The sequence below is a fragment of the Streptomyces sp. DH12 genome, assembly GCF_020873895.1.
In the GTDB taxonomy this organism is placed as follows: Bacteria; Actinomycetota; Actinomycetes; order Streptomycetales; family Streptomycetaceae; genus Streptomyces.
In genome coordinates this window covers 1-113,134 of sequence record NZ_JAHWGT010000014.1, presented here as the reverse complement: position 1 = coordinate 113,134, position 113,134 = coordinate 1, and the positions used below count along the sequence as shown (strand labels likewise).

102 protein-coding genes and 2 riboswitches (1 of these 104 cut by a window edge) are annotated in these 113,134 nt (G+C 74.4%); of the genes, 40 read left to right on the top strand and 62 right to left on the bottom strand.

The features are described from left to right. A protein-coding gene (locus LPA54_RS15250; protein ID WP_228977844.1) for a TIGR03085 family metal-binding protein crosses the window boundary here: on the top strand, window positions 1-605 show its 3' portion. Its footprint begins 28 nt before the window's first position; 605 of the gene's 633 nt are visible here — the last part of the coding sequence; its start codon lies off the left edge, out of view; it ends in the stop codon at window positions 603-605. Between the two features lie 126 nt (window positions 606-731). Here LPA54_RS15250 and hisF read toward each other — a convergent pair whose 3' ends face one another. From hisF to hisD, 8 genes are all read right to left on the bottom strand, one after another. Further along, window positions 732-1,502, bottom strand: a complete 771-nt coding sequence (gene hisF, locus LPA54_RS15245; RefSeq protein WP_228977842.1) for an imidazole glycerol phosphate synthase subunit HisF — start codon at window positions 1,500-1,502, stop codon at window positions 732-734. Further along, complete coding sequence (locus LPA54_RS15240) at window positions 1,499-1,906, bottom strand: RidA family protein (RefSeq protein ID WP_228977840.1); 408 nt, start codon at window positions 1,904-1,906, stop codon at window positions 1,499-1,501. The genes hisF and LPA54_RS15240 overlap by 4 nt, the downstream gene beginning before the upstream one ends. Continuing rightward, window positions 1,903-2,637 carry a bifunctional 1-(5-phosphoribosyl)-5-((5-phosphoribosylamino)methylideneamino)imidazole-4-carboxamide isomerase/phosphoribosylanthranilate isomerase PriA gene (gene priA / locus LPA54_RS15235; RefSeq protein ID WP_228977839.1) on the bottom strand — a complete coding sequence of 245 codons (735 nt, stop codon included), beginning with the start codon at window positions 2,635-2,637 and terminating at the stop codon, window positions 1,903-1,905. Before priA ends, LPA54_RS15240 begins: the two co-directional genes overlap by 4 nt. 77 nt (window positions 2,638-2,714) lie before the next feature. Then, window positions 2,715-3,365, bottom strand: a complete 651-nt coding sequence (gene hisH / locus LPA54_RS15230) for an imidazole glycerol phosphate synthase subunit HisH (protein WP_228977836.1) — start codon at window positions 3,363-3,365, stop codon at window positions 2,715-2,717. Window positions 3,366-3,379: 14 nt separating this feature from the next. After that, the gene (locus tag LPA54_RS15225) at window positions 3,380-3,547 is read right to left on the bottom strand and encodes a hypothetical protein (RefSeq protein ID WP_228977834.1); all 168 of its coding nucleotides are present in this window, start codon (window positions 3,545-3,547) and stop codon (window positions 3,380-3,382) included. Then, window positions 3,544-4,137 (bottom strand): imidazoleglycerol-phosphate dehydratase HisB, encoded by a 594-nt coding sequence (gene hisB / locus LPA54_RS15220; RefSeq protein ID WP_138055870.1) that lies wholly within the window; start codon window positions 4,135-4,137, stop codon window positions 3,544-3,546. The genes LPA54_RS15225 and hisB overlap by 4 nt, the downstream gene beginning before the upstream one ends. Then, window positions 4,134-5,243 carry a histidinol-phosphate transaminase gene (locus LPA54_RS15215; protein ID WP_228977832.1) on the bottom strand — a complete coding sequence of 370 codons (1,110 nt, stop codon included), beginning with the start codon at window positions 5,241-5,243 and terminating at the stop codon, window positions 4,134-4,136. The genes hisB and LPA54_RS15215 overlap by 4 nt, the downstream gene beginning before the upstream one ends. Further along, window positions 5,240-6,562, bottom strand: a complete 1,323-nt coding sequence (gene hisD / locus LPA54_RS15210) for a histidinol dehydrogenase (protein ID WP_228977829.1) — start codon at window positions 6,560-6,562, stop codon at window positions 5,240-5,242. Before hisD ends, LPA54_RS15215 begins: the two co-directional genes overlap by 4 nt. Before the next feature lie 159 nt (window positions 6,563-6,721). Between hisD and LPA54_RS15205 the strand changes: the two genes are divergently transcribed. The 4 genes from LPA54_RS15205 to ybaK all read left to right on the top strand — a co-directional run bounded on the left by LPA54_RS15205 (window position 6,722) and on the right by ybaK (window position 10,935). Further along, a complete protein-coding gene (locus LPA54_RS15205; RefSeq protein ID WP_228977825.1) occupies window positions 6,722-8,350 on the top strand; it encodes an oxidoreductase in 1,629 nt (542 codons plus the stop codon). A gap of 176 nt (window positions 8,351-8,526) precedes the next feature. Next, complete coding sequence (locus tag LPA54_RS15200; protein WP_228977823.1) at window positions 8,527-9,525, top strand: hypothetical protein; 999 nt, start codon at window positions 8,527-8,529, stop codon at window positions 9,523-9,525. Window positions 9,526-9,640: 115 nt separating this feature from the next. Then, complete coding sequence (locus tag LPA54_RS15195; RefSeq protein ID WP_228977821.1) at window positions 9,641-10,381, top strand: LON peptidase substrate-binding domain-containing protein; 741 nt, start codon at window positions 9,641-9,643, stop codon at window positions 10,379-10,381. Window positions 10,382-10,437: 56 nt separating this feature from the next. Further along, the gene (gene ybaK / locus LPA54_RS15190) at window positions 10,438-10,935 is read left to right on the top strand and encodes a Cys-tRNA(Pro) deacylase (RefSeq protein ID WP_228977818.1); all 498 of its coding nucleotides are present in this window, start codon (window positions 10,438-10,440) and stop codon (window positions 10,933-10,935) included. Between the two features lie 9 nt (window positions 10,936-10,944). Here ybaK and LPA54_RS15185 read toward each other — a convergent pair whose 3' ends face one another. From LPA54_RS15185 to LPA54_RS15170, 4 genes are all read right to left on the bottom strand, one after another. Next, window positions 10,945-11,751, bottom strand: coding sequence for a DUF2567 domain-containing protein (locus tag LPA54_RS15185; RefSeq protein WP_228977816.1), 807 nt, complete (start codon window positions 11,749-11,751; stop codon window positions 10,945-10,947). Window positions 11,752-11,785: 34 nt separating this feature from the next. Further along, window positions 11,786-12,577, bottom strand: a complete 792-nt coding sequence (locus LPA54_RS15180) for an ABC transporter permease (RefSeq protein WP_228977996.1) — start codon at window positions 12,575-12,577, stop codon at window positions 11,786-11,788. Window positions 12,578-12,707: 130 nt separating this feature from the next. Next, entirely contained in the window at window positions 12,708-13,673 is a 966-nt protein-coding gene (locus LPA54_RS15175) for an ABC transporter ATP-binding protein (RefSeq protein ID WP_228977995.1), read from the bottom strand. An 89-nt stretch (window positions 13,674-13,762) separates the two neighbouring features. Next, on the bottom strand, window positions 13,763-15,082 hold the full coding sequence (locus tag LPA54_RS15170; protein ID WP_228977815.1) for an NYN domain-containing protein: 1,320 nt from the start codon (window positions 15,080-15,082) through the stop codon (window positions 13,763-13,765). 263 nt (window positions 15,083-15,345) lie between these two features. On the opposite strand from LPA54_RS15170, the gene LPA54_RS15165 reads away from it, so the two are divergent. Further along, window positions 15,346-15,510: a hypothetical protein gene (locus LPA54_RS15165; protein ID WP_228977814.1), complete on the top strand. Its 165-nt coding sequence runs from the start codon at window positions 15,346-15,348 to the stop codon at window positions 15,508-15,510. Between the two features lie 143 nt (window positions 15,511-15,653). Here the strand turns inward: LPA54_RS15165 and dnaE are convergent, their stop codons facing one another. Further along, window positions 15,654-19,193, bottom strand: a complete 3,540-nt coding sequence (gene dnaE, locus LPA54_RS15160) for a DNA polymerase III subunit alpha (RefSeq protein WP_228977812.1) — start codon at window positions 19,191-19,193, stop codon at window positions 15,654-15,656. A gap of 201 nt (window positions 19,194-19,394) precedes the next feature. Here dnaE and LPA54_RS15155 point away from each other — a divergent pair, with 201 nt between their 5' ends. From LPA54_RS15155 to LPA54_RS15130, 6 genes are all read left to right on the top strand, one after another. Next, window positions 19,395-20,726: a DUF2252 domain-containing protein gene (locus LPA54_RS15155; RefSeq protein WP_228977810.1), complete on the top strand. Its 1,332-nt coding sequence runs from the start codon at window positions 19,395-19,397 to the stop codon at window positions 20,724-20,726. A 60-nt stretch (window positions 20,727-20,786) separates the two neighbouring features. Beyond that, window positions 20,787-21,464 carry a hypothetical protein gene (locus LPA54_RS15150; RefSeq protein ID WP_228977808.1) on the top strand — a complete coding sequence of 226 codons (678 nt, stop codon included), beginning with the start codon at window positions 20,787-20,789 and terminating at the stop codon, window positions 21,462-21,464. 54 nt (window positions 21,465-21,518) lie between these two features. Then, window positions 21,519-22,358: a thioredoxin domain-containing protein gene (locus LPA54_RS15145; protein ID WP_228977806.1), complete on the top strand. Its 840-nt coding sequence runs from the start codon at window positions 21,519-21,521 to the stop codon at window positions 22,356-22,358. A 186-nt stretch (window positions 22,359-22,544) separates the two neighbouring features. Continuing rightward, on the top strand, window positions 22,545-22,949 hold the full coding sequence (locus LPA54_RS15140) for a hypothetical protein (protein WP_228977804.1): 405 nt from the start codon (window positions 22,545-22,547) through the stop codon (window positions 22,947-22,949). A 152-nt stretch (window positions 22,950-23,101) separates the two neighbouring features. Next, entirely contained in the window at window positions 23,102-24,775 is a 1,674-nt protein-coding gene (locus tag LPA54_RS15135; RefSeq protein ID WP_228977803.1) for an alkaline phosphatase, read from the top strand. Window positions 24,776-25,073: 298 nt separating this feature from the next. After that, the gene (locus LPA54_RS15130) at window positions 25,074-26,090 is read left to right on the top strand and encodes a zinc metalloprotease (protein ID WP_228977801.1); all 1,017 of its coding nucleotides are present in this window, start codon (window positions 25,074-25,076) and stop codon (window positions 26,088-26,090) included. 155 nt (window positions 26,091-26,245) lie between these two features. Here LPA54_RS15130 and LPA54_RS15125 read toward each other — a convergent pair whose 3' ends face one another. Then, window positions 26,246-26,815, bottom strand: coding sequence for a dienelactone hydrolase family protein (locus LPA54_RS15125; RefSeq protein ID WP_228977798.1), 570 nt, complete (start codon window positions 26,813-26,815; stop codon window positions 26,246-26,248). A gap of 38 nt (window positions 26,816-26,853) precedes the next feature. Between LPA54_RS15125 and LPA54_RS15120 the strand changes: the two genes are divergently transcribed. After that, entirely contained in the window at window positions 26,854-28,068 is a 1,215-nt protein-coding gene (locus LPA54_RS15120; RefSeq protein ID WP_228977796.1) for a mechanosensitive ion channel family protein, read from the top strand. A gap of 42 nt (window positions 28,069-28,110) precedes the next feature. Here the strand turns inward: LPA54_RS15120 and LPA54_RS15115 are convergent, their stop codons facing one another. The 5 genes from LPA54_RS15115 to LPA54_RS42865 form a co-directional block, all read right to left on the bottom strand. Further along, on the bottom strand, window positions 28,111-29,697 hold the full coding sequence (locus LPA54_RS15115) for a Na+/H+ antiporter (RefSeq protein WP_228977793.1): 1,587 nt from the start codon (window positions 29,695-29,697) through the stop codon (window positions 28,111-28,113). 69 nt (window positions 29,698-29,766) lie between these two features. After that, window positions 29,767-30,234: a GNAT family N-acetyltransferase gene (locus LPA54_RS15110; protein ID WP_228977792.1), complete on the bottom strand. Its 468-nt coding sequence runs from the start codon at window positions 30,232-30,234 to the stop codon at window positions 29,767-29,769. Beyond that, window positions 30,231-31,172: an RluA family pseudouridine synthase gene (locus LPA54_RS15105; protein ID WP_228977789.1), complete on the bottom strand. Its 942-nt coding sequence runs from the start codon at window positions 31,170-31,172 to the stop codon at window positions 30,231-30,233. Before LPA54_RS15105 ends, LPA54_RS15110 begins: the two co-directional genes overlap by 4 nt. Before the next feature lie 83 nt (window positions 31,173-31,255). Beyond that, on the bottom strand, window positions 31,256-31,816 hold the full coding sequence (lspA, locus tag LPA54_RS15100) for a signal peptidase II (protein WP_228977784.1): 561 nt from the start codon (window positions 31,814-31,816) through the stop codon (window positions 31,256-31,258). Window positions 31,817-31,872: 56 nt separating this feature from the next. Beyond that, complete coding sequence (locus tag LPA54_RS42865; RefSeq protein ID WP_228977782.1) at window positions 31,873-32,466, bottom strand: TraR/DksA C4-type zinc finger protein; 594 nt, start codon at window positions 32,464-32,466, stop codon at window positions 31,873-31,875. 82 nt (window positions 32,467-32,548) lie between these two features. Here LPA54_RS42865 and LPA54_RS15090 point away from each other — a divergent pair, with 82 nt between their 5' ends. Both LPA54_RS15090 and ileS read left to right on the top strand, forming a co-directional pair. Beyond that, the gene (locus LPA54_RS15090) at window positions 32,549-33,193 is read left to right on the top strand and encodes a hypothetical protein (RefSeq protein WP_228977780.1); all 645 of its coding nucleotides are present in this window, start codon (window positions 32,549-32,551) and stop codon (window positions 33,191-33,193) included. 529 nt (window positions 33,194-33,722) lie between these two features. Continuing rightward, window positions 33,723-36,860 carry an isoleucine--tRNA ligase gene (gene ileS, locus LPA54_RS15085; RefSeq protein WP_228977778.1) on the top strand — a complete coding sequence of 1,046 codons (3,138 nt, stop codon included), beginning with the start codon at window positions 33,723-33,725 and terminating at the stop codon, window positions 36,858-36,860. Window positions 36,861-37,268: 408 nt separating this feature from the next. Here the strand turns inward: ileS and LPA54_RS15080 are convergent, their stop codons facing one another. The 16 genes from LPA54_RS15080 to rsmH form a co-directional block, all read right to left on the bottom strand. Beyond that, window positions 37,269-38,345: a DivIVA domain-containing protein gene (locus tag LPA54_RS15080; protein WP_228977774.1), complete on the bottom strand. Its 1,077-nt coding sequence runs from the start codon at window positions 38,343-38,345 to the stop codon at window positions 37,269-37,271. A gap of 50 nt (window positions 38,346-38,395) precedes the next feature. After that, the gene (locus tag LPA54_RS15075; protein ID WP_058941823.1) at window positions 38,396-38,692 is read right to left on the bottom strand and encodes a YggT family protein; all 297 of its coding nucleotides are present in this window, start codon (window positions 38,690-38,692) and stop codon (window positions 38,396-38,398) included. Between the two features lie 68 nt (window positions 38,693-38,760). Continuing rightward, window positions 38,761-39,378 carry a cell division protein SepF gene (locus LPA54_RS15070; RefSeq protein ID WP_228977771.1) on the bottom strand — a complete coding sequence of 206 codons (618 nt, stop codon included), beginning with the start codon at window positions 39,376-39,378 and terminating at the stop codon, window positions 38,761-38,763. A gap of 124 nt (window positions 39,379-39,502) precedes the next feature. After that, a complete protein-coding gene (locus tag LPA54_RS15065; protein WP_228977769.1) occupies window positions 39,503-40,222 on the bottom strand; it encodes a YggS family pyridoxal phosphate-dependent enzyme in 720 nt (239 codons plus the stop codon). Then, entirely contained in the window at window positions 40,219-40,992 is a 774-nt protein-coding gene (gene pgeF / locus LPA54_RS15060) for a peptidoglycan editing factor PgeF (RefSeq protein WP_228977768.1), read from the bottom strand. Before pgeF ends, LPA54_RS15065 begins: the two co-directional genes overlap by 4 nt. Beyond that, window positions 40,989-42,212 (bottom strand): cell division protein FtsZ, encoded by a 1,224-nt coding sequence (gene ftsZ, locus LPA54_RS15055; protein ID WP_228977766.1) that lies wholly within the window; start codon window positions 42,210-42,212, stop codon window positions 40,989-40,991. The genes pgeF and ftsZ overlap by 4 nt, the downstream gene beginning before the upstream one ends. Before the next feature lie 279 nt (window positions 42,213-42,491). Continuing rightward, window positions 42,492-43,298 carry an FtsQ-type POTRA domain-containing protein gene (locus LPA54_RS15050; protein WP_228977764.1) on the bottom strand — a complete coding sequence of 269 codons (807 nt, stop codon included), beginning with the start codon at window positions 43,296-43,298 and terminating at the stop codon, window positions 42,492-42,494. 43 nt (window positions 43,299-43,341) lie between these two features. Then, window positions 43,342-44,430: an undecaprenyldiphospho-muramoylpentapeptide beta-N-acetylglucosaminyltransferase gene (gene murG / locus LPA54_RS15045; RefSeq protein ID WP_228977761.1), complete on the bottom strand. Its 1,089-nt coding sequence runs from the start codon at window positions 44,428-44,430 to the stop codon at window positions 43,342-43,344. A gap of 6 nt (window positions 44,431-44,436) precedes the next feature. Then, window positions 44,437-45,972: a putative lipid II flippase FtsW gene (ftsW, locus tag LPA54_RS15040; RefSeq protein ID WP_228977759.1), complete on the bottom strand. Its 1,536-nt coding sequence runs from the start codon at window positions 45,970-45,972 to the stop codon at window positions 44,437-44,439. Between the two features lie 50 nt (window positions 45,973-46,022). Further along, the gene (gene murD, locus LPA54_RS15035; RefSeq protein ID WP_228977756.1) at window positions 46,023-47,453 is read right to left on the bottom strand and encodes a UDP-N-acetylmuramoyl-L-alanine--D-glutamate ligase; all 1,431 of its coding nucleotides are present in this window, start codon (window positions 47,451-47,453) and stop codon (window positions 46,023-46,025) included. After that, entirely contained in the window at window positions 47,435-48,505 is a 1,071-nt protein-coding gene (mraY, locus tag LPA54_RS15030; RefSeq protein WP_228977752.1) for a phospho-N-acetylmuramoyl-pentapeptide-transferase, read from the bottom strand. Before mraY ends, murD begins: the two co-directional genes overlap by 19 nt. After that, complete coding sequence (gene murF / locus LPA54_RS15025) at window positions 48,502-49,932, bottom strand: UDP-N-acetylmuramoyl-tripeptide--D-alanyl-D-alanine ligase (RefSeq protein WP_228977750.1); 1,431 nt, start codon at window positions 49,930-49,932, stop codon at window positions 48,502-48,504. Before murF ends, mraY begins: the two co-directional genes overlap by 4 nt. A 4-nt stretch (window positions 49,933-49,936) precedes the next feature. Continuing rightward, on the bottom strand, window positions 49,937-51,622 hold the full coding sequence (locus tag LPA54_RS15020) for a UDP-N-acetylmuramoyl-L-alanyl-D-glutamate--2,6-diaminopimelate ligase (RefSeq protein WP_228977747.1): 1,686 nt from the start codon (window positions 51,620-51,622) through the stop codon (window positions 49,937-49,939). Between the two features lie 16 nt (window positions 51,623-51,638). Then, window positions 51,639-53,630: a penicillin-binding protein 2 gene (locus tag LPA54_RS15015; protein ID WP_228977745.1), complete on the bottom strand. Its 1,992-nt coding sequence runs from the start codon at window positions 53,628-53,630 to the stop codon at window positions 51,639-51,641. A 3-nt stretch (window positions 53,631-53,633) separates the two neighbouring features. Beyond that, complete coding sequence (locus tag LPA54_RS15010; protein WP_228977743.1) at window positions 53,634-54,194, bottom strand: septum formation initiator family protein; 561 nt, start codon at window positions 54,192-54,194, stop codon at window positions 53,634-53,636. Then, window positions 54,191-55,180, bottom strand: coding sequence for a 16S rRNA (cytosine(1402)-N(4))-methyltransferase RsmH (gene rsmH / locus LPA54_RS15005; protein ID WP_308112850.1), 990 nt, complete (start codon window positions 55,178-55,180; stop codon window positions 54,191-54,193). The genes LPA54_RS15010 and rsmH overlap by 4 nt, the downstream gene beginning before the upstream one ends. Window positions 55,181-55,594: 414 nt before the next feature. Here rsmH and LPA54_RS15000 point away from each other — a divergent pair, with 414 nt between their 5' ends. The 4 genes from LPA54_RS15000 to LPA54_RS14985 all read left to right on the top strand — a co-directional run bounded on the left by LPA54_RS15000 (window position 55,595) and on the right by LPA54_RS14985 (window position 61,132). Then, window positions 55,595-56,140, top strand: coding sequence for a carbonic anhydrase (locus LPA54_RS15000; RefSeq protein WP_228977741.1), 546 nt, complete (start codon window positions 55,595-55,597; stop codon window positions 56,138-56,140). A 218-nt stretch (window positions 56,141-56,358) separates the two neighbouring features. Then, window positions 56,359-57,387, top strand: coding sequence for a MoxR family ATPase (locus LPA54_RS14995; protein WP_228977739.1), 1,029 nt, complete (start codon window positions 56,359-56,361; stop codon window positions 57,385-57,387). After that, window positions 57,387-58,715 (top strand): DUF58 domain-containing protein, encoded by a 1,329-nt coding sequence (locus LPA54_RS14990; RefSeq protein WP_228977736.1) that lies wholly within the window; start codon window positions 57,387-57,389, stop codon window positions 58,713-58,715. Before LPA54_RS14995 ends, LPA54_RS14990 begins: the two co-directional genes overlap by 1 nt. Then, on the top strand, window positions 58,712-61,132 hold the full coding sequence (locus LPA54_RS14985) for a DUF3488 and transglutaminase-like domain-containing protein (RefSeq protein ID WP_228977733.1): 2,421 nt from the start codon (window positions 58,712-58,714) through the stop codon (window positions 61,130-61,132). Before LPA54_RS14990 ends, LPA54_RS14985 begins: the two co-directional genes overlap by 4 nt. 459 nt (window positions 61,133-61,591) lie before the next feature. Here the strand turns inward: LPA54_RS14985 and LPA54_RS14980 are convergent, their stop codons facing one another. From LPA54_RS14980 to LPA54_RS14970, 3 genes are all read right to left on the bottom strand, one after another. Continuing rightward, on the bottom strand, window positions 61,592-61,984 hold the full coding sequence (locus LPA54_RS14980; protein ID WP_228977731.1) for a DUF3040 domain-containing protein: 393 nt from the start codon (window positions 61,982-61,984) through the stop codon (window positions 61,592-61,594). Window positions 61,985-62,260: 276 nt separating this feature from the next. Further along, window positions 62,261-63,019 (bottom strand): methyltransferase, encoded by a 759-nt coding sequence (locus tag LPA54_RS14975; protein ID WP_228977729.1) that lies wholly within the window; start codon window positions 63,017-63,019, stop codon window positions 62,261-62,263. Between the two features lie 23 nt (window positions 63,020-63,042). Further along, entirely contained in the window at window positions 63,043-63,513 is a 471-nt protein-coding gene (locus LPA54_RS14970) for an SAV_6107 family HEPN domain-containing protein (RefSeq protein WP_228977726.1), read from the bottom strand. A 378-nt stretch (window positions 63,514-63,891) separates the two neighbouring features. On the opposite strand from LPA54_RS14970, the gene LPA54_RS14965 reads away from it, so the two are divergent. From LPA54_RS14965 to LPA54_RS14945, 5 genes are all read left to right on the top strand, one after another. Then, window positions 63,892-64,719, top strand: a complete 828-nt coding sequence (locus tag LPA54_RS14965; RefSeq protein ID WP_228977989.1) for an ATP-binding cassette domain-containing protein — start codon at window positions 63,892-63,894, stop codon at window positions 64,717-64,719. After that, window positions 64,691-66,778: a YhgE/Pip family protein gene (locus LPA54_RS14960; protein ID WP_228977725.1), complete on the top strand. Its 2,088-nt coding sequence runs from the start codon at window positions 64,691-64,693 to the stop codon at window positions 66,776-66,778. The genes LPA54_RS14965 and LPA54_RS14960 overlap by 29 nt, the downstream gene beginning before the upstream one ends. 38 nt (window positions 66,779-66,816) lie before the next feature. Continuing rightward, window positions 66,817-67,425 (top strand): TetR/AcrR family transcriptional regulator, encoded by a 609-nt coding sequence (locus LPA54_RS14955; RefSeq protein WP_228977723.1) that lies wholly within the window; start codon window positions 66,817-66,819, stop codon window positions 67,423-67,425. 437 nt (window positions 67,426-67,862) lie between these two features. Next, window positions 67,863-68,456, top strand: a complete 594-nt coding sequence (locus LPA54_RS14950; RefSeq protein ID WP_228977719.1) for a DUF4126 domain-containing protein — start codon at window positions 67,863-67,865, stop codon at window positions 68,454-68,456. A gap of 66 nt (window positions 68,457-68,522) precedes the next feature. Further along, window positions 68,523-70,052 (top strand): NAD(P)/FAD-dependent oxidoreductase, encoded by a 1,530-nt coding sequence (locus LPA54_RS14945; protein WP_228977716.1) that lies wholly within the window; start codon window positions 68,523-68,525, stop codon window positions 70,050-70,052. Window positions 70,053-70,168: 116 nt separating this feature from the next. Here the strand turns inward: LPA54_RS14945 and LPA54_RS14940 are convergent, their stop codons facing one another. The 5 genes from LPA54_RS14940 to LPA54_RS14920 form a co-directional block, all read right to left on the bottom strand. Further along, complete coding sequence (locus LPA54_RS14940) at window positions 70,169-71,041, bottom strand: hypothetical protein (protein WP_228977714.1); 873 nt, start codon at window positions 71,039-71,041, stop codon at window positions 70,169-70,171. Window positions 71,042-71,092: 51 nt separating this feature from the next. Then, the gene (gene metF / locus LPA54_RS14935) at window positions 71,093-72,007 is read right to left on the bottom strand and encodes a methylenetetrahydrofolate reductase [NAD(P)H] (RefSeq protein WP_228977712.1); all 915 of its coding nucleotides are present in this window, start codon (window positions 72,005-72,007) and stop codon (window positions 71,093-71,095) included. A gap of 237 nt (window positions 72,008-72,244) precedes the next feature. After that, the gene (gene thiE, locus LPA54_RS14930; RefSeq protein ID WP_228977710.1) at window positions 72,245-72,949 is read right to left on the bottom strand and encodes a thiamine phosphate synthase; all 705 of its coding nucleotides are present in this window, start codon (window positions 72,947-72,949) and stop codon (window positions 72,245-72,247) included. A gap of 141 nt (window positions 72,950-73,090) precedes the next feature. Beyond that, window positions 73,091-73,456 carry an Rv2175c family DNA-binding protein gene (locus tag LPA54_RS14925; protein ID WP_228977709.1) on the bottom strand — a complete coding sequence of 122 codons (366 nt, stop codon included), beginning with the start codon at window positions 73,454-73,456 and terminating at the stop codon, window positions 73,091-73,093. A 224-nt stretch (window positions 73,457-73,680) separates the two neighbouring features. After that, a complete protein-coding gene (locus LPA54_RS14920) occupies window positions 73,681-74,868 on the bottom strand; it encodes an FAD-dependent oxidoreductase (RefSeq protein WP_308112851.1) in 1,188 nt (395 codons plus the stop codon). 194 nt (window positions 74,869-75,062) lie between these two features. Further along, a riboswitch (TPP riboswitch) is annotated at window positions 75,063-75,174 on the top strand. On the opposite strand from LPA54_RS14920, the gene thiO reads away from it, so the two are divergent. From thiO to LPA54_RS14890, 6 genes are all read left to right on the top strand, one after another. Beyond that, window positions 75,172-76,596: a glycine oxidase ThiO gene (gene thiO, locus LPA54_RS14915; RefSeq protein WP_228977706.1), complete on the top strand. Its 1,425-nt coding sequence runs from the start codon at window positions 75,172-75,174 to the stop codon at window positions 76,594-76,596. Its footprint overlaps the riboswitch before it by 3 nt. Beyond that, window positions 76,593-76,817 (top strand): sulfur carrier protein ThiS, encoded by a 225-nt coding sequence (gene thiS, locus LPA54_RS14910; protein WP_228977705.1) that lies wholly within the window; start codon window positions 76,593-76,595, stop codon window positions 76,815-76,817. The genes thiO and thiS overlap by 4 nt, the downstream gene beginning before the upstream one ends. Window positions 76,818-76,820: 3 nt before the next feature. After that, a complete protein-coding gene (locus tag LPA54_RS14905) occupies window positions 76,821-77,615 on the top strand; it encodes a thiazole synthase (protein ID WP_228977703.1) in 795 nt (264 codons plus the stop codon). A 144-nt stretch (window positions 77,616-77,759) separates the two neighbouring features. Next, entirely contained in the window at window positions 77,760-79,760 is a 2,001-nt protein-coding gene (gene pknB, locus LPA54_RS14900; protein ID WP_228977702.1) for a Stk1 family PASTA domain-containing Ser/Thr kinase, read from the top strand. Between the two features lie 8 nt (window positions 79,761-79,768). Further along, on the top strand, window positions 79,769-80,617 hold the full coding sequence (locus LPA54_RS14895; protein WP_228977701.1) for a deoxyribonuclease IV: 849 nt from the start codon (window positions 79,769-79,771) through the stop codon (window positions 80,615-80,617). A gap of 176 nt (window positions 80,618-80,793) precedes the next feature. Further along, window positions 80,794-81,288 carry a DUF4396 domain-containing protein gene (locus LPA54_RS14890; protein WP_228977700.1) on the top strand — a complete coding sequence of 165 codons (495 nt, stop codon included), beginning with the start codon at window positions 80,794-80,796 and terminating at the stop codon, window positions 81,286-81,288. Window positions 81,289-81,320: 32 nt separating this feature from the next. Here LPA54_RS14890 and LPA54_RS14885 read toward each other — a convergent pair whose 3' ends face one another. After that, window positions 81,321-81,953: a sulfite oxidase-like oxidoreductase gene (locus tag LPA54_RS14885; protein WP_228977699.1), complete on the bottom strand. Its 633-nt coding sequence runs from the start codon at window positions 81,951-81,953 to the stop codon at window positions 81,321-81,323. A gap of 157 nt (window positions 81,954-82,110) precedes the next feature. On the opposite strand from LPA54_RS14885, the gene bfr reads away from it, so the two are divergent. Further along, complete coding sequence (gene bfr / locus LPA54_RS14880) at window positions 82,111-82,590, top strand: bacterioferritin (RefSeq protein WP_228977697.1); 480 nt, start codon at window positions 82,111-82,113, stop codon at window positions 82,588-82,590. A 90-nt stretch (window positions 82,591-82,680) separates the two neighbouring features. On the opposite strand, the gene LPA54_RS14875 is transcribed toward bfr, so the two are convergent. Continuing rightward, window positions 82,681-82,953, bottom strand: a complete 273-nt coding sequence (locus LPA54_RS14875; RefSeq protein WP_228977695.1) for a bacterioferritin-associated ferredoxin — start codon at window positions 82,951-82,953, stop codon at window positions 82,681-82,683. Window positions 82,954-83,145: 192 nt separating this feature from the next. After that, window positions 83,146-84,501 (bottom strand): class II 3-deoxy-7-phosphoheptulonate synthase, encoded by a 1,356-nt coding sequence (locus LPA54_RS14870; RefSeq protein WP_228977692.1) that lies wholly within the window; start codon window positions 84,499-84,501, stop codon window positions 83,146-83,148. Between the two features lie 178 nt (window positions 84,502-84,679). Here LPA54_RS14870 and LPA54_RS14865 point away from each other — a divergent pair, with 178 nt between their 5' ends. From LPA54_RS14865 to LPA54_RS14860, 3 genes are all read left to right on the top strand, one after another. Further along, entirely contained in the window at window positions 84,680-87,208 is a 2,529-nt protein-coding gene (locus LPA54_RS14865) for an N-acetylmuramoyl-L-alanine amidase (protein ID WP_228977690.1), read from the top strand. Between the two features lie 128 nt (window positions 87,209-87,336). Further along, window positions 87,337-87,393 (top strand): trp operon leader peptide, encoded by a 57-nt coding sequence (locus LPA54_RS43015; RefSeq protein ID WP_368857864.1) that lies wholly within the window; start codon window positions 87,337-87,339, stop codon window positions 87,391-87,393. Window positions 87,394-87,484: 91 nt separating this feature from the next. Beyond that, window positions 87,485-89,515, top strand: a complete 2,031-nt coding sequence (locus tag LPA54_RS14860) for an anthranilate synthase family protein (protein ID WP_228977687.1) — start codon at window positions 87,485-87,487, stop codon at window positions 89,513-89,515. 127 nt (window positions 89,516-89,642) lie between these two features. Here LPA54_RS14860 and LPA54_RS14855 read toward each other — a convergent pair whose 3' ends face one another. The 3 genes from LPA54_RS14855 to LPA54_RS14845 form a co-directional block, all read right to left on the bottom strand. After that, window positions 89,643-90,320 carry a response regulator transcription factor gene (locus LPA54_RS14855; protein WP_228977686.1) on the bottom strand — a complete coding sequence of 226 codons (678 nt, stop codon included), beginning with the start codon at window positions 90,318-90,320 and terminating at the stop codon, window positions 89,643-89,645. Further along, window positions 90,317-91,591, bottom strand: coding sequence for a MacS family sensor histidine kinase (macS, locus tag LPA54_RS14850; RefSeq protein WP_228977685.1), 1,275 nt, complete (start codon window positions 91,589-91,591; stop codon window positions 90,317-90,319). The genes LPA54_RS14855 and macS overlap by 4 nt, the downstream gene beginning before the upstream one ends. A 67-nt stretch (window positions 91,592-91,658) precedes the next feature. After that, window positions 91,659-92,390, bottom strand: coding sequence for a 1-acyl-sn-glycerol-3-phosphate acyltransferase (locus LPA54_RS14845; RefSeq protein WP_228977983.1), 732 nt, complete (start codon window positions 92,388-92,390; stop codon window positions 91,659-91,661). Window positions 92,391-92,583: 193 nt separating this feature from the next. Here LPA54_RS14845 and LPA54_RS14840 point away from each other — a divergent pair, with 193 nt between their 5' ends. After that, entirely contained in the window at window positions 92,584-93,387 is an 804-nt protein-coding gene (locus LPA54_RS14840; RefSeq protein WP_228977684.1) for a carboxylesterase, read from the top strand. Window positions 93,388-93,682: 295 nt separating this feature from the next. Next, window positions 93,683-94,468, top strand: a complete 786-nt coding sequence (locus tag LPA54_RS14835; protein ID WP_228977980.1) for a hypothetical protein — start codon at window positions 93,683-93,685, stop codon at window positions 94,466-94,468. 50 nt (window positions 94,469-94,518) lie between these two features. Here LPA54_RS14835 and LPA54_RS14830 read toward each other — a convergent pair whose 3' ends face one another. The 6 genes from LPA54_RS14830 to LPA54_RS14805 all read right to left on the bottom strand — a co-directional run bounded on the left by LPA54_RS14830 (window position 94,519) and on the right by LPA54_RS14805 (window position 99,585). Then, window positions 94,519-95,274 (bottom strand): endonuclease/exonuclease/phosphatase family protein, encoded by a 756-nt coding sequence (locus tag LPA54_RS14830; protein WP_228977683.1) that lies wholly within the window; start codon window positions 95,272-95,274, stop codon window positions 94,519-94,521. Between the two features lie 80 nt (window positions 95,275-95,354). Further along, window positions 95,355-96,296, bottom strand: coding sequence for an ROK family glucokinase (locus LPA54_RS14825; protein WP_228977681.1), 942 nt, complete (start codon window positions 96,294-96,296; stop codon window positions 95,355-95,357). An 86-nt stretch (window positions 96,297-96,382) separates the two neighbouring features. Continuing rightward, window positions 96,383-96,895, bottom strand: a complete 513-nt coding sequence (locus LPA54_RS14820; RefSeq protein WP_228977679.1) for a DUF5304 family protein — start codon at window positions 96,893-96,895, stop codon at window positions 96,383-96,385. Window positions 96,896-96,928: 33 nt separating this feature from the next. After that, a complete protein-coding gene (locus tag LPA54_RS14815) occupies window positions 96,929-98,104 on the bottom strand; it encodes an ArsA family ATPase (RefSeq protein ID WP_228977677.1) in 1,176 nt (391 codons plus the stop codon). A gap of 196 nt (window positions 98,105-98,300) precedes the next feature. Next, window positions 98,301-98,750 (bottom strand): SRPBCC family protein, encoded by a 450-nt coding sequence (locus tag LPA54_RS14810; RefSeq protein ID WP_228977675.1) that lies wholly within the window; start codon window positions 98,748-98,750, stop codon window positions 98,301-98,303. A gap of 58 nt (window positions 98,751-98,808) precedes the next feature. Next, window positions 98,809-99,585: a metallophosphoesterase gene (locus tag LPA54_RS14805; protein ID WP_228977674.1), complete on the bottom strand. Its 777-nt coding sequence runs from the start codon at window positions 99,583-99,585 to the stop codon at window positions 98,809-98,811. Between the two features lie 272 nt (window positions 99,586-99,857). Between LPA54_RS14805 and LPA54_RS14800 the strand changes: the two genes are divergently transcribed. Then, window positions 99,858-101,654: a long-chain fatty acid--CoA ligase gene (locus LPA54_RS14800; RefSeq protein ID WP_228977671.1), complete on the top strand. Its 1,797-nt coding sequence runs from the start codon at window positions 99,858-99,860 to the stop codon at window positions 101,652-101,654. Window positions 101,655-101,857: 203 nt separating this feature from the next. Here the strand turns inward: LPA54_RS14800 and LPA54_RS14795 are convergent, their stop codons facing one another. Next, window positions 101,858-103,000, bottom strand: coding sequence for a glycosyltransferase family 4 protein (locus LPA54_RS14795; protein WP_228977670.1), 1,143 nt, complete (start codon window positions 102,998-103,000; stop codon window positions 101,858-101,860). A gap of 89 nt (window positions 103,001-103,089) precedes the next feature. On the opposite strand from LPA54_RS14795, the gene LPA54_RS14790 reads away from it, so the two are divergent. Then, window positions 103,090-104,346 carry a glycosyltransferase family 87 protein gene (locus tag LPA54_RS14790; protein ID WP_228977668.1) on the top strand — a complete coding sequence of 419 codons (1,257 nt, stop codon included), beginning with the start codon at window positions 103,090-103,092 and terminating at the stop codon, window positions 104,344-104,346. Here the strand turns inward: LPA54_RS14790 and LPA54_RS14785 are convergent. The 5 genes from LPA54_RS14785 to LPA54_RS14765 all read right to left on the bottom strand — a co-directional run bounded on the left by LPA54_RS14785 (window position 104,316) and on the right by LPA54_RS14765 (window position 109,928). Then, window positions 104,316-105,575, bottom strand: coding sequence for a hypothetical protein (locus LPA54_RS14785; RefSeq protein WP_228977665.1), 1,260 nt, complete (start codon window positions 105,573-105,575; stop codon window positions 104,316-104,318). The genes LPA54_RS14790 and LPA54_RS14785 overlap by 31 nt on opposite strands. A 70-nt stretch (window positions 105,576-105,645) precedes the next feature. Further along, complete coding sequence (locus tag LPA54_RS14780; RefSeq protein WP_228977664.1) at window positions 105,646-106,674, bottom strand: C40 family peptidase; 1,029 nt, start codon at window positions 106,672-106,674, stop codon at window positions 105,646-105,648. A 246-nt stretch (window positions 106,675-106,920) separates the two neighbouring features. Continuing rightward, window positions 106,921-107,946 (bottom strand): C40 family peptidase, encoded by a 1,026-nt coding sequence (locus LPA54_RS14775; protein WP_228977661.1) that lies wholly within the window; start codon window positions 107,944-107,946, stop codon window positions 106,921-106,923. Window positions 107,947-108,260: 314 nt separating this feature from the next. Beyond that, window positions 108,261-109,625 carry an NYN domain-containing protein gene (locus LPA54_RS14770; RefSeq protein ID WP_228977659.1) on the bottom strand — a complete coding sequence of 455 codons (1,365 nt, stop codon included), beginning with the start codon at window positions 109,623-109,625 and terminating at the stop codon, window positions 108,261-108,263. Between the two features lie 60 nt (window positions 109,626-109,685). Beyond that, a complete protein-coding gene (locus LPA54_RS14765; RefSeq protein ID WP_058941343.1) occupies window positions 109,686-109,928 on the bottom strand; it encodes a hypothetical protein in 243 nt (80 codons plus the stop codon). Between the two features lie 263 nt (window positions 109,929-110,191). Between LPA54_RS14765 and LPA54_RS14760 the strand changes: the two genes are divergently transcribed. Further along, window positions 110,192-110,863: a rhomboid family intramembrane serine protease gene (locus tag LPA54_RS14760; RefSeq protein WP_308112849.1), complete on the top strand. Its 672-nt coding sequence runs from the start codon at window positions 110,192-110,194 to the stop codon at window positions 110,861-110,863. Then, entirely contained in the window at window positions 110,860-111,141 is a 282-nt protein-coding gene (locus LPA54_RS14755) for an Lrp/AsnC family transcriptional regulator (protein WP_228977656.1), read from the top strand. Before LPA54_RS14760 ends, LPA54_RS14755 begins: the two co-directional genes overlap by 4 nt. 32 nt (window positions 111,142-111,173) lie before the next feature. Here LPA54_RS14755 and LPA54_RS14750 read toward each other — a convergent pair whose 3' ends face one another. Next, window positions 111,174-112,625: an aminotransferase class V-fold PLP-dependent enzyme gene (locus LPA54_RS14750; RefSeq protein WP_228977654.1), complete on the bottom strand. Its 1,452-nt coding sequence runs from the start codon at window positions 112,623-112,625 to the stop codon at window positions 111,174-111,176. A 212-nt stretch (window positions 112,626-112,837) separates the two neighbouring features. Then, window positions 112,838-112,955, bottom strand: a riboswitch (SAM riboswitch). Window positions 112,956-113,134: the final 179 nt, after the last annotated feature.

Sequence of the window (113,134 nt, the reverse complement as noted above, 5' to 3'; positions counted from 1 at the left end):
TGCTCCTCGCCGACCTGTTGGAGGCCGCGGGACCCGACGCTCCGACCCTGTGCGACGGCTGGACCACCCGCGAGCTGGCCGCCCACGTGGTGGTGCGCGAGCGCCGCCCGGACGCGGCGGCCGGCGTGCTGATCGGCCCGCTGCAAGGCCGGCTGGAGCGCGTCCAGGCCGAGTTCGCGGCCAAGCCGTACGCCGAACTCGTGCAGCTGGTCCGGGGCGGGCCGCCCCGGATGTCGCCCTTCTCGATCAAGCAGGTCGACGAGGGGGCGAACACGGTCGAGTTCTACGTCCACGCCGAGGACGTCCGGCGGGCCCAGCCGGAGTGGTCGCCGCGCGAGATCGACCCGGTCTTCGCGGACGCCCTGTGGGCGCGCCTGGAGAAGCTCGCCCGCCTCTCCGCCCGCCGCTGCCCCGTCGGCCTGGTCCTGCGCCGCACCGACGGGCAGACGGCGGTCGCCCGCCGCGGCACGCCCGTGGTGACGGTGACCGGCGAGCCCTCGGAGCTGCTGATGTTCCTCTACGGCCGGCAGGAGGTCGCCCGGGTCGAGCTGGACGGCGACAAGGAGGCGGTGGCGCGGGTGATCGAGGCCAGGCTGGGCATCTGACCGGCGGCCCGTTCCGCGGGGCCCGAGCTCGCGGGGCCGCGTACGGACGGGCCGACCGGCCGCGCCGGCCGGACCGGCCCGTCCGTACGGGACGGCCCGGTGCGGCCGGCGCGCCGGGCCGGTGATTCAGCGGACGGGGTGCCCCGCCTCGCGCAGCGCGGCCTTGACCTCGCCGATCCGCAGGTCGCCGAAGTGGAAGACGGAGGCCGCGAGCACGGCGTCCGCCCCGGCCTCGACGGCGGGCGGGAAGTCGGCGAGCCGGCCGGCGCCGCCGGAGGCGATGACCGGCACGGCGACGTGCCGCCGCACCGCCGCGATCATCGCCGTGTCGTACCCGTCCTTGGTGCCGTCGGCGTCCATGGAGTTGAGCAGGATCTCCCCCGCGCCCAGCTCGGCGGCCCGGTGCGCCCACTCGACGGCGTCGAGGCCGGTGCCCCGGCGCCCGCCGTGCGTGGTGACCTCGAAGCCGGAGGGCGTGCCGCTGCCCTCGGGGCAGCGCCGGGCGTCCACGGAGAGCACGAGGACCTGGCTGCCGAACCGTTCCGACACCTCCCGGATCAGCTCCGGCCGGGCGATGGCGGCGGTGTTCACGCCCACCTTGTCCGCGCCTGCGCGCAGCAGCCGGTCGACGTCGTCGGCGCTGCGCACCCCGCCGCCGACGGTCAGCGGGATGAAGACCTGCTCGGCGGTGCGGCGCACCACGTCGTAGGTGGTCTCCCGGTCGCCGGAGGAGGCCGTGATGTCGAGGAAGGTCAGCTCGTCGGCGCCCTCGGCGTCGTAGAGCCGGGCCATCTCGACGGGGTCGCCCGCGTCACGCAGGTTCTGGAAGTTGACGCCCTTGACGACGCGGCCGTTGTCCACGTCCAGGCAGGGGATCACGCGTACGGCGAGGCTCACGACGCGGTGCCCCCGTCCCCGCGGTACGCCTCGACCTCGACCTCGACGATCAGCCGCGAGTCGACGAGGCCGGCGACGACGAGCATGGACGCGGCGGGGCGGACGGCGTCGAACAGCTCCTTGTGGGCGCGGCCGACCTCCTCCGCGTCCCGGGCGTGCGTGAGGTACATGCGGGTTCGGACGACGTCCTCGGGGCCCAGGCCGAGCTGCGAGAGCGCGGCGAAGGCCATGGAGAAGGAGTTGATCGCCTGCTCGTAGGGGCCGCCGTCGGCGATGGCCCCGTCGACGACGGAGGTGCACCCGGAGACCAGGACCAGACCGTTCGGCAGCTCCACGGCGCGGGAGTAGCCGAACTGCTCCTCCCAGGGCGCGCCGGTCGCCACACGGCGTACGGAGTCGGTCATTCCGCCACCGCCGCGAGCGCCTCTTCCAGGGTGAACGCGCCGGCGTACAGGGCCTTGCCGACGATGGCGCCCTCGACGCCCTCGGGGACGAGCGCGGCGATGGCCCGCAGGTCGTCGAGGGAGGAGACGCCGCCGGAGGCGACGACCGGCTTGTCGGTGGCCGCGCAGACGTTGCGCAGCAGCTCCAGGTTGGGGCCCTGGAGCGTGCCGTCCTTGGCGATGTCGGTGACCACGTACCGGGCGCAGCCCTCGGAGTCGAGGCGGGCCAGCGTCTCGTACAGGTCGCCGCCGTCACGGGTCCAGCCGCGGCCGCGCAGCGTCGTGCCGCGGACGTCCAGGCCGACGGCGATCTTGTCGCCGTGCTCGGCGATGACCTTGGCGACCCACTCGGGGGTCTCCAGGGCGGCGGTGCCGAGGTTGACGCGGGTGCAGCCGGTGGCGAGGGCCGCGGCGAGGGAGGCGTCGTCGCGGATGCCGCCGGACAGCTCCACCTTGACGCCGTGGCCCGCGATGCTGCCGGCCACCTCGGCGATCAGCGCGCGGTTGTCGCCCGTGCCGAACGCGGCGTCGAGGTCGACCAGATGCAGCCACTCGGCGCCCGCGCGCTGCCACGCCAGGGCCGCCTCCAGCGGGGAGCCGTACGACGTCTCCGTGCCGGACTCGCCGTGGACGAGCCGTACGGCCTGGCCGTCCCGGACGTCGACGGCGGGGAGGAGTTCGAGCTTGGTCATCTCAGCGGTCCTAGCCTCTGGGCGGGGTTCGGGCGGATGGGGAGGGGGTGGGGAGGGCGGATCAGGAGGAAGGCGGATCAGAAGGTGTCGAGCCAGTTCGTCAGGAGCTGGGCTCCCGCGTCGCCGGACTTCTCAGGGTGGAACTGCGTCGCCCACAGGGCGCCGTTCTCCACGGCGGCGACGAACCGCTCGCCGTGCGTGGACCAGGTGACCCGCGGCGCCCGCAGGGCGGGGTTGGCGGTTTCGAGGGTCCAGTCGGTCACGGCGTAGGAGTGGACGAAGTAGAACCGCTCGCCGGGGTCGACCCCGGCGAACAGGGCGGAGTCCTCGGGCGCCTCGACGGTGTTCCACCCCATGTGCGGGATGACGGGGGCCTTCAGCGGGCCGACCGTGCCGGGCCACTCGTCGAGGCCGTCGGTCTCGACGCCGTGCTCGACGCCGCGGGCGAAGAGGATCTGCATGCCGACGCAGACGCCCATGACGGGCCGGCCGCCGGCGAGCCGCCGGCCCACGATCCAGTCGCCGCGGGCCTCCCGGAGCCCGGCCATGCAGGCGGAGAAGGCGCCGACGCCGGGGACGAGCAGCCCGTCGGCGTTCATGGCGCGGTCGTAGTCGCGGGTGATCTCGACGTCGGCGCCGACCCGGGCGAGGGCCCGCTCGGCGGAGCGGACGTTGCCGAACCCGTAGTCGAAGACGACGACCTTCTTGCCCGTGCTCGTGCTGCTCATGCCGCTCGATCCGCTCATTCCCAGAGTCCCTGGATGCGCAGGACGCCCGCCGCGAGGCACATCGCCGAGGCGATGGCGAGCAGGACGATCAGCCCCTTGGGCATCCGCTGCTTGCTGAAGGAGTACACGCCGCCGGCGAGGAAGAGGCCGACGACGATGAGGATGGTCGACAGACCCGTCACAGCGCGCCCTTCGTGGAGGGCAGGATGCCGGCGGCCCGCGGGTCGCGCTCGGAGGCGTACCGCAGGGCGCGGGCGAGCGCCTTGAACTGGCACTCGACGATGTGGTGGGCGTTGCGGCCGTAGGGGACGTGGACGTGCAGCGCGATCTGCGCCTGGGCGACGAACGACTCCAGGATGTGCCGGGTCATCGTCGTGTCGTACGCGCCGATCATGGGGGCCATGTTCTCGGGCTCGGTGTGGACCAGGTAGGGGCGGCCGGAGAGGTCGACGGTGACCTGGGCGAGCGACTCGTCCAGCGGGACGGTGCAGTTGCCGAACCGGTAGATGCCCACCTTGTCGCCGAGGGCCTGCTTGAAGGCGGCGCCGAGCGCGAGGGCGGTGTCCTCGATGGTGTGGTGGGAGTCGATGTGCAGGTCGCCGTCGGTCTTCACGGTGAGGTCGAACAGCCCGTGCCGGCCGAGCTGGTCGAGCATGTGGTCGTAGAAGCCGACGCCGGTGGCGACGTCGACCTTGCCGGTGCCGTCGAGGTCTATCTCGACGACGACGGACGTCTCCTTGGTGGTGCGCTCGACGCGTCCTACGCGGCTCATGAGCTCTGCTCCTTCTTCAGTGCGCGAACCGCATCCAGGAACGCGTCGTTCTCTTCGGGCGTGCCGGCCGTGACCCGCAGCCACCCCGGTACGCCGTTGTCGCGGACGAGGACGCCGTGGTCGAGGATGGCGCGCCAGACGGCGTGCGCGTCCTCGAAGCGCCCGAACTGGACGAAGTTGGCGTCCGAGTCGGTGACCTCGTAGCCGGCGGCGCGGAGCTCGTCGACGAGCCGGTCGCGCTCGGCCTTCAGGTGGGCGACGTACCCCAGCAGCGTATCGGTGTGTTCGAGCGCGGCGAGGGCGGTGGCCTGGGTGACGGCGGACAGATGGTACGGCAGGCGGACCAGCTGGACGGCGTCGACGACCGCGGGGTCGGCGGCGAGGTAGCCCAGGCGCAGCCCGGCCGCGCCGAACGCCTTGGACATGGTGCGGGAGACGACGAGGTGCGGCCGGCCCTCGATCAGCGGCAGCAGCGAGGGGCGGTGGCTGAACTCGACGTACGCCTCGTCGACGACGACCAGGGACGGCTTGGCGGCCTGGGCGGCGTCGTGGAGGGCGAGGACCGTCTCGGCGTCGACGGCGGTGCCGGTGGGGTTGTTGGGGGACGTGACGAAGACCACGTCGGGACGGTGCTCGGCGATGGCGCGGGCCGCCGCCTCCACGTCGAGGCCGAAGTCGTCGCGGCGGGGCCCGGAGATCCAGCCGGTGCCGGTGCCGCGCGAGATGAGGCCGTGCATGGAGTACGAGGGCTCGAAGCCCATCGCGGTCCGCCCGGGGCCGCCGAAGGTCTGGAGCAGCTGCTGGAGGACCTCGTTGGAGCCGTTGGCCGCCCACACCTGCGGCGTGCCGACCTCGTGGCCCGTGGTGCGGGTCAGGTAGCGGGCGAGTTCGGTGCGCAGCTCGACGGCGTCCCGGTCGGGGTAGCGGTTGAGGGCGCGCGCCGCCTCGCGGACGCGTTCGGCGATCCGCTCGACCAGGGGCTCGGGCAGCGGGTAGGGGTTCTCGTTGGTGTTGAGGCGTACGGGCACGTCCAGCTGGGGGGCGCCGTAGGGCGACTTGCCGCGCAGCTCGTCGCGGATGGGCAGGTCGTCGATGCGGGTCGTCACTGCCGGGGCACCTTCCACCCGAACCTCGCCTTGATCGCCGCGCCGTGCGCCGGGAGGTCCTCGGCCTCCGCGAGCGTCACCACGTGGTGGGCCACGTCGGCGAGGGCCTCGCGCGTGTAGTCCACGATGTGGATGCCGCGCAGGAAGGACTGCACGGACAGGCCCGAGGAGTGGCAGGCGCAGCCGCCGGTGGGCAGCACGTGGTTGGAGCCGGCGCAGTAGTCGCCGAGGGAGACGGGCGCCCACGGGCCGACGAAGATCGCGCCGGCGTTGCGCACGCGCGCGGCGACGGCGGCGGCGTCGGCGGTCTGGACCTCCAGGTGCTCGGCGCCGTAGGCGTCGACCACGCGCAGGCCCTCCTCGACGCCGTCGACCAGCACGATCGCCGACTGCCTGCCGCGCAGGGCGGGCAGGATCCGGTCCTCGACGTGCCGGGTGGCGTCGATCTGCGGCCCCAGCTCCTTCTCGACGGCGTCGGCCAGGTCGACGGAGTCCGTGACGAGGACGGCGGCGGCGAGCGGGTCGTGCTCGGCCTGGCTGATGAGGTCGGCGGCGACGTGCGCCGGGTCGGCGGTGTCGTCGGCGAGGACGGCGATCTCCGTGGGGCCGGCCTCGGTGTCGATGCCGATCCGGCCGGTGAAGTACCGCTTGGCGGCGGCGACCCAGATGTTGCCCGGTCCGGTGACCATGTCGGCGGGGGCGCAGGACTCCGTGCCGTACGCGAACATGGCGACGGCCTGGGCGCCCCCGACCGCGTACACCTCGTCGACGCCGAGCAGGGCGCAGGCGGCGAGGATCGTGGGGTGCGGAAGGCCGCCGTGCTCCTTCTGCGGCGGGGAGGCGAGGGCGATCGACTCGACGCCCGCCTCCTGAGCCGGGACGGCGTTCATGATCACGGAGGAGGGGTAGACGGAGCGGCCGCCCGGGGCGTACAGCCCGACGCGGCCGACCGGGACCCACTTCTCGGTGACCGTGCCGCCGGGCACGACCTGCGTGGTGTGCGTGGTGCGGCGCTGGGCGCGGTGGACGATCCGGGCGCGGCGGATGGACTCCTCCAGACCGGCGCGGACGGCCGGGTCCAGCTCCTCCAGGGCGCGGGTCAGCGCGGCGGCCGGGACCCGGACCCGGTCGAGGGCGACTCCGTCGAACCGCTGGGCGTAGTCGATCAGAGCCGCGTCGCCCCGATGGTGCACGGCCTCGCAGATGGGCCGCACCTTCTCCAGGGCGGCTTCCACGTCGAACTCGGCACGGGGGAGCAGGTCGCGCAGGGCGCCGCCCGTCGGCAGGGCGTCGCCGCGCAGATCGATACGTGAGATCACGGGTCAATTCTCGCAGACGCCTCCGCGGTACCGGTGGCCCGTATCACTGGCTGATACACGCCACACCACCCGTCGGATGCCACACCTGACAGTTGGCGTTCAGTCCGTCACTCAGCGGGAAGAACAGCCGTACGACCTGGGGAAAGCGAGGGGGCGGCAGTGACCGAGCCGCAGGACGATCGCGATGACGAACTGCCCGGCGACCTGACCCCGGCCGAGCTGGGGATGTGGCAGGCGTTCCGGATCGGCGCCTGGTACGACCTGCGGTCGGGCCATCCGGTGCTGGACGACCCGTTCGCGCCGCGCACCTGGCCCGCGGAGCGCAGCGTCCGGGCGCGGGTGGTGGCCCGGCTGCTGCTGTCGGGGCCGCAGGCCCTGGCGGGGCGCGTGTCGGCGCTGAAGCTGCGCGGGGCGCGCATCACCGGCACGCTCGACCTGGCGGGCGGCACCGTCGACCCGTACGTCGAGCTCCAGGGGTGCGTCTTCGAGCACGAGGTGGTGCTGCCCGAGACGCGGTTCAGCACGCTGCGCCTCGTCGGGTGCGCCGTGCCCCGGCTGGAGGCGGCCCGCCTGCACACCGAGGGCGATCTGCACCTGCCGCGCTGCCGGGTGGCGCGCGGCGTGCGGCTCACCGACGCGCAGATAGGCACCGACCTGCTGATCAGCCAGATCCACGTGCAGCCGGACCGGCGCGGCCGGGCCATCGTCGCGGACGGCCTGACGGTCGCGCAGGACCTCCAGGCGGAGCTGATCGAGACGTACGGGGAGGTGAGCCTGCGGGGCGCGAAGGTGGGGGTCTCGCTGAGCCTGCGCGGCAGCCGGTTGCGCGGCGCCGAGGGACGGCGGGCGCTGAACGCCCCGCAGCTCAGCGTGGAGCGCACGCTGTACCTGACGGGGGCGTGGGTGAGCGAGTCGGTGGGCGGCCCGGAGGACCACCTCGGGGGGACCCCGCCGTACGGCCTGGGCGATGTGAACACCCCGATGCGGGGCACGCGGATGCGGCCCTTCGAGTGCCGGGGCGGGGTGCGGCTGGACGACGGGCGGTTCGGGGACGCGGTCGACCTGCACCAGGCGCGGTTCGTGCTGTCCTCGGCCCGCAGGGAGGAGCTGTCGCTGCGCAGGATCGTCACTCCGGAGCTGCGGTTCACCTCCGAGCGGCCGGAGGAGGGCCGGGTGGTGCTGAACGGCGCGAAGGTCGTCACCCTGGTCGACGAGGCGGCCAGCTGGCCGGGGCCGGGCGGCCTCGCGATCAGCGGGTTCGTCTACGAGAACCTCGTCCCGTACGGCCACTTCCCGCTCGCGCAGCGGCTGGAGTGGGTGGCGGCGGCCACCCCCGAGTACGCCCCGGAGCCGTACGAGCGGCTGGCGGCCGTGCTGCGCGGCAGCGGGGAGGACGCCGACGCCCGGGAGGTGCTGCTGGCCAAGCAGCGGCGCCGCCGCGAGACGCTGCCGCTCGCCGCGAAGACGTGGGGCTTCCTCCAGGACTGGACGGTGGCGTACGGCTACCGGCCCGGCCGGGCGGCGGTGTGGATGGCGGTGCTGTGGGCGGCGGGCGCCTGGGCCTTCTCCTACTACGACCCGGTCCCGATCAAGCAGGACGAGGTCCCCCAGTGGAACGCCGTGCTGTACGCGCTGGACCTGCTGGTGCCGGTGATCAACCTCGGCCAGGAGGGTTACTGGCGGCTGTCGACCGGGTGGCAGTGGGTGTCGACGGTGCTGATCCTCGTGGGGTGGATTCTGGCCACGGCGGTGGCGGCGGGCGCCTCCCGGCTGCTGCGGCGCAGCTGACGCGCGCCGGGGCGGGCGCCGGCCGCCGGGCGGGGCCGCGGCCGGTTCCCGCCCTCCCCTTCCGTGGTCGCGCCGCCGCTTTCTTTACCGCCTCTTGACGTTCGGCAGGACAACCATCCTGCCGCCACGAAAGCTTCACAGTCGCTCTCTGGCGCCGCCTCCACCTGCGCTTTTCAATGGGCGGCACCATGTCTCTGCTCCGCGCCCTGAGGGGCTCCGCACGCACGGTCCGCACCGGCCCGCCGCCCCGCGACGGGCTGCCGCCGGACGGCTCCGTACTGCTGGACGCACCGGACGACAGACTCGGTCCGGCGCTGGTGGCCGCCGCGCTCGGCAACCACATTCCGGCCTCCCGGCTGCTCGCGGCGACCCGCGCCGCCGCCGATTGGGAGTGGCGCGACCGGTACGCCGTGCGGCTCGCCGCGTTCGCCCACAGCCGCGGGGACTGGCTGACGCAGTGGCGCGCGCGCAGCCCGGACGACCCGGACGCGCTGCTCGTCGCCGCGCAGCTCGCCGTCGACCGGGCCTGGGCGTCGCCGGCGCGCGCCGAGCGGCTGCGGGAGGTGGAGCCGGTGGTCCACGCCGCCGCCGAGGCCGCGCCCCTGGACCCGGTGCCGTGGCGGATCGCGTTGGACCACGCGCGCGGCGGCCACGCCCCGGACGGGCTCTTCGAGGCGCTGTGGGAGCAGGCGGTCCGCCGGTCCCCGCACCACCACGGCTGCCACGTGGCGGCCCTGGAGTACCTCTCGGCCCGCTGCCGCGGCTCGCACCAGGCGTGCTTCGACTTCGCCGAGGCGGCCGCGTCCGACGCGCCGCCCGGCTCGCTCGTGCGCGCGCTGCCGCTGCGCGCCGCCCACGCCCAACTGCTGGCGGGCGGCGCGGGCGGGGTCCCGGCGGCGCGGATCGACGCGGCGGCGGACCTGGCCATCGACCTGTCGGCGCGCCGTCCGGTCGGCGACGCCTGGACGGCCGAGACGCGCAACCTGCTGGCGTACGTCCTGATGGCGCGGCGGCGCTGGGGGCCGGCACTGGAGCAGTTCCGGCTGATCGGGGCGCGGGCGACCACGTTCCCGTGGGTGGCGGCCGGTTCGGGGGGCGAGGGCGCGGATCCGCTGGGCCGGTTCCTCGAAGCGCGCGATCTGGTGCGGCGCGCGAGCGTGCGTCGGGCCCGCTGAGACGGCGCGCGGAACCCCACGGCGGCACCGGAGCGCGGCGCGCGGGGCGGCGCGGCGGCATCCGGAGCGCGGACGGCCGGACGGGCCCGGGGCCGCGGCCATTACGCTTGCCGCTGTGACCACCGCTCGCCTGCCCCTCTTCCCGCTGAACGCGGTGCTTTTCCCTGGCCTCGTGCTGCCGCTGAACGTCTTCGAGGAGCGCTACCGCGCCATGATGCGCGAGCTCCTCAAGACCGACGAGTCGCAGCCGCGCCGCTTCGCCGTCGTCGCGATCCGCGACGGCCACGAGGTGGCGCCGTCGGCGCCGGGGCTGCCCGACCAGACGGCGCTGCCGGAGAAGGGCCCCGCCGCGGGCTTCGGCCCCGACCCCGTCCGGGCGTTCCACAGCGTCGGGTGCGTCGCCGACGCGGCGACCATCAGGGAGCGGCCGGACGGCGGCTTCGAGGTGCTGGCGACCGGCACGACCCGGGTGCGGGTGGTGTCGGTCGACACGAGCGGCCCGTTCCTCACGGCCGAGCTGGAGGAGCTGGAGGAGCGGCAGGGCGAGGGCGCGGGCGCGCTCGCCGAAGGGGTGCTTCGGGCGTTCCGCTCGTACCAGAAGCGGCTGGCGGGGGCGCGCGAGCGGTCCCTGGCGACCGGCGCGGAGCTGCCCGACGAGCCGTCGGTGGTGTCGTACCTGGTGGCCGCGGCCGCGGTGCTGGACACGCCGTCGAAGCAGCGGCTGCTCCAGGCGCCCGACACGGCGACCCGGCTGCGCGAGGAGCTGCGCCTGCTGCGCACCGAGACGGCGGTGCTGCGCCATCTGCCCTCGTTGCCGGCGGTCGAGCTGACCCGGGCTCCGACGAGCCCGAACTGACCCGCCGCCGGAGCGCCGGCGCACGCGGGGCGGGGACCGGAACGGAGACGGGGAGCATGGCGAAGAAGACGAGGAAGCAGGCGGGCGGCACCCCGGCGACGGTGGCCCTGACGGCCGCGGGGACGCCCTTCACGGTGCACGAGTACGCGCACGACCCGGCGTCGCCGTCGTACGGCGAGGAGGCGGCCGAGGCGCTGGGCGTCTCCCCCGACCGGGTCTTCAAGACCCTGGTCGCCGACGTCGACGGCACCCTCACCGTGGCCGTGGTGCCCGTGGCGGGCCGGCTGGACCTGAAGGCGCTCGCCGCCGCCGTGGGCGGCAAGCGCGCGGAGATGGCCGACCCGGCGGCCGCCGAGCGGACGACCGGGTACGTCCGGGGCGGCATCTCGCCGCTCGGACAGCGCAAGCGGCTGCCGACGGTCCTGGACGCGTCGGCGTCGCGGCACGAGACGATCTGCGTGTCGGCGGGGCGGCGCGGCCTGGAGGTGGAGCTCGCCCCGGCGCACCTCGCCGAGCTGACGGGCGCCGTCCTCGCCCCCATCGGCCGGGACTGACGCGCCGCGTCAGGCGCCCGGCCCGGACGGCGCGGAGCCGGGGCCTGGGCCGGAGCCGCGCGGCGGGGTGGGCCCGTGCGGGGCGGCGGGGCCGGGGGGCGGAGCCGGCCAGTGCGGAACGGGGCCGTACGGGGTGAGGTCCCACTCCGGCTCGGGGTCGCGGGGGCCGAAGAGCGCCGTGAGCGCCAGGTGGACGGCCATCGCCGCGACCGGCCAGGCGAGCAGCACCCCGTACGCGTGGAGTTCGAGCGGCGCGTCGAAGGTGACGCCCTCGCCTACCGTCCGCGCCCGCGCCACGACGTCGTGCGTCGGGCCGAGGAGGGTGCCCGTGCCCCAGCCCAGCACGGAGCCGAGCACCCCGCCGAGGGCCAGGCCCACCACCACCGCGACGCCGCCGCCGCGCCGGAGGAGGAAGACGGCGAGCGCGCTGACCGCGCCGAACGCCAGACCGAGCAGCAGGAACACGCCGTCCGCGCCGACCGCGTTCTCACCCTCGGAGTCCGCCAGCAGGACGGCCGTACCGTCCGAGACCAGCGGGACGCGCGGCGCCAGCCACACCCACAGCAGGCCCAGCGCGAACCCCGCGACCGCCACCGCGAGCAGCACCACGGCACCCTGCCGCACCTCCGCGGTCACGTCCGGCGCCGCCTCCTCGCCCTTGGCGTACGGGGACGCGGACGCGGACGGGGCCCGCGGCGGCTGCTGCGGCCCCGCGGTGCGGCCGCCGGGCGCGTCGCCCTGGGGCGGGGAGCCGGGAATGTCGTTCGGCACGTGCTCACTCGGTGGCTGGTGGGACGGGGGAAGGGGTGCGGTCACGCTGTCATCGTGCCAGGCACGGCCCGGCGCCGCCTCACCGGACGGCTGCCCGGCGGTAGGCCCAGGTGGCCGCGGCGAGCGAGGCCACGCCGACGGCCGCGCACACGGACAGGTCCAGGGCGACCGCGCCCCAGTCGGGGTGGGTGTCGAAGGTGCGGGCCAGCGCCTCCACCCCGTACGTCGACGGCAGCAGGTCCCGCGCCCAGCCGATCGGCCCCGGCAGCCGGTCCGCCGGCAGGACGCCGAGCAGCAGCGCCGCCGACATGCCGAGCTGGCCGAGCAGGGTGGCGAGTTCCTGGCGCGGGGCGAGCAGCCCGAGCGCGGCGCCGAGCCCCGACAGGGCGGCCCCGGAGAGGGGGATCACCGCCGCGAGCACCCACAGGTGGGTGAGCGGCAACTGGAACAGCAGCGAGCCGGCGACGGCCGTGACGACCGTGCCGGGCACCGTGAAGGACGCGTACGCCCCGGCGGCGCCCAGCACCACCGCCGCGGGTGGCACCGGCAGCGTGGCGTAGTGGTCGAGGCCGCCGCTCGCCCGCAGCTGCCCGAAGTACTGGGCGAGCAGGTTGAGCGCGACGAACGCCACGACGAGGACGGACGACCCCGCGACGACCGCGCGGGCCTCCGCGCCGCCGTCCACGACGCCCCGCATCAGGACCATGATCCCGACGGACTGGAACGTCGCCACGAACAGCAGCGGGATGCGGGCGACCCGCGCCCGGGACAGCTGCGCCCGGTACACGGCCGCGAGCGCCGGCAGCAGCCGGGCGCGGGGTGCGAGGGGCGCCTCCCGGCGCTCGCCCGCCCCGACGGCGGAGGACCGCACGACCCCCGTCGAGAGCGCCTCCACTGGCAGAGTGCTCACCGTTCCCAGCTCCTGTCCTCGCCGTCGACGCCGTCGACGCTCCTGACACTGTCGACGCCCTGGCCGGGCCGCCCGTCCCGCCCGTGCGCGTTCATGACTTGACCAGCCCCTTCGCCTCGCCGCCGAGTGCCAGGTAGACGTCCTCCAGGCTCGGCGTCGCCAGGGTGAAGTCGTCGAGCGCGGCGAACGCCGCGCCGCCGGTGACCGCGGCCACCGCGGCCCGTGCCTCGTCCGGCGCCAGCCGCAGCACCCAGCGGCGCCCCGACTCGTGGGCGGACGCCCGCAGCGCCGCCACCTCGGGCACCTCCAGCGGGGCCCGCTCCCGCCACACCAGGTCGACGCGCACCTCGCCGGCCACGCGCTCCTTCAGCCCGGCCGGGGTGTCGCAGGCGATGACCCGGCCGCGCTCCAGCACGGCGACGCGGTCAAGGACCGTCTCGGCCTCGATGACGTTGTGGGTGACCAGCACCACCGTCGCGCCGTGCTCGGCGCGGCGCCGGTCCACGGCGGCCCACACGGCACGGCGGGCGATGGGGTCCATGCCGGCGGTCGGCTCATCGAGGACGAGCAGGGGCCGCTCGCCGACGAGCGCCGCGGCGAAGCAGGCCAGCCGGCGCTGACCGCCGGAGAGCCTCTTCAGGGGACGCGAGGCGAGTTCCCCGAGCCCCAGTTCGGCGAGGACGGCGTCGCGCTCGGCCCGCGCGTCGCGGGCGGACAGGCCGCGCAGCCGGCCGGTGGTCTCGGCGGCCAGGGCCACGGTCAGCTCGTCGAGGGCGGTGGACTCCTGGCCGAGGTAGCCGATGAGGCGGGCGGCGCGGTCGGGGTGGCGGACCAGGTCGTGCCCGAGCACCTCGACGGTGCCGGAGTCGGGGCGCATCAGTCCGGTGAGCTGGCGCACGAGGGTGGACTTGCCGGCGCCGTTGGGCCCGAGCAGCCCGAAGATCTCCCCGCCCCGCACCTCGAGGCTGACCCCGTCGGTGGCCCGGACCTCGGGTGTCGCGGGCCTGCCTCGTCCGCCGCGCGCGGCGGGGTACGTCTTCACCAGATCCCGCACCACGCACACCGTACTCACGAGGGATGAGCCTAAGGGGTCCCGGACCCCGGATCGCGCCCGGGGCGGCGCTGCGCGGCCCGCCACGCCCGCCGCTACTCCCCGGCCACGGGGTTTCCGGCCGCCGCGCGCACGTCGATCTCGCGCCAGAAACCGGCCCGGATCGCGTACCGGTCGTGCTCGTCGATCTGGTCGTCCTTGTGCGCGAGGAGGCCGAAGCGGGCGGCGTAGCGCAGGAGCTCGCCGTCGATGCGGTGCGGGATGCGCGGGTACATGCCGGAGAGCCTCTGGACGTGGCACTGCTCGGGCAGGCGCTCCATCCAGCGGCGGGCGAAGACCTGGCCCACCTCGAAGGGGTCGCCGCCGACGGTGGTGATGTCCTCCTCGCGGTCCGCCCAGCGCTGCTCCGCGCTGGTGAGCTGCGCGAGGGTGGGCAGGGACGCGGTCTCGGGCGGTTCGCCGAGGGCCCCGCCGGGGCGGTCGATCCAGCCGCGGTCGGACGACCAGCGCAGGGTGGCGTTGGCCGGTCCGGTGGACGGCTGGGCGGGCTGCTGGGCGGGGGCGCGCAGGCCGGCCAGGTCCTTGGGTGTGGGGACGACGCGCCCGGTCCCGGAGGGCGCGGCGGGCTGGTGGGCGGTGGCGGGGGCGGCGCCGCTCGTGCCGGGGGGCGTCCCGTCGGCCGGGGCGGGCGGCGGGGCGGGCGGCGCGGCCGGCGCGGGGACGGGACGGGCGGGATCGACGTGCGGGCGGGGCGCGGCGTCGGAGGCGCGTTCGGCCGCGGCGAGCGCCGCCTCGGGCAGGGGCGCGGCGAGGATGGCGGCGATCTCGGGGCGCGGGACGGGCGGCGGGGCGCAGGGGCCGGTGAGGTCCTTGGCCCGGACGGCGCGGGTGATCCAGGCGCGGTCGAGGACGCGGCGCTCGTCGGCCTCGGCGACGAGGTCCTCGGACTGGTTGTAGTCCCCGTCGGCGGCCTGGACGGCCCAGAGGTGGACGGCGACGCCGTGCTCCTTGGCCGACATCAGGCCGGGCAGCAGGTCGCCGTCGCCGGTGACGAGCACGACGTCGGAGCAGGCGCGGTTGCGGGCCAGCTCCGTCAGTTCGGCGTGCATGGCGGCGTCGACGCCCTTCTGCGCCCAGCGGCCGTCGCTGCGGGTCAGGGCGCCGAGCCGGACGGTCACGCGCGGCATCACGCGGAGCCTGCGGTGCTCCGGCTGGGGGACGCGGTCGGGGGCGCCGTCGAACCAGTAGATGCGCAGCAGCGGCTGCGCGGTGTCGGCCTCGGCGCGTTCGCGCAGCGCGCGGATGAGGGCGGAGTGGTCGACGGTGATCCGGGAGCGGGCCGGTTCCCCGGCGAGAAGGCTGGCGGCGGCGCCGAGCAGATAGCCGGCGTCCACGAGCACGACGCAGCGGTCCACGTGTTCCACCCTCTTTCGGGAACCTCGGGATCGGAGTTGCTTCGGGTTTCCATCGAGTCTGCCCGACTGTCCGGATCCTGACGGCCGGAGCGCGATCATCGGCGTGGCGCCTCACCGTAGTGCCTGTCGACGCCTCCTGACTACGGCCTCCCCGGGGCGGGGAGGGGGTGGCTACGGTGGGCAATGATCCAAAATGCGCGCTCCATACCGGTATGTGAGTCTGGTCGCGGTCCTGGCCCCCACATCCCACAGGAGGCACCACCATGGCCAAGCACCGGAAGTCCGAGCGCCAGCAGTCCCCGGCGGAGCGCGGCAGCCAGCAGTCCCGTGACACCTCGATGGAGCGGCAGACGGAGCAGCGGGCGACGTCGGTGACGCCGGCGGACGTCGCGCAGAAGGGGCGGCAGAAGAGGTTCGGTCACAACTGACGCGGCGGTCCGACGACCGTGTCGAGCGTGTGACCGGCAGAGGTCATACGGAAGGGGCGCGCCCGTGACGACGGGCGCGCCCCTTGGGCGTGATCGGTGGCCGGTACGGCGGCGACTGCGGGCGGCGGGCGTCTCTCGGCCGCTCAGCCGGCCAGGCAGGACGGGCCGAGGAGGACCTTCAGGTCGCCGTAGAGGGCCGGGTCGGGTTGGACGCGGTGCCGGTCGAGGCGGAGCACGGTGGTCTTGCGCGGGCCCTGGAGCTTGATCCGCACCTCGGTGTTCCCCTTGTGGTGGCTGAGGATCTCCCCGAGGCGGCTGATCATGGGCGGGGTGACCTTCACGGTGGGGATGGTGAGGACGACCGGCGCGTTGGTGCCCGCCGAGGAGAGGTCGGGGACCATCAGCTCCATGGCGACCAGCCGGGGGACGTCCTCGCGCTTGTCGAGGCGGCCCTTGACGAAGACGACGGTGTCCTCGACCAGCTGGGTGGAGACCAGCTGGTAGGTGGCGGGGAAGAACATGCACTCGATGGAGCCGGCGAGGTCCTCGACGGTGGCGATGGCCCAGGCGTTGCCCTGCTTGGTCATCTTCCGCTGGAGGCCGGAGATGATGCCGCCGATGGTGACGACCGCGCCGTCGCCGTGCTCCCCGCCGGTCAGCTGGGAGATCGCGGCGTCGGACTTGTCCGACAGGACGTGCTCGATGCCGAAGAGCGGGTGGTCGGAGACGTAGAGGCCGAGCATCTCCCGCTCCTGGGCGAGCAGGTAGGACTTCTCCCACTCGATGTCGGAGAACTCCACGTCCAGGCCGAAGCCCGGCTCGTCGGCGCCCTCCTCCCCCATCCCGCCGAAGAGGTCGAACTGGCCCTCGGCCTCCTTACGCTTGACCGCGACCACGTTGTCGATCATCGGCTCGTGGTGGGCGACGAGGCTCTTGCGGGTGTGGCCCATCTCGTCGAAGGCGCCGGCCTTGATCAGCGACTCGACCGTGCGCTTGTTGCAGACGACGACCTCGACCTTGTCGAGGAAGTCGGGGAAGGAGGAGTACTTCCCCTTCGCCTTGCGGCACTTGATGATCGACTCGACGACGTTCGTGCCGACGTTCCGCACGGCGGAGAGGCCGAAGAGGATCACGTCGTCGCCCTGGGCGGCGAAGTTGGACTCGGACTCGTTGACGTTGGGCGGGAGGACCTTGATCCCCATGCGGCGGCACTCGTTGAGGTAGACGGCCGACTTGTCCTTGTCGTCCTTGACCGAGGTGAGCAGCGCCGCCATGTACTCGGCGGGGTGGTTGGCCTTGAGGTACGCCGTCCAGTACGAGACGAGCCCGTACGCCGCGGAGTGCGCCTTGTTGAACGCGTAGCCGGCGAAGGGGACCAGCACGTCCCACAGCGCCTGGATGGCCTCGTCGCTGTAACCGTTCCTCTTGGCGCCGGCCTGGAAGATCGTGAAGTTCTTCGCCAGCTCCTCGGGCTTCTTCTTGCCCATGACGCGGCGGAGGATGTCGGCCTCGCCGAGCGAGTACCCGGCGATGATCTGGGCGGCCTTCTGCACCTGCTCCTGGTAGACGATCAGGCCGTGGGTGACGCCGAGGACCTCCCGGAGCGGCTCCTCCAGCTCCGGGTGGATCGGGGTGATCTCCTGCTGGCCGTTCTTGCGGAGCGCGTAGTTCGTGTGCGAGTTCATGCCCATCGGGCCCGGCCGGTACAGGGCCGAGACGGCGGAGATGTCCTCGAAGTTGTCGGGCTTCATCAGCCGCAGCAGGGACCGCATGGGCCCGCCGTCGAACTGGAAGACGCCGAGGGTGTCGCCGCGCTGGAGCAGCTCGAAGGTGGTCGGGTCGTCGAGCGGGAGGCCGAGGAGGTCGATGTCGATCCCCTTGTTGGCCTTCACCATCTTGACGGCGTCGTCCATGATCGTGAGGTTGCGCAGGCCGAGGAAGTCCATCTTCAGCAGGCCGAGCGACTCACAGCTCGGGTAGTCCCACTGGGTGATGGTCACGCCGTCGGTGTGCCTCACCCAGACGGGGACGTGCTCGGTGATGGTCTCGCTGGACATGATCACGCCGGCGGCGTGCACGCCCATCTGCCGCACCAGGCCCTCCACGCCGCGCGCGGTGTCGATGACCTTCTTCACGTCCGGCTCGTTCTCGTACATCGCGCGGACCTCGCCCGCCTCCGAGTACCGGGGGTGGGAGGGGTCGGTGATGCCGGAGAGCGGGATGCCCTTGCCGAGGACGTCGGCGGGCATGGCCTTGGTGATGCGGTCGCCCATCGCGTACGGGTAGCCCAGCACGCGCGCCGAGTCCTTGATGGCGTTCTTCGCCTTGATGGTGCCGTACGTGCCGATCATGGCGACCTTGTCGGCGCCGTACTTCTCCGTCACGTACCGGATCACCTCGACGCGCCTGCGCTCGTCGAAGTCGATGTCGACGTCGGGCATGGAGACGCGCTCGGGGTTGAGGAAGCGCTCGAAGATCAGGCCGTGCGGGATGGGGTCGAGGTCGGTGATGCCCAGGGCGTACGCCACGATCGAGCCGGCCGCCGAGCCGCGGCCGGGGCCGACGGCGATGCCCTGGTTCTTCGCCCACATGATGAAGTCGGCGACGACGAGGAAGTACCCCGGGAACCCCATCTGGATGATGACGTCCATCTCGTACTCGACCTGCCGCCGGCGGTCCTCGGGGATGCCGCCGGGGAAGCGGCGCTGCATGCCCCGCTGGACCTCCTCGCGGAACCAGCTGACCTCGGTGTGCCCCTCGGGGATGTCGAACTTCGGCATGAGGTCGCGCTTCTCGAACATGCCGGTGGTGTCGACCTGCTCCGCGACGAGGAGCGTGTTGCGGCAGCCCTCCTGCCAGGCGTCCGAGGCGTCGATGGCGTACATCTCGTCCGTGGACTTGAGGTAGTAGCCGGTGCCGTCGAACTTGAAGCGGTCGGGGTCGGAGAGGTTCTTGCCGGTCTGGATGCACAGCAGGGCGTCGTGGGCGCCGGCCTCGTGCGCGTGGGTGTAGTGCGAGTCGTTGGTGACCAGCGGGGGGATGCCGAGCTTCTTGCCGATCTCCAGCAGGCCGTCGCGGACGCGGCGCTCGATCTCGATGCCGTGGTCCATCAGCTCCAGGAAGTACCGGTCCTTGCCGAAGATGTCCTGGTACTCGGAGGCGGACTTCAGGGCCTCGTCGAACTGGCCGAGGCGCAGCCGGGTCTGCAGCTCGCCGGAGGGGCAGCCGGTGGAGGCGATCAGCCCCTCCGACCACTGGGAGATGGTCTCCTTGTCCATGCGCGGCCACTTCTGCAGCCAGCCCTCCTTGTACGCGTCGGAGGAGAGCCGGAAGAGGTTGTGCAGGCCGGTGGCGTTCGCCGCCCAGATCGTCTTGTGCGTGTAGCCGCCGGAACCGGAGACGTCGTCGCGCTTCTGGTGCGGCTGGCCCCACTGGACCTTGCGCTTGTTGCGGCGCGACTCGGGCGCCACGTACGCCTCGATGCCGATGATCGGGGTGACCCCCGCCTTCTTCGCCGAGTGGAAGAAGTCGTACGCCCCGTGGAGGTTGCCGTGGTCGCTCATGGCGATGTGGGTCATGCCCATGTCGTTGCACGCGGCGAACATGTCCTTGAGCCGCGCGGCACCGTCCAGCAGCGAGTACTGGGTGTGGACGTGAAGGTGCGTGAACGGCGGCTTCGACACGGCTGCGGCCTCCGGGGGCGGGGAGAGTCGGGAGACGGGGGACAGCTGGGAAGTCTACGGCTCCCCACTGACAACGGGCGTCCCGCGCGGGGCGCGGCCCGGGCACTCGGGGGCGGGTCCGCACGTTGAGCGGACGGTACGACCCGTCCGTTTTGTCATGCACGTCCTTGAGGGCGTGCGCGTGTCAGGAGGCACCCGACGATGCCGGTCCCGCAGCCCACCGCACAGGAGCGCGGCGAGCAGATACTCTCCGTTTTCGACACCGCCTTCGGGGAGCTGCTGGCGGCGGACCCGGCGGCCTTCCGGGTCAAGTTCCGGAAGATGGCGCACTCCGCCTTCGCGTTCTACCGGGGCTCCGCGTGCCTCTTCTACGCCGACCTGGACGGCGAGGAGCGCGAGGGCGGCCCGTTCCTGGACGAGCGGACCGCCCGGGTGTGGATCCACGGCGACCTGCACGCGGAGAACTTCGGCACGTACATGGACGCCCACGGCCGGCTCGTCTTCAACGTCAACGACTTCGACGAGGCGTACGTCGGCCCCTTCACCTGGGACCTCAAGCGCCTCGCCGCCTCCCTGGCGCTCCTCGGGTACGCCAAGGCGTTCAGCGACAGGCAGATCACCGAGCTGGTACGGCTGTGCGCCGCCGCCTACCGGGAGCGGATCCACGCCCTGGCCGTCGGGGCCCGCGACGAGGCGGTCTCGCCGTTCACGCTGCGGACCGCGCAGGGCCCGCTCCTGGACGCCCTGCACGAGGCCCGGGCGCTCACCCGCTTCGGCCTGCTCGCCACCATGACGGAGATCCGCGACTTCGAGCGCCGCTTCTCGCCCGGGGGCGGGGCGGTCGACCTGGACGCGGCCACCCGCTACAAGGTGCTGGACGCCTTCGACGGGTACCTGGAGACCCTGCCCCCGTCGAGCCTGGGCCGCCCCGACTCGTACCGGGTCAAGGACGTGGTGGGGCGGCGCGGCATCGGCATCGGCTCGGCGGGGCTGCCCTCGTACAACATCCTGCTGGAGGGCAACAGCGACGCCCTGGAGAACGACGTCGTGATCTACATGAAGCAGGGGCAGGTCCCGGCGGTCTCCCGGCACGTGACCGACCCGGCGGTGCGCGGGTACTTCCACCACGAGGGCCACCGCACGGTCATCTCGCAGCGGGCGCTCCAGGCGCACGCCGACCCGTGGCTGGGCTGGACGGAGCTGGACGGCGCCGGCCAGCTGGTGGCGGAGGTCTCCCCGTACGCCGTGGACCTGGACTGGTCGGACGTCGACGACCCGGACGAGACGGCCGCGACCGTCGCCGACCTGGGGCGGGCCGCGGCGGCGATGCACGCGGCCGCCGACGACGAGAGCGGCCACTCGCTGGTGCCGTTCTCCACGGAGCGGGCCATCGACGCGGTGATCGCCGCGGACGAGGAGGGGTTCGTGGAGATGCTGGTCGACTTCGCACACGCCTACGGGGCCCGCGCGCGGGCCGACCACGCGATCTTCGTCGACCTCTTCCGTAACGGTCGGATTCCGGGACTCCGCTGATCATCACCTTTTAGGGGCCCCTTACAGTCGCGCGTGGCACACTCTCGGACGATGGACGACATGGCCGGGACCCAGCTCAGGGGGGCGCGGGCAGCGATCTTCACGGCTCTGGTCGTGACGCTGTCCGCCGCCTCCCACGTGCTGCTCTCCCGGGTGCCGCTCCCGCTGACCGCTGTGCTGCTCGTCGCGGCCGGGGTCTTCGCCGTCGCCTACGCGCTGGCCGGCCGGGAGCGCGGCTTCTGGCCCATAGCGGGGCTGCTCGTCCCGCTGGAGCTGGCCGCGGACACCGCGTTCACCGCGGGGCAGCACGCCTGCTATGGCCTCTCGGGCGGCCCGGTGGCCGGCTCGCTGCGCGCGGTCGGCGTCGACGTGCTCTGCGGTGACGCGGTGGGCACGCCCCTGTCGGGGGTCGCCGTGCCCGAGACGGCGGCGGCCGCGCTCCTGCACTCCGCCGACCCGTCGGTGCCGTGGCTGCTGCTGGCCGCGCACGTCGCGGTGGGGCTGCTCGCCGCGGCGTGGCTGCGGCGGGGCGAGGCGGCGCTGGCGCGGGTGCTGCGCGCGGTGGCGGTGTCGACGTTCCGTCCGCTGCTGGTGGCCTGGGCGGTGGTCTCCGCCCGGGGGCTCGCGCCCCGGGCGACGCCGCGCGCCGGCGCCCGCCCGCGCACCGCCGCGCACCGCCGGCTGCTGGTGCACTCCGTCGGGCGGAGGGGACCGCCGCGCCGGGCCGTCACGGCCTGACCCGGCATTCCTCGGACACGACCATCCCCCACACACGACGGAGAAGACACCACCATGAGCGCACGCAACAAGCAGGCCAACAAGGCAGCGGCCCGCGAACGGCTCCGCGAGGAGCGGGCGCGCCAGGCCAAGCGGGAGAAGACGCGGCGGCAGATCACCGTCGGCGTCTCCGTCCTGGCCGCGCTCGGCCTCGCGGCCGGCATCGGCTACGCGGTCGTCCAGGCCAACAAGCCCTCCCACTGGGAGGCCGCCAAGCAGGTGAAGGACGTCAAGGCGCCGAAGAACACCACCGGCGAGAACGGCACCACGGTCGTCATCGGCAAGCCGGGCGCGAAGAAGACCCTCCAGCTCTTCGAGGACTCGCGCTGCCCGGTCTGCGCCATCTTCGAGCAGCAGGTCGGCCCGACCCTGGAGAAGGACGTCGAGGCGGGCAAGTACAAGATCCAGTATGTGGGTGCCACCTTCCTCGACGGCGACTCCATCGAGAAGGGCCGGATCGGCTCGAACGGCGAGGGCTCGAAGAACGCCCTGTCGGCGCTGGGCGCCGCGCTCGACGTGAGCCCTGACGCGTTCATGAAGTTCAAGGCGGCGATGTACTCGACGAAGTTCCACCCGGAGGAGTCGAAGGACGAGCTCGGCAAGGACTCGTACATCCTGAAGATCGCCGAGGCGGTCCCGGCACTCAAGGACAACGCCGCGTTCAAGAAGAACGTCGAGGAGGGCACCTTCGACGCCTGGGCGCTGAAGATGTCCGAGACCTTCGACAAGAGCGGCGTCACGGGCACCCCGAGCCTGAGGATGGACGGCAAGCCGGTGACGGACGCGAACGGCAAGAACGCGCCCATGACGGCGGCCGAGTTCACCACGGCGATGGAGAAGGCCCTGAAGGGCTGATCAGAGGCGTACCCCGCGGAGGGGGAGGCGGGGCCGTGACGGCCGCGCCTCCCCCTCCCCCTGTTTTCGGCCGCATTCCCGACCGCCCCCGCGCGGGGTGGCCCCCAACTCGGTTGACACGCCACGGACTTCGAAGAAAGATCGTTTCCGCATGATCATCTGAACAGAAACGGGAGGGATGCAGTCATGCGCGTCAACACCAGGATGAAGAAGCGGGGAGCCGTCGTGGCCGCCGCCGCGGGCGCCGCGTTCGTGATGGGCGTCAGCCCGGCCATGGCCGGCACGGACGCCATCGCCTACACCAACGACGCCGGCTGGGGCGGCTGGGCCAAGTTCGTCTCCAACGGCGACCGCCTCGACGTCTGCGACACGCGGGCGGACGGCAAGAGGGTCCACGGCGAGCTCCACTACCGCACCTCGACCGGTAGCTACCGGCAGGTGGTCCAGGACGCCAACGGCGCGGACAACAGCTGCGGGAGCGGGAGCTGGGACCTCCCCGAGGGCACCAAGGTGACCGTGCGCGTCTGCCTCAAGGACGGGGCGGACGGCCGCGAGGAGTTCTGCGCCACCAAGCAGGGCGGCGTCGCCTGACATCGGCCTCGCCCCACCGCGACCTCGCCGAATGACCACCGGTGAGGCCCGCTGACGGCGAGGTCGACCAGGCGCGAATTCCGGCCAACAGGCGGGCGAACTCAGGGGAGTTCGCCCGCCGCGCTCTCTACCGCTCAGTAATCTGAGCGCCCGTGACCAGTCGAAACCTCATCCGCACCGCGGCTCCCAGCCGCCGCACCGTCGTCAAGGCCGCCGCCGTCACGGCCGTCGCCGCGCCCGCGCTCGTCTCCACGGCCGCCTCCCCCGCCGCCGCGGACGTCCGGGCCCCCGCCTTCCTCCACGGCGTCGCCTCGGGCGACCCGCTCCCCGACGGGGTCCTGCTCTGGACCCGCGTGACCCCCTCCCCCGACGCCCTGCCCGGATCGGGCGAGGGCGCCGACACCGAGGTCAGATGGGAGGTCGCCGAGGACCGCGGGTTCACCCGGATCGCCGCCCGGGGAGCGGTCACCGCGAGCGCCGACACCGACCACACCGTCAAGGTGGACGTGCGCGGCCTGCGCCCGGCCACCACGTACTGGTTCCGCTTCGCGGCCGGCACGGACGGCGGCACCGCCGCCGCCCTCTCGCCGGTCGGCCGGACCCGCACCACGCCCGGGTACGACGACGCCACGCCGGGCGTCCGGTTCGGCGTCGTGTCCTGCGCGAACTGGGAGGCGGGCTACTTCGCCGCCTACCGGCACCTGGCCGCGCGCGCCGACCTCGACGCGGTCCTCCACCTGGGCGACTACATATACGAGTACGGTTCCGGCTCCTACCCCAAGACCTCCCGCGTCCTGCGCCCGCACGAGCCCCGCCACGAGACGGTCACCCTGGCCGACTACCGGATCCGGCACGCCACGTACAAGACGGACCCGGACCTCCAGGCGCTGCACGCCGCCCACGCGGTGATCGCGATATGGGACGACCACGAGTTCGCCGACGACACGTGGTCGGGCGGGGCCGACAACCACACGCCGGGGACCGAGGGCGACTGGGCCTCGCGGGTGGCCGCCGCGAAGCGCGCCTACTTCGAGTGGATGCCGGTGCGCACCTCGGCCGAGGGCACGGTCTACCGGCGGCTGCGCTACGGCAGGCTCGCCGACCTGCACCTGCTCGACCTGCGCTCGTTCCGCTCCCAGCAGGTCACCGTGGGCAGCGGCAAGGTCGACGACCCGGAGCGCACGATCACCGGCCGCGCCCAGCTGGACTGGCTGAAGGCCGGGCTGGCCTCCTCGGACGCGGCCTGGCGGCTGGTCGGCACCTCGGTGATGATCTCGCCGGTCGCCTTCGGCTCGCTCCCGGCGCACCTGCTGAAGCCGGTGGCCGAGCTGCTGGGTCTGCCGGCCGGCGGGCTCGCGATCAACGTCGACCAGTGGGACGGCTACACCGACGACCGGCGCGAGCTGCTGGCCCACCTCCAGGAGCGGGCGGTGCGCAACACCGTGTTCCTCACCGGTGACATCCACATGGCGTGGGCCAACGACGTGCCCGTCACGGCCGCCACCTACCCCAAGTCACCGTCCGCGGCGACGGAGTTCGTCGTCACCTCGGTGACCTCGGACAACCTCGACGACATCCTGCGCGTCCCGGCGAACACCGCGTCGGCGGTCGCCGCCGCGGCGATCAAGGCGGCCAACAGCCATGTGCACTGGCTGGACATGGACCACCACGGGTACGGCGTGCTCGACGTGACGACCGAGCGCGCACAGATGGACTACTTCGTGCTTTCCGACCGCAGGAAGCCGGGCGCCTCGGCGAAGTGGGCCCGGTCGTACCGCACGCTCAACGGAACGCAGAAGGTCGAGCGGGTGTACTCCCCGGTGTGATGAGGTGACCCGAGGGGCGATTTTCAGCCAACCCGACGGGTGTCAAACCGAGATCACAGCCGTGTGACGGGCGGTGTGTTCCGAAGATCGAATCCGGACACACCACCCGACACCGGTGGCTGATTCGTTACGAGCTGGTCTCGACCCTCGGGATGGACCGCAGGATTTCTCCCGGATGCCTCCATCTCCTCAACGATTGATTGGGCCGGATCACTCCTGCTGCACTTCTGACATGACCACGTAACCTCCGGGCGTCGGCAGGGAAAGCCCCCGCCGGTCCCCCCGCGAGGAGTCACCCATGCGTGCTCTTGTCCGCATATCCCCGAGAACGCACCGCCGCGTGCTCGGCACGGCCGTACTGGCCGGAACGCTCGCCCTGTTCCCGTTCTCCGCGCCCACCGGTGCCGCCGCGACCGCCCCGCTCGCCGCCGCCGCCGCCGCCGCCGGTGAGGAGTGCGTCGAGGAGTCGGACGCGAACGCGCACGCCCGTGAGTCCCGCCCCTCCGGCGACGTCCACACGCACGAGCCCAACGAGGTCACCGCCGAGAAGGCCGCGGCCATGGAGGCCGACCTCCACAAGAAGCTGAAGGCCGCGAAGGCCAAGGGCCTGGACGCCGGCCGGTTCGACGCGGCGGCCGCCACCACCATCCCGGTCTACTTCCACGTCGTGCACGACGGCACCAAGGGCAAGCTGACCGCCACGGACATCAACAACCAGATGTCCGTCCTCAACTCCGCCTTCGGCGGCCAGGGCAGCGGCAACACCGCCACCGGCTTCCAGTTCACGTTGGCCGGCACCACCTACACGGACAACGCCTCCTGGTACAACCTCTCCTCCGGCTCCCCCGAGGAGAAGGCGATGAAGACCGCGCTCCGCCAGGGCGGCGCCGGCGCGCTCAACTTCTACACCGCCAACCTCAGCGGCGGCCTGCTCGGCTGGGCGACGTTCCCGACGTCGTACGCCTCCAACCCGTCCATGGACGGCGTCGTCGTCCTCGACGCCTCCCTGCCCGGCGGCTCCGCGGCCAACTACAACCAGGGCGACACCGGCACCCACGAGGTCGGCCACTGGATGGGGCTGTACCACACGTTCCAGGGCGGCTGCAGCGGCCAGGGCGACTACGTGGCCGACACGGCCGCCGAGAAGAGCCCGGCGTACCAGTGCCCGACCGGCCGCGACACCTGCGCCCGCCAGGCCGGCGTCGACCCGATCCACAACTTCATGGACTACACGTACGACTCCTGCATGCACCAGTTCACCGCCGGCCAGGTGCAGCGCATGCAGGACCACTGGACGGCGTACCGCACCCGCTGATCCGCCGCGCGTCACCGCACCGCACCGCACTGCCGCACCACCGCACCACCGGGCCGACGGAGCGCCGCCGAACGGTTCCGGGGCGCGACGGCGAGGGGCACGGTGCCGCCACGACGGCGGCGCCGTGCCCCCCGGCACGTCGGAGACCCGGGGGCTCAGAGGCCGTCGAGGAACGACAGGGCCGTCGCCCAGGTCCGCTCGGCCGCCTCCGCGTCGTGGTCCGGCAGGTCCGGGTCGGTGTACAGGTGGCCGGCACCCCGGTACCGGTGCACCTCGACGTCCGCGCCGGCCCGCCCCATCTCCAGGTACCAGGTGTTCAGCCAGTCGTCCGGCTCGAACGGATCGGGGTCGGCGACGTGCAGCTGCACCGGCAGACCGCCCACCGACGCGTCCTCCGGCACGTCGTACGTGCCGTGCAGCAGGAGCAGTCCCCGTGCCTTCTCGTCGGCCACCGCCAGCACCTGCGCGAACGCGGCGCCCAGGGAGAACCCCGCGTACACGAGACCCCGCTCGGAGTGCGGCGCGGCGGCGGAGACGGCCCGCCGGGTCAGCTCCTCCCAGCCGATGCGGTCCTTGATCTCCCTCCCCTCCTCCACGGACGCGGCGGTTTGGCCCTCGTAGAGGTCGGGCACGTGCACCTGGTGCCCAGCGGCGCGCAGCCGGTCCGCGGCGGCGTGCACCGCGGGGCGCGGCCCGTAGACCGAGTGGAACAGCATGATCTCCATCCGGTCATCCTTTCACCCCACGTCGAGCGTCCGGAGTCATGGAGAACGTACTGCGCCCCCTGATCGTCCTCGGCGGCTCGATCCTCCTCACCCTGCTCGTCGGCTGGCTGTCCGACCTGCTGCTGCGGCGGGCGGACGAGCGCCACCACACCCGCACCCCGCTGTGGGGGCTGCTGCGGCGCTGCCGGATACCGGTCCAGCTCGTCCTGCTCAGCGCGCTGCTGCGCGGGGCGTACCGCCAGACGGCGTGGCGGATCATCCAGGACCACGCCGCCGGCATCGGCCGCGCGCTGACGCTGGTGCTGATCGGGGCCAGCGCGTGGCTGGTGGTGCGGATCGCGTCGGCCGTCGTCGAGGCGACGTACACCCGCTACGCAGCGGCGACCCGCAACGCCGACCGGCGCCGCCGGGTCCGCACGCAGGTCACCCTGATCATGCGGATCGTCACGGCGGTGGTCGCCGTGGTCGCCACGGCGGCGATGCTGCTGACGTTCCCCGACTTCCGGGCCGTCGGCACCTCGATGCTGGCCTCCGCCGGCATCCTCGGCATCGTCGCGGGCGTCGCCGCCCAGTCCACCCTGAGCAACGTCTTCGCCGGCTTCCAGATCGCCTTCGGCGACATGGTGCGCATAGGGGACACCGTGGTGGTGGACGGCGAGTGGGGCACGGTCGAGGAGGTCACGCTGACCTTCCTCACCGTCCGGACCTGGGACGAGCGCCGGATCACGATGCCCGTCTCGTACTTCACCAGCAAGCCCTTCGAGAACTGGTCGCGCGGCGGCGCCCAGATCACCGGGACCGTCTACTTCCACCTGGACCACGCCGCCCCGGTCCCGCTCATGCGGGAACGGCTGCACCGGCTCCTTCAGGAGTCGCCGGAGTGGGACGGCCGCAGCTGGTCGCTCGCCGTCACGGACACCACCCCGAGCACGGTGGTCGTCCGGGCGGTGGTCACCGCCCGCAACGCCGACGACGTCTGGACGCTGCGGTGCGCCGTGCGCGAGCAGCTCGTCGCCTGGCTCACGGAGCACCACCCGTACGCCCTGCCGCGGGTGGCCACCACGGCGGCGCCCGGCCGGACCGACGGCCCCGCCCGCCTCGACGGCGTCCGCCCGGACGGCGCCGAGCGTGCCGACGGCCCCGGCGGAGCCGACCGGGAGCGCCCCGACCTCGGGCGCGGACCGGAACGCGACCGGCGGACCGAGCACGGGCCGACCCTCGAGCGCGACCGGGTCCGCCGCGCCCGGCGCTGACGCCCGCCGGTGCGCCCGCGGGTGCGCCGGTACGGTCCCGGGTCAGCGCAGGCTGCGCACGTCGAGCTGGTACAGCACCCGGTCGACGACCTCCGGGTCGGCGCCGGGTTCGTTGCGTGCCGCGAGGACCTCGTGCCGGGCGGCGGAGAGCAGCTCGTGCTGGACGCGGTGGACGGTACGGAAGTCCTCGGCACGCCGTTCGTAGGCGACCCGCCGCTCCTCGTCGACCAGGTCCGGGCTGATGCGCGCCCCGATGTCGAGGGCCGTCCGCCGCAGCCGCTCGACCAGTTCCTCGGGCAGTCCCTCGGTGCGCTGGATCTCCTTCAGCCGCCGTTTCGCGGCGAGGGCGGCGCGCAGCGCGAGGTCCCGTTCGAGGCGCCGCTCCTCGTCGCTGTCGGCGCGCACCCCCAGCCGGCCGACGAGCCAGGGCAGCGTGAGCCCCTGGAAGACCAGGGTGGCGACGATCACGCAGAAGGCGATGAAGAGGATCTCGTCACGACCGGGGAACGGGCGGCCGTCGTCGGTGGTGAGCGGGATGGCCAGCGCCAGCGCGACGGACGCGACACCGCGCATCCCCGACCACCACATGACGACGGTCTCCCGCCAGCTCATCGGGATCTCCTCGGCCGACGCGCGGCGCGTGTGGAGCCGCTTGGCGAACCAGGTCGCCGGCAGCAGCCACAGCAGCCGCACCCCGACGACGGTCGCGACGACCACCGCGCCCCAGCCGAGCATGTGCGTCAGGCGCCCCTCGGCGAACCCGAACACGGCGCTGAGCTCCAACCCGACCAGCCCGAAGGCGACGCCGGTGACGAGGGTGTCGACGATCTCCCAGAAGGTGCGGCCGGCCAGCCGCCCCGTCACGTCGTCCGCGTCGAGGGTGTGCCGGGCCAGGACGAGGGCGGTGACCAGGACCGCCAGGACGCCGGAGCCGTGCAGCTCCTCGGCGAGGGAGTAGGCGGCGAACGGCAGCAGGAGGGTGAGTCCGGTGCGCAGGGTGGCGTCGTCGAGCGCGCCCGCCAGCCGGGCGCCCAGCTTGCCCAGGAGCAGGCCGACGGCGAGGGCGACGACCGCCGCGAGCAGCAGCTCGACGCCGGCGCCGGCCCAGGAGAAGGTCCCGGCGACGACCGCCCCGACGGCGACGTGGTAGACGACGATCGCCGTCACGTCGTTGAACAGGCCCTCGCCCTCCAGGATGGAGACGAGGCGGCGGGGCAGCCCGACGGACCCGGCCACGGCGGACGCGGCGATCGGGTCGGGCGGGGCGACGAGCGCGCCCAGCGCGACGGCGGCGGCGATGGGCAGTCCGGGGACGACGGTGTGCGCGACGGCGGCGACGACGGCCGTGGTGACCAGCACCAGCGCCACCGCGAGCAGCAGGATCGGCCGCTTGTTGACGGCGTACTGCCGCCAGGAGGTGCGCTGCACGGTGGCGTACAGCAGCGGCGGCAGGACCAGCGGCAGGATGAGCTCGGGCGGGACGTCGACGTTCGGTACGAACGGCAGGAAGGCGAGGACGATCCCGAGCAGCGTCATGAGGACCGGCGCCGGCACGGTGAGGCGGTCGCCGAGCGGCACGGTCAGCAGGGCGCCGAGCAGCAGTACGAGAAGCAGAGCCAACTGGTCCACGGTGCGAGGCCCTCCACCCGCTGGGGAACGCCGGGGTCAGGGCTCCACCCTGCCACGCCGCCCGGTGGATCAGAGGGCGCGGCGCATCGCCAGGTGCGGGATTCCCGCGTCGAGGAACTCCGTGCCGTACGGCGCGTAGCCGAGGCGCCGGTAGAAGTCGAGGGCGTGGGTCTGCGCGTGCAGGTCCACGGCCGTCAGGCCCCGGGCCCGCGCCGCGTCCTCGATGGCGCGGACGAGCGCCGCCCCCACCCCGAGGCCGCGGGCGGCCCGGGTCACGGCGAGGCGGCCGAGCGCGCCGACGCCCTCGGCGCCGCCCGTCCGGCCGGCGGCGTCCGGCCCGTGCAGGAGCCGGCCTGTGCCGAGGGCGGCGCCGTCGGCGGCGCGCTCGGCGAGGACGTGCACGGCGGAGGCGTCGTACGTGTCGTACTCGATCTCCTCCGGGACGCCCTGCTCGACGACGAACACCGCGCGCCGGACGGCGAAGGCCGCCGCGCGGTCCTCCTCCGTCCGCGCCTCGCGGACGCGGTAGGCGGTCACGCGCTCTCCGCGGCGATGGTGTCGAGGGCGTGCCTCAGGTCGTCGGGGTAGCCGCTCTCGAACTCGACCCACCGGCCGTCCGACGGGTGCTCGAAGCCGAGGCGCACCGCGTGCAGCCACTGGCGGGTCAGGCCGAGCCGCTTGGCGAGCGTCGGGTCGGCGCCGTACGTCAGGTCGCCGACGCAGGGGTGCCGGTGGGCGGACATGTGGACGCGGATCTGGTGCGTCCGGCCCGTCTCCAGCTTGATGTCGAGGAGGGAGGCGGCCCGGTACGCCTCGACGAGGTCGTAGTGGGTGACGGACGGCTTGCCCTCGGCGGTGACGGCCCACTTGTAGTCGTGCTGGGGGTGGCGGCCGATCGGCGCGTCGATCGTGCCGCTCAGCGGGTCCGGGTGGCCCTGGACGAGCGCGTGGTACCGCTTGTCCACGACCCGCTCGCGGAACTGGGCCTTCAGCAGCGTGTAGGCGCGCTCCGACTTGGCGACGACCATCAGCCCGGACGTGCCGACGTCGAGGCGGTGCACGATGCCCTGGCGCTCGGCGGCGCCGGACGTGGAGATCCGGTACCCGGCGGCGGCGAGGCCGCCGATCACGGTGGTGCCCGTCCAGCCGGGGCTCGGGTGCGCGGCGACACCGACCGGCTTCATGATCACGACGATGTCGTCGTCGTCGTGGACGATCTCCATCCCCTCGACCGGCTCGGCGACGACCCGCACCGGGGCGGGCGCCCCCGGCATCTCGACCTCCAGCCAGGCACCACCCGAGACGCGCTCGGACTTGCCGACCACCGCGCCGTCGACGAGGACCTTCCCGGCGGAGGCCAGCTCGGCCGCCTTGGTGCGGGAAAAGCCGAACATGCGGGCGATGGCGGCGTCGACGCGCTCGCCCTCCAGGCCGTCGGGTACGGGCAGCGTGCGGATCTCGGGAAGCGTGCTCACCCGTCGAGTATGCCTTGTCCGCGCCCCGGCCCGGTCGGGCCTGTGGACGGAGCCGCGGAGGACCCGGCCGGGGGCTCGCCCGCTCAGTCCTTGTGGACGGTCCCGTCCGGGTCCAGGCCGCGGAAGGAGAGGATCACGATCAGGAAGCCGCCGCAGACGATCGCCGAGTCCGCGAGGTTGAAGACCGCGAAGTGCGCGGGGGCGATGAAGTCGACCACCGCGCCCTCGAACACGCCCGGCGAGCGGAAGATCCGGTCGGTGAGGTTGCCGAGCGCGCCCCCGAGCAGCAGACCCAGCGCGATCGCCCAGGGCAGGCTGTACAGCTTGCGCGCCAGCCGCACGATCACCACGATCACGGCCGTGGCGATCACCGTGAAGAGGACCGTGAACGCCTCGCCGATGCCGAAGGCGGCGCCCGGGTTCCTGATGGCCTTGAACTCGAGCAGGCCGTCGATCACCACGATCGGGTCGTGGTGCTCCAGCCGCGCCACGACCAGCATCTTGGTGCCCAGGTCCAGCAGGTACGCGACGAGGGCCACGGCGACGAGCGCCACGACCCTGCGCCGGCCCGCGGGCCGCTCGGCGGGCGTCCCGGCCTCGTCGTCAACGTCCGGCGTACCGATGACCTGCTCCGCCTCTGCCACGTGAGTCCCTCAACCTAGGTACCTGACTGTGACGAGGGTACGGCACACCCGTGCGGTCAGCCCCGCCGTTCCTGCTTCTGCTTGTCCTCCACGCACAGGGTGGCCCGGGGGAAGGCCTGCATGCGCGCCTTGCCGATCGGCTTGCCGCAGACCTCGCACAGTCCGTACGTACCCGCGTCCAGCCGCTGCAGCGCGTGCCGGCTCTGCTCCAGGGTGGCGCGGGCGTTCGCCGCGAGGGCCATCTCGTGCTCGCGGGTGATGTTCTTCGTCCCGGTGTCCGCCTCGTCGTGGCCGGCGCCCTCCCCCGAGTCCCGCATCAGCCCCGACAGGGCCTCCTCGGACGCGGCGAGCTCCTGCTGGAGCCGGCGCACCTCCCCCTCCAGCTCGGCGCGGGCCTGCGCGACCTCCTCGGCGGTCCAGGGTTCCTCGCCCGGCCGTACGGCGAGCTCCTCGGGCGCCACATCGGCGACCCCGCGGGCCGTGGGAACGGCCATTCCGGCCGCCGTGGTCACGTCCGCCGTCTTCTTCGCTGCCACCGTCCTGGCTCCTGTCTCCTCGGCGGCCCCGGCCGCCACCTCGGCCGCGGACGCGGCCTTCTTCCCTGCCCTGCCACCCGCCGCCTCACCGGCCGCGGACGTCTCACCGACCACTACTTCCCCACCGGCGGCTCCGTCACCGCGGTGGCGACGGCGGGAACCTCCCGACGCCTGCGCGTCCGCCACCTTCTTGGCGGTGACCGCCTTCCGGCCGGACGCGCTCCCAGATGCCTTCCCCGCGGAGGCCGTCCCGGACCTCCCCGGCACCGACGTCTTCCCGCCGCTCCCCCCGGCCGCCGAAGCGGCGGACCGCTTGGCGGGTGCCCTCTTCGCCGCCGCCCGTTTCCTGGCCGGGGCCTTCTCCCCGGCGGCCGCCTCCACCGCCCCGGCCTCCACCGCCCCGGCCTTCTCCGCCCCGGCCTTCTTCGCCCCGGTCGTCCTGGCAGCGGCCTTCTTCACCCCGGACGTCTCGGCGGCGGTCTTCTCGGCTCCGGCCTGCTCCGCCCCCGCCTTCTTCGCGGCCCCCTTCTTCGCGGCCCCCTTCTTCGCGGCCCCCTTCTTCGCGGCCGCCTTCCTCGCGGCCGCCTTCTTCTCCACCGCCTTCTTCGCGGCCGGCTTCCCGGTCGACGCCTCCGCGGGAGCCGCCTCCTCGGCCACGCCCTTCGCCGCCTTCGCCCGGGTGCCCGTGCGTCGGCCGGCCGGGGGCCCTTCCTCCACCGGGGCCGCCCCGCGCGCGTTGGCGGGGGCACGGCCCTCGGCTGACGCGGCGGACCGCCCGGACGCCGTCCCCTCGACGGCGGTCTTCTTCGCCACCATGCCGCGGCCCCTTCACATATTGTGATCTTGCTCGCGAATCGTGCTGGGACGATAAATCGACTTCGCCCCCGCGGCAACGGGGCACGCCGCCGGTGCCGGACAGCCGCTACCCGACCAGGGGAGCCCGAAGGGCCCGCGCCCCGCCGACCGCCCGGCAACCGGCGGTACGCGGCCGCCGGAGGAGCACGACGGCGCACAGGTCCGTTCGGCGGTACGCGCGCGGCCGCCGAAATCATGGCGACCGATGCCCGCACCGGCCCGTACACTGAACACAGCGAAAGGCGTCGATGGGGACCAGTAGCGTCGCACGCGGCCATGAGCGACCCGGGGACGGTGAGAGCCCGGGGGCGAGCCCGACGTGAAGCATCACCCCGGAGCCGCCGGAAGAAAGCCTCGGACAGCGGGCCGCGCCCGCACGAGGTCAGTAGAACCGGCATCGCGACCCCAATGAGGGGGCTCCGGGCCTGGTGCCCGGCGCCAAGGAGGGTGGTACCGCGGGAGCACGCGCTCTCGTCCCTCCGACGGAACGACGAAACTGTCCGCCGGAGGATCCGATGTCGCAGTACCGCCAGGTACCCGCCCAGGTCGACCTGCCCGCCCTCGAGCACGCCGTGCTCGACTTCTGGCGGGAGAACAAGGTCTTCGCCAAGAGCCTGGAGCAGTCCGAAGGGCGCCCCGAGTGGGTGTTCTACGAGGGCCCGCCCACCGCCAACGGCATGCCGGGCGCCCACCACATCGAGGCCCGCGTCTTCAAGGACGTGTTCCCCCGCTTCCGCACCATGCGCGGCTACCACGTGGCCCGCAAGGCCGGCTGGGACTGCCACGGCCTCCCGGTCGAGCTGGCCGTCGAGAAGGAGCTCGGCTTCTCCGGCAAGAAGGACATCGAGGCGTACGGCATCGCCGAGTTCAACGCCAGGTGCCGCGAGTCCGTGACCCGCCACACCGACGCGTTCGCCGAGCTGACGACCCGCATGGGCTACTGGGTCGACCTGGACGACGCGTACCGCACGATGGACCCCGAGTACGTCGACTCGGTGTGGTGGTCGCTGAAGGAGATCTTCGGCAAGGGCCTGCTCGTCCAGGACCACCGCGTCGCCCCCTGGTGCCCGCGCTGCGGCACCGGCCTGTCGGACCACGAGCTGGCGCAGGGGTACGAGACGGTCGTCGACCCGTCGGTGTACGTCCGCTTCCCGCTCACCTCCGGCCCCCTGGCCGGCGAGGCGGCGCTCGTGGTCTGGACGACCACGCCCTGGACGCTGGTGTCCAACACCGCGGTCGCCGCCCACCCCGACGTCACCTACGTCGTCGCCACCGACGGCCGGGAGAAGCTCGTCGTCGCCCAGCCGCTGCTGGAGAAGGCCCTCGGCGAGGGCTGGGAGGCCACCGGGCAGACGTTCACCGGCGCCGAGATGGAGCGCTGGTCCTACCGGCGCCCCTTCGACCTGGTCGAGTTCCCGGCCGAGGCCCACTTCGTCGTCAACGCCGACTACGTGACCACCGAGGACGGCACGGGCCTGGTCCACCAGGCGCCGGCCTTCGGTGAGGACGACCTCAAGGTCTGCCGCGCCTACGACCTGCCCGTCGTGAACCCGGTCCGCCCCGACGGCACCTTCGAGGAGGACGTACGGCTCGTCGGCGGCGTGTTCTTCAAGAAGGCCGACGAGGCGCTCACCGCCGACCTCGACGCCCGGGGCCTGCTGCTGCGGCACATCGCCTACGAGCACAGCTACCCGCACTGCTGGCGCTGCCACACGGCGCTGCTGTACTACGCGCAGCCGTCCTGGTACATCCGCACCACCGCCGTGAAGGACCGGCTGCTGGAGGAGAACGAGGCGACCAACTGGTTCCCCGACTCCGTCAAGCACGGCCGGTTCGGCGACTGGCTGAACAACAACATCGACTGGGCGCTGTCCCGCAACCGCTACTGGGGCACCCCGCTGCCCGTCTGGCGCTGCGAGGAGGGCCACCTCACCTGCGTCGGCTCGCGGGCCGAGCTGACCGAACTGACCGGCACCGACCAGTCCGGCCTGGACCCGCACCGCCCGTACATCGACGACGTCACGTTCCCCTGCACCCACGACGGCTGCGCGCTCACCGCGATGCGCGTCCCCGAGGTCATCGACGCCTGGTACGACTCCGGCTCGATGCCGTTCGCGCAGTACGGCTACCCCTACCGCAACAAGGAGCTGTTCGAGCAGCGCTACCCGGCGCAGTTCATCTCCGAGGCCATCGACCAGACGCGCGGCTGGTTCTACACGCTGATGGCCGTCGGCACGCTCGTCTTCGACAAGTCCTCGTACGAGAACGTCGTCTGCCTCGGCCACATCCTCGCCGAGGACGGCCGGAAGATGTCCAAGCACCTGGGCAACATCCTCCAGCCCATCCCGCTGATGGACCAGCACGGCGCCGACGCGGTGCGCTGGTTCATGGCCGCCGGCGGCTCCCCCTGGGCGGCCCGCCGCGTCGGTCACGGCACCATCCAGGAGGTCGTCCGCAAGACGCTCCTCACGTACTGGAACACGGTCGCCTTCCAGGCGCTGTACGCGCGCACCGCCGGCTGGTCGCCCACCGGCGCCGACCCGGCGCCCGCCGACCGCACCGTCCTGGACCGCTGGCTGCTGAGCGAGCTGCACGCACTGACCGACCAGGTCACGCAGGCGCTGGAGGCGTACGACACCCAGCGCGCCGGCAAGCTCCTCTCCGCCTTCGTCGACGACCTGTCCAACTGGTACGTGCGCCGGTCGCGCCGCCGCTTCTGGCAGGGCGACAAGGCGGCCCTGCGCACCCTGCACGAGGTCGTGGAGACCGTCACGCGCCTCATGGCGCCGCTGACGCCGTTCATCACCGAGCGGGTCTGGCAGGACCTGGTCGTCCCGGTCACGCCCGACGCACCCGAGTCCGTCCACCTCTCCACCTGGCCCGAGGCCGACCTGTCGGCGATCGACCCGGAGCTGTCCCGCCAGATGGCGCTGGTGCGGCGCCTCGTCGAACTGGGCCGCGCCGCACGCGCCGAGTCCGGCGTGAAGACCCGCCAGCCCCTCTCCCGCGCCCTGGTCGCCGCGGCGGGCTCCGAGTCGCTCACCCCCGAACTGCGCGCCCAGATCACCGAGGAGCTCAACGTCTCCTCGCTGGCCTCCCTCTCCGAGGTCGGCGGGTCGCTCGTCGACACGACGGCGAAGGCGAACTTCCGCGCCCTCGGCAAGCGGTTCGGCAAGGGCGTGCAGGACGTCGCCAAGGCCGTCGCCGCGACCGACGCCGCCGCCCTGTCGCTCGCCCTGCGCGGCGGCGAGGCCGCGCTGGAGGTGAACGGCGAGACGATCACCCTCACGCCGGACGAGGTGATCATCACCGAGACGCCGCGCGAGGGCTGGTCCGTCGCCTCCGAGGCGGGCGCCACCGTCGCCCTGGACCTGGAGATCACGCCGGAACTGCGGCTGGCCGGACTGGCCCGCGACGCGATCCGCCTGATCCAGGAGGCCCGCAAGAACAGCGGCCTCGACGTCGCGGACCGGATCGCCCTGCGCTGGACCTCGACCGACGACGAGGTCGTCACGGCCCTGACCGACCACGCCGGCCTCATCGCCGACGAGGTCCTGGCGACCGACTTCGCCCGGGGCGACGCGGACGGCGCCTACGGCGAGCCGTTCACGGACGAGGCGCTGTCCCTGACGTTCCGCCTCCGCAAGGCCTGACGGCCCGAAGGGCCCGGCCACGAGACGGCCGGGCCCTTCGGCGTACCCCCGCCCGTCCCCGTCCGGCACACGGCGGACGACCGGGGCGGGGTCCCTCCGGTGTGCCCCCGCAGGGGTCGGCGGCGTCGGAACGGCTCCGCTCACGGGACCCAGGGCCGCCGACCCCGAGGAGGTGCGCCGGAGGGGCCCCGCCCCACCCCCACCGGCAGCGCCGGCACCGCGGACGGCGCCGACACCCGCCCCCAGCGCTCCACAGCCTCCACCCCACACGGCACCCGCGGCACCCGGCACCCGGCCCCCATCCCCACGACACATGACGAAAGAGCCGGGGCCCGGAACGTGTGTACGTCCCGGGCCCCGGCCCACTGCCTACCGACGGCTACGCGCGCAACGCGCCACCCGTCCCCGTCAGTTGTCGTCCTCGTCGATGAGGAAGCCGCGCATCGGCGACGGCGCCTGCTGCATCGGCTGCGGCGCCTGCGGCCGCACCGGCGCCATCGGCTGGGTCATCGCCGGCGACATCTGCTGCTGACCGCCGTACGACGGGCCGCCGCCCATCCCCGGCGAACCGCCCATGTTCTGGTTGCCGCCGCCGTACGACGGGGCGGCCGCACCGGCCGACGCCATCGACGGGGACGGCGGCAGCGACGGAGCCGCGGACGGGGTGCGCGGCGGGGCCAGCGACTCGTCGCCCTGGCTCTCCAACTGGCGCAGCTGGCTCTCCAGGTACGACTTCAGACGCGTGCGGTACTCGCGCTCGAAGCCGCGCAGGTCCTCGACCTTGCGCTCCAGCGTGGCGCGGGCGGACTCCAGGGAGCCCATCGCGACGCGGTGCTTCTCCTGCGCGTCCCGCTCCAGCGCGTCGGCCTTGGCGCGGGCGTCCCGCTCCAGGCCCTCGGCGCGCGACCGCGCCTCGCCGACGATCTTGTTGGCCTCGGAACGGGCCTCCGCGATCGCCTGGTCGGCGGTCTGCTGGGCCAGCGACAGCACGCGCGCGGCGCTGTCACCGCCGGGCCCCTGCTGGGGCATGCCCGGGCCGTGGCCACCCATGGGGCCGCCCATCGGACCGCCCATGGGGCCGCCCTGCATGGGGCCGGGGCCGTGCGGGCCCTGCGGGCCCCCGTGGCTGGGACCGGCCGGCAGCTGCGGTGCACCGCCCGGCAGCTGGGGCGGACCCATCTGCGGGGGCTGCTGCTGGACCGGCGGACCGGATATGGCGGCGGGCACGGGACCACCCTGACCGCCGGGGCCGACCGGGCGCTCCTGCTGCTCGGGCGGCTTGCGCATGGCCTGCTGCTGGTTCTGCGCGGCGGCACGCGTCGCGGCGGCCAGCTTCGCGCGCAGATCCTCGTTCTCCCGGAGCAGGCGGGTCAGCTCGGCCTCGACCTCGTCAAGGAAGGCATCGACCTCGTCCTCGTCATAGCCTTCTCGGAGACGGACGGTCGTGAACTGCTTGTTCCGCACGTCCTCGGGGGTCAGCGCCATCTCTTCTTCACCTCTACGTAGTCGTCGGCAGTCGGCAGGACCGTTATCGCTCACACCCTCATCGCGAAGCCACCCACGATGTTGAGCAGGATGTACACGATGATCATCAGAACGAAGAAGGACAGGTCGAGTGCCACGCCCCCGAGACGCAGCGGTGGGATGAACCGCTGCAGAAGCTTCAGTGGTGGATCGGTGACAGTGTAGGTGGCCTCCAGAACGACCACCATCGCCTTGCCGGGTTCCCATGAACGGGCGAACTGGAAGACGTACTGCATGACCAGCCGGAAGATCAGCAGGATCAGGAAGCACATCAGCGCGATGTAGACCACCTGTAGTGCGACGCCCATTCCCGCGTTCCCTCTCCCCTGGCTCTCTCATACCGGCCGTGCGGCCGGGTCGTTCCCGGTGTCGTGTCTCAGCTCTGGTTGAAGAATCCGCCCTCTGCGATGCGGGCCTTGTCCTCCGCCGTGACATCGACGTTAGCAGGCGACAACAGGAACACCTTCTGCGTCACTCGCTCAATGCTGCCATGCAGCCCGAAGACGAGACCGGCGGCAAAGTCGACAAGTCGCTTCGCGTCCGTGTCGTCCATCTCGGTCAGGTTCATGATCACCGGCGTGCCCTCGCGGAAGTGTTCCCCGATGGTACGGGCCTCGTTGTAGGTCCGGGGGTGCAGCGTGGTGATGCGGTAGGGCTCCCGCTCGGACACGACCTTGGGCATGATCACCGGTGCGTTCTTCTCCAGGCTCGGGCGTTCAGGTGTGATGGACGCCACGGGGGCGATTCGGGCGGGTCGTCCGCTTTCAGCGGGAAGCGCAACGGGCTCACGCTGGACCGGCGGTTGCACGACCGGCGCACGGACCGGCTCCTCGCGCTCCACCTGGTGCGGAGGCTGGTGACGGCGCCGCTCGCGCTCGGGCTCCGGCTCGAGCTCGGGTTCGAAGTCGTCATCGGGGTCGAATCCCCGGCCGTCGTACCCATCGTCCTCCACGAGGCCGAGGTAGACCGCCATCTTGCGCATCGCGCCGGCCATTCTCCGGTTCCTCCGCTCTGTGGTGGATCGGCAACGTCAGGTCGCGCCCGCGATCCACTCGGCCTGTCCGCCGTTCGGCGGAAATGACCATATTTTCTACTGTGGTCCGACTTGCTTCGCGACGTTACCCGAGCCGGGGTCGGACTCCGAGTACCGCCGTACCGATGCGCACATGTGTCGCCCCGGCCGCCACCGCGTCCTCCAGGTCCGCGCTCATCCCAGCCGACACCATGGTCGCAGCAGGACGGGTCGCGCGCAGGCCTGCCGACAATTCCACCAGCCGGTCGAAGGCGGCCCGTTGCCGCCCCGCGAACGGGCCGGCCAGGGGGGCCACGGTCATCAGGCCGCCGAGCCGGAGCCCGGGGGCCGCGTCGACCGCCGCCGCCAACTCCTCGACGCCCCCCGGCGCCACGCCCCCGCGCTCGCCCCGCTCGCCCGACTCGGCGTCGAGGGCGACCTGGATCAGGCAGTCGAGCTCCCGCCCGGCGCGCTCGGCGGCGGAGGAGAGCGCGGAGACCAGCCGCAACCGGTCGATCGACTGAACGACCTGGGCGTAACCGGCCACGGATCGGACCTTGTTCGTCTGGAGCTGACCGACGAAGTGCCAGGTGAGATCGAGGTCCGCGCACGCGGCGGCCTTGGGGGCCGCGTCCTGGTCCCGGTTCTCGGCGACGTGGCGGACGCCGAGCCCGTGGAGGATGCGGACGTCCTCGGCGGGGTAGGTCTTGGTGACCACGACGAGGGTGACGTCCTCGCGGGCGCGCCCCGCCGCGGCGCAGGCGGCGGTGATGCGCTCCTCCACCCGCGCGAGGTTCACGGCGAGTTCGGTCCTGCGGTCCGTCATGACCCGTCCTCCCCCGGCGCGCCGGGCGGGGTGGCGGGCCCGTCGAGCCAGACGTATCCGGCGAGCCGCCCCGTCGTGCGGTCGCGGCGGTAGGAGAAGTGGTCGCCCGACTCGCGGGTGCACGTCGCCGAGGCGCGGCGGTCGCGTACGCCGAGGCGCTCCAGCTGGGCGTGGACCCCGGCGACGACGTCGACGGCCGGGGTGCCCCAGCTCGTCTCGGCCCGGGCGGCCGGTTCGGCGGCGGCGACCTCGTCGCACATGGCCGGCGGCACCTCGTAGCAGCGTCCGCAGACGGCGGGGCCGGTCCGCGCGACGATCCGGGACGGCTCGGCGCCAAGTGTGATCATGGTCTCGACCGCGGCGGGGACGACCCCGGCCACCATGCCGGGCCGGCCCGCGTGGGCCGCCGCGACGACGCCGGCCACCGGGTCGGCGAGCAGGACGGGCACGCAGTCGGCGGTGAGCACGGCCAGCGGAAGGCCGCGCCGGGCGGTGACGACGGCGTCCCCCGCCGGCACCTGCGCGCCCGCGGGCCACGGGCCGTCGACCACGTGGACGGCCCGGCCGTGGACCTGGTGCATCCAGACGACCCGGTCCGGGTCGACGCCCAGGTGCCCGGCGGCGATCTTCCGGTTCGCGCGGACCGCGGCCGGGTCGTCGCCGACGGCGCCGCCGAGGTTGAGCTCCTCGTACGGAACGGCGCTCACCCCGCCCCACCGGTCGGTGAAGGCGAAGTGCGCGCCGTCCGTCGTGTCGTGCCGCTCTATCACTTCAGGAAGTCCGGGACGTCCAGCTCTTCGGCCTGGGTGTCCGGGTAGGGCCGCGTCGTCGGGATGGACGGCGGCGTGACCGGCGCGAGCGTGGTCTCGCCGGCCGCCGGGGCCGGCTCGACCGGGGCGGGCGCGGGCTCCTCGCGGACGGGGACGGCGCCGAGGCCGCTGCTGACCGGGCGCGGGGGCTCGGCGGCCCGCGGCGCGGGCGAGACGGACTCCTCACGCTTGGCGGCCGACGCGCCGAGGACGGTGTCCCGCCGGGCCGGCGGCTGCCCGCCGTCGAAGCCGGCCGCGATGACCGTGACGCGCACCTCGTCGCCGAGGGCGTCGTCGATGACGGCGCCGAAGATGATGTTCGCCTCGGGGTGAGCGGCCTCGCTGACCAGCTGGGCCGCCTCGTTGATCTCGAACAGGCCGAGGTCGGAGCCGCCGGAGATGGAGAGCAGCACGCCGCGGGCGCCGTCGATGGACGCCTCCAGCAGCGGCGAGGAGATCGCCATCTCGGCGGCGGCCACGGCGCGGTCGTCGCCGCGGGCGGAACCGATGCCCATGAGCGCCGACCCGGCCTCCGACATGACCGACTTGACGTCGGCGAAGTCGAGGTTGATCAGGCCGGGCGTGGTGATGAGGTCCGTGATGCCCTGGACGCCGGAGAGCAGCACCTGGTCGGCGGACTTGAACGCGTCGAGGACGCTGACCTGGCGGTCCGAGATGGACAGCAGTCGGTCGTTGGGGATGACGATGAGGGTGTCGACCTCTTCGCGGAGTTCCGCGATGCCGTCCTCCGCCTGGTTGGCGCGGCGGCGGCCCTCGAAGGTGAAGGGCCGGGTGACCACGCCGATGGTCAGTGCGCCGAGCGAGCGGGCGATGTTGGCGACGACGGGTGCGCCGCCGGTGCCGGTGCCGCCGCCCTCGCCGGCGGTGACGAAGACCATGTCGGCCCCCTTGAGGACCTCCTCGATCTCCTCGCGGTGGTCCTCTGCCGCCTTGCGGCCGACTGCGGGGTTGGCCCCGGCGCCGAGGCCGCGGGTCAGTTCGCGGCCGACGTCCAGCTTGACGTCGGCGTCGCTCATCAACAGCGCTTGCGCGTCCGTGTTGATGGCGATGAACTCGACGCCCTTGAGACCGACCTCGATCATTCGGTTGATGGCATTGACACCACCGCCGCCGACACCGATGACCTTGATGACTGCGAGGTAGTTCTGCGGTGCTGCCACGTCGAAGGCCTCTCGCCTCGAGTTACGTGCCGCCGCTCCGCGCTGCGTGGCGCGCCGCGACGGCGGATGCCGAAGGGACGGTCCGAATCGCCGACCCAAACCCTAACCTTGAAGTTTAGGGTTACCAGTGTGCCTGCTTCCTGGACTCTTCCGAACAGGACACTAAGTCGACAAGTGGCGCGCGTTCAACGAACACGCCGAACCTCCCGTTTTTCTTTTCACCCTATGTGATCACCCATAGCGCTGACCAACCAGGGTGCTGGCCAGCGCGTATGTGCGTCAACTCCGCGACGCCGCAGGGGCGCTCGGGGCACTCACGTCGAAGTGCGTGGCTCCGCGCGCCGCCTTCATCAGTGCGAGCAGCGCACGGGTCTTCGCCCCGCCCTCCTCGCCGCTCCCCCAGAAGACCGTCCGACCGCCCCTCAGCTCCAGGGTGAGGGAGTCGTACGAGCGGACGCGGACGGACAGCAGGTCCCGGCCGAGCTTCTCCGGCAGCCCGCCCACCACACCCACCGCCTCGCGGGTCAGCCGGTCGGCGTCGAAGCGGCGCAGGCTGGGCGACCGGCCCGCGGCGAGGTGCAGCCGGGGGACTCCGACGGGCGCGGTCGCCACCATGGCGTACCGGGTACCCTTCGCGTCGATTTCCATGTACGCCCCGCCCTGGCGGGCCACCAGGACCGGTACGCGCTCGGTCACTTCCAGGTCGATCCCGTGCGGCCACGAGCGCACGACGTCGACCGAGTCGATGCGCGGCAGCGCCCCGCGCAGCCGCTCCGCGATGGCGTCGGTGTCGACGGACGCCATCGGCGCGCCGACCGGGACGGCCGCCGCCGCGGTCACCTGTCCGGGCGTCAGCACCCGCGTACCGGAGATGGACACGCGTTCGACGCGCAGCCAGGAGGAGCCGTACAGCAGCCAGAGCACGCCGCCGGCGAGGACGGTGGCGGCGAGGGCGAGGAGCAGGAGCCGGGGGCGCGCCGGGCCGCGCCGGGCGCCCCCGCCGCGCTCCGGGCGTGCGGAGGGCCGGCCCGGCGACGCGCCCGCGGGCCTCCTGGCGCCGCGCTCGGCGGTCGTCGGTCCGGCCATGCTCCCTGCCCTGCCTCTCGCTCGCTCGCCGCCGGGCGCCTTCCTAGCCGCGTGCCGCGATCGCCTCGTAGACCATGCCGACCAGCAGCTGGTCGGCGTCCCGGCGGCCGAACTCGGCGGCGGCGCGGGACATCTCGTACAGCCGGTGCGGGTCGGCGAGGACGGGCAGGACGTTGCCCTGGACCCACTCGGGGGTCAGCTCGGCGTCGTCGACCAGCAGTCCGCCACCGGCCTTGACCACCGGCTGGGCGTTCAGCCGCTGCTCGCCGTTGCCGATGGGCAGCGGGACGTAGGCGGCGGGGAGCCCGACGGCGGAGAGTTCGGCGACGGTCATCGCGCCCGCGCGGCAGAGCATCATGTCGGCCGCGGCGTACGCGAGGTCCATCCGGTCCACATACGGTACCGGGACATAGGGGGGCATCCCGGGCATGTTGTCGACGCGTGGCACCTCGTTCTTCGGGCCGACCGCGTGCAGGATCTGGATGCCGGAGCGCTGGAGGACCGGCGCCACCTGCTGGACCACCTCGTTCAGCCGGCGGGCGCCCTGCGAACCGCCGGAGACCAGCAGCGTCGGCAGGTTCGGGTCGAGGCCGAACGCGGCGCGCGCCTCCGGGCGGACCCGGGCGCGGTCGAGGGTGGCGATGGTGTGCCGCAGCGGGATGCCGATGTAGCGGGCGCCCCGCAGCTTGCTGTCGGGCGTGGCGACGGCGACCCCGGAGGCGTACCGGGAGCCGATCTTGTTGGCCAGGCCGGGCCGGGCGTTGGCCTCGTGCACGACGATGGGCACGCCGAGCCGTTTGGCGGCCAGGTAGCCGGGCAGTGCCACGTAGCCGCCGAAGCCGACCACGCAGTCCGCCTTGGTGCGCTCCAGGACCTGCTCGGCGGCCTTGATCGTGCCCCGCAGCCGCCCGGGCACGGTGATCAGCTCGGGGGTGGGCTTGCGCGGCAGCGGCACGGCGGGGATGAGCGCCAGCTCGTAGCCCCGCTCGGGCACGAGCCGGGTCTCCAGGCCCCGCTCCGTGCCGAGGGCCGTGATCCCCACGTTCGGGTCCTGCCTGCGCAGGGCATCCGCGAGGGCGAGCGCGGGCTCGATGTGGCCGGCGGTCCCCCCACCGGCGAGTACGACATGCACCGAAATTCACCGCTCTCCGGACGGGCGCTTCTTGACGCGCCGTCGCATCGACTTCCATCTCACCCCGGTCCGCCCGCCGAACCGGGGCTCTCGGCCGGCCAGGGCCGCTTTCGCGGCGGGCTCGTCACGCGCGAAGGCGATCAGCAACCCGACGGCGAACATGGTCGGCAGCAGGGCGGAGCCCCCGTAGGAGAACAGCGGGAGGGGGACACCGGCGATCGGCAGCAGACCGAGCACCGCACCGATGTTGACCACGGCCTGGGCCGTGATCCAGGTGGTCACGCCTCCCGCGGCGTACCTCACGAAGGGGTCCTCCGTGCGTCCGGCCACGCGAATACCCGCATAGCCTAGAGCCGCGAAGAGGGCGAGCACCGACAGCGTCCCCGCCAGTCCCAGTTCCTCCCCGGTGATGGCGAAGATGAAGTCGGTGTGTGGTTCGGGGAGTTGGCCCCATTTTTCCACACTCGCGCCCAGCCCGGATCCGAACCATCCACCCGACGCCAGGGCGTAGATGCCGTGCACCGCCTGCCAGCAGGCGTCGTTGGGCCCGGGGTCGGTGGCGCCGATGCAGGCGATGCGCGACATGCGGTTGGAGCTGCCCCGGATCAGCGCGACGCCGATGACCCCGGCGACGGCCAGCACGCTGACGAAGAGCCGTGTGGGGGCGCCCGCGAGCCAGAGCAGGCCGAAGAGGATCGCCGTGAGGATGATCGCCGTGCCCATGTCGCCGCCCAGCATGATCAGCCCGAGCAGCAGGAAGGCCACCGGCACGAGCGGCACCAGCAGGTGCTTCCACTGGGTGAGGAGGCGCCTGTCCTGCTTCCTGGCGAGCAGGTCGGCGCCCCAGAGGATCAGCGCGAGCTTGCCGAACTCGCTCGGTTGCAGCTGGAACGGCCCGCCCAGGTAGATCCAGTTCTGGTTGCCGTTGACCGCGTGCCCTATGCCCGGGATCTGCACCAGGACCATCAGGAAGACGGTGCCCACGAGGAGCGGGTAGGCCAGCGCTCGGTGGAGCTTGACCGGCATGCGCGAGGCCAGCAGCAGCAGACCGGTGCCGATGACGGCCGCGACGAACTGCTTGCGGAAGAAGTACGAGGCCGGCAGGGACAGCTCCAGCGCCTTGATGATCGACGCCGAGTACACCATGACGAGGCCGAGCACCGTGATGAGCATGCTGGCGCCGAGGACCACGTAGTACGCCGTGAGGGGCCGGTCCCACGCCCGGCGCGCCCGCTCGTACGTCCGGCGCAGGCCGTTGCCGCGCGGCGGCCGGCCGGCGCCCTGCGTACGCGCGCGCCCGCGCGGGACGGCGGCCCCGCGCGGGCGCGCGGTGCGGGTGCGCAAGGCCAGGCCGCGGATGCCGCGCGCCCCCGCCGGCACGTCGGCCGGTGCGGCGGCCCGCCCCGCGGCCGGCACGGCGGCACCGGCGGGCGCGGGCGGCGGAGGCGGAACGATCCGGCGCACCGCCGCGGCGAGCAGCGCCCGCGGGCTGCCCGGCGGACCCGGTGTCGGGCGTACGTCGGCGGTGTGCTCGGCGCGCATGGTCGCTGTCCCCTCCAGTCGTGTCCGGCGCCGCCGGACCTGGTGGCTGGTCAGGCGTCTTCGGCGGCGAGCGCGCGGACGGCGTCCGCGAACGCCTCACCCCGCTTGTCGTAGTTGACGAACATGTCCATCGAGGCGCAGGCCGGGGCGAGGAGCACCGTGTCGCCCGGCCGGGCGAGCCGCGCCGCCTCCCGGACCGCCGCCGCCATCGCCCCAGTGTCGGTCCGGTCGAGGTCGACCACCGGCACCTGCGGGGCGTGTCGCGCGAGGGCTTCCGCCACGAGGGCGCGGTCGGCGCCGATGAGGACGACCCCGCGCAGCCGCTCGGCGGACCGGGTGACCAGCTCGTCGAAGGTGGCCCCCTTGGCGAGGCCGCCGGCGATCCAGACGATCGGGTCGTACGCGGCGAGCGACGCCTGCGCGGCGTGCGTGTTGGTGGCCTTGGAGTCGTCGACGTACCCGACGCCGGCGACCTCCTCGACGAACTCGATGCGGTGCGCGTCCGGGCGGAAGGCCCGCAGGCCCTCGCGGACGGCCGCCGGCTCGACCCCGAAGGCGCGGGCGAGGGCGGCGGCGGCGAGGGCGTTGGCGATGTTGTGCGGGGCCGGCGGGTCGACGTCGGAGACCTGTGCCAGTTCCTGGGCCTGCTTCTGCCGGTTCGCCACGAACGCGCGGTCCACCAGGATGCCGTCGACGACGCCCAGCTGGGACGGTCCGGGCGTGCCGAGGGTGAAGCCGATGGCCCGGCAGCCCTCCTCGACGTCGGCCCCGCGCACCAGGTCCTCGGTGGCCCGGTCGGCGGCGTTGTAGACGCAGGCGACGGCGTTGCCCTCGTAGATCCGGCCCTTGTCGGCGGCGTACGCCTCCATGGAGCCGTGCCAGTCGAGGTGGTCGGGCGCGAGGTTCAGCACGGCCGCGGAGTGGGCGCGCACGCTCGGCGCCCAGTGCAGCTGGTAGCTGGACAGTTCGACGGCGAGGACGTCGTACTTCTCGTCGCCGAGGACGGCGTCGAGGAGGGAGACGCCGATGTTGCCGACGGCTGCGGTCCGCAGCCCGGCCGCCTCCAGGATGGAGGCGAGCATCCGGACCGTGGTGGTCTTGCCGTTGGTGCCGGTGACGGCGAGCCAGGGGGCGGCGTCGGGGCCGCGCAGGCGCCAGGCCAGCTCGACGTCCCCCCACACCTCCACGCCCGCCTCGGCGGCCGCGGCGAACAGCGGCTTGTCGGGCTTCCAGCCGGGCGTGGTGACGACCAGTTCGCACCCCTCCGGCAGGGTCGCCCCGTCGCCGAGGCGGACGGTGACGCCCTCCGCCTCCAGCTGCGCCGCCTGGGTGCGGGACCGCTCGTCGTCGCCGTCGCTGACGACCGTGACGCGGGCGCCGAGGCCGGCGAGGACGCGGGCGGCGGGGACGCCGCTCACACCCAGGCCGGCGACGGTGACGTGCTTGCCCTGCCAGGAGGTACTCACTTGTCGGCTGCCCATCCCGCGTAGAAGAGGCCGAGTCCCACGATCACGCACATGCCCTGGATGATCCAGAACCGGACGACGACGAGGACCTCGGACCACCCCTTGAGTTCGAAGTGGTGCTGGAGCGGTGCCATCCGGAAGACCCGCTTGCCGGTCATCTTGAACGAGCCGACCTGGATGACCACGGACATGGTGATCAGGACGAACAGGCCGCCCAGGAGGGCCAGCAGCAGCTCGGTGCGGGAGCAGATGGCGAGGCCCGCGAGGGCGCCGCCGAGGGCGAGCGAACCGGTGTCGCCCATGAAGATCTTCGCGGGCGAGGTGTTCCACCACAGGAAGCCGAAGCAGGCGCCCATCAGGGCGGAGGCGACGACGGCGAGGTCGAGCGGGTCGCGCACCTCGAAGCAGGCGCTCGGGTTGGTGAGCGTCTTGGCGTTGGCGCAGGACTCCTGGAACTGCCAGAGGCCGATGAAGGTGTACGCGCCGAAGACCATCACGGAGGCGCCGGTCGCGAGTCCGTCGAGGCCGTCGGTGAGGTTCACGCCGTTGGACATCGCCAGGATCATGAACAGTGCCCAGACCACGAACAGCACCGGGCCGATGGTCCAGCCGAAGTCCGTGATGAACGACAGCTTGGTGGAGGCCGGGGCCAGTCCGCGCTTGTCGGAGAACTGCAGGGCGAGGACGGCGAAGGCGATGCCGACGATCAGCTGGCCGGCCATCTTGGCCTTCGCGCGCAGGCCCAGCGACCGCTGCTTGACGATCTTGATGTAGTCGTCGAGGAAGCCGACGAGGCCCATGCCCGCCATGAGGAAGAGCACCAGGAGGCCCGAGTACGTCGGGTCCTCACCGGTGATGACCTTCGCCAGGGCGTAGGCGATGAGCGTGGCCAGGATGAAGGAGATGCCGCCCATGGTGGGCGTGCCCTTCTTGCTGCCGTGCGTGCGCGGGCCGTCGTCCCGGATGAACTGCCCGTATCCCTTGCGGGCCAGGAGCTTGATCAGCAGCGGCGTGCCGATCAGGGTCAGGAAGAGCCCGATGGCTCCCGCGAAGAGGATCTGCCTCATCGGCCGGTGACCTCGCCCTCGGTGGTGTTCCCGAGCAGTGCCTGCGCGACCCGCTCGAGCCCGACCGACCTGGAAGCCTTCACCAGCACGACGTCACCCGGACGCAGTTCACTGCGCAACAGGTCGATCGCCGCCTGCGCGTCGGACACGTGCACCGACTCCTCACCCCACGAACCCTCGTTATATGCGCCCAGTTGCAGCCAGGACGCTTCCCTGCCCCCGACCGCGACGAGCTTGCCGACATTGAGCCGGACGGCGAGCCGTCCGACCGCGTCGTGCTCGGCGAGCGCCTCGTCGCCGAGCTCGGCCATCAGGCCGAGCACCGCCCACGTGCGTCCCCCCTTGGCCCGTGCGGCCTCGCCCATGGCTGCCAGCGCGCGCAGGGCGGCCCGCATGGACTCGGGGTTCGCGTTGTAGGCGTCGTTGACGATCGTCACACCGTCCGGACGCTCGGTGACCTCCATGCGCCAGCGGGAGAGGGAGCCCGCCTCGGAGAGCGCGGCGGCGATCTCGTGCACGGGCATGCCCGACTCATGGGCGACGGCGGCCGCGGCGAGCGCGTTCGACACGTGGTGCTCACCGTACAGGCGCATGGTCACGTCGCTGCACCCGGTGGGTGTGTGAAGGCGGAACGAGGGCTGCCCCGCCGCGGTGAGACGGACGTTTTCGGCCCGTACGGCCGCTTCCGCCGCCTCCCCGAAGTACACGACGCGCGCCTTGGTGCGCGACGCCATGGCCTTCACGAGCGGGTCGTCGGCGTTGAGGACGGCGATGCCGCCCTCCTCCGCCGGCGGGAGCGCCTCGACGAGTTCGCCCTTCGCCTCGGCGATCCGCTCGCGTCCGCCGAACTCGCCGATGTGGGCGGAGCCGACGTTGAGGACGAGGCCGATGCGGGGCGGGGTGAGCTGCGCGAGGTAGCGGATGTGGCCCACGCCTCGGGCGCCCATCTCCAGCACCAGGTGCCGGGTCTCCTCGGTGGCCCGCAGGGCGGTCACCGGCAGGCCGATCTCGTTGTTGAGGTTGCCGGCCGGCCAGACGGTGGGGCCCTGGCGCCGCAGGAGCTGCGCGATGAGGTCCTTGGTGCTGGTCTTGCCCGCCGAGCCGGTCAGGGCGACGACGGACGTGCCGAGCCGCTCGACCACGGTACGGGCGAGCGCGCCGAGCGCGGCGGTCACGTCGGGCACGACGATGGCCGGGACGCCGACCGGGCGGGTGGCCAGCACGGCCACCGCCCCGGCCTCGACGGCGCCCCGGGCGTAGTCGTGCCCGTCGACGTTCTCACCGGTGAACGCGGCGAAGAGACTGCCGGGCTCGACCTGGCGGGAGTCGTAGACGACGGAACCGGTGACCTGTGCCGCCGGATCCGGTATGTCGTGCGTCTGCCCGCCGACGATTGCGGCGATCTCGGTGAGGGAGAGGGCGATCACTTCTTCATCCCTGACTGTTCTGGATGGCTTCCCGCAGGACCTGTCGATCGTCGAAGGGCCGTACGACGCCTGCGATGTCCTGGCCCTGCTCGTGGCCCTTGCCCGCGACCAGCACGGTGTCGCCCGGTCGGGCGCGGGCCACGGCTGCGGCGATGGCGGAGGCCCGGTCCGCGTCGACCAGGACGGTGCCCCGCTCGTGCGCGGGGACGCGGGCGGCTCCGGCGAGCATCGCGGAGAGGATCGCGAGGGGATCCTCGGAACGCGGGTTGTCGGAGGTGAGGACGGCGGTGTCGGCGAGGCGCGCGGCGGCGGCGCCCATGGGGCCCCGCTTGGTGACGTCGCGGTCGCCGCCGCACCCGAGCACGATGTGCAGCCGGCCCTCGGTGACCTTGCGCAGGGAGCGCAGGACGGACTCGACGGCGTCCGTCTTGTGGGCGTAGTCGACGACGGCCAGGTACGGCTGGCCGGCGTCGACGCGCTCCAGCCGCCCGGGGACGCCCGGCACGGCGGCGACGCCGTCGGCGGCCCGCTGCGGGTCGACGCCGGCGACGGCGAGGGTGACGACGGCGGCGAGGGTGTTGGCCACGTTGAACGGGCCGGGCAGCGGCGCGGTGGCGCTGACGTGCTCGTCCTTCGGGCCGACGATGGTGAAGGTGCTGCCGAGCGGGCCGGAACGGACGTCCTGGGCGCGCCAGTCGGCGTCCGGGTGGCCCTCGGCGGAGAAGGTGACGACGGGGACGGTCGCCTCGGTCACCAGCCTCCTGCCGTACTCGTCGTCGAAGTTGACGACGCCTTGGCGGGAGCGGCGCGGGGTGAACAGCTGCGCCTTGGCCTGGAAGTAGTCCTCCATGCCGGAGTGGAACTCCATGTGCTCCGGGCTGAGGTTATTGAAGACGGCGACGTCGAAGACGCAGCCGTCGACCCGGCCGAGCACCAGGGCGTGGCTGGACACCTCCATGGCGACGGCCTCGACGCCGCGTTCGCGCATGACGGCGAAGAGCGCCTGGAGGTCGGTCGCCTCGGGTGTGGTGCGCTCGGACTTGACGCGTTCGTCGCCGATGCGGGTCTCGACCGTGCCGATCAGGCCGGGGCTGCGTCCGGCGGCCTTGAGCCCGCCCTCGACGAGGTAGGCGGTGGTCGTCTTGCCGGACGTGCCGGTGATGCCGATCTGGAGGAGGTCGGTACCGGGGCGGCCGTAGATGTCGGCGGCGAGTTCGCCCATCCGGCCGCGCGGGTCGTCGACGACGAGGACCGGCAGGCCCGTCGCGGCGGCGCGGTCGGCGCCCGCCGGGTCGGTGAGGACGGCGACGGCGCCGAGGCCGGCGGCCTGGTCCGCGAAGTCGGCTCCGTGGGCGCGGGCACCGGGCAGCGCGGCGTACACGTCCCCGGGGCGCACGGCCCGCGAGTCGTGGGTGATGCCGGTGACCTGCCCCTCGTACGGCCGGTGCGGCTCGTGCGGAGCGGGGGCTCCCACCCGGGCGGCGAGTTCGCCGAGGGGGGTGGGGCGGACCTGGGCCGGACGCGGCGCTCCCGGCTGTTTCGCCGGGGCGTCCTCGCCGGTGCTGGGGGACTGATCAGGGTGTGGCACGGCGGTGAGCGTACCGGGCGCACCCGGGATCGGGCTAAATGAGGCCGCCGGGGCGCGGTCGTCGCCGGGGCGGTTCCCGGGGTCGGGCGTGATCGTTGTCACTGGTGCCTCGCTCGGCTCAGGTGCCGGGTGTGAAGGTGACCGGCATGCGCGGGGGCTGCTTCCCGGTCGGTGGGACGTGCAGGGTCTTCAGGGCGAACTCCATGACCTTCTTGTGGACGGGGCCGCAGATCTGGCCGCCGAAGTAGCTGCCCTGGGTGGGGTTCTGGATGGCGCAGTAGACGGTGACGTGCGGGTCGTCGGCCGGGGCGAAGCCCGCGAAGGAGGCCGTGTAGCCCTTGTAGCGGCCCAGTTGCGGATCGACGCGGTTGGCGGTGCCGGTCTTGCCGGCGACGCGGTAGCCGGGGATGGCGGCCTTGGTGCCGGTGCCTTCCTCGTCGTCGACGACCGATTCCAGCATGGCGGCGAGGGTCTTGGCCGTCTTCTCGCTGACGACACGCGTGGTGCCGGGCGTCGGGGCGGGCGTGAAGCGGCCGTCGGGGCCCCTGGTGCCGCGGACCAGGGTCGGCGCGACGCGTACGCCGCCGTTGGCGATGGTGGAGTACACGGACGCGGCCTGCATGGCGTTGAGGGACAGGCCCTGGCCGAAGGGGATCGTGTACTGCTGCGAGGTGTTCCAGTCCTTCGGCTCGGCGAGGATCCCGGAGGTCTCGCCGGGGTAGCCGAGGCCGGTGGGGGCGCCCAGGCCGAACTTGCGCAGGTAGGAGTGGAGGACGCGGTTGGCCGACGGCTGGTCGGGGCCGAGCTGTCCGGTGGCGAGGATGGTGCCGATGTTGGACGACTTGGCGAGGACGCCGTTGAGCGTCAGGTACCAGGTGGGGTGGTCGATGTCGTCCTTGAACAGCCGGTCGCCGCGGTGGAGCCGGTTGGGCACGACGACGTGGGTGCCGGGTGTGGCGGCGCCCTCCTCCAGGACGGCGGCGATCGACATCACCTTGGCGGTGGAGCCGGGTTCGTAGGCGTCCTGGAGGGCGGCGTTGCCCATGGCGGTGGAGTCGGCCCGGGACAGGTCGTTCGGGTCGAAGCCGGGGGCGTTGGCCATGGCGAGGACCTCGCCCGTCCGGGTGTTCTGCACGACGACGTAGCCGCGGTCGGCGCGGGAGGCGGCGACCTGTTCGGAGATGGCCTTCTGGGCGGCCCACTGGATGTCGCGGTCGATGGTGAGTTCGATGTCGGAGCCGGGTACGGCGGGCGTCTCGCGGGCCCCGGCGGTGGGGACGCGGCGGCCGCCGGAGTGGGCGTAGGTGATCTTGCCGTCCCGGCCGGCGAGCTCCTCGTCGAGCATGGACTCCAGGCCGCCCCCGCCGCGGCCGTCGGCGTTGACGTAGCCCAGTATCCCCGCGCCGAGGGTGCCGTTGGGGTAGACCCGCTTGCTGCTGCGCTCGCTGAGCACCCCGGCCAGGACGCTGGTGCCCGGGCCGCCGCGCGCCTTGTCCTCGCGGGCCTTCTTGGCGAAGAGGGTCCGCAGGTCCTTGATCTGGTTCCAGACCTGCGGCGTCTGCTTGCGCGCCAGGACGGCGTAGCGGGGCGAGGGCGGGGACTTCAGGGTGCGGACGAGTTCGGCGGGGTCCTTGCCGAGGATGGGCGCGAGGAGGGCCGCGGCCTGTTCGGGCGCGTCGGGGACCTTGCTCTCCTGGGGGGTGAACATCTTGGGGTCGGCGGTGATGTCGTACGCGTCGACGCTGGTGGCGAGGGGCACGCCGGAGCGGTCGGTGATCTCGCCGCGCTCGGCGGCCAGCTTGTGGCTGAGGTAGCGGTTCTTCTCGGCCTTGGCGGCGTAGGCGGAGGCGTCGACGGCCTGGACCTGGAGGAGCCGTACGACGAAGGCCAGCATGACGAGGGTGAGGCCGAGGCTCACCAGGCGCAGGCGGGGGCGCGGGTTGCCGAGCCGGAGCGGTCGCGCCTGTCCGCCGGGCCGGGGCGCCGCCGTACCGGGGCGGCGCGCGGCGGCTCCGGCGCGCTGGGGGCGGCCGCCGGCGCCGCGTCCGGTGGGGCGCCGGGCGCCCGAGGGGCGGGGGACGCGGCGGCGCGGAGGTTCCTGGGAGGGCACTGCTCACCTGCCGGGGGGCGTCGGGGCCGGGGCCGCGGGGGGCGGCGGGGTGGTCGTCACGGGGGTGGCCGCCGCCGGCGGCCCGGGCGCCGCGGGGCCCGCCGGGGCGGGGGCGAGCGCGTCCGGGGCGGGGGCGTCGGTGGGCTCGGGGACCGGGGCGGCGGCGCCCGCCGGGGACGGGCCCGTGTCCGGTCCGGGGGTGGGGGCCGGGCTCGGCACGCCGCGTACGGTGCCGTCCGGCTCCAGGAAGACGGGGCCGCCGCCGGGCACCATGCCCAGTTCGCGGGCCCGGCGCTCCAGCGCGTCGGGCGCCGAGTGCTCGTCGACGTCCCGCTGGAGCGCCTGCTCCTCGTCGGTGAGTTCCGTGGTCTGCCGCCGCAGCTCGGAGAGGCGGAAGGAGCCTTGGCTGAGGGAGGTGTTGAGGAGCAGGAGCCCGATCAGCCCGCCCCCGAGGAGCACGACGACGAGCAGGACGAAGGGGGTGCGGGCGGCGGTGTTCGGCCCGGACGGCATGAGCCGGGCCAGGCGGGCCGCGCGCCCCTTCAGAGGTCCTGCCTTCGTCACACGTCCTCCCTGATCCGTTCCGCGCCGCGCAGCCGGGCCGGCGCGGCCCTGCGGTTGCGGGCCACCTCCTCCTCGCTGGGTAGTTCGGCGCCCCGGGTCAGGAGCTTGAGCCGCGGCTGGTACCGCTCGGGCACGACGGGCAGGCCGGGCGGGGCCGTGTTGGCGGCGCCCGCCGCGAAGACCTGCTTCACCAGCCGGTCCTCCAGCGAGTGGTACGACAGGACGGCGACGCGGCCGCCGACGGCGAGGGCCCCCACCGCGGCGGGGACCGCGCGCTCCAGCACCGACAGCTCGCCGTTGACCTCGATGCGCAGGGCCTGGAAGGTCCGCTTGGCGGGGTTGCCGCCGGTCCGCTTGGCGGCCTGGGGCAGCGCGTCGCGGATCAGTTCGACCAGGCGGGCGCTGCGGGTGAAGGGCTCCTTCTCCCGCTCGCGCACCACGGCGGAGACGATCCGCTTCGCCTGCTTCTCCTCGCCGTACGCGCGCAGGATCCGCACCAGCTCGCCGGGCGGGTAGGTGTTGAGCACCTCGGCGGCGCTGACGCCGGTCGTCTGGTCCATGCGCATGTCGAGGGGGGCGTCCTGCGCGTAGGCGAAGCCGCGGTCCGCCTCGTCGAGCTGCATGGAGGAGACGCCGAGGTCGAACAGCACGCCCTGGACGCGCGGCAGGCCGAGCCGGTCCAGCACGTCCGGCAGCTCGTCGTAGACGGCGTGGACGAGGGTGGCCCGGTCGCCGAAGCGGGCGAGGCGCTCGCCGGAGAGGCGCAGGGCCTCGGTGTCGCGGTCGAGGGCGACGAGCCGCGCCTCCGGGAAGCGGGTCAGGAGGGCCTCGCTGTGCCCGCCGAGGCCGAGGGTGCAGTCGACGACGACCGCGCCGGGCCGCTCCAGGGCGGGGGCGAGCAGGTCGAGGCACTGCCGGAGCATCACGGGGACGTGCCGGGTGTTGCCGTCCGGCGCCTCGCCGCCGTCCTTGTCGGGGAGCCCCACCGGATCGGTACCGGCGGTACCCCCATCGCGCCCTGTCATCTGCCCTCTCAGGTCCGGCGCGGCGTACGTACCGCCGGGCCACCGGCGCCGGAGAGGGCCTCGGCCGACCGGCGGGCGGAGGAGGCCGAGCCGTACATGCCACCGCACACGCGGAGGAGAATCTGCGGATATCGCTCGGAAATCGCTCAATGTCTCCGTGAACTCCGCGCCACTCTAGTCCACTCCCCCGCGCGGTCAATCAACCGGCCTGCGCGTCGTCCGGGGGGTGTGCGCGGGCGGAGCAACCGGGACGAATCACTCGTACGGCCGTCCGTGGCCGGGTACCTGTGGAGTAGCTCACAGCACGCCTCATTGACGTCCTTTGTCCGCTCTCACCGCGCGCCGCGCGGGGCGGTGACCATTAACGTCGTAGCCATGTCGACTTCCGCGAACCTCTCGACCGACTCCGCCCCCGTCCCCGCGGGCCAGGGAGTCACCGACCGCCTCGTCGAGTCGAACCGCCGTTACGCCGAGCAGTTCACCGACCCGGGCATGGACGCGCGACCCGTGCTGAAGGTGGCCGTGGTCGCCTGCATGGACGCCCGCCTCGACCTGCACGCCGCGCTCGGCCTCCACCTGGGCGACTGCCACACCATCCGCAACGCGGGCGGCGTCGTCACCGACGACGTCATCCGCTCGCTCACCATCAGCCAGCGCGCGCTGGGCACCCGCAGCATCGTGCTCGTGCACCACACCGGGTGCGGCCTGGAGAAGATCACCGAGGGCTTCCGCGACGAGCTGGAGCAGGAGGTCGGGCAGCGGCCGACGTGGGCGGTGGAGGCGTTCCGCGACGTCGACCAGGACGTGCGGCAGTCGATGCAGCGGGTGCGCACCTCGCCGTTCCTCCAGCACACCGACGACGTGCGGGGCTTCGTCTTCGACGTGACGACCGGCCTGCTGCGGGAGGTCGACCCGGCCTGACCGGGCAGCGAACAGCGGACCAAGAGGCGGAACACCGGACATATCACCTGCCGTTGTCCACAGCCGAGTGACACCACGCTGAACGCCAACAACAATGCGGTGGTGACCATCTGCTCCGGACCGCCGGAAAGGCTCCGCGGGCGGTGTCCGTGTCTCTGGGTGGGCCGTGCCGTTTCCGTCATGCACCGGCCCATGAACGAAGGGCCGAGGAGGGCCGGGTGACGACCTATGACGATCGAGCGAGCCTCGCGGATCTGACCACCACAGCGGAGCGTGTCCGCCGGTCGGTGGAGAGTGTGATCGAGGGCAAGCCGGAGGTCGTACGGCTCTCGCTGACCGTACTGCTGGCCGAGGGGCACCTCCTGATCGAGGACGTGCCGGGCGTCGGCAAGACGATGCTCGCCAAGGCGCTGGCGCGGTCCATCGACTGCTCGGTGCGGCGCGTGCAGTTCACGCCCGACCTGCTGCCGTCGGACATCACGGGCGTGTCCGTCTACGACCAGCAGCGGCGGGAGTTCGAGTTCAAGCCGGGTGCGATCTTCGCGCAGATCGTGATCGGCGACGAGATCAACCGCGCCTCGCCGAAGACGCAGTCCGCGCTGCTGGAGTCGCTGGAGGAGCGCCAGGTCACCGTCGACGGGCACTCCTACGAGCTGCCGAGCCCCTTCATGGTGGTGGCCACGCAGAACCCCGTGGAGATGGAAGGAACGTATCCGCTTCCGGAGGCGCAGCGGGACCGCTTCATGGCCCGCGTCTCCATCGGCTACCCGAGTGCCGAGGCGGAGCTGCGGATGCTGGACACGCACGGCTCCGTGTCGCCGCTCGACGACCTCCGGCCGGTCGCGCACGCGCACGACGTCCTGAAGCTGATCGACGCGGTCCGCGGCGTGCACGTGTCGGACGCGGTGCGGCGGTACGCGGTGGACCTCGTCGGGGCCACGCGCGTCCACCCGGACCTGCGGCTGGGCGCCTCCCCGCGCGCGACGCTGCACCTGCTGCGCGCCGCGAAGGCGACGGCGGCGCTGGCCGGCCGCGAGTACGCGCTGCCGGACGACGTGCAGGCGCTGGCCGTGCCCGTGCTGGCGCACCGGCTGCTGCCGACGGCGCAGGCGCAGCTGAACCGGCGGACGGCCGAGCAGGTCGTCATGGACATCCTCCAGCGCACGGCGGTGCCGGCGGTCGCCCAGCAGCCCGTCGGGGACGCCTTCTTCGGCGGTCAGCGCCAGCCCGGCCTGCGGCGGTTGTGATGGCGGCCGGGGGGCCCGCCGTCCCGGACGGCGCCGCCGTGGGCGGTGTGCGGGGCGCCCTCGGCGGGCTGACCACGCGCGGCCGCTCGTTCCTGGCGGCGGGTCTGGCGGCGGCGGCCTGCGCGTACGTGCTGGGCCAGCCGGACCTGCTGAGGGTGGGGCTGCTGCTCGCGGCGCTGCCGCTGGTGTGCGTCACCGTGTTGTACCGCACGCGGTACCGGGTGACGGGCAGCAGGCGGCTCAGCCCGCAGCGGGTGCCCGCCGGCACCGAGGCGCGGGTGCGGCTGCGGATGGACAACGTCTCGCGGCTGCCGACCGGGCTGCTCATGCTCCAGGACCAGGTGCCGTACGTGCTCGGTCCGCGGCCGCGGTTCGTCCTGGACCGGGTGGAGCCGGGCGGCAAGCGCGAGGTCTCCTACCGCGTCCGCTCCGACCTGCGCGGCCGCTACCCGCTGGGCCCGCTCCAGCTGCGGCTGAGCGACCCGTTCGGGATGTGCGAGCTGACCCGGTCGTTCAGCTCGTACGACCTGCTGACGGTCATACCGCGTTCGGAGCCGCTGCCGCCGGTGCGCCTGGCCGGTGAGGCGCCGGGGTACGGCGACGGGCGGCACAGCTCGCTGGCGCAGGTCGGCGAGGACGACGTGCTGCCCCGCGAATACCGCCACGGCGACGACCTGCGCCGGGTGCACTGGCGATCCACCGCCCGGTACGGCGAGCTGATGGTGCGGCGTGAGGAGCAGCCGCGGCAGGCCCGCTGCACGGTCCTGCTGGACACCCGCGCCGTGGCGTACGACGCCGACGGGCCGGACTCGGCGTTCGAGTGGGCCGTGTCGGGCGCGGCGTCGGCCGTCACGCACCTGCTGGAGCGCGGGTACGCGGTACGGCTGCTGACGGACGCCGGCGACACGCTGCCCGGCGACGGCTCCGACGGCTACGCGGCGCCGGGGCACGACGCGGCGGAGTCGGCGGGCCTGATGATGGACGCCCTGGCCGTGATCGACCACTCCGGCGGGGCGGGGCTGGACGGCGCCCACGACCTGCTGCGGGCCGGCGGCGAGGGGCTGCTGCTCGCGTTCCTCGGCGAGCTGGACGAGGCGCAGGCCCAGCTGGTCGGCCGGATGAGGCGGCGCAGCCAGGCGGCCGTCGCCTTCGTCCGGGACGACGGGGCGGGCTCGCGGGAAGCGGTGCGGCTGCTGCGGGAGTCGGGCTGGTCGGCGTCGGCCGTGCGGCCGGGCGACTCGCTCGCCGCGCTGTGGCGGCACGCCGGACGGGGCGCGGCCGCGGCCGGCGACAGTGGGACGACGGCGTTCTCGGGGGGTTGGTCATGAGCGGCGGCGTACGCCTCACCGTGTGTGCCTGGATCGCGACCATGACGGCGGCGTGCGCGCTGCTGCCACTGGTCGGCGAGGTCGGCTGGTTCGTGCAGGCGGCGCTGATGCTGGCGGTGGTCGGCGCGGCGGGCGCGGTGGCCCGGCGGATGGCGGTGGCGCGCCCCCTGGTGGTGGCCTCGCAGTTCGCGGTGGGCCTGGTGCTGCTGACGGTGGTCTTCGCCGGGGAGCACGCGCTGGCGGGGGTGCTGCCGTCGGCGGAGGTGTTCGCGCGGTTCCACGCGCTGCTGGAGGCGGGCGTCCAGGACGTCGGGCAGTACGCGACCCCGGCGCCCGCCACGGACGGCATCCGGCTGATGCTCGTCGGCGGCGTCCTGGTGATCGGCCTCGCGGTGGACGCGCTCGCGGTGACGTTCCGCAGCGCGGCCCCGGCGGGGCTGCCGCTCCTCGCGCTGTACTCGGTCGCGGCCGGCCTGGCGGGTGGCGGCGGGGCGAGCTGGCTGTGGTTCCTGCTGGCGGCCTCCGGCTACCTGGTGCTGCTGCTCGCCGAGGGGCGTGACCGGCTGGCCCAGTGGGGTCGGGTGTTCGGCGGGCCCAAGGCCCGGCCGGGCGGTCCGGCGGCGTTCGGGACCCCGGACGGCTCCACGCCCGCCCCGCTGCGCACCGGGCGCCGCATCGGCGCGCTGACCCTCGGCATTGCGCTGGCCGTGCCGGCGGTGCTGCCCTCGCTCGGCGGCGGCCTGCTCCGCCCGGACGGCGCCGGCGAGGGGGCGGACGGCGGCACGATCTCCGCGGTCAACCCCCTGGTGTCGCTGCAGAACGACCTGAACCAGCCGAAGGACCGCGAGGTCCTGCGGTACCGCACCAACGCCCCGGACGGCTCGGGGCTGTACCTGCGGCTCGTCTCGCTCGACACGTTCGACGGGACCTCGTGGAAGACGTCCGTGCGGGCCGTGGAGGACGTTCCGCCGCGACTGCCGCAGCCGACCGGCCTCAGCGACCGGACGGCCACGACGGAGATCCGCACCAACATCTCGGCGGCCGGCGGCTACGAGCAGAAGTGGCTCCCGATGCCGTACCCGGCGACCGCCGTGGACATCGAGGGGCGCTGGCGGTACGAACCGGTCGGCCGGATGCTGGTCGGCGACGACGGGCAGACCACGAGCGGCGCCCGGTACTCGGTGAGCAGCCTCGTCGTGCGGCCGACCGCCGCTCAGCTGGCGGCGGCCCCGCCCGCGCCGGGCACGCTGCTGCGCGAGTACACGCGGGTCCCCGACGCGCTGCCGCGGGACGTCAAGGCCACGGCCCTCCAGGTGACCGCGGGCGCGCGGACCGACTACGAGCGGGCCGTGCGGCTCCAGGACTGGTTCGCGACCGAGGGCGGTTTCCAGTACGACACGACGGTCACGTCGGGCACCGGCGTCGGGGCGATATCCCGCTTCCTCAAGGACAGGAAGGGCTTCTGCGTCCACTACTCGTTCACCATGGCGGCGATGGCCCGCACGCTGAACGTGCCCGCGCGGGTGGCGGTCGGCTTCATGCCGGGGACGCCGACCGCCGACGGCACGGTGTCGGTGGGGATCCGGGACGCCCACGCCTGGCCGGAGCTGTACTTCGAGGGGGTGGGCTGGACCCGGTTCGAGCCGACGCCCTCGCGCGGCTCCGTCCCGGAGTACGCGATGCCGGAGGCGCCCGCGGGTGACCGGCCGGACCCGCGGGAGACCGCGCAGCGCCCGTCGGCGGCCCCGTCGGCGGTGCCGTCGCCGCTGGACGGCTGCGCGCCGGGCGCGGCGGGCGCGGAGGGGTGCCCCGGGCCGGTGCCCCAGGGCGCGGGTCCCGCGTCCGGGTCGGGATTCCCGCTGGGGCCGGTGCTGCTGGCCGTGGGCGCGGCGGCGGTGGTCGTCCTGCTGCCGTCGGCACCGCTGTTGTGGCGGCGGCGGCTGCGGGCGCGCCGGCTGGGCCTCGGCGGCCGGGCGGCCGCCGATCCGACGGCCCGGACGCTCGCCGTGTGGCAGGAGGTCGTGGACACCGCCTGGGACCACGGCATCCCGCCGGACGACTCGCTGACCGCGCGCGGTGCGGCCGATCGGCTGGTGCGCGAGGGCGGGCTGGAGGGCGGGGCGGCCGAGGCGGTCCACCGGATCGCGGGCGCGGTCGAGCAGGTGCTGTACGCGCCGGCGCCGCGCGCCGAGGACGGCCTGGTGGAGGACGCCGGGCGGGTCCGCGCGGGCCTGCTGGCGGCCGGGACGCGCGGCGACCGGCTGCGGGCGACGCTGGCGCCCCGGTCGGCGGCGCGGGTGGCGTGGGCGCTGTCGGCGCGCCGCGCGGCGGTCGCCCGGCGCTGGGCGGTACGGCGTGAACGGCTCCTGGCCCGCCTGGCCGCGGTGCTGCGCCGTCCGTCGCGCCAACGCGGCTAGCGGGGCCCGGGACACCCCCTGGGGCCGGCGCCCTGGGGGGCGCCCCGTTCCCGGGGGCCGCACCTCAGGGGGACGCGCCCAGGAGCCCCCACCCCGGCCCCGTAGCCTCGGGCCCCGCACGTTGGGGCACGCGCCCCGGACTCCGCACCCCTGGGGCCCGCGGCCGTCCTGTTGGGTCCCGGGCGCGGGCGGCGGGTCCGGTGGGCGGGCTCCGCGGGCCGGACGGACCGGCGCGGGGGTCCGGGTGGGCCGGGGGGCTCCCGGCGCGCAGCGGGGCACGGCGGGCCGGCCGGCCTAGGGGCGGGCCGCCGTGGCGGCGCACCACGTCCGGGCGGGCGGTGGGTGCGGGCAGGGGCGTCCGGGGCGGTACGCGCGACACGCGGTACGCGCTACGCGCGACGGAGGGGTGACCGCGTCGCGGTCACCCCTCCGTCAGGTTCGTGTGCTGCTGTGCGCCCGTCAGTGGCCCTGCTCGTCACGCCGGCGCTGCCAGCGCTGCTCGATCCGGTCCATCATCGAGCGGCGCTGCCGGTTCCCGCGGCCGTGGACCGCGGCTCCGGCGGTGGGCTGCTCACCCGGCTTGGGTGCCTTGCGCCAACCGGTGACCGCCAGGACCGCGCAGCCGAGCATGACGAGGAACCCCACCACGCTGATCCAGATCTGCTGGGCGACCATTCCGGCCATGAGGAGCGCGATACCCACCAGGAATCCTGCGACCGCCTGGTAGACCCGTCGTCGGGTGTACGTACGCAGCCCGCTTCCCTCGAGCGCTGTCGCGAACTTGGGATCTTCGGCGTACAGCGCTCGCTCCATCTGCTCGAGCATTCGCTGCTCGTGCTCCGAGAGCGGCACGGAGTCCTCCTCATCGTCGGTCGCGGGGGCGACCGGTATGCGACCCTTCCAGGATAGGCAGGGATTCGTCCCCGTGAAACCCGCCCTCAATGCCAATTCGCCGATCGGGCCGCCATGCCGGTTCGGCTGGTGAGGCGTTGATTCCCCAACGTCCGAACCGTCATGCCGGATGGTGTCCCTCGATCATACGGGGATCCCGGCGCGATCGGGGCGGCTGTGGCGTACTCCATCCGCCGCTGCGCCCCTGATCAGGCCCCCGCCTGCCCTCGCCGGAGGTCAGCCGCGCTTTTCGCCCAGGACGTGCAGCTGGGTGGCGACCGAATGGAACGCGGGGAGTTCCGCGGCGGCCGCTTCCAGCCGGTTCAGGGCGTCGATGGCGCCGGGCTCGGTGTCGACCAGGACGCCGGGGACCAGGTCGGCGAAGACCCGCACCCCGTGCACCGCGCCGATCTCCACGCCGGCGGCCTCCACGGCCGCGCCGAGCTGCTCGGCGGTGAAGCGGCGGGGCACCGGGTCGCCCTCGCCCCAGCGGCCGGCCGGGTCGGTGAGCGCCCGGAGGGCCTCGGTGAAGTGCCCGGCGAGGGCCCTCGCCAGGACGGCACCGCCGAGCCCGGCCGCGAGCAGGCTCAGCGCGCCGCCGGGGCGGAGGGCCTCGACCGCGTTGCGCACGCCCTCCGCGGGGTCGTCCACGTACTCCAGCACGCCGTGGCACAGGACCGCGTCGAACCCGGCGCGCGGGACGACGTCGAACAGGTCGTGGATGTCGCCCTGGACGCCGCTCACCAGATCGGCGACGCCCGCCTCGGAGATGCGGCGCTCCAGCGCGAAGAGGGCGTTGGGGCTCGGGTCCACGACGGTGACGCGGTGGCCGAGGCGGGCGACGGGCACGGCGAAGTTGCCGCTGCCGCCGCCGGTGTCCAGGACGTCGAGGCGGTCCTTGCCGGTCGCTTCGACCCTGCGGTCGAGGGCCTCCTCCAGGACATCCCACACCACGGCGGTACGGAGGGAGGCACGGGGGCGCTGCGGGTCCGACACGGCAGTTGACTCCTCGGTGACTGTTACGAACGGTCCCAGCCTATGGCCTCGGGGGCGGTCCTCGGCCTCGGCGTCGACGGCCGCAACCCGAGCAGGCGCTCGACCAGGCGCAGGAACGTCCCGACGTCGCGGACGAGGTCGTCGGCGTCCCGCGCGGTGGCGGCGCCGCGTATGCCCGCCTCGGCGCGGGCCCTGCGCTCGGCCCCGGAGGCGAACAGGGCGCTCCACTCGGCGAGCTCGGGCGCCGTCTCGGTGAGGATCTCCCAGGCGGTGCGGATCGGGCGGCGGCGGCGCGGGTCCGTCTCGGGGCGCCCGCGGACGGCGAGCACCGCGGCGGCGGTGCGCAGGGCGGCCAGGTGGGCCGTGGCGTAGCGCTCGTTGGGGTCGGGGAGGGTGCGGGCCTCGACCAGGCCGGCGTGGGCCTGGACGAGTAGGTCGAGGGCGGCGGGTGGCGCCGGGGAGCGGCGCGGGACGGGGTGGACGTCGCTCGCCATGACGGACCTCCTGTCGTCGTGTGACGGCGCTGCGGCCGTGTGGTTCCCATGGTGCGGGGCGGCACTGACAGTGGGCCGGGGGCGGTTTTGCCTCGGGTGGCGGGCCGTTGTAGCTTTTGAACTGACTGGTCAGTTCAAAGAGGTTGGGGGAGGTTCGTGGAGAGCCCGGACAACGAGGCCGGTCCCACTGGGACGAAGGCCGGGGGCCGCCCGGCGGGCGAGGGGAAGCACGCGCGACACGCCGAGCCCGCGCCGCAGGCGGACACCACCGCGCAGGCGGACACCACCGCGCAGCCGGACGCCGCGCCGCGGCCAGACGCCGCGCCGCACGCCGAAGCCGTACCGCACGCCGAAGCCGTACCGCGGGCGGGGGCGGCCGTGAGAGCCGAGGGGTTCGGGCTCAAGGGGCCGCGCGGTTGGGCGTTCCGGGGCGTCGGCGTGGACGCGGCGCCCGGCAGCCTCGTCGCGTTGGCGGGGCCCTCCGGGTCCGGCCGCACCTGCCTGCTGCTCGCCCTCACCGGCCGGATGAAGGCCACCGAGGGGCACGCCGACGTCGACGGGGTGCGCCTGCCGCGGAAGATGGCCGCCGTACGGAAGGTCAGCGCCCTCGCGCACGTACCGGGCGTCAGCGAGCTCGACCCGGCGTTCACGGTCGTCGAGCACCTGCGGGAGGCCGCGCTGCTGCGCCGCCGCTTCGGCGGCTCGCCGCTCGCCCTGCTGCGCCCGCGCGCCGAGCGCGCGGCCGAGAACCGGCGCCGGGTGGAGGCCGCCCTGGCCGCGGTCGCCCTGGACCCGGAGACGCTGCCGAAGGGCGAGCGGACCTCCGTGCGGGACCTGGAGCGGCTGGAGGCGCTGCGGCTCTCCGTCGCGCTGGCGCTGCTGACCGAGCCGCGGCTCCTCGCGGTGGACGACGCGGACCTGAAGCTGGGCGACGCCGACGAGGCGGCCGCCTGGGCGATGCTCCGCGCGGTCGCCGACAGCGGTGTCACCGTGCTGGCGGTGTGCACCGAGACGCCCCGGGAGGCCGACGTCGTGGTCCGTACGGACGGCGGCGCCCAGACCGCCGCCGCCGGCACCGGCGCGGCCCCGGTGGAGGGCCGGGCCCCGGGCGGGGCCGCCCCGGGCGGGGGCCCCGACAGCGACCAGGACGACGACGACAACGAGGAGGGGGCGGCCGATGCGTTCGCCGAGACTGGCCGCGCTTGAGCTGAGGCGGTTCGGGCGGGGCAAGCTGCCGAGGGCCGCGCTCGTCGCGATCCTGCTGCTGCCGCTGCTGTACGGGGCGCTGTACCTGTGGTCGTTCTGGGACCCGTACAGCAGGCTCGACCGGCTTCCCGTGGCCCTCGTCAACGAGGACAAGGGCGCCACCGCGGACGGCAAGAGGATCACCGCCGGCGAGGAGCTCGCCAAGGGGCTGCGCGAGAGCGCGGTCTTCGAGTGGCACGAGGTCAGCGACGCCGAGGCCCGCCGGGGCGTCGAGGACGGGCGGTACTACCTGTCGCTGACCATGCCCGAGGACTTCAGCGCCCGCATCGCCTCCAGTTCGGGGGACGCGCCGGAGACCGGCGCCCTGCGGGTGCGGACCAACGACGCGAACAACTACATCGTCGGCCAGATCTCGCGGTCCGTCTTCTCCGAGGTGCGCACCGCCGCGTCGACGAAGTCCTCCCGGACCTTCCTCGACAAGATCTTCATCTCCTTCTCCGACATCCACGACGCGACGGAGAAGGCCGCCAAGGGCGCCAACGACCTCAAGGACGGCGTGGGCGAGGCGAAGAAGGGCTCCAAGAGCCTCGCCGACAACCTCACGAAGGCGAAGGACGGCACCGCCGAGCTGGCCGCCGGCCTCAAGAAGATCGACTCCGCGGCCGGCGAGCTGAAGACCGGCAGCCGCAAGGTGGCCGACGGCACGCAGCAGCTCGCCGACCGGGTCAACGGCGTGGCGCCGAAGGTCCGGCCGTACCTGCGCGACAACGGCAAGCAGATCGGTGACGCCGCCCGGCTGGTCGCCGACTCGTCCAAGGGCGCCCGCAACAGCCTGGAGACCATCGTCAAGCTCGGACCCGGGACCCGCGCCGGCGCGCACAAGGCCGCCGACGGCCTGACCGCGCTCTACGCCAAGCGGTGCGAGGGCGAACCGGTCGAGGACGAGGTGCTCTGCACGGAGCTGAAGAAGGCGAAGGTCGCCGCCACCGACGTGTCCGTGATCGCCGACGACGTCGCCGTGCTCGCGCAGGACAGCGGCGGCGACCTGAAGAAGCTCGACGCCCACCTCGCCGACCTCCAGAAGAAGGCCGAGGCGCTCGCCCGGCGCGCGCCGACGCTCAGCGGGGACGTGGACTACGCCATCGCCCGCATCAACGAGCTGAACAACGGCGCCGAGCGGGTCGCGTCGGGCATGGCGCAGCTGCACGCCGGCATCACCAAGAGCAAGGACGGCGCCGTCGCGATCGACTCGGGCACCGGCAGGCTCAAGAAGGGCGCCAACGACCTCGACGGCGGCCTGTTCAAGATCGCCGACGGCTCGGTGGAGCTCGCCAGCGGCCTCGACAAGGGCGTCGCGAAGATCCCCGACTACGACAAGCAGGACCGCGACCGCCGGACCGAGGTCATGGCCGACCCGGTCAAGCTCGCGTCGCAGTCGATGCACAAGGCGGCCAACTACGGCACCGGGTTCGCCCCGTACTTCATCCCGCTCTCGCTGTGGGTGGGCGCCATGGTGGCGTACATGCTGATCCAGCCGATGAACCGGCGGGCCCTCGCCGCGGGCGCCTCCGCCTGGCGGATCGCGTTCGCCGGCTGGCTGCCGGTCGCCGCGATCGGGCTGCTCCAGGTGGGCGCGCTCATGGCGGTGCTGCACTGGGGGCTCGGCCTGCGGATGGCGCGCGCCGCCGGGACGGTGGCCTTCCTCGCCCTGGTGACGTGCTGCTTCGCGGCGATCATCCAGTGGCTGAACGCCCGGTTCGGGGCGGCCGGACGGATCCTGGTGCTGGCGCTGCTGATGCTCCAGCTGACGTCGGCCGGCGGTACGTACCCCGTACAGACCAGCCCCGGGTTCTTCAACGCGATCCACCCGTTCCTGCCGATGACCTACGTCGTCGAGGCGCTGCGCCGGCTCATCACGGGCGGCGGGCTCGACCCGGTCTGGCAGGGCTGCGCTGTCCTGGCCGCGTTCACGGTGGGGGCGCTGGCGCTGACGGCGCTCTCCGCCCGCCGCAAGCAGGTGTGGACGTTCGACCGACTGCACCCCGAGCTGAGCCTGTAGGGCCGGAAGGAACGCCGAGACCTGTGAGAATCGACGCCATGGACACCCAGAGCACGCGCCGGCAGGCCACCCGCACCAAGCTGTACGAGGCCGCCGTGACCCTCATCGCCGAGCAGGGCTTCTCGGCGACGACCGTCGACGAGATCGCGGAGCGCGCAGGGGTGGCCAAGGGCACGGTCTACTACAACTTCAAGAGCAAGACAGAGCTCTTCGAGGAGTTGCTGCGGCACGGCGTCGGTCTCCTGACCGCCTCGCTGCGCACCGCCGCCGACGAGACGGCGGCGCGCGGCGGGACGCGGGTCGAGGCCCTGGACGCGATGATCCGGGCCGGTCTGGTCTTCATCGACCGCTACCCGGCCTTCACGCAGCTGTACGTCGCCGAGCTCTGGCGCACCAACCGGGCGTGGCAGTCCACGCTCCTGGTGGTGCGCCAGGAGGCGGTGGCGGTGGTGGAGACGGTGCTGCGGGAGGGCGTCGACAACGGCGAGCTGAGCGAGGACATCGACATCCCGCTGACGGCGGCCGCGCTGGTGGGCATGGTCCTGGTGGCGGCGCTCGACTGGCAGGCGTTCCAGCGGGAGCGGTCCATCGACGACGTGCACGCGGCGCTGTCGCGGCTGCTGCACGGGCGCGTGAGCGGCCGCTGACCCTCCCGTCGGGGGGCGCGGAGCCGACCCTCCCGTCGGGGAGGGGCGCGGACATGCCGCCCTCCCGCGCGGAAGGGCGCCGGACATGACGGAGCGCCGGTCCGGCGAGGCTCGATCCCCCCGAGCCCCGCCGGACCGGCGCGTCCCCCGTGCTTCCCCCGTGGGGTCCGGTACTTCCCCCGTGGACCCCGCTGTTCCCCCGTGCCTCCCACGGAGCCCGGTCGTGCTCGGGTCCGTGCGGGTGGGTGCGCGGCGCCGGTTCCGCCGCCCCGTGTCGGCGGTGCCGGCGCCGCGCGCCCTCCGTGGTCCCCACTCTCCCGTCCGGGCGGGCCCGCGCCCATCCGCGCGCCTACTCATCCGGCGCCCTGAGTACGGGTACTCAGCCCTGCGCCCCCGGGCCCACCCGGCCCCGCGCCGGCCTGGCTACGATCGCGTCCGTGTCCGTACTCCCCCTCGTCTTCACCAGCGGCTGGGCCAGCGGGATCAACGCCTACGCGGTGGTCCTGCTCCTCGGCCTGTTCGGCGCGACCGGTGTCGCCGACGGCGTGCCGCAGGCGCTGCAGCGGCCCGACGTGCTGACCGCCGCCGGGGTCCTGTTCCTGTGCGAGGCGGTCGCCGACAAGGTGCCGTACGTGGACAGCCTGTGGGACTCCGTCCACACCGTCGTCCGGCCCGTCGCCGGCGCGGTGGTCGCCGCGCTGCTGGCCGGCGAGTCCGGGTCGCTGCCCGAACTCGCGGCGGGTGCCGTCGGTGGCGGCACGGCCCTCCTCAGCCACCTGGTCAAGGCGGGGACGCGCATGGCGGTCAACACCTCACCCGAGCCGTTCAGCAACGTCGCCGTGAGCCTCGCGGAGGACCTCGGCGTCGCCGGGATCGTGACCTGGGCGGTCTTCGACCCGGTCTCCGCGGCGATCGCCGCCGGGGTGCTGCTGGCGCTCGGCGCCGCCCTGGTCGTCCTCGTCGCCGGTCGGGTGCGCCGGTTCCGGCGGGCGCGGGCCCGGCGGCGCCGGGAGCGCCGGGGCGTGCCGTAGGGCGGGGCGCCGCGGGTCGGCGGCCACCCGGCGGGGCGCGGGGAGGGTGCTTATAGAGTCCCTGGCATGGCACGGATTGCGGTGATCGGCGCCGGGATGGGCGCCATGGCGGCGGCCGCCCGGCTGGCCGTGGCAGGCCACCGGGTGACGGTGTACGAGCGGACGGGGACGCACGGCGGGGCGGTGCGCCGGTTCACGCGGGACGGGTTCGGCTTCGACACGGGGCCGGGCCTGCTGCACCTGCCCGCCGTCTACCGGGACCTCTTCCTCAAGACGGGCAAGGAGCCGCTGGAGCGCTGCGTGGAGTTGACGCAGGTGGACCCCGCGAGCCGGCACGTCTTCCCGGACGGTACGCGGGTGTCCCTGCCCAACGCCTCCCGGTCCGGCGTGGTGGAGGCCCTCGACGGCGCGCTCGGGCCGGGCGCGGGCGACAGCTGGGCGGCGCTGCTCAACCGGGCCCGCGAGGCGTGGGACCGCTCGCGGCGGCCGCTGCTGGAGGAGCCGCTGCCCGCCGACGTGTCGCCCCTCGCCCGTGACCCGTACCCGGCGCTGAGGACCGGGCTGCTGCGCCGGAGCGCGTCGACGCTCGCCGAGGTGGGGCGCCGGGAGCTGCGCGACGAGCGGCTGGCCGCCCTGCTGGACGGCCACGCGCTGGCGTACGGCCTCGACCCGGTGACGGCCCCGGCGTCGGCGGTGGTCCTGCCGTACATGGAGCAGACCTTCGGCAGCTGGTACGTGCGCGGCGGTCTGCGGGCGCTCGCCGACGCCGTGTACGAGCGGTGCCTCGCGCGGCGGGTCGCGTTCGTGTTCGACGCCGAGGTGACCGACGTGGTGGAGGAGGGCGGCCGGGCGGCGGGCGTAACGCTCGCGGACGGCCGCACCGTGGAGGCCGACCACGTCGTCGCGGGCGCTCCGGTGCCGGCGCTCTACCGGGACCACGTGGTGGCGTGGCGCGGGCAGGACGAGTGGCCGCGGTACCAGACCGGTACGGCCACCGGGCGGGTGACGGTGTGCCTGGCGCTGCGCGGGGCGCGGGAGGCCGGCGCGGCGCACCGCACGGTGGCCCACTCCGCCGACCCGGCCGGGGAGCGGGCCGCCCTGGCCGCCGGCGGGGCGCCGTGCGCCCGGCCGACGGTGGTGGTGCTGCGCCCGGACGACGACCTGCTGCGGCCCGACGCCGGGCACGAGGCGGTCACCGTGACGGCGACCGTCCCGGTGGGCGGCGCCGGCGGGCTCGGCGGGCCGGCCGGCGCGGGCGCGCGGGACGGCGGCGAGGAGGCCGTGTCGGCGTTCGCCGATCGGATGGTGGAGGCGGCCGGGGCCGCCGTGCCGGGGCTGCGCGAGCGGCTGCTGTGGCGGGAGGTGCGCACCCCCGCCGACACGGCGGCGGAGACCGGCGCGGCCCTCGTGCCGGGGCCCGCGCTGGCGGGCGCGGGCGGTGCGTTCCTGCCCGCCGCGAACCCGTCGCCGCTGCCCGGCCTGTACTTCGCGGGCGGCTGGTCGCACCCGGGCGGCGGACTCGCCCACGCCGGGATGTCCGGCGCCCTCGTGGCGGGCCTGATCGTGGAGGGCGCGGACTTCCGCGGCTCGCGCTAGCCGCCCGCTCCCGCCGGGGCGGTGGGCGACACGGGCGGCGGGGCGACACGGGCGGCGGGGCGGTGGGCGACACGGCTACGGGCCGGTCGGGCGGTGGGGCGGTCGGGCCGCCGGTCTCAGTAGCGGTACTGCCGGTCGCCCTGGTCGTGGCCGTACGGCGACGGGGGCTCCTGCGGGGGCGGCTGCTCGCCGTCGCGCTGCGGCGGGACCCAGACGCCGCCGGGCGGAGTGTCCATGCCGTACTGGGCGGCGTAGGGGTCGGCGTACGCCTGGCCGTCGCCGTAGCCGTCGTACGCGCCGTAGGGCCGGCCGACCGGGGCGGTGGTGGTGCCGATGTACGGGTCGGAGTAGGCGGCGTACTGCTGCTGGTGGTCGCCCGTTCCGTAGTCGTGCGCGGGGGCGTAGCCGCCCGGGTCGTACGCGGCGTGGTCGGCGTGGCCGCTGTAGTCGCCATGGCCGGTGTAGTCGGTGTGGCCTGCGGGGTCGGTCCGGCCCGCGGCGTGCGCGTCGTGGCCGTGGGCGCGGCCGTGGTCCGCGTCGTACACCCCGTACTCGCCGGTGTCGTCGGGCAGCGGCCGCGTCTCGTGCACCGGCGGCTCCCACGGGGCCGGCGGCTCCTCGGGGGCGGGGGGCGCCTGCGCCCCCTCGTAGGACAGGTCGCTGACCTCCAGCGTCGGCTTGCCCTCCCGGGCGCCCCCGGTCCTGCGGCGGCGGCTCGCGCCGGGCCGGCCGCCGAGCGCCCACCCGGTGGAGAAGCCGCGCAGGAAGGAGAGCGTGACGTACGTCTGTCCGACGCCGAAGGCGACCGCGCCGACGACGATCACCACGATCGAGGAGACCAGCACGCCCGCGACGACCCCGAGGAAGCCGAAGAAGGCCAGCAGCCGCCACCTCAGCCGGGCCTTGTACTGCAGGAGCACTTCGCCCAGGAGCCAGAGCGCGACGATGCCGAACGCGATGTAGAGGACCGTCCACCAGGTCGAGTCCATGCCCGCCCCTCTCCTTCGGCCGCCGCCTCGGGACGTGACGGGTACGGCCGGTCAGGACTGCTCGTGCAGTCCGAGATTCTCGTAGATCTCGAGCGTCGCGGTGGAGTTGTTCAGCGTGATGAAGTGCAGTCCGGGCACGCCTTCGGACAGCAGCCGCGCACAGAACTCCGTCGCGAACTCGATGCCCAAGGAGCGTACAGCCGCCGCGTCGTCCTTGACCGCGAGGATCCGTTCTTCGACGGCGGGCGGGAAGTGGGCGTTGCTGAGCTGGGGCAGCCGGGCGAGCTGCCGGACGGCCGTGACCGGCATGACCTCGGGGATGATCGGCGTCTCGCAGCCGGCGGCGGCGACCCGGTCGCGCAGCCGCAGGTACGCCTCGGGGTCGAAGAACATCTGGGTGATGGCGTAGTCGGCGCCGGCCCGGCACTTGTCGACGAAGTGGCGGACGTCGGTGTCCCAGTCCGCGGACCGCGGGTGCATCTCGGGGAACGCGGCGACGCCCACGCAGAAGTCGCCGGCCTCGCGGATCAGCCGGACGAGGTCGGCCGCGTAGTCCAGCCCCTCGGGGTGCGGGACCCAGTCGCCCATCGGGTCGCCCGGCGGGTCGCCGCGCAGGGCGAGGATGTTGCGGATCCCGGCGTCGGCGAACTGGCCGACCATGTTGCGCAGCTCCGCCACCGAGTGGCCGACGGCCGTGAGGTGGGCGACGGGAGTGAGCGTGGTGTCGGCGGCGATCTCCTGCGTCGCCTTCACCGTCCCGGCACGGGTGGAACCGCCGGCTCCGTACGTCACGGAGACGAAGCTGGGGGCCACCGCCTCGACCCGGCGCAGCGCGTTCCAGAGGTTCCGCTCGCCCTTCTCGGTCTTGGGCGCCCAGAACTCGAAGGAGTACGTGGTGCCGCCCGCGAGGAGATCGCGCACGGTGCGTGCGCGATCCGTCCTGGTGGAGGGTGTGCCAAGGGCCATACGGGCAGGTTAGCCACCGGGATCACCCTCACCCAACCAGGCCCGTACGTTTGGCCGGTTTTGCCGGATTACCGTCCACGCTTCGGACAGGCGCGGCGGCAAAAGCCCTGTTTGACCGGGTGTGCGTCTCGCATGGTGGACGACTGACGCCATCCGGAACCGGCCGACACGCGGACGCCCGCCACGGACCGCGCCGGAACGGCCCCGGGGCGGCGCACCCACCCGGGGCGTCGGCGCCTACCGGGCCTCTGCGGCGTGCCGGTCAGGGACGCCCGCGTGCCCGGGGTCCGCGGCGGCCCGCTCGCGGACGCGGCGGGCGAGCGCGGCGACGGCGTCCGCCGGGTCGTCGGCCTCGGTGACGGCGCGGACGACCACGATCCGCCGGGCACCGGCGTCCAGGACCTCGTCGAGGTTCCCCGCGTCGATGCCGCCGATCGCGAACCACGGCCGGTCCTGGGCGAGGGAGGCGGCGTACCGCACGAGGCCGAGGCCGGGCGCGTACCGGCCGGGCTTCGTCGGGGTCGGCCAGCACGGGCCGGTGCAGAAGTAGTCCACGCCGGGCTCGGCGACGGCCGCGTCGACCTCGTCCTCCGCGTGCGTGGACCGGCCGATGAGCACGTCGTCGCCGAGGAGGGCGCGGGCGGCCGGGACCGGCAGGTCGCCCTGGCCCAGGTGCAGCACGTCGGAGCCGGCCGCGTGCGCGACGTCGGCGCGGTCGTTCACCGCGAGGAGCCGGCCGTGGCGGCGGCAGGCGTCGGCCAGCACGGCGAGGTGCTCCAGCTCCTCCCCCGCCTCCATGCCCTTGTCGCGCAGCTGCACGATGTCCACCCCGGCGGCGAGGACGGCGTCGAGGAACTCGGGGAGGTCCCCCTGCCGCTTGCGGGCGTCCGTGCAGAGGTACAACCGGGCGCGGGACAGCGCGGCGCGGGCGGTGGTGGACATGAGGTGCTCCCCCCAGATGGGTGCGGCGGTGGGGCGGGGCGGGCGCGCGGGGGCGGGCGGGGGGGGGGGGGGGGGGGGGGGTGGGGCGGGGGGGGGGGGGGGGCGCGCCGCCGGGTGGTGTCGGTGGTGGTGGCTACGGGCTCAGACGGCGAGCGCCTGGGCGCGGCGCTTCACCTCCGTGCCGCGATTCTCCGCCAGGGCCTGGGCGGGCGTGCCCGGCAGGGACGGGTCCGGCGTGAAGAGCCACTCCAGCATCTCCTCGTCGGTGAAGCCGTCGTCCCGCAGCAGCGTCAGGGTCCCGGACAGGCCCTTGACGACCTTGCCGTCCTGGATGAAGGCGGCCGGCACCTGCAGCGCCCGGTTCTCACCGCGGCGTACGGCGATCAGCTGGCCCTCCTTGACGAGCTGCCGCACCCGCGTCACCTCGATGTCGAGGAGCTCGGCGATGTCGGGCAGGTACAGCCAGTCGGGGACGAGCGCATCGGTCTTCGCGTCAATCTCGGTCACACCACAAGCCTGCCATCCCGCGCTGACAGCCGGTACCCGGGCCCGGCCGTCCGGGCCGCCGCGCCGCCGAACCGGCGCCGCGCGCCGGATCAGCGGGCGGCGTGGCGGTGTCGTGCGGCGCCGAGGCGGAGGAGGGAGCCGATGCGGGGCGTCGGCGACCGACGACGACGCCCCGAGGTGCGACACCGGGCTTCGGGAACCGGGCGTGATCGGCGAGAGACCCCCTAGGTCAGTACGGCCGACTTCAGCGGCACCGAGGCGTCCGCGACCAGCGCCGGGTCGAGGGGCTCGCCGGACTCGATGAGCCTGCGCCCCTGCGCCACGTCGCGCGGCCGGCCGACGGCGAGGAGCGCGACGAGCGCGCCGTCGCGCAGCCAGGCCAGCGTCCACCCGGGGTCGGCCGGGTCGCCGCGGCGGATCGCCGTGTCGGCGGACGCGTGGTGGCCGGCGTACTGGACGAAGCGGCCGAACTGCTCGGACCAGAAGTACGGCACGGGGTCGTACGGCCGGGCCTGCGCGCCGGCGACGGCCGCGGCGACCGTGCGCGGCCCCTGGAGGGCGTTGTCCCAGTGGTGGACGAGGAGCCGCGTCCCGTAGCGGGCCGAGGGGAAGGAGGCGCAGTCGCCGACGGCGTACACGTCCGGCACGGAGGTGCGCAGGTGGTCGTCGGCGAGGACGGCGCCGTCCGGTCCGAGGTCGACGCCCGAGCCGGCGAGCCAGCCGGTGGCCGGCCGGGCGCCGATGCCGACGACGACGGCCCCGGCGGGCAGGAGCCGGCCGTCCGCCAGGACGACCTGGCCCGGTTCGACCCGGTCCACGCGCGCGCCGGTCAGCAGCTGGGCGCCGCTCTCCTCGTACCAGGCGGCCATCGGCTCCGCGGCCTCGGCCGGGAGCGCGCCCGCCAGCGGGCGGTCGGCGGCCTCGACGACGGTCACGGCGCACCCCGCGCCGCGGGCGGCCGTGGCGAACTCGGCGCCGATCCAGCCGGCGCCGACGACCACCACGTCGTGCTGCTCGGCGAGGACGGGGCGCAGCCGTTCCGCGTCGTCCAGGGTGCGCAGGAGGTGGACGCCGGGGACGCCCTCGGAGCCGGGCAGCGTCACGGGCACGGCGCCGGTGGCGATGACCAGCACGTCGTACGGGACGGGGCCCGCCTCTGTGTCGAGTTCGTGGTCGGCGGGGCGCAGGCCGCTGACCTCGACGCCGAGGCGCAGGTCGACGTCGAGCGCCTCGAAGTCGACCTCGAAGGCCGAGCCCTCGGCGGTGCCGAGGAGGAGCGCCTTGGAGAGCGGCGGCCGGTCGTAGGGCTGGTGGGGCTCGGCGCCGATGAGGACCACCGGCCCGGTGTGCCCCTGTTCCCGCAGGGCCACGGCGGTCTGCACGCCCGCCATCCCGGCGCCGACGACGACCACGCGCCGCCCGCCCGTCGCGCCCGCGCCGGCCGTGTCCGCCGCGTGCCCCTGCTGCCGTCCCGGCTGCTCCCGCTGCTGCTCGCTCACGCGATCACCTTACGCAGCGGGCCCGCCGTCAGGAAGGCGCTTTGCGCCGACCCGTCGGCCCCGGACTCCCTTACCGGCGCCGGGGGCGGGGGGTTACCCTGGCCCCGCCAGAACATCGCGGGAGCCCGGCGCACCGGGCTGAGAGGGAGGCTGCGCGGCCTCCGACCGTACGAACCTGATCCGGGTCATGCCGGCGAAGGGAGGGGCTGGACGCCCATGTCACGCAGCACGCCCTCACACCGCGCGCCCTCACACGGCACGCCCCCACGCAGCGCGCCTCCTCACGGCGCGCCCCCAGGCGGCACGCCGCCGGGCGGCACGCCGCCGGGCGGCACGCCGCCGGGCGCCGCCCCCACGCACGCCGCCGCCGCAGGCGGCACGCCATCGGACGCCGCGCCATCGGGCGCCGCGCCTTCGGACGCCGCCCCGTCAGACGGCACGCCGCCGGGCGCCGCGCCGTCGCACCGCGACGCGCCGGCAACCGGCGCGTCCGCGCGCAGCACGTCGGACGTCCTCGTCATCGGGGGCGGGATCATCGGGCTCGTCACCGCCTGGCGCGCCGCGCAGCGGGGCCTGCGCACCGCCGTCGCCGACCCGCGGCCCGGTGGTGGGGCCGCGCAGGTGGCGGCCGGGATGCTCGCCGCCGTCACGGAGCTCCACTACGGCGAGGAGACGCTGCTCGGCCTGAACCTCGCATCGGCCGGGCGCTACCCCGACTTCGTCGCCGAACTGGAGGCCGCCTCGGGGCTGGAGGTGGACTTCCGCACCTGCGGCACGCTCGCCGTCGCCCTCGACGCCGACGACCGGGCCCACCTGCGGGAGCTGCACGCGCTCCAGCAGCGGTGCGGGCTCGCGTCGGAGTGGCTGAGCGGCCGGGAGTGCCGGCGCCTGGAGCCCATGCTGGCGCCCGCCGTGCGCGGCGGGCTGCGGGTCGACGGCGACCACCAGGTCGATCCGCGCCGGCTGTCGGCGGCCCTGGTCGCCGCCTGCGAGCGGGCCGGGGTGGTCTTCCACCGCACGCGCGCGGTGCGGCTGTCCACGGCGCGCGGGCGGGCCACGGGGGCGGTCCTCGCGGACGGTACGGACGCGGTCGCCGAGCAGGTGGTCCTCGCCGCGGGCAGCCACAGCGGGCGGCTCGACGGCGTGCCGGAGGAGGCGCTCCCGCCGGTCCGGCCGGTGAAGGGCCAGGTGCTGCGGCTGACCGTGCCGCCCGCGTACGCGCCCTTCCTCAGCCGCTCGGTGCGGGCCGTCGTGCGCGGCAGCCACGTCTACCTGGTGCCGCGCGTCGGCGGCGAACTCGTCGTGGGCGCGACCAGCGAGGAGCTGGGATGGGACACGACGGTCACCGCCGGCGGCGTGTACGAGCTGCTGCGCGACGCGCACGAGCTGGTGCCGGGCATCACCGAGCTGCCCCTCACCGAGACCCGTGCCGGGCTGCGGCCCGGGTCGCCCGACAACGCGCCGCTGCTGGGCCCCTCCGCCCTGCCCGGTCTGCACCTGGCGACCGGGCACTACCGCAACGGGGTCCTGCTGACCCCGGTCACCGGCGACGTGATGGGCGCGCTGCTGGCCACCGGGGAGCTGCCCGAGGTCGCCCGCCCGTTCACCCCCGCCCGCTTCGCCCCCGTAGGAGTGTCATGACCCACCAGGCGAGCGGCGCCGTCACCGTCTCGGTGAACGGCGAGCCGCGCGAGCTGGCCGCCCCCCTCACCCTCGACGCCCTCGTCGCCACGCTCACGACCGCCCCCTCGGGGGTGGCGGCCGCGGTGAACGAGACCGTCGTCCCGCGCGGCGCCTGGGCGTCGACGGCGCTCGGCGACGGCGACCGGGTCGAGGTCCTCACCGCCGTGCAGGGGGGCTGAGCCGTGGCCGACGACCGTCTCACCATCGCCGGGACCCCCTTCGACTCCCGGCTGATCATGGGTACGGGCGGGGCTCCCAGCCTCGACGTGCTCGAACGGGCCCTCGTGGCCAGCGGCACGCAGCTGACGACCGTGGCGATGCGCCGCATCGACCCCACCGTGCACGGCTCGGTGCTGTCGGTGCTCCACCGGCTCGGCGTCCGGGTGCTGCCGAACACCGCGGGGTGCTTCACCGCGGGCGAGGCCGTGCTGACGGCCCGCCTCGCGCGCGAGGCGCTCGGCACGGACTGGGTGAAGCTGGAGGTCGTGGCGGACGAGCGGACGCTGCTGCCGGATCCGATCGAGCTGCTGGAGGCGGCGGAGACGCTGGTCGACGACGGCTTCACGGTGCTGCCGTACACCAACGACGACCCGATCCTGGCGCGGCGGCTGGAGGACGCGGGCTGCGCGGCGATCATGCCGCTGGGCTCGCCGATCGGGTCCGGCCTCGGCATCCGCAACCCGCACAACTTCCAGTTGATCGTGGAGCACGCGCGCGTACCGGTGATCCTGGACGCGGGCGCCGGTACGGCCTCGGACGCGGCGCTCGCGATGGAGCTCGGCTGCGCGGCGGTGATGCTGGCGTCCGCGGTGACCCGGGCGCAGGAGCCGGTGCTCATGGCCGAGGCGATGCGGCACGCCGTGGAGGCCGGGCGGCTGGCGCACCGCGCCGGGCGCATCCCGCGCCGCCACTTCGCGCAGGCGTCCTCCCCCGTCGACGGCCGGGCCGCCCTGGACCCGGAGCGGCCCGCGTTCTGAGCCGCCGCCGGAAGGGGGCCGCGCCCCCGCCCGGCCCCCTCCGGGCCCCCTGCGACGTGCGGCGTGTCACAAGTCGGCTGCACGGCGGCGCCGGTCATGTACAGGGCGACGGGAGGGGTCCCGGGGGCTCGTAGACTCGGGGCCGTGGATACGACCCTTCACGACCCGCTCGCCGGCCGGCTGCTCGACGGCCGCTACCGGGTCGACGCGCGCGTCGCCGTCGGCGGCATGGCCACGGTCTACCGGGCCGTCGACACCCGCCTCGACCGGGTGCTCGCCCTCAAGGTGATGCACCCGGACCTGGCGACCGACGCGACGTTCGTGGAGCGGTTCATCCGCGAGGCCAAGTCCGTGGCGCGGCTCTCGCACCCGAACGTCGTCGGCGTCTTCGACCAGGGCGCCGACGGGGAGTACGTCTACCTGGCGATGGAGTACGTCGCCGGCTGCACCCTGCGGGACGTGCTGCGCGAGCGGGGGGCGCTGCCGCCGCGCGCCGCGCTGGACATCCTGGAGCCGGTGCTCGCCGCGCTCGGGGCGGCGCACCGCGCCGGGTTCGTGCACCGCGACATGAAGCCGGAGAACGTGCTCATCGGCGACGACGGCCGGGTCAAGGTGGCGGACTTCGGACTCGTCCGGGCCGTCGGCACGGCCACGAACACCACCGGCTCCGTCCTCGGCACCGTCTCCTACCTCGCGCCCGAGCAGATCGAGCACGGCACCGCCGACACCCGCGCCGACGTCTACGCGTGCGGCGTCGTGCTGTACGAGATGCTGACCGGCGGCAAGCCGCACGGCGGCGACACCCCCGCCCAGGTCCTCTACCAGCACCTGAACAACGACGTCCCCGCCCCGTCGGCCGCCGTCCCCGGCCTCGCCCCGGAGCTCGACGCGCTGGTGGCCGCCGCCACCGCGCGTGACGCCGGGGCGCGCCCGGACGACGCCGTGGCGCTGCTGGCGCTGGCCCGCGGGGCCCGCGCCGCGCTGGGCGAGGCGCAGCTGGACCTCGTACCGCCCGCGGCGCGCACGGCGGCCGGCACCGGCACCGGGGCGGGCCGGGCGGCGGACGGGGCGCCGGAGGCGGGGGCCGGGCCCGACGACGTCACGAGCGTCATCGCCCGGCCGCTCCCCGGCGGGGACGACGTCCACCGCACCAGCCGACTGGAGGTGCCGCCGGGCACGGGTACGGGGCGCCTGCCGCGGCCGGTACCGCCCGCGGCGCGGCGCGGCGCCCTGGCCGCGGCCCTCACGGGGCCCCGGCGGGGCCTCGTCGCGGCGGTGGTGGCCGCCTTGCTGGTCCTCGGGGTCGGCGCGGGTGTCTGGTACATCAACTCAGGCCAGTTCACGCGCGTCCCCGCCACCGGCGTGCTCGGCAAGACGCGCGCGGAGGCCGAACGGCGGCTCGCCGACGCGGGCCTCGACGTCGGCTCGACCCGCGAGGACTTCAGCGGCGCCTTCGAGCGCGGCACCGTCATGGCCACCGACCCGGCGCCCGGCGAGCGGATCCGCGGCAGCGGCCCGGTCTCCCTGGTCATCTCGCGCGGCCCGAGGATCGTCAAGGTCCCGGAGCTGGCGGGCGAGCCGCTCGCCGCCGCCAAGGAGCGGCTGCGCGCGGCCGGGCTGGCGGCGGGCGTGGTGACCGAGGCGTTCGACGCGGGGGTCGCGCGCGGCTCCGTGATCAGCAGCGACCCGCCGGCCGGGACGGAGCGGTCACCGGACGCGGCCGTCGCGCTGGTCGTCAGCAAGGGCGCCCCGGTGGAGGTCCCCGGTGTCGTCGGGCAGCCCCTCGCCAAGGCCCGCGACGCGCTCGCGGAGGCGGGCTTCGAGGTGACGCTCGCCAAGGAGGCCGTCCACTCCCGGCACCCCGTCGGGTCCGTCGCCGCGCAGTCCCTGCCGGAGGGCGCCCGCGCGGCCGAGGGCGACCGGGTCACGCTCACCGCGTCCAAGGGCCCGCGGGCGGTCGAGGTGCCCGACGTGACCGGGGACGACGTCGACGAGGCCCGGCGCCGGCTGGAGGAGGCCGGCTTCGAGGTCAAGGTGGAGCGGAGCTTCCCCTTCCTCGGCGACACCGTCGCCTCCCAGTCCGTGCGCGGCGGGGCCACCGCTCCGGAGGGCAGCACGATCACGCTCAAGACCAAGGGAATCTAGGTACACCCATGCGCAACCCCGTCGGGGCCCACGTCCCCGTGGCCGGCGGCCTGGCCGCGACCGGCCTCGCCGCCGCCCGTGAGACGGGCGCCGAGACCGTGCAGGTCTTCGTCGCCAACCCGCGCGGCTGGGCGACCCCCGCCGGCAACCCGGCGCAGGACGCCGCGTTCCGCGAGCAGTGCGCCGCCGACGGTGTACCGGTGTACGTCCACGCCCCGTACCTGATCAACTTCGGCTCGCACACCGAGGCGACCGTGGAGCGGTCGGCGGAGTCCCTGCGCCACTCGCTGCGCCGGGGCCGCGCGATCGGCGCCCGGGGCGTCGTCGTGCACACCGGCTCGGCGACCGGCGGACGGCCCCGCGCGGAGGCGCTCGCCCAGGTGCGGGAGCACCTGCTGCCGCTGCTGGACGAGCTGACGCACGACGACGACCCCTTCCTGCTGCTGGAGTCGACCGCCGGGCAGGGCTCGTCGCTGTGCTCCATGACCTGGGACTTCGGCCCGTACTTCGAGGCGCTCGACGCCCACCCCATGCTGGGCGTGTGCCTGGACACCTGCCACGCCTTCGCGGCGGGCCACGACCTGACCGGGCCCGGCATGCACAAGACCCTGGACCTGCTGGTGGAGACGGTGGGCGAGGGGAGGCTGAAGCTCGTCCACGCCAACGACTCCAAGGACGTCGCCGGCGCGCACAAGGACCGGCACGCCAACATCGGCGCCGGGCACATCGGCGAGGAGCCCTTCCGGGAGCTGATGCGCCACCCGGCGACCGAGGGCGTCCCGCTGGTCATCGAGACGCCGGGTCCCCGGGAGCAGCACGCGCGGGACGTGGCCCTGCTGAAGTCCCTGCGCGACTGACGCGCCGGACCCGGCACCGGCCCCGGCGCCGGGTGCGGCGGGCGGCACGGGCCGGCAGGACGTACGGTGGCGCGTACCGGCGTGTACCGGCGCGTCGGACCCGCGGCCGCCACCACCCGCCACCACCCGCCACCACCCGCCCGCCACGACCGGCACGATCGGGCACGGGACACTCCATGGACGACCACCGCCACCCCGCGGCGCACGACGGGCACCCCGCTCCCTCGGGCGGGGCGGCCGGCTGGGCGACGGCGGTCAAGGCCACCCTCCACTGCCTCACCGGCTGCGCCGTGGGCGAGGTCCTCGGCATGGTCATCGGCACGGCACTCGGCTGGGGGAAGGTGCCGACCATGGCCCTCGCCATCGTCCTGGCGTTCCTCTTCGGCTACTCGCTGACCCTCTGGGCGGTCCTGCGGGCCGGTCTCGGCCTGCGGGCCGCCGTCGGCGTCGCGCTCGCCGCGGACACGCTGTCGATCACCGTCATGGAGGCCGTCGACAACGGGGTGCTCCTGCTGGTTCCGGGGGCGCTCGACGCGCACCTGGCCGACGGGCTGTTCTGGGCGGCGCTGGCCTTCGCGTTCGCCGTCGCGTTCGCGGTGACGACCCCGGTCAACAAGTGGCTGATCGGCCGGGGCAGGGGCCACGCGGTGGTGCACCGGTACCACGGCTGACGGGCCGGCCCGCCGCCACCGCGGCGCCGGGGTCAGAGCTCGGGGCCGTCGCCCGGCTCCTCCTGGTAGGAGTAGCGCTGCTCCGCCCACGGGTCGCCGACGTTGTGGTAGCCGCGCTCCTCCCAGAAGCCGCGGCGGTCGGCGGTCATGTACTCGACGCCCCGGACCCACTTCGGGCCCTTCCAGGCGTACAGGTGGGGCACGATCAGCCGCAGCGGGAAGCCGTGCTCCGCGGTGAGGAGCTCACCGTCCTTGTGCGTGGCGAAGATGGCCCGCTCCGAGGCGAAGTCGGACAGCCGCATGTTGGCGCTGAAGCCGTACTCGGCCCACACCATCACATGGGTGGCGTCGGGGGCCGGCGGGGCCAGTTCCAGGACGGTCCGCGCGGGGACGCCCCCCCATTCGGCCCCCACCATGCTGAACTTCGTGACGCAGTGCAGATCGGCCACGACGGTGGAGAAGGGGAGCGCGGAGAACTCCTCGTGGCTCCAGCAGTGCTTGCCGCCGCCCGCGGTGGCGCCGAAGACCCGGAACTCCCAGCGCTCGGGACGGAAGCGGGGAACGGGCCCGTAGTGGGTGACCGGCCAGCCGCGCTGCAGGCGCTGCCCGGGGGGCAGCTCGGACTCCCATGCCGCCCGGTGTTCCTCGCTCTCCGGCTGACCCATGGCTCAATGGTGACAGACCGGGAGGGGTGGTCACGACCAGAGGTCGGGGCGATCCGGGCAAGTCCCACTAAGCCTGTACTTACTGGACTGCCCACCTCCACGGTGCGAGGATGCGCGCATCCCGCCCCCCTTCACACGCGTGGAAGGAGCCTCTGCGATGCAGGGCGACCCTGAGGTCATCGAGTTCCTGAACGAGCAGCTGACGGCCGAACTCACGGCGATCAACCAGTACTTCCTGCACGCCAAGATGCAGGAGAACTTCGGGTGGACGAAGCTGGCGAAGTACACCCGCGCGGAGTCCTTCGACGAGATGAAGCACGCCGAGGTGCTGACCGACCGGATCCTCTTCCTGGACGGCCTGCCGAACTACCAGCGGCTGTTCCACGTCCGCGTGGGCCAGTCGGTGACGGAGATGTTCCAGGCGGACCGCGAGGTGGAGGTCGAGGCGATCGACCGCCTGAAGCGGGGCATCGACGTGATGCGCAGCAAGGGCGACATCACCTCGGCCAACATCTTCGAGTCGATCCTCGCCGACGAGGAGCACCACATCGACTACCTCGACACGCAGCTGGAGCTGGTGAGCAAGCTCGGTGAGGCGCTCTACCTGGCGCAGGTCATCGAGCAGCCGGAGAGCTAGACCCCGCCCGCGGGCGCGCCCCACCCGGGAGGCCGGCCGACCGGGAGGTCCACGCTGCCCGGAGGCCGGCCGGCCGGGAGGTCGGCCGGGTCAGGCCGCTTCGGGCACCGGGACCGGGGCGACGGTCGCGGCGGAGGCGGCGGCGAGCCCGGACAGCGCCGGCTCGCCCTGGTCCAGCAGCTCGCGCCGGGGGCAGGCGCCCCGGCCGAGGATGGCCTGGATACGACGTACGCAGGAGCCGCAGTCGGTGCCGGCCTTGCAGGCCGAGGCGATCTGGCGCGGCGTGCAGGCGCCGGCGTCCGCGTGTTCCTTGACCTGCTTCTCGGTGATACCGAAGCACGAGCAGACGTACACGCGGGTCACCTCCCTGCAAGTTCGGGGCCTCGGCCGTCGAAAGCCCCCCGCCGGGTCGGTGAGGCTAACCTAACCTTACCCATAGGGCCGAAGGCGCGAAAGCCCGGGCGACCCCGGAAAACGCGATGGGGCGCGGATCACACGGATCCACGCCCCAGCGCCCGGTCAAGGCCGTTTCCGGCCATGATCAGGGATCTTCACTCACTGGTTGCGGTACATCTCCGCCACCAGGAAGGCCAGGTCCAGCGACTGGCTGCGGTTGAGCCGCGGGTCGCAGGCCGTCTCGTACCGCTGGTGCAGGTCGTCGACGAAGATCTCGTCACCGCCGCCCACGCACTCGGTGACGTCGTCGCCGGTCAGCTCGACGTGGATGCCGCCGGGGTGCGTGCCCAGCGCCTTGTGGACCTCGAAGAAGCCCTTGACCTCGTCCAGGACGTCGTCGAAGCGGCGCGTCTTGTGGCCGGAGGCCGCCTCGAAGGTGTTGCCGTGCATCGGGTCGGTGACCCACACGACGGACGCGCCGGACGCGGTCACCTTCTCGACCAGCTCGGGGAGCCGGTCGCGGACCTTGTCGGCGCCCATGCGGACGATGAAGGTCAGCCGGCCGGGCTCGCGCTCCGGGTCCAGCCGGTCGATGTAGGTGAGCGCCTCGTCGACCGTCGTGGTCGGGCCGAGCTTGATGCCGACGGGGTTGCGCACCTTGGAGGCGAACTCGATGTGCGCGTGGTCGAGCTGGCGGGTGCGCTCGCCGATCCACACCATGTGGCCCGAGGTGTCGTACAGCTCGCCGGTGCGCGAGTCCACCCGGGTCAGGGCCGACTCGTAGTCGAGGAGCAGCGCCTCGTGGGAGGCGTAGAACTCGACCGTGCGGAACTCGGCCGGGTCGGTGCCGCACGCCTTCATGAAGTTCAGGGCGTCGTCGATCTCCCGGGCCAGCTGCTCGTAGCGCTGACCGGACGGGGAGGACTTCACGAAGTCCTGGTTCCAGGCGTGCACCTGGCGCAGGTCGGCGTAGCCGCCGGTGGTGAAGGCGCGCACCAGGTTCAGCGTCGAGGCCGACGCCTGGTACATCCGCTTCAGCCGCTGCGGGTCCGGGACGCGCGCCGCCTCGGTGAAGTCGAAGCCGTTGACCGAGTCGCCCCGGTAGGTCGGCAGGGTCACGCCGTCGCGGGTCTCGGTGGGCTTGGAGCGCGGCTTGGAGTACTGGCCGGCGATCCGCCCGACCTTCACGACGGGCACGGAGGCGGCGTACGTCAGCACGGCGCCCATCTGCAGCAGCGTCTTGAGCTTCGCCCGGATGTCCTCCGCGCCGACCGCGTCGAAGGACTCGGCGCAGTCGCCGCCCTGGAGGAGGAACGCCTCACCCCTGGCGACGGCTCCCAGCCGGGCGCGCAGCTGGTCGCACTCGCCGGCGAAGACGAGCGGCGGATAGGACTCGAGGTCGGCGATCACATCGCGCAGAGCCTCGGCATCCGGGTACTCGGGCTGCTGCGCCGCGGGCAGGTCTCGCCAGGTCGCCTTCGCGGCGACGGCGTGGGTGTCAGCGTTCACGGTCACCTCGACAACATTACGCGGTCCGGACAGCCGTCCACGTCCTGGCTCAGGAAGTGAGACGAGACCTTCCACTCACCCGGATGCCGCAGCGGGCCGCCTCCCGACGGGTGATCACTTGTGTCGTTCGGTAGCCTCGCGCGTTTCGCGTGTGGACCACACGCACGACATACAGGGGTGGGACTTGAGCGTTGACCCTCGCAAGGACCGCAAGAAGAGAAAGCTCCTGATCCACGGCATCGTCTCGGCGATCGCCGTCGTCACCACGACCGCCGGCACCCTCGCCACGGCGGCACCCGGCTCCCCCGGCGCGGCCGGGACCCGGGCCGTCGCCTCCGCCGCCGGGCTCCAGTCGGCGTTCGACCGGGCGGCGCGCGAGTTCGATGTCCCGAAGAGCGTCCTCATGGCCGTGTCGTACCGGCAGACGCGCTGGGAGAGCCACGACGGCCTGCCCAGCACCACCGGCGCGTACAACGTCATGGGGCTCACGCAGGTCGACCCGGAGGACCTGGCGGACGGCCACGCCGGCGAGGACGACGCCGAGCACCGGCTCGCCCACATGAACCGCAGCGGCGACCCGGACGTGGAGGAGCACTTCGACGCCCGCAGGGCGCTGGCCTCCGTCCGTGCGGAGCCCGTCGACACCGACGACCCCCGGCTGCACACCCTCGACGAGGCCGCCGAGCTGATCGACGCCTCGCCCGAGGCCGTGCGGGGGGACCCCGCGCAGAGCGTCCGGGCGGGAGCGGCGCTCCTCGCCGCGTACCAGCGCCGGGCCACGGGCTCGCTGCCCGACGACCCCGGCGCGTGGTACCCGGCGGTCGCCCGCTACAGCCAGGCGCCCGACCACCGGGGCGCGCGGCTCTTCGCACAGCGCGTCTTCGAGTCGATCAGGACCGGTGAGCACCGCACCACCACGGACGGCCAGCGGCTGTCGCTGACCGCCGAGCCGTCGGTACGCCCGGCGGCTTCGTCGAAGGTGCCGCTCGCCGCGCCCCGCGCCGGCGCCGCCGCGGCCCCCGCGCCGGAGTGCCCGGCCGGCCTGGAATGCGACTTCCGCCCGGCCGCGTACCAGCAGAACAGCGGACCGGACGACTGGGGCAACTACAACGTCGCCGCCCGCCCCGCCGGCGGCCACGACATCCGCTACATCGCCGTCCACGACACGGAGGGCAGCTACGACGGGTCGCTGGCCGTCTTCCAGAACCCGGCCACCTACGCCAGCGCCCACTACATGGTCCGCGCCTCCGACGGTCTGGTCACCCAGATGGTGGAGAACAAGGACGAGGCGTGGCACGCGGGCAACAAGACCCTCAACATGCACTCGATCGGCGTGGAGCACGAGGGCTACGCCATCAAGGCGGGCAGCTGGTACACCGAGCCGCAGTACGAGTCCTCCGCGGCGCTCGTGAAGTACCTGGCGGCCCGGTACGGCATCCCCCTCGACCGCGAGCACATCATCGGCCACGACGAGATCCCGGGCGTCCTGGACGAGAAGGTCCGCGCCCAGCACTGGGACCCGGGCCCGTTCTGGGACTGGAACCACTACATGTCGCTGATGGGCGCCCCCACGGGCGCCGGCGGCGCGGGCGGCCCGCTCGCGGCCGGGCAGACGGTCCGCGTCGTCCCGCCGTTCACCGCGGCCAACCAGCCGAAGCTGACCCACAACGGCGCCGCGGTCCCCGCCCAGCCGGCGAACTTCGGCTATCTGTACACCTCCCCCTCGACCGCCTCCGCCACCGTCGGCGACCCCTACCTGGGCGCGCAGACCTGGAGCGAGGGGTGGAACTGGGGCAACAAGGTCGTCGCCGGCGGCACGTACGTCGTCGCCGAGGCGCGCGCCGACTGGACGGCGATCTGGTACGGCGGCCAGAAGGCGTGGTTCCACAACCCGGGCGGCCAGTACACCGCGCCCGTGGCCGGGGGGACCGCGGTGCGGGCCAGGCCCGGCGTCGCGGTGAAGGTGTTCGGGCGCAGCTACCCGGACGGCGCCGCGTACACGGGCACCGGGGTGCCGGTGCAGGACCGCAACGGCGCCGACCTCACGAAGTACACGCTCCCCGCCGGGCAGCTGTACACCCTGGCCGGCCCCGCCGTGCCGGGCACGTACTACTACGGCGGGACGATCGACGGCACCGGGCCGGGCTCCCGCACCCTGGTGCGGGGGAGCAACTCCTTCCTCCCGATCCGCTTCAACCACCGCTTCGCCTGGGTGAGGGCCTCCGAGGTGGAGCAGGTGCCGGGCATCGCGCCCGACCCGGGCACGGACCGGCACAACGCCCTCACCCGCGACGCCTCGGGCGCGCTGTGGCAGCACCAGGGCAGGGGCGACGCCTCCGCGCCGTTCCTCACGCGCTACCGCGTCGGCTCCGGCTGGGGCGCGTACGACGCCGTCACCTCGCCGACGGGGCTGCGTGCGGACGGCGCCGGTGACCTCGTCGCCCGCGACGCCTCGGGTGTGCTCTGGTACCACCAGGGCAGCGGCAAGCCGTCCGCCCCGTTCCGGGCGCGGGTGGACGTCGGCAGGGGCCGGCAGATCTACGACGCGCTGCTCGGCCCGGGGGACCTGGACCGGGACGGCACGCCGGACCTGGTCGCGCGCGACGCCGCCGGCGGGATGTGGTTCCACCGGGGCACCGGCGGCGCCACCGCGCCGTTCGCCGCCCGCACGGCGGCCGGCGGGAGCCGGCAGGGCCACGACCTGTTCGTCTGACCCGCCCCGTCGTCCGGCCGGCCCGCTCCGCCCCGCCCGCGGGGCGGAGGCGGGACGGAGCGGCGCGCGGGACGTCCGTCCACCGGACGGCCCGCGCGGCCGCGGGCGGATGCGCTAGGGTCGGCGCCATGTTCGCGCAGACGACCCGTGACTGGTGGTGGACCGCTCAACCGGCGGCCCACTGACGACGCGCGCACACGACACGCGAAGGCCGCCCGAGGGGCGGCCTTCCCGCGTTCGGCGGGGCCGTTCCTCCACCTCGGAAGGAACACCCGCATGGACCTCGCCCCCGCCTCCGGCCCCGACCGCACCACGTCCGGCCCCGGTACGGACACCCCCACGCACCCGCACGCCGACACGCACGACGGCGCCGACCCCGCCGCCGGCCTCGACGCGCTGCTGGACCCGGACGGCCCGCCCTTCGCGCTGCTCCGCCGGCGCACCCCCGGCCGCGACCACGACACCGTCGAGGTCCTCGTCGGCGCGGTCCACGAGGCTCGGCGGCTGGCCGACCTGCCGGTCGGCGAGCGCCCCGCGCTGGCCCTCGTCCCCTTCCGCCAGCTGCGGGAGCGGGGCTTCGACGTCCGCGACGACGGCACACCGCTGTCGGTGCTGGTCGCCGACGCCTCGTACGAGCTGACGCTCGCCGACGCCCTGGACCGGCTGCCCGGCCACGCGGTCCGCGTCGAGGACGGCGGCTTCGACGTACCGGACGAGGAGTACGCGCGGACGGTCCGGCGGGTCGTCGAGGACGAGATCGGCGGCGGCGAGGGCGCGAACTTCGTCATCCGCCGCACCTACACCGGGCGGATCCCCGGCTTCGGCCGGGCCGACGCGCTGGCGCTGTTCCGCCGGCTGCTCACCGGGGAGCGCGGCGCGTACTGGACCTTCGTCGTGCACACCGGGGACCGCACCCTGGTCGGGGCCAGCCCCGAGGTCCACGTCCGGATGTCCGGCGGCACGGTCGTGATGAACCCGATCAGCGGCACCTACCGCTACCCGGCCGGCGGGCCCACGCCGGAGGGCCTGCTGGCCTTCCTCGCCAGCCGCAAGGAGACCGACGAGCTGTCCATGGTCGTCGACGAGGAACTGAAGATGATGTGCACCGTCGGCGACATGGGCGGGGTCGTGGTCGGGCCCCGGCTGAAGGAGATGGCGCACCTGGCGCACACCGAGTACGAGCTGCGGGGCCGCTCCTCGCTCGACGTGCGGGAAGTGCTGCGCGAGACGATGTTCGCGGCCACCGTCACCGGCTCCCCGGTGCAGAACGCCTGCCGGGTGATCGAGCGCCACGAGCACGGCGGACGCGGCTACTACGCGGGCGCCCTGGCGCTGCTCGGCACGGACACGGGCGGAGCGCAGACCCTCGACTCCCCCATCCTCATCCGCACCGCCGACATCGCCGCCGACGGCCGGCTGCGGGTGCCCGTCGGGGCGACCCTGGTACGCCACTCCGACCCGGAGGGCGAGGTCGCGGAGACCCACGCCAAGGCGGCGGGCGTCCTCGCCGCGCTCGGGGTGCGACCGGGCCGCCCCGGCGAGGCCGCGCGGGTGCCGCGGCTCGCCGACGACTCCCGGGTGCGGGCCGCGCTGGACGCCCGGCGCGCGGACCTGGCGCCGTTCTGGCTGCGCATGCAGGAGCGCTCCGCCGCGCCGCGGGGGCACGCCCTGGTGGTGGACGGCGAGGACACGTTCACCTCGATGCTGGCGCACCTGCTCGGCTCGTCCGGGCTCGACGTGACCGTGCGGCGCTTCGACGAGCCGGGGCTGCGCGAGGCCGCGCTCGGCCACGCCGGGCCGGTCGTCCTCGGGCCGGGCCCCGGTGACCCGTCCGACCCGGACGACCCGAAGATGCGGACCCTGCGGGCGCTGACCGCCGCGCTGCTGGGCACGGGCGGGGCGGCCGGCGGCCCGGCCGGAGGGCCGTTCGTCCTGGGCGTCTGCCTCGGGCACGAACTGCTCGCCGCGCACCTCGGCCTGGACATCGTGCGCAAGCGCACGCCGTTCCAGGGCGCCCAGGTGGAGGTGGACCTGTTCGGGGAGCGCCGCACGGTCGGCTTCTACAACAGCTTCACGGCCCGCTGCGACGACGCCGCGGCGGCCCGGCTCGCCGCACGCGGCGTGGAGGTGAGCCGGGAGCCGGTCGGCGGCGAGGTGCACGCGCTGCGCGGACCGGGCTTCGCGGGGGTGCAGTTCCACCCGGAGTCGGTGCTCACCCTCGACGGGCCCGCGGTGGTGCGGGAACTGCTGGGGCAGGCGGCGGGAGCCGGCACGGCGGCGCTCCCGCTGCGGCGCCCCGCGACCTGACGGGAACGGGCCGCGGTCCCGGCCCCGGGCACGGTCGGGGTCGGGGTCGGGGTCGGGACCCGCACGGCACGGGGCGCGGCGCGAGCAGCGCGGGCGCCGTGCCGTGCGGTGCGGTCGGACCGCGCGGTCAGACGTCGTCGAGGCCGCGCTCGATGGCGTACCGGACGAGCTCCACGCGGTTGTGCAACTGGAGCTTGCCCAGGGTGTTCTGGACGTGGTTCTGCACCGTGCGGTGGGAGATCACCAGGCGCTCGGCGATCTGCTTGTAGCCGAGGCCCTTGGCCACCAGGCGCAGGACCTCGGTCTCGCGGTCGGTGAGCCGGGGGGCGTCGGGTTCGGCGGCGCCCCGCGCGGGGCCCGGCTCGGCGGCGAGGCGACGGTACTCGCCGAGCACCAGCCCGGCCAGGCCCGGTGTGAAGACCGGGTCGCCCGCCGCCGTGCGCCGCACCGCGTCCAGCAGCTCGCCGGTGCTGGCCGACTTCAGCAGGTAGCCGGTGGCGCCGGACTTCACCGCCTCCAGGACGTCGGCGTGCTCGCCGCTCGCGGAGAGCACGAGCACCCGCGGCCGCGGCTCCCCGCCCGACCCGACCAGCTCCTTGCAGACCTGGACGCCCGGCTTGCCCGGCAGGTTGAGGTCCAGGACCAGCACGTCGGGCGTGGTGGCGCGGGCCCGGCGCACGGCCTGCTCGCCGTCGCCGGCGGTCGCCACCACGTCGAACCCGGCCTCGGCCAGGTCCCGGGCGACGGCGTCGCGCCACATCGGGTGGTCGTCGACCACCATCACCTTGATCGACTGTTCCGTCATCGTCTCGCCTTCCCCCGTGGGACCTTCAACTCCACCTCGGTGCCCTGGCCGGGGACGGTGACCAGTTCCGCCGTCCCGCCCAGGTCCCGCAGCCTGCCGCGGATGGACTGGGCGACGCCGAGGCGCCCCTCGCTCTCCGCCTGGGCCAGGCGCCCCTCCGGGATGCCCGGCCCGTCGTCGCGCACCGTCACGACCACCTCGTCCGTCCAGTCCTCGACGAGGATCCACGCGCGGGCGTCCGGCCCGGCGTGCCGGCGTACGTTGTCCAGGGCCGCGCCCACCGCGGCGGCCAGTTCGGCGGCGGCCCGGCGCGGCAGCCACACCGGCGCCCCCGGCTCGGCGAACGACACCCGCGCCCCGGCGTGCGGCGCGAGCAGCAGGCGCAGGTCCCGCTCGCCGCCCCCGGTGTCGTCGGCGGCACCGGTACCGGAGGAGCTCGGTCCGCCGGCCGCCCGCGCCTCGTCCGTTTCGCCGGGCCCGTCCGGTTCGTCGACCAGGCGGACGACCGCGCCCTGCGAGGCGTCCTCGCAGACGTGCGAGGGCCGCACCAGCCCGCCGGCGACGAGGGTGCGCAGCGCGACCTCCTGCTCCCCGGCCATCCGCCCCAGCTCCGCGGCCTCGCCGCCCAGGGCGGTGCCCCTGCGCTGCACCATGGCCAGCACCTGGAGGACCGAGTCGTGGATGTCGCGGGCCAGGCGCTCCCGCTCGCGGGTGGCGGCCTCGATCTCCAGGGCGCGGGCGAGGGTCCGCTCGGACGCCCGGGCGACCTCGACGACGTACCCGATCGCGATGGAGGCGACCCACACGAGCAGCACGTTGTGGAGGGTGTCGCGGCTGGGCTCGCCGCGCTCGACGATGTTGGCGACGGCGACCAGCGAGGAGGCGAACCCGGCCCAGCGCCAGCCGCCCTTGATGGCGTACGCGAGGACCGCGCCGGCCGTCCAGATCGACGGCAGTGTGGGCCCGTCCTGGAGCTGCGCGTGCGCGTCGGCGACCGGCGTCAGCAGGATCCCGACGAGGGCGACGGTGAGGTCGACGGCGAGGAAGCGCCGGGTGCAGCGGGCCGCGCCGGCCACCTTCGGCAGGGACGCGAGGGTCCAGACGGTCAGCACGGCGAGGAACGCCGCGGCCACCCAGGGCCGTTCGAAGTCGTCGCGGGTGAAGACGAAGAGGAGGTCCGCGTAGACCATCGTGAGGACCCGGTAGGCCGTGAGCGCGCGCCACAGCGGCTGCTCCACGGACATGCGGACCACCCGCTCGCGCCTGGCCATCTCCCCCACCCCCCGCGCGCCGCCCCGCGGGCACGCGTTCCTCGGCGCGCGCCGGGCGCGCGCCTCGCTACTCGGCCTTCGCCCCGGGCCCGGCGGCGCCGTCCCGGCCCGCCTGCTTGGCGGCCTTCTCCGCCTCGGCGATGCGCCGCTTGGCGACCGTGGCGTAGATGTCGACGTACTCCTGACCGGACAGCTTCATGATCTCGTACATCACCTCGTCGGTGACCGAGCGCAGGATGAAGCGGTCGCCCTCCATGCCCTGGTAGCGGCTGAAGTCCAGGGGCTCGCCGATGCGGATGCCCGGGCGCATCAGCTTCGGGAGGACCTTGCCGGGGGGCTGGATCTTCTCGGTGTCGATCATGGCGATCGGGATCACCGGGGCGCCCGTGGCCAGCGCCACGCGCGCGAGGCCGCCGGTCCTGCCCCGGTACAGCCGCCCGTCGGGCGACCGGGTGCCCTCCGGGTAGATGCCGAACAGCTCGCCCCGCTTGACGACCTCGACGCCGCTGCGCACGGCGGCGTCGCCGGCGCCCCGGGCGCCGGAGCGGTCCACGGGCAGCTGGCCGACGCCCTTGAAGAACGCGGCGGTGAGCTTGCCCTTCACGCCGGGCGAGGTGAAGTACTCGGCCTTGGCGATGAAGGTGACCTTGCGGTCGAGGACCGCCGGCAGGAAGAAGGAGTCGGAGAACGACAGGTGGTTGCTCGCGAGGATCGCCGGCCCCTCGGCGGGGATGTTCTCGAGGCCCTCCACCCAGGGCCTGAAGGCGAGCTTCAGCGGCCCTCCGATGGAGAACTTCATAGCGCCGTAGATCAACTCGTGTTCCTCCCGTGTTCCGTCGATCAGACCATAACCCGAGCGGACCCCGGCCCCCGCTTCCGGAAGTCCCCGGGGCCGACGTCACGGGGCCGACGGCCCTGGTCGGTGTCAGCGCGGTCGCGTACGGTGAGGTACACACGTCCGATCCTCCTCCTCACGCGAACAGGAGACCCCCGTGCCGGTCGTCCCCGGAGCCGAGCCGTACCGCCACGAGGGCGGGGACGTCGGCGTACTCCTCTGCCACGGCTTCACCGGTTCCCCCGGGTCGTTGCGGCCCTGGGGCGAGTACCTCGCGGCCCGCGGCCTGACAGTGTCGGTGCCGCTGCTGCCCGGGCACGGCACCCGCTGGCAGGACATGCAGGTCACCGGCGGGGAGGACTGGTACGCGGAGGTCGACCGGGAGCTGCGGGCGCTGTCGCGCCGGTGCGAGCGGGTCTTCGTCTTCGGGCTGTCCATGGGCGGGGCGCTGACGCTGCGGCTCGCCGCCCGGCACGGCGACGCGGTCACCGGCATCGTCCTGGTGAACCCGGCGAACCGGGTCCACGGCGCCATGGCGCGCGCGCTGCCCCTCGTCCGGCACCTGGTGCCGTCGACGGCCGGCCTCGCCAACGACATCGCCAAGGACGGCATGGACGAGGTCGCCTACGACCGGGTCCCGCTGCACGCCGCGCACGCCCTGCGCCGGTTCCTGCACGTGGTGGACCGCGAACTGCCGCAGGTGACCCAGCCCGTCCTGCTGCTGCGCTCCCCGCGGGACCACGTCGTGCCGCCCGCCGACTCGGCGCGGATCCTCGGCCGCATCTCCTCCACGGACGTGACGGAGGTGCTGCTGGAACAGAGCCACCACGTCGCGACGTTGGACCACGACGCGGAGCGGATCTTCGAGGAGAGCCACGCGTTCATCGGCCGCCTCGCTCCCGGGACCGGCGCGGGCGCCTCCCGGGACGGAAACAAGGAGGGGAGTGCGACCGGTGGCTGAGCAGCACGACGCGGACCGCGGGGAGGGCCGGGACCGGCAGGAGGGCCCCGACGAGCGGCACGCCCTGCCGCTGCCCGACGGACCGGGCGCGGTGACCGGCGCCGACGGGACGGCGGGAGCGGCCGGTGGGCCCGGAGCGAGCGGTGCGGCCGGTGGGTCAGCTGCGGCCGGTGCGGCCGGGCAACCCGCCGCTGAACCGGCCTCCGAGACGGCCGCCGAACCGACCCCCGAGCCGGACGCCGAGGACCGGACCGCCGCCGGGACCACTGCCGGGACCGCCGCCGGGCCCTCGGGGGTGGCCGGCGGGCGGTTGGACGAGGAGGCGGCCTGGGCCGCGATCGTCGCCGGGTACGGGGAGGAGCCGCCGGACCCGCCGGGCGCGCGGCCGTTCCGGTCGGTGGAGGACCTGGCCCTGCCGGAGTTCGAGGGGCCCGCGGACGGCGACCGGCCGGCGCGGGGCGCGACGGCCGACGACCGGCGCAAGGCCGACGGGTGGAAGGCCGGGGACCGCATGCGGAGCGACCGCCCGGCGGCCGACCGCCCGGCAGCCGACCTCCCGGCGGGCGACCTCCCGGCGGGCGACCGGGACACCGGTGACGGGCCGACCGGGAAGACGGAGCCCCGCGCCGAGGGCGGGGACGCACCCGCCGGGGACGCCCCTGAGGGTGAGGACCGCACCGCGGCGACGCGGCCGCCGGTACTGGGCGGCTCCGTCGTGTTCGCGCCCGGCGTCGGCCCGCGCGGCCCGCGCGACTACGAGCTGGCCGACCCCGACGCCCCCGCGGGCGGGGGCGGCGCGGCCGATGCGGCGCAGGCCGCGGACGACGACGAGGGCCACTTCGTACCACCGGAGCCGCCGCCGCTGCCGGAGGCCGACTCGGCGGCGAAGTTCGGCTGGCTGGGCGTGCTCGGCGGGCCGGTCCTGATGCTGCTCGCCGTGCTGCTCCAGTGGGACATGACGTGGTGGCTCACCACGCTCTGCGTCGGCGGGTTCCTCGGCGGCTTCGCCGCGCTGGTGTCCCGCATGCGCGACGAGGACGAGGACGGGGACGACGACCCGGGGCGCGGCGCCGTGGTCTGAACCGGCGCCGTCGTCCGGACCGGCGGGGCGCCCCGCCCGGGGCGCCCCGCTCAGGGCGCGGCCGGTACGCGGAGGGCGGCGAGCACGGGCAGGTGGTCCGTCGCCGCCCTCAGGTCCGCCTCCGTCACACCGGGCAGCCCGGCCGGCACCCCGCAGCCCAGCACCTCGACCCCGCCGGTCGCGAAGAGCGCGTCGATCCGCTGGCGCGGCCCGTCCGGTGGGTGGGTGTGCTCGCCGCCCCACGGCCGCGCGGTCCGGCAGTCCTGCAGCGCACCGGCGAGCCGCCGGAAGGCCCGCCCGTCGGGCCGTTCGTTCACGTCTCCCCCGGCGACCGCGTGCGGCACGTCCAGCGCGGCCAGCTGCTCCAGCACCATCCCCGCCTGCGCGTACCGCTCGTCGGCGCGCAGGCTCAGGTGGCAGCTGAGCACCCCGAGCCGGGCGCCGCCGACGCGCACCACGGCGGTGGCGAAGCCCCGCCGGTGCAGGCCCGGGGTGAGCGGCAGCAGCACGTCCCGGGTGCGTTCGGCGGTGACGCGCAGGGAGCAGAGCAGCAGCGGACCGGCCGCGGTGGCCCCGCCGCCCAGCACGACGAGGCCGCTCTTGGCGGCGAGCCGCGCCGCGTGCTTGCGCCAGCGGAAGAAGCGCGGCGCCTCCTGGACGAGGACGAGGTCGGGAGCGCAGGCCCGGATGACCCGGGCGAGGGCGTCCTCGTCGTCGCGCAGGGAGCGGATGTTGTAGCCGAGCACCCGTACGACGGCCGAACCGTCCGGCTCGGTACGGGAGTCGGGCAGTGCGGTGAGCTCCATGGGGGCACCGTACGACAACGCCCGCCGCGTCCGGTGGGGACGCGGCGGGCGGTCGCCGGGTGTCGCGCGAGGGGTGCGGGTCAGCCCTGGCGGGCCAGGTCGGCGGCGCCGACCAGGCCGGCCTCGCCGCCGAGCTGCGCGGCGAGGACCTGGGCGTGCGGCCGGTAGTTGCCGCCGACGAGCCAGCGGCGGAAGGACTTGCGGATCGGGTCCAGGACCAGCTCGCCCTCGTCGGAGACGCCGCCGCCGACGATGAACGCCGACGGGTCGAAGAGGGACGCGAGGTCGGCGAGGCCGGCGCCGGCCCAGCGGGCCAGCTCGCGGAAGGAGTCGACCGCCACCTTGTCGCCATGGCGGGCGGCGTCGCTGATGTGCTTGCCCTGGATGCCCTCGGCGGTGCCGTCGCCCAGCGACAGCAGGAACTCGGCGTTCTCCGGGGTGGCGTTGGCGCGCTGCTTGGCGTACCGGACGAGGGCGCGCCCGGAGGCGTACTGCTCCCAGCAGCCCTGGCTGCCGCAGCCGCACAGCAGGCCGTCCGGGACGACCCGGATGTGGCCGAACTCGGCGGCGACGCCGAAGCGTCCGCGGCGCAGCTTGTTGCCGATGATGATGCCGCCGCCGAGGCCGGTGCCGAGCGTGATGCAGATGACGTCGTCGTGGCCCTGACCGGCGCCGAAGCGGTACTCGCCCCAGGCGGCGGCGTTGGCGTCGTTCTCGACGACGACGGGCAGCCCGACGCGCTGCTCGACCTTGTCCTTCAGCGGCTCGTGGCGCCAGTCGATGTTGGGTGCGAACAGGACGGTGGCGCGCTTGTCGTCGACGTACCCGGCGGCGCCGATGCCGACGGCCTCGACGTCATGGCCCTTGCCGGCTTCGGAGACGGCCGCGCAGATCGCGTCGACGATGCCCTCGGGTGTCGACGGGGTGGGCACCTTGTGGGTGTCGAGAATGGTGCCCTCTTCGTCGACCACGCCGGCCGCGATCTTCGTGCCGCCGATGTCGACGCCGATGGTGAGTCCCATGTGTCCCTCAGTTTTCGGTCGAGCCCCGCTACGCCCAACCGTACCCGAGGGCAGGCGCCGGACCGCCCGGTCCGGCGGGCTCCGCTTCAGTCGAGGTCGATGCGCTGGTTGCCGTCCGGCCCCTCGCCGTTCCCCTCGTCGTCACCGCCGCCGCCCCCGTCCTTCCGCCCGCCGTCGCCCCGGGGGCCGGGTGCGGCATCCGGGCCGTCGGAGGCGGTCTTCTCCCGCGGCCCGGCGGTCCAGCGGTGCTCCTGGCCGCCGACGGCGGAGCGGTAGGCGGCGAGCAGTTCGCCGCCGGCCGCGGCGAGGTGGTCGAAGACCTGCGGGTTGCGCTCGATGACCGGTTCGATCGCGGACCTGGCCTGGGCGACGGCCTGCCGGACGGCGCTCTGCCCGCCGGGGCCCAGCAGGGGACCGCCGAGCGAGGACACCTTGTCGGTGACCGCGTCGACGAGCTTGCGCAGCTCCTCGGCGGCGGAGCCGGGCGGCGGGGTGCCGCGGCCGGTGCGGCGGGCGCGCTCGGCCGCCAGGTCCTCGGCGCAGGCCCGCGCCCAGGCGTCGTCCTGCGGGGGACCGGGCCGCTGCGTGGCATCGCTCATGCCATCGACGGTACCCGACCGGCGGGCGGTGGTTCAGGGCGTGCGGGGCCACAGTCCGGGGTCGGGGCGGAAGCGGACCAGCAGCTCGCCGTCGCGCAGGGCGGCGCCGGCGACGGTGCAGCGGCGCAGCGCGGCGGGGAGGGGGGCGACGCGGCGGAACGGTCCGACGGTGAGGACCAGTTCGTCGCCGCGCCGGACCAGGCCGAGGCCGGGCTTGGTCGCCCCGGGCAGCGGTATGCGCCACACCAGGACGCCGTCGGTCTCCCGCCGGTCCTCGACCGGCCACCGCGGGGCGGGGACGGGGGCGCCGGGGGCGAGGTCGCCGAGGCGCGCGAGGTGGGCCAGGTCGTCGGCGCCGTGCGGGTCGCGCCCCAGGTGGGGCAGCTCGCGGACGGCGGGGACGCCGTCCGCGTACAGCTCCTTGAGGTGTCCGCGCTGCCGGTCGGCGAGGGCGGCGAGCCACGGGTCGGGCGAGGTGGCCGGCAGCAGCCGGTTGGCGACGACCCGGTCGAGGGCGAGGCCGTGCAGGGCGAGCCCGGCGCGGGCGGTGCGCAGCGCCTCGGTGGCGGCGGGGCCCGGTTCCACGACGAGGCGGACGCTGGTGGTGGGCGCCTCGACCAGCTCCTGGACGACGGCGAGCTCGGCGTCCCGCTCGGCGGCGGCGCGGTACAGCGCGTCGGTGGGCATGGGGACCCCGGCGAGCTGGGCGAGGACGGGCCGCAGGGCGCGGGCGGCCTGGCGCTCGGGGGGCAGGAGGCGGCGCAGGTAGCGGCGGAGCTGCCCGGGGAGGGCGAGCAGGGCGACGGCGTCGCGCGGCGGCGGCAGGTCGGCGACGAGCAGGTCGTGGTCGGCGTCGCGGGCGGCGTCGCGCAGGGCCGCGAGGTAGGCGAAGCGGTCGCTGCCGGGCAGTTCGGTGAGTTCGTCCTCGTCGAGGCGGGCGGCGCCCAGGACCTCCAGGGCCGTCGCGGCGCGCTCCTGGAGGGCGAGCAGCTCGGCGCGGAAGTGGGCGGCGGGGTCCAGGCGGCGGACGGTGAGGCGCCCGCCGGCGCCGGCGGGGTCCGCTGGGCCGGCGGAGCCGTCGAGGCCGGTGACCGGGTCGCCGGTCAGCAGGAGCACCCTGAGGCCGTCGCGGGCGGCGGCGAGGGCGGTCGCCGCGGCGACGGTGGTCCGGCCGGCCCCGCCGGGGCCGGTGACGAGGAGGGTACGCATGGGGGAACGGTACCGGGACCCACGCCCCCACCCCGCCGGGCTGCGGGGCCGGTCCGGCCGCCCGGCCGAGGGACCGCCCCGGCGCACGGGGCGCCGGGGGGCGGGCCGGCGCGGGCCGGGGCGGTACGGGCCCGGGAGAACCGGGGCGCTACGGGCTCGGGAGGGCCGGGGGTACGGGCCCGGGAGAACCGGGGCGCTACGCCTGCGTGGTGGCCTCGACGCGCTTCTTCAGGCCCGCCAGGGCGCGGTCGATGATGACCTTCTCGGCCTTGCGCTTGATCATGCCGAGCATCGGGATCTTGACGTCGACGGTCAGCCGGTACGTCACCTCGGTGCGAGCGCCGCCGTCGAGCGGGGCGAGCGTGTAGGAGCCGTCGAGTCCGCGGAGCATCTGCGACTTCACGAGCGTCCAGCTCACCTCCTGCCCGCCGGTCCAGGTGTACGCCAGGGTGTGGTCGTCCTTGATCGCTCCGGCGTCCAGCAGCAGGCGCACCTGCTCGGCGCGGCCGGCCGCGTCCCGCGAGAGCACCTCGGCCTCCTTGACCTCGCCCGTCCACTCCGGATAGCGGGCGAAGTCGGCGATCACTCCCATGACCTCGGCAGGGGCAGCCTCGATCGTGATGCTCGAACTGGTGTGTTCCGCCATCGCTGTGGCTCCTCCGGGGGGCTCGGTACGTGGGGGAAGGCTATCGCGTGCCCGCGCCTCACCACTCCAGGGCCCAGGGCCTGCCGGAGGAGGCGAAGTGGCCCACGTTCACGCACTCCGTGGCGCCGACGCGCATGCGCCGCGCGAGGGGCTGGTGGACGTGGCCGAAGAGGGCGTACCGGGGGCGGACGCGGTGGATCGCGTCGAGGAGCGCGCCGGAGCCGCGCTCGAAGCGGCGGGCCACCGTGTCGTAGGTCAGCTCGGGGACGTCCGGCGGGATGTGCGAGCAGAGCACGTCGACCTCGCCGAGCGCCTCGACCTTCGCCGCGTACTCCTCCTCCGGGATCTCGTACGGGGTGCGCATCGGGGTGGGCAGGCCGCCGCCGACGAAGCCGAAGACGCGCCCGCCGATCTCGACGCGCTCGCCGTCGAGCACGGTGGTGCCGGGGCGGGCGTACTCGGGCCACAGGCGCGGTATGTCGACGTTGCCGTAGGTGGCGTAGGTGGGCGCGGGGAAGGCGGCGAACAGTTCGGCGTACTGGGCGCGGACGGCCGACTCGACGGCGGTGGCCTTGTCGACGCCGCGCTCGGCGAGCTCGGCCCACAGGCCGCGGCCGAACTCCCGGGCCTCGCCGAAGCGGCGGGCGGTGCGCAGGGCGACGATGCGGTGGGCGTTCTCCGTGCCGAACAGGTCGGGGAAGATGCCGCGGGAGTGGTCGGCGTAGTCGAGGAAGAGCACCAGGTCGCCGAGGCAGACGAGTGCGTCGGCGCCCTCCCCCGCCCTGGCCAGGTCCCGCGCGTTCCCGTGTACGTCACTGACCACATGGACTCGCATGGCACACCAGCTTACGGCCCGGCGGAGCGGGCCGGACCTGCGGTTACTTCCGGGTCGCGACGGGAGTGGACTACTGTGCGCGAAGGAGAGCCGCCGACGTGTGACGCAGGGAACATCTGGCCAGGACCCCCTATCGGGATCCCAGTACCGGTGGGTAACGTCCGGGCAGTCCAGTCGTGCTCACCCCCACTGAGTGCGTAGTCCGTAGTGGACCGCGAAACCGGCGCATCACACAGAGCCGTGGCGTCGGCGCCCGATGAGGAGCAGCAGTCTTGCGCGAGTTCAGCCTTCCGGCCCTGTACGAGGTCCCCGCGGACGGCAACCTGACGGATCTGGTCCGCCGCAACGCCGCGCAGCACCCAGACGTGGCCGTGATGGCGCGCAAGGTCGCCGGCGGGTGGGAGGACGTCACCGCCGCGCGGTTCCTCGCCGAGGTGCGGGCCGCGGCCAAGGGCCTGGTGGCCCGGGGCGTACGGCCGGGCGACCGGGTCGCGCTGATCTCGCGCACCCGGTACGAGTGGGTCCAGCTGGACTTCGCCGTGTGGAGCGCCGGCGCGGTGACCGTGCCGGTGTACGAGACGAGCTCGGCCGAGCAGATCCAGTGGATCCTCGGCGACTCGGGCGCCGTGGCGGCGATCGTGGAGAGCCGGGCGCACGCCGACGCGGTGGAGTCCGTACGGGACGCGCTGCCGGAGCTGCGGCACGTGTGGCGGATCGACGACGGCGCCGTCGAGGAGCTGACCGAGGCCGGCCGCGAGGTGTCCGACGCGACGCTGGACGAGCGCGGCGGCACCGCCCGGGCGGACTCCACGGCGACCATCGTCTACACCTCGGGCACCACGGGCCGCCCCAAGGGCTGCGTGCTGACCCACCGCAACTTCTTCGCCGAGTGCGGCAACGTGGTGGAGCGCCTCAAGCCGCTGTTCCAGACCGGTCGCTCCTCGGTGCTGCTCTTCCTGCCCGCGGCGCACGTCTTCGGGCGGATGGTGGAGGTCGCCTCGGTCCTGGCGCCGATCCGGCTCGGCTGCGTGCCCGACATCAAGAACCTCACGGACGACCTGGCCTCGTTCCGGCCCACGCTCATCCTGGGCGTGCCCCGCGTCTTCGAGAAGGTGTACAACTCGGCGCGGGCGAAGGCCCAGGCGGACGGCAAGGGCAAGATCTTCGACCGGGCCGCGCAGACGGCCATCGCCTACAGCCGGGCGAAGTCGACGCCGGGCGGCGTCCCGCTCGGGCTGCGGCTGAAGCACAAGCTGTTCGACGTGCTGGTGTACGGCAAGCTCCGCGCGGTGCTCGGCGGGCGCTGCGAGTTCGCCATCTCGGGCGGGGCCCCGCTGGGTGAGCGGCTCGGCCACTTCTTCAGCGGCATCGGCTTCACCGTGCTGGAGGGGTACGGCCTGACGGAGTCGTGCGCGGCGACGGCGTTCAACCCGTGGGACCGGCAGAAGATCGGCACGGTCGGCCAGCCGCTGCCCGGCTCCAAGGTGCGGATCGCCGACGACGGCGAGGTGCTGCTCCACGGCGAGCACGTCTTCACCGGCTACTGGCAGAACGAGCCGGCGACGGCCGAGGCGCTGGCGGACGGCTGGTTCCACACCGGTGACATCGGCACCCTCGACGAGGACGGCTACCTGGCCATCACCGGCCGCAAGAAGGAGATCCTCGTGACGGCGGGCGGCAAGAACGTCGCCCCCGCCGTGATCGAGGACCGCATCCGCGGCCACGCCCTGGTCGCGGAGTGCATGGTCGTCGGCGACGGCCGGCCGTTCGTGGGGGCGCTGGTCACCCTGGACGAGGAGTTCCTCGCCCGCTGGGCCGCCGACCGGGGCAAGCCGGCCGGCTCCACCGCGGCGTCCCTGCGTGACGACCCGGACCTGCTGGCGGAGGTGCAGCGGGCCGTGGACGACGGCAACTCCGCCGTCTCCAAGGCGGAGTCCGTCCGCAAGTTCCGCGTCCTGTCCGCGCAGTTCACGGAGGAGGCGGGGCACATCACCCCGTCGCTGAAGCTGAAGCGGAACGTGGTGGCGAAGGACTTCGCCGACGAGATCGAGGGGATCTACCGGGGCTGAGCCCGCCCCGCCCCGCCCGTACGCCCCGCCCCGCCCGTACGGCCCGCCTCATCCGTACGCCCCGGCGCCCGTCAGGCCCTCCTGACGGGCGCCGGGGCGTCCGCTGGCCCGCTGGTGACGGCAGGAGGGGCAGGGTGGGGGGCGGCGTCCGGGACGTCCCCGTCCCCCTCCCCGCCCCGTCCCCGCGGGCGGGCCCGGCCCGGCTACAGGAGGGCCTTGAGGCGCTCCGCCAGGAGGTCCCAGCGCCACTTCTCCTCGACCCAGCCGCGGCCGCGCTCGCCCATGCGGCGGCGCAGCTCGGGGTCCTGGAGGAGGGGGACGATCCGCTCGGCGGCCTCCTGGGGCGAGCCGCCCCGCACGACCCAGCCGGTCTCGCCGTCCAGGACGGCGTCCGGGGCGCCGCCGGAGTCGCCGGCGACGACCGGGAGGCCCGTCGCCGACGCCTCCAGGTAGACGATGCCCAGCCCCTCGACGTCCAGCCCGCCGCGCCGGGTGCGGCACGGCATCGCGAAGACGTCGCCGGCGCCGTAGTGCGCGGGCAGCTGCTCCCACGGCACGGAGCCGGTGAAGCGCACGGAACCGGCCACACCGCTCTCGCGCGCGAGTCGGCGCAGCTCGCCCTCGTACGGGCCGCCGCCCACAACCAGCAGCACGGCGTCCGGCACGGCGGCGAGGACCGCCGGCATGGCCCGGATCAGCGTGTCCTGGCCCTTGCGCGGCACCAGCCGGGAGACGCACACCACGACGGGCCGGTCCGCGAGCCCCAGCCGGGCGCGGACGGCGCCGCCGCCCGAGTCGGGGTGGAAGGTCTTCTCGTCGACGCCCGGCGGCAGCTGCACCATGCGCGCGGCGGCCTGCGGGGTGAGCACCGCCGCGATCCGCGACCGCGTGTACTCGCCCAGGTAGGTGATGGTGTCGGTGCCCTCCCCGATGCGGCGCAGCAGCGTGCGCGCCCCGGGCAGCTGCGCCCAGCCGGCCTCGTGGCCGTGGGTCGTCGCGACGAGCCGCCGGGCGCCCGCCTCGCGCAGCGCGGGCGCCATGAGGGCGAGCGGCGCGGCGGCCCCGAACCACACGGAGGCGCAGCCGTGCTCGCGCAGGAGCGCCGCCGCCCGCGCGGTGACCCGCGGGGTGGGCAGCAGCATCGTCGACCGGTCCCGCACGACACGGAAGGGCTGCTCCGCGTCGAACCGGGCGGTCGCCTCGACCCCCTCGCGTCCGCGCTTCCAGGTGGAGGCGTAGACGACGACCCGGTCCGGATCCAGGCGGAGCGCCATGTTGTGCAGGAACGCCTGGATCCCACCGGGCCGCGGCGGGAAGTCGTTCGTTACGATCAGCGTCTTGTGCATCGGGGCCGACAGTACCGAACGGCCCGCCCGCACCGCTCGCGCACCGTACCGCCCCACCCGCAGACCACCACGAACCGGACGAGGTACCGATGAAGCTCCCGAGCGGACCGCGGTGGTCCCTGGCCGCCTTCTGGCTGCTCACCAGGGCCGTCCTGCTGCTCTACACCTTCAGGGTCGTCTTCGTGCCGGGCCCGGACGTGACCACCGACGTCTCGGTGATCTACTTCCAGTGGTACGAGGTGCTGCGCGGCGGCACGTACCCGCTCGACGACGTGACCTGGCAGTACCCGCCGGCGGCCGCCTTCGCGATCCTCTCCCCCGGTCTGCTGCCGTTCCTGGAGTACGCGCACGCGTTCTTCCTGCTCGCCCTCGCCTGCGACGCGGTGGTGTTCGGGCTGCTGGTGTACGCGGGCGGGCGGCCCGGCAAGAGCCACGCGGGCGCCTGGGTGTGGCTCGCTGGTGTCCCGCTGCTCGGGCCGACCGCGTACGCCCGCTACGACATCATGGTGACCGCCGTCGCCGTCACCGCCCTGCTGGCCGGGGTGCGCAACCCGCGCACCATGGGCGTCCTGGCCGGGGTGGGCGCGCTGCTGAAGGTGTGGCCCGCGCTGCTGCTGCTCGGTACCGCGCGGGGCCGCGTCACGCGCCGCTCGTGGGCGGCCGCCGCGGCGTCGGGCGCGGCGGTGCTGGCGGCGTGCGTCCTCGCGGCGCCGGGGGCCCTGGCGTTCCTGACGTTCCAGCGGGACCGGGGCACGGAGGTGGAGTCGCTGGGCTCGCTCGTCTTCCACGTGGCGCGGTTCCTCGGCGCGTGGGACGGCGAGGTGCGGCTGAACTACGGGTCGGTGGAGTTCCTCGGCCCGTACGTGCCGCTGGTCAGCGGAGCGGCGATGGGGCTGACGGCGCTCGCGTTCGGCTGGCTGGTGCTGTGGCGGCTGCGGGCGCGGGAGTTCGGCGCGACGACGCTGTGCGACGCGGCGTTCGTGGCGGTGCTGCTGTTCACCACCACGAGCCGGGTGATCAGCCCCCAGTACATGCTGTGGCTGGTCGGGCTGGCCGCGGTGTGCCTGGTGTGGCGGGGCAGCCGCATGCGGCGTCCGGTGCTGCTCGTGCTGGTGGCGACGGGTGTGACGCTGCTGGAGTTCCCGGTGTGGTTCTCGCACGTGGTGGCGAGCGACGCGCTGGGGCTGGCGCTGCTGTTCGTCCGCAACGGGCTGCTCGTCGCGGCGTCGCTGTCGGCGGCGCGGGTGCTGTGGCACCGGACGGTGACCGAGCCGCGGCTGGCCGCCGAGGGCGCGCGGGTGCCCGCGCAGGCCGCTCACCGCGACGGGGCGCTGCTCAACTCCTGACGCAGGTGGTCCCGCCAGGCGCGGGTGAACGCCGCCCGGTCCGTGCCGAGGACGTCGCGGAAGGCCCGGTCCTGGCCGTGTTCGCCCGCCGCGCGGTAGAAGGCGGCCAGCCCCGCCCCGCCCCGGCGCCGGGCGATCAGCTCGCAGGCGAGCCAGCCGCCCTCGTAGGCGCGGGCCACCCGTCCGGCGTCGCCGCCGAAGGCGAAGTCGCCGTCGGCCGGCAGCGCGGCCGGGACGTCGCCCGCCCGCACCGCCCGGCCCAGTTCGGGCGCCGCGTCGGCGGCGGAGCGGCCCGTGCCCCGGTAGGCGATCCGGTCGGCGAGGCCCTCGGAGAGCCACAGGGGCGTGGCGGCGGTGGTGTCGGCGCGGGTGGCGACGTGGACGGTCTCGTGGGTGAGGACGAAGCGCCGCCCGAAGTCGGTGAGCTCCCGGTACGCCTCCGGGTTGACGACCACCCGGTCGGCGGGGGCGCCCGGCCCGCCGCCGGGACGGCCGGTGGTGACGGCGGCGATCCCCCGGTAGGCCCCGGCCGGCTCGCCCAGCAGGGCGGCCATGGCGTCGAGGGAGCCGGGCACCAGGACGACGACCCGCCCGCCCCACCGGCCGGGCCAGGCGGCCGTGACCGCGGGGACGGCCCGGTCGGCGGTGGCGGCGACCTCCCGCAGCAGCGCCGGGTCCTGGCCCACGCCGAGGACGAGGGCGCGGGCGCCGCGCACGGCCGCCACGGGCCCCTGCTCCCAGATCTGCGCGGCGGCCCCCTCGGCGGCGCGGTCCGCCGTCACCCGCCACCGCCCGTCCCGCTCGGCCAGCTCCAGGACGCGCCCGGCGGTGACGGGCCCCGTGTCGTGGCCGTCGAGGGCGTACGCCAGCTCGGCCCGCACCACGGCCCGCGGCCCGTCCCGGTCGACGCCGAGGACCCGGTACGCCCAGCTCGCCAGCGGTACGGCGGCGAGGTGGCGCAGGGTGCGCGCGGCCGGGTCGTCGCCGGGCACGTCGTGGCGCAGGACGGCGGCGGCCCGCCGGTCCAGGGCCTCGCGGATGCCCCGGTCGGCCGCGGCGTCCGGACCTGCGGCGGGCGGGCCGCCGGATGACGTACCGGGTGCGGGGCGGGCGGGGGCGGGCGCCGGACCGGTGGCGGGCGCGGGGGCCGGGGTGGGTGCGGCGCACCCCGCGGTGAGCGCGAGCGCGCCGAGCACCGCCGCCGCGCGTCGCCGTCCCGGTCCTGCCACGCCCCGATCGTAGGCGCACCGCGGCGCGGGGGGCGCCAGGCTGCGGGGCGTGCGCGGGCGGCGCCGGCCGTCAGACGCGGGTGACCGCCGAGACGGGCATCATGCCGACCGGGTCGTAGCGGACCGGGGCGCCCGGGTAGGGGGCGTGGACGACCTGGCCGTTGCCCATGTACATGGCCACGTGGCTGGCGTCGGAGCGGTAGGTGACGAGGTCGCCGGGGCGCGCCTCGGAAAGGGGCACGTGGCGGCCCGCGCCCCGCTGCGCCTGCGAGGTGCGCGGCAGGCCGACGCCGGCCTGGGCGTACGACCACTGCGTCAGGCCGGAGCAGTCGAAGCCGTCGGGTCCGTTGGCGCCCCACACGTAGGGCTTGCCGACCGCCGAGCGGGCCGCCCGCGCGGCGAGCGCGGCGCGGGAGGACGCCGCCGCGGTGAGGGGCGGGAGGGCGCCCCCGTCACGGCCCGAGCGGGACGCCCGGTCGAGGGCGTCGCGCTCCTCGGACGGCAGGGAGTGCAACAGGGCCCGCGCCTCGGCGAGCTTCCGCTCGACCTGCCGCTTGTGGCGGGCCACGGCCGCGCGGCTGCGCTCCAGTTCGGCGAGGGTGCGGGTGGCCTCGGCGCGTTCCTGCGCCAGCCGGCGCTGGGCGCGCCGGAGTTCGGCGAGCGCGCCGGCCTGCCGGTCGCTGATCCGGTCGAGGACAGCGGCCTTGTCGAGGTAGGTGTCGGGGTCCTCGGACAGCAGCAGCGCCAGGGACGGGTCGATGCCGCCCGAGCGGTACTGGGCGCCGGCGACCGAGCCGAGCGCGCCGCGCATGCGGTTGATGCGCTCCTGGCCGCGCGCCACGCTGTCGCGGGCGGTGTCGACGGCCTCGCGCAGGCGGTCGGCGCGCTCGTCGGCCTCGTTGAAGCTCTCGGTGGCCCGCTCCGCCTCGGCGTAGAGCCGGTCCACGCGGGCGCGGGCGGTGTCGGCCGGTTCCGTCGGGTCGGCGTGCACGGGGGTGGCACCGAGGGCGGCGGCCGCCGTGGCCGCCGCGGCGGACAGGACGGTGGCCTTGGCGCTCCGGTGGAGGCCCGGATGGGGGGGACGGCGATGGGACGCCACGGACCGCGCTCCCTTCGACTGTGACGCAGGCTGTTGCGCGCCAGACAGTAGCCGGGTGGTCACGGCATGGCCAAAGACCCTCGGGGGCGCGCACAGTGACGCCCCGCCGGGAACCACAGGTCACCGGCGGGGCGGGGCGTCAGCCAGGGGGTCGGGAAATCCCCCGATCGGGCGCGCATGGCGGGCGGTTCTCCGACACGCGGGAAGAGCCGCGCATATCAGCTGCCCGGCCGCGGGCGCCCCGCGTCAGATGCGGACGCCGAACTGGAACGAACCCAGGTAGTCCATCGACTCGTAGCGGACCGAGGCGCCCGGCTTCGGGGCGTGCAGCACGGTGTTGTTGCCGGCGTACAGGCCCACGTGCGCGAGGTTGTTGAAGAAGACGAGGTCGCCCGGCTTGAGCTGGCTGCGGCCGATCTTCACGCCGTCGTTGTGCTGCGTGAACGTGGTGCGGGAGATGCTCACGCCCGCCTGGCGGTAGGCCCACTGCGTCAGGCCGGAGCAGTCGTAGGAGTTGGGGCCCTCGGCGCCGGAGACGTACGGCTTGCCGATCTGCGTGGCGGCGGCGTTGAGGGCGGCGGCGCCGCGCTGCGAGGCCGGGACCTCGTTGCCGAGCTCCACGCGCTCGCCGGCGTCCCGGCTGGCCCGCTGCTCCTCCTGCTGCATCTTCCGCCGCTCCTCGGCGGTGAGCGTGTTGAGCAGCTTCTGCGCCTCGGCCAGCTTGCCCTGGAACTTCTTCTTCTTCTCGCCGAGGGACTTGCGGACGTCCTCGAGGTCGGCGAGCTTCGCCGTCGCCTCGGCGCGCTGCTGGGCGAGCGTGCGCTGCTTGGCCTGGATGGTGCGGAGCGTCTCGGTCTGCTTGGCGGAGAGCTGGTCGACGGCGGACGCCTTGTCGAGGTAGTCGTCCGGATCGGAGGAGAGGAAGAGCTGGAGGGACGGGTCCATGCCGCCGTTGCGGTACTGGGCGCTGGCGACCGCGCCGATGCCGTCGCGGAGGGTGTTGAGCTCCTCCTGGCCGCGGGCCACCTGGTCCTGGAGGGCCGTGATCTCCTTCTGGAGCTTCTCGCGCCGCTCGTCGGCGAGGTTGAACTGCTCCGTGGCCTCCTCGGCCTCGTGGTGGAGCTTGTCGACCTTCTCCTTGACCTGGTCCTTGGTCGGCTGCGGGGTGGCCGAAGCGGTCTGCGAGGTCAGGGCGACGGCAGCGGCCGCGGTGGCGGTGAGCACGGTCACACGGGCGCGGCTGGGCTGCTTGGGTCGACGGTGGGACGCCACGGAGGCGAGCTCCTTCTTCCTCGTGAGCCGCCTGCCGGTGGACGGTCGGTGCCCCGGCACCGCGCACCCGGACACCCCGTGAATACGTCCGAACTGCACGATTAAGGCGGTTCCTTCGCTGTCGTCCCCGATGGACGACCAACCGCGCGAAGGTTCGAGCCCAGACCCTAGTGACCACCTTGTGATCAGTTCAAATCCTCATGAGAAAAATCTCGCCCGCCCGGCACATTTTCCACCCTCGTCCCACGCTGGGTCATGGGCGGTTGACGGTAGGTTCCCCCACGTGCCCTCAAATGGGGCATGTCGCACAGGAGTTACGAGAGCCGCGAAAGCCGCTTCAGCAGCATGACCGACGCGACGGGCCGGGCGCCGGACCTGGCGACGCCGTCGGCGACCTCCCGGTCGCTGGAGACGACGACGACGGGCCGGCCCGCGGGCTCGGCCCGCACCAGCTGGCGGATCACCTCGTCGGCGGTGACCCCCGGCTTGGAGAAGAGCACCCGCACGCCCCGCGGCGGCGCGAGCAGCACCGGCGCGGCCAGCTCGGCCCCGTCGAAGACGCAGGTGACCTCGGCACCGGTGCGGGCGGCCAGCCCGGAGAGCCCGCCGAGCAGCCGCAGCCGCTGCTTCTCCAGCGGCATCGTCGGATAGCCGGTCTTGGTGACGTTGTACCCGTCGACGACCAGGTGGGCCTGCGGGAGCGCGAGCAGCTGGTCGAGGAGGGCCGGGTCGGTCTCCGAGAGCGCGCGGGCCGCGACGTCCTTGGGCGACATCCGGCCCGGCTCCACGGCGTCCACCGAGTCGGCGGGGCGCACCGCGACGGGCGGCAGGGCCAGTTCGCGGCGCAGCCCCTGCGCGGCCTCCAGGACGGTGTCGAGCAGCAGCCTCAGCCGTACGTCCTCCACCGAGCGGCCCTCCCTGGCCGCCCGACGGCTGGCCTCCAGGGCAGCCTCGGTCTCGCCGAGCCGCGCCTTGAGGCGGCGGGTCTCGCTCTCCGCGGCGGAGACCCGGGCGGCGGCCTCCGCCTTCGCACCGTCGATCTCCGCCTGGGAGCGGCGCACGGCCGCCTCGCCGCGCTTCACGTCGCTCTGGGCGCTGCGCAGCTTGCGCTGAAGCGATTCGGCTTCCTTGCGGGCCGCCTCCAACTCGGCGCGCAGCCGCTCGGTCTCGGCGCGGGTCTGGGCGCGGGCCTCGGCGAGCTCCTCGCGCAGCCGCTCCAGCTCGCGCCGGCCGGCCTCGTCGGCCCGCTCGGCGTCGGCGCGCTGCACCTCCTCGCCGGCCGCGGCGACCAGCTTGACCCAGCCGGCCGGGCGGAGCACGTACGCGGCGGCGGCCACGTCGACCGGGTCGGCGGCCGCGGGCGGCGCGCCCGACTCGACGGCGCCGGCCAGCTCGGGCTGGGTGCCCCGCAGCCGCTCGCCGATCCGCTGCCGGAACAGCGCGTCGCCCTCCAGCGCGGCCGCCATGGCGTTGCCCGCGAACCTGGCCCGCCGCGAGGGCGTGAACCGCGCGTACTGCCGCAGCTGGGCCGGCAGCTCGGCGACCGTCAGACCGCCGAACGCCTCGGACACGAGCGCCACGACCCGGCGCCGCACCGGCTCGGGCAGCGGGCGGTCGAGCGCCTCGGCGGCGTCACCGGCCGCACCGGCCGACTCAGCGCCGCTTTCGGGCTGCGCCACGATCCGTCACCCCTACCGTCGTTCTCTTCGCCGGGCCGCCCGCCGCACCGGGCGCACCGTTCAGGAGCCGGCGCCCGGCCTGTCCACCAGCTCGATCCGGTCCACGGCGTTGCACCAGCGGCAGCGGACCGACTCGATGGTCTCACTGACCACCTCGCGCTCCTCCACCGTGGGCTCCCCCGCCAGGTCCAGATGGACGTACTCCACGACCTTCGAGGAGCGCGTCACGTCGAACCGTGTCAGGTTGCCGCAGAGGGTGCAGCGCCAGCGGGTCTCGGCGGTCGGCTGGGGAACCGTCGTCATGGTGGCCGTCCTTGTCATGGTCCGGTCGTTCCAGTTCTTCGACCCGCGGTGCGCCGTCGGACTGCGGGTGCCCCGGGAGCGGCCCCGGGCACGCCCGTAACCCTACGGCCTCGGCGGTCCCCCCTGCTCGGACGGATGACCGGGGCGGCCGGTGACGGACCCCGGCCCGGCGAGGCGCTCTGTCCGGCTCGCTCCCCGTACGTCATGATCTGTGCGTGAGGGATTGGCGCGGAACGTTCCGGCGTGCGGTCACCGGGCCCTCGGTGACCTACGCCGTCATCGGCGCGTGCGCGGTGGTGTTCGTGCTCGGCCCGGCCTCCGGGCTCAACCCGTCGTACGGAACGGGCGACGCCCTCGTCCTGGCGCAGGGCGACTACTTCCGGCGCTGGGGCGTGGTCCCGGCGGACCTCCTGAGCGGGTCGGCCGCGGCGCTGCTGACCCCGCTGAGCGCCCTGTTCGTCCACGGCAACTGGCTGCACCTGCTCGGCAACATGCTCTTCCTCTTCGTCTTCGGCGCGATGGCCGAGGAGCGCATGGGCCACCTGCGCTTCGGCCTCTTCTACGTGGCCGTCGGCTACCTGGCGCTGGCCGGGTACGCGCTGGCGCACGCGGACAGCGGGCAGACGCTCGTGGGGGCGTCGGGGGCGATCTCGGGGGTCCTCGGCGCCTTCCTCTACCTCTTCCCGCGCGCCCGGGTCACGAGCCTCTTCCCGTTCCTCTTCTTCCTGCCGCTGCGCTTCCCCGCCTGGATCGTGCTGGTCTTCTGGTTCGCCCTGCAGTGGGTGGCGGCGCGCGGCGCCGGCAGCGGGCCGGGCGTCGCCTACCTGGCGCACCTGATCGGCTTCGGGCTGGGCTTCCTCTACGCGTGGGCGCGCTACCGGGGCATTAGAGTGAAGGCCCCAGCAGCGGCCACCGAGGGAGAGGGACAACCGTGATCACCGCGATCGTGCTCATCAAGACCAGCGTGGACCGCATTCCGGAGATCGCGGAGGCGATCGCCGCTCTCGACAGCGTGAGCGAGGTCTTCTCCGTCACCGGCACCTACGACCTCGTCGCCATGGTCCGCGTGGCCAGGCACGACGACCTGGCCGACGTCATCCCCGGCAGCATCAGCAAGATCCCCGGCGTGGTCGCGACCGACACCCACGTCGCCTTCCGCACCTACTCCCAGCACGACCTGGAGGCGGCCTTCGCGATCGGCCTCGACGCGTAGCCCAGGGAATCACCCATACGGGTGAAGCGGATTCAGCCACGGTCCGGCACGCAGCGCCCGTCCTCGGTGCGGTAGTTCCAGCGGGCGCCGTCGCGGACCAGTTCGCGCACGGCCCCGACGAAGCGCTCGACGTGCTCGTCGGGCGTCCCCGCGCCGAAGCTGACCCGGATCGCGTTGAGGGACCGCTCGCCCGGACCGGCCTCCGGCGCGCCGCACGCGCCGGGCTCCTGCGGGGCACCGCCCAGCAGCGTGCGCACCAGCGGGTGGGCGCAGAAGAGGCCGTCGCGCACGCCGATGCCGTACTCGGCGGAGAGCGCGGCGGCGAAGTGCGAGCTGTTCCACCCCGCCACGACGAAGGACAGGACGCCCACGCGCGGGGCGTCGTCCCCGAACAGCGACAGCACCCGTACCTCCGGCACGTCGGCCAGTCCCTCCCGGACCCGCGCGATCAGCTCGCGCTCGCGGGCGACCAGCGCGTCGAACCCGGCGTCGGCGAGGGCCGTGCACGCCGAGGCGAGGGCGTACGCGCCGATCACGTTGGGCGAGCCGGCCTCGTGCCGGGCGGCCGTGGTGTGCCAGTCGACGTCCACGCCGCCGTCCGCCCGCCGGGCCACGCGCCGCGAGGCGCCGCCGCCCGCCAGGTACGGCTCGGCCTCCCGCAGCCAGTCGGCCCGCCCGGCCAGCACCCCGGCACCGAACGGCGCGTACAGCTTGTGCCCCGAGAGGGCCACCCAGTCCACGTCGAGGTCCGCGACGTCCACCGGGTGGTGGGGCGCCAGCTGGGCGGCGTCCAGGACGACGCGGGCCCCGTGGGCGTGCGCGGCGGCGGCCAGTTCGCGTACGGGCCACAGCTCGCCCGTCACGTTGGAGGCGCCCGTCACGCACACGAGGGCGGGGCCGTACGGCTCCCGGTCGGCGAGGGCCCGCTCCAGCGTCCGGACCGCCTGGCCGGGCGTGCGCGGCGCGTCCAGGTAGGTCACCCGGGCGCCCCGCCACGGCAGCAACGACGCGTGGTGCTCGGTCTCGAAGACGAACACCTCGCACCCCTCGGGCAGCACGTGCGCGAGGAGGTTCAGGGAGTCGGTGGTGGAGCGGGTGAACACCACCTGGTCGTCGGGGCGGCAGCCGAGGAAGGCCGCGACGGTGGCGCGGCTGCTCTCGAACAGGTCGGTGGAGAGCTGCGAGAGGTACCCGGCACCGCGGTGGACGCTGCCGTAGTAGGGCGCGTACGCGGCGACGTCGTCCCAGACCCGCTGGAGGGCCGGCGCGCTGGCCGCGTAGTCCAGGGCGGCGTAGGTGACGTGGCCGCCGGTGACGAGCGGCACGGTGACGTCCCGCCCGAGCACGGGCAGCGGGCCGCCGGCGGCGGACGGCACGGGGGCCGACGGCGCGGGGGCGGTGACGGGGGCGGCGGAGGGCACCGGGCGGGCGGCGGGGACGGCCTCGGTGAGGGGGGAAGCGGTGGCGTTCGGGTACGCGGACATGGCGGACTCTCCCTGCTGGCGCGGCGAATGAGGGTGTGCGGGACCCGCGGGGCGACGGCAGCGGCCGTGCCGGGTACGGGTGACTTCCTCCACGCACGGCCGGGCGCGTGACGACGGCGGCCGTGCGGAGGGGGAGGAGGGGCCGGAGGCCCTAGCGCATTCGCTTGCTCACGAGACTGCTCCCTCGGGACCAGGACCCCAGGGTGTGCAGGGGTCCGCGCTTGCCGCAGACCTCGCTGCCTGCGGCCTGGTCTTCACCCGGGGCACCCCGCCACGGACGGAGGGTTGCCGGACAGCGGGCCGGGGCCGTGGTCGCTGTCACTCATGACCTTGGGGAGCATCTTGCCACACGACGGCGGGCGCGCAAGCCCGGGTTCGCCTGACGGACGGCACGGCGCGGCGGGACCGCGCCGTGGCGGCGCGGCGGGACGCGGCGGAGCGCCGGGACGGCGGGACGGGACACGGCGGCGGGGGGGGGGGCCCCCCCCCCCCCCCCCCCCCCCCCCCCC

Excerpts from the sequence above, each read along its gene's own strand:
- LPA54_RS14970 (WP_228977726.1), bottom strand. The coding sequence starts at position 63,513 with ATGGCGAGCGACGTCCACCCCGTCCCGCGCCGCTCCCCGGCGCCACCC.
- hisH (WP_228977836.1), bottom strand. The coding sequence starts at position 3,365 with ATGAGCAGCACGAGCACGGGCAAGAAGGTCGTCGTCTTCGACTACGGG.
- LPA54_RS14895 (WP_228977701.1), top strand. The coding sequence starts at position 79,769 with ATGCGCAACCCCGTCGGGGCCCACGTCCCCGTGGCCGGCGGCCTGGCC.
- LPA54_RS14815 (WP_228977677.1), bottom strand. The coding sequence starts at position 98,104 with ATGCGTACCCTCCTCGTCACCGGCCCCGGCGGGGCCGGCCGGACCACC.
- ftsW (WP_228977759.1), bottom strand. The coding sequence starts at position 45,972 with ATGCGCGCCGAGCACACCGCCGACGTACGCCCGACACCGGGTCCGCCG.
- mraY (WP_228977752.1), bottom strand. The coding sequence starts at position 48,505 with ATGAGGCAGATCCTCTTCGCGGGAGCCATCGGGCTCTTCCTGACCCTG.
- LPA54_RS15155 (WP_228977810.1), top strand. The coding sequence starts at position 19,395 with ATGCCGGTCCCGCAGCCCACCGCACAGGAGCGCGGCGAGCAGATACTC.
- LPA54_RS14990 (WP_228977736.1), top strand. The coding sequence starts at position 57,387 with ATGGCGGCCGGGGGGCCCGCCGTCCCGGACGGCGCCGCCGTGGGCGGT.
- LPA54_RS15065 (WP_228977769.1), bottom strand. The coding sequence starts at position 40,222 with ATGACGGACCGCAGGACCGAACTCGCCGTGAACCTCGCGCGGGTGGAG.
- bfr (WP_228977697.1), top strand. The coding sequence starts at position 82,111 with ATGCAGGGCGACCCTGAGGTCATCGAGTTCCTGAACGAGCAGCTGACG.
- LPA54_RS14750 (WP_228977654.1), bottom strand. The coding sequence starts at position 112,625 with ATGTCCGCGTACCCGAACGCCACCGCTTCCCCCCTCACCGAGGCCGTC.
- ybaK (WP_228977818.1), top strand. The coding sequence starts at position 10,438 with ATGGCGAAGAAGACGAGGAAGCAGGCGGGCGGCACCCCGGCGACGGTG.
- LPA54_RS15120 (WP_228977796.1), top strand. The coding sequence starts at position 26,854 with ATGGAGAACGTACTGCGCCCCCTGATCGTCCTCGGCGGCTCGATCCTC.
- LPA54_RS15145 (WP_228977806.1), top strand. The coding sequence starts at position 21,519 with ATGAGCGCACGCAACAAGCAGGCCAACAAGGCAGCGGCCCGCGAACGG.
- LPA54_RS15150 (WP_228977808.1), top strand. The coding sequence starts at position 20,787 with ATGGCCGGGACCCAGCTCAGGGGGGCGCGGGCAGCGATCTTCACGGCT.
- hisB (WP_138055870.1), bottom strand. The coding sequence starts at position 4,137 with ATGAGCCGCGTAGGACGCGTCGAGCGCACCACCAAGGAGACGTCCGTC.
- LPA54_RS14890 (WP_228977700.1), top strand. The coding sequence starts at position 80,794 with ATGGACGACCACCGCCACCCCGCGGCGCACGACGGGCACCCCGCTCCC.
- LPA54_RS15130 (WP_228977801.1), top strand. The coding sequence starts at position 25,074 with ATGCGTGCTCTTGTCCGCATATCCCCGAGAACGCACCGCCGCGTGCTC.
- LPA54_RS14810 (WP_228977675.1), bottom strand. The coding sequence starts at position 98,750 with ATGGCGGAACACACCAGTTCGAGCATCACGATCGAGGCTGCCCCTGCC.
- macS (WP_228977685.1), bottom strand. The coding sequence starts at position 91,591 with ATGGCCAGGCGCGAGCGGGTGGTCCGCATGTCCGTGGAGCAGCCGCTG.
- LPA54_RS15165 (WP_228977814.1), top strand. The coding sequence starts at position 15,346 with ATGGCCAAGCACCGGAAGTCCGAGCGCCAGCAGTCCCCGGCGGAGCGC.
- LPA54_RS14825 (WP_228977681.1), bottom strand. The coding sequence starts at position 96,296 with ATGGGACTCACCATCGGCGTCGACATCGGCGGCACGAAGATCGCGGCC.
- LPA54_RS14985 (WP_228977733.1), top strand. The coding sequence starts at position 58,712 with ATGAGCGGCGGCGTACGCCTCACCGTGTGTGCCTGGATCGCGACCATG.
- LPA54_RS15140 (WP_228977804.1), top strand. The coding sequence starts at position 22,545 with ATGCGCGTCAACACCAGGATGAAGAAGCGGGGAGCCGTCGTGGCCGCC.
- LPA54_RS14860 (WP_228977687.1), top strand. The coding sequence starts at position 87,485 with ATGGACCTCGCCCCCGCCTCCGGCCCCGACCGCACCACGTCCGGCCCC.
- LPA54_RS15070 (WP_228977771.1), bottom strand. The coding sequence starts at position 39,378 with ATGGCCGGCGCGATGCGCAAGATGGCGGTCTACCTCGGCCTCGTGGAG.
- LPA54_RS14795 (WP_228977670.1), bottom strand. The coding sequence starts at position 103,000 with ATGCACAAGACGCTGATCGTAACGAACGACTTCCCGCCGCGGCCCGGT.
- LPA54_RS14820 (WP_228977679.1), bottom strand. The coding sequence starts at position 96,895 with ATGAGCGATGCCACGCAGCGGCCCGGTCCCCCGCAGGACGACGCCTGG.
- murD (WP_228977756.1), bottom strand. The coding sequence starts at position 47,453 with ATGGGCAGCCGACAAGTGAGTACCTCCTGGCAGGGCAAGCACGTCACC.
- LPA54_RS14955 (WP_228977723.1), top strand. The coding sequence starts at position 66,817 with ATGGACACCCAGAGCACGCGCCGGCAGGCCACCCGCACCAAGCTGTAC.
- LPA54_RS15125 (WP_228977798.1), bottom strand. The coding sequence starts at position 26,815 with ATGGAGATCATGCTGTTCCACTCGGTCTACGGGCCGCGCCCCGCGGTG.
- LPA54_RS14960 (WP_228977725.1), top strand. The coding sequence starts at position 64,691 with ATGCGTTCGCCGAGACTGGCCGCGCTTGAGCTGAGGCGGTTCGGGCGG.
- thiE (WP_228977710.1), bottom strand. The coding sequence starts at position 72,949 with ATGTCCACCACCGCCCGCGCCGCGCTGTCCCGCGCCCGGTTGTACCTC.
- LPA54_RS15075 (WP_058941823.1), bottom strand. The coding sequence starts at position 38,692 with ATGGGCGTCGCACTACAGGTGGTCTACATCGCGCTGATGTGCTTCCTG.
- thiS (WP_228977705.1), top strand. The coding sequence starts at position 76,593 with ATGACCCACCAGGCGAGCGGCGCCGTCACCGTCTCGGTGAACGGCGAG.
- priA (WP_228977839.1), bottom strand. The coding sequence starts at position 2,637 with ATGACCAAGCTCGAACTCCTCCCCGCCGTCGACGTCCGGGACGGCCAG.
- LPA54_RS14830 (WP_228977683.1), bottom strand. The coding sequence starts at position 95,274 with ATGGAGCTCACCGCACTGCCCGACTCCCGTACCGAGCCGGACGGTTCG.
- LPA54_RS15080 (WP_228977774.1), bottom strand. The coding sequence starts at position 38,345 with ATGGCGCTGACCCCCGAGGACGTGCGGAACAAGCAGTTCACGACCGTC.
- LPA54_RS14790 (WP_228977668.1), top strand. The coding sequence starts at position 103,090 with ATGAAGCTCCCGAGCGGACCGCGGTGGTCCCTGGCCGCCTTCTGGCTG.
- LPA54_RS14945 (WP_228977716.1), top strand. The coding sequence starts at position 68,523 with ATGGCACGGATTGCGGTGATCGGCGCCGGGATGGGCGCCATGGCGGCG.
- LPA54_RS14940 (WP_228977714.1), bottom strand. The coding sequence starts at position 71,041 with ATGGACTCGACCTGGTGGACGGTCCTCTACATCGCGTTCGGCATCGTC.
- LPA54_RS14845 (WP_228977983.1), bottom strand. The coding sequence starts at position 92,390 with ATGAAGTTCTCCATCGGAGGGCCGCTGAAGCTCGCCTTCAGGCCCTGG.
- thiO (WP_228977706.1), top strand. The coding sequence starts at position 75,172 with ATGTCACGCAGCACGCCCTCACACCGCGCGCCCTCACACGGCACGCCC.
- LPA54_RS15050 (WP_228977764.1), bottom strand. The coding sequence starts at position 43,298 with ATGGCCGGACCGACGACCGCCGAGCGCGGCGCCAGGAGGCCCGCGGGC.
- LPA54_RS15000 (WP_228977741.1), top strand. The coding sequence starts at position 55,595 with ATGTCGACTTCCGCGAACCTCTCGACCGACTCCGCCCCCGTCCCCGCG.
- metF (WP_228977712.1), bottom strand. The coding sequence starts at position 72,007 with ATGGCCCTTGGCACACCCTCCACCAGGACGGATCGCGCACGCACCGTG.
- ileS (WP_228977778.1), top strand. The coding sequence starts at position 33,723 with ATGTCGCAGTACCGCCAGGTACCCGCCCAGGTCGACCTGCCCGCCCTC.
- LPA54_RS15200 (WP_228977823.1), top strand. The coding sequence starts at position 8,527 with ATGGGCGGCACCATGTCTCTGCTCCGCGCCCTGAGGGGCTCCGCACGC.
- LPA54_RS14765 (WP_058941343.1), bottom strand. The coding sequence starts at position 109,928 with ATGACGACGGTTCCCCAGCCGACCGCCGAGACCCGCTGGCGCTGCACC.
- LPA54_RS14805 (WP_228977674.1), bottom strand. The coding sequence starts at position 99,585 with ATGCGAGTCCATGTGGTCAGTGACGTACACGGGAACGCGCGGGACCTG.
- LPA54_RS14855 (WP_228977686.1), bottom strand. The coding sequence starts at position 90,320 with ATGACGGAACAGTCGATCAAGGTGATGGTGGTCGACGACCACCCGATG.
- LPA54_RS15240 (WP_228977840.1), bottom strand. The coding sequence starts at position 1,906 with ATGACCGACTCCGTACGCCGTGTGGCGACCGGCGCGCCCTGGGAGGAG.
- LPA54_RS14885 (WP_228977699.1), bottom strand. The coding sequence starts at position 81,953 with ATGGGTCAGCCGGAGAGCGAGGAACACCGGGCGGCATGGGAGTCCGAG.